The 115,343-nt window shown below is 73.7% G+C and carries 95 protein-coding genes and 2 pseudogenes (2 of these 97 running past the window's edge); 21 read left to right on the forward strand and 76 right to left on the reverse strand.

All coding sequences use genetic code 11. From position 1 onward, the window contains the following. The 10 genes from recO to hrcA all read right to left on the reverse strand — a co-directional run. Positions 1–10 carry the 5' portion of a DNA repair protein RecO gene (gene recO / locus SPI96_RS06055; protein ID WP_321081466.1) on the reverse strand. It extends 836 nt beyond the left edge of the window, so only the first 10 of its 846 coding nucleotides appear in the window; the start codon lies at positions 8–10; its stop codon lies off the left edge, out of view. A 7-nt stretch (positions 11–17) separates the two neighbouring features. Beyond that, positions 18–1,751, reverse strand: a complete 1,734-nt coding sequence (leuA, locus tag SPI96_RS06060; RefSeq protein ID WP_321081467.1) for a 2-isopropylmalate synthase — start codon at positions 1,749–1,751, stop codon at positions 18–20. A 362-nt stretch (positions 1,752–2,113) separates the two neighbouring features. Beyond that, entirely contained in the window at positions 2,114–3,778 is a 1,665-nt protein-coding gene (locus tag SPI96_RS06065) for a hypothetical protein (protein WP_321081468.1), read from the reverse strand. A 288-nt stretch (positions 3,779–4,066) separates the two neighbouring features. After that, on the reverse strand, positions 4,067–5,029 hold the full coding sequence (gene era / locus SPI96_RS06070) for a GTPase Era (RefSeq protein WP_321081469.1): 963 nt from the start codon (positions 5,027–5,029) through the stop codon (positions 4,067–4,069). Next, positions 5,026–6,300, reverse strand: coding sequence for a hemolysin family protein (locus SPI96_RS06075; RefSeq protein WP_321081470.1), 1,275 nt, complete (start codon positions 6,298–6,300; stop codon positions 5,026–5,028). Before SPI96_RS06075 ends, era begins: the two co-directional genes overlap by 4 nt. Before the next feature lie 9 nt (positions 6,301–6,309). Then, a complete protein-coding gene (ybeY, locus tag SPI96_RS06080; RefSeq protein ID WP_321081471.1) occupies positions 6,310–6,783 on the reverse strand; it encodes an rRNA maturation RNase YbeY in 474 nt (157 codons plus the stop codon). Next, positions 6,773–7,819, reverse strand: coding sequence for a PhoH family protein (locus tag SPI96_RS06085; protein ID WP_321081625.1), 1,047 nt, complete (start codon positions 7,817–7,819; stop codon positions 6,773–6,775). Before SPI96_RS06085 ends, ybeY begins: the two co-directional genes overlap by 11 nt. 67 nt (positions 7,820–7,886) lie before the next feature. Beyond that, complete coding sequence (locus SPI96_RS06090; RefSeq protein WP_321081472.1) at positions 7,887–8,651, reverse strand: 16S rRNA (uracil(1498)-N(3))-methyltransferase; 765 nt, start codon at positions 8,649–8,651, stop codon at positions 7,887–7,889. Beyond that, positions 8,648–9,799, reverse strand: coding sequence for a molecular chaperone DnaJ (gene dnaJ / locus SPI96_RS06095; protein ID WP_321081473.1), 1,152 nt, complete (start codon positions 9,797–9,799; stop codon positions 8,648–8,650). Before dnaJ ends, SPI96_RS06090 begins: the two co-directional genes overlap by 4 nt. Before the next feature lie 53 nt (positions 9,800–9,852). Next, positions 9,853–10,806 (reverse strand): heat-inducible transcriptional repressor HrcA, encoded by a 954-nt coding sequence (gene hrcA, locus SPI96_RS06100; RefSeq protein WP_414601923.1) that lies wholly within the window; start codon positions 10,804–10,806, stop codon positions 9,853–9,855. A gap of 204 nt (positions 10,807–11,010) precedes the next feature. Here hrcA and SPI96_RS06105 point away from each other — a divergent pair, with 204 nt between their 5' ends. After that, positions 11,011–11,871: a DUF3097 family protein gene (locus SPI96_RS06105; RefSeq protein WP_321081475.1), complete on the forward strand. Its 861-nt coding sequence runs from the start codon at positions 11,011–11,013 to the stop codon at positions 11,869–11,871. A gap of 79 nt (positions 11,872–11,950) precedes the next feature. Beyond that, positions 11,951–12,385 (forward strand): DUF4870 domain-containing protein, encoded by a 435-nt coding sequence (locus SPI96_RS06110; protein WP_321081476.1) that lies wholly within the window; start codon positions 11,951–11,953, stop codon positions 12,383–12,385. Positions 12,386–12,412: 27 nt separating this feature from the next. Here SPI96_RS06110 and hemW read toward each other — a convergent pair whose 3' ends face one another. Then, complete coding sequence (gene hemW, locus SPI96_RS06115) at positions 12,413–13,696, reverse strand: radical SAM family heme chaperone HemW (RefSeq protein WP_321081477.1); 1,284 nt, start codon at positions 13,694–13,696, stop codon at positions 12,413–12,415. Beyond that, the gene (lepA, locus tag SPI96_RS06120; RefSeq protein WP_321081478.1) at positions 13,697–15,547 is read right to left on the reverse strand and encodes a translation elongation factor 4; all 1,851 of its coding nucleotides are present in this window, start codon (positions 15,545–15,547) and stop codon (positions 13,697–13,699) included. 304 nt (positions 15,548–15,851) lie between these two features. Between lepA and rpsT the strand changes: the two genes are divergently transcribed. Further along, positions 15,852–16,118 carry a 30S ribosomal protein S20 gene (gene rpsT / locus SPI96_RS06125; protein WP_321081479.1) on the forward strand — a complete coding sequence of 89 codons (267 nt, stop codon included), beginning with the start codon at positions 15,852–15,854 and terminating at the stop codon, positions 16,116–16,118. A gap of 158 nt (positions 16,119–16,276) precedes the next feature. On the opposite strand, the gene holA is transcribed toward rpsT, so the two are convergent. The 7 genes from holA to SPI96_RS06160 all read right to left on the reverse strand — a co-directional run bounded on the left by holA (position 16,277) and on the right by SPI96_RS06160 (position 26,430). Continuing rightward, positions 16,277–17,299, reverse strand: a complete 1,023-nt coding sequence (holA, locus tag SPI96_RS06130) for a DNA polymerase III subunit delta (protein ID WP_321081480.1) — start codon at positions 17,297–17,299, stop codon at positions 16,277–16,279. Positions 17,300–17,309: 10 nt separating this feature from the next. After that, complete coding sequence (locus SPI96_RS06135; RefSeq protein WP_321081481.1) at positions 17,310–19,967, reverse strand: ComEC/Rec2 family competence protein; 2,658 nt, start codon at positions 19,965–19,967, stop codon at positions 17,310–17,312. A gap of 4 nt (positions 19,968–19,971) precedes the next feature. Then, entirely contained in the window at positions 19,972–20,898 is a 927-nt protein-coding gene (locus SPI96_RS06140) for a ComEA family DNA-binding protein (RefSeq protein ID WP_321081482.1), read from the reverse strand. A gap of 112 nt (positions 20,899–21,010) precedes the next feature. Continuing rightward, positions 21,011–22,021, reverse strand: a complete 1,011-nt coding sequence (locus SPI96_RS06145; RefSeq protein ID WP_321081483.1) for a DegV family protein — start codon at positions 22,019–22,021, stop codon at positions 21,011–21,013. A 32-nt stretch (positions 22,022–22,053) separates the two neighbouring features. Continuing rightward, the gene (gene leuS / locus SPI96_RS06150) at positions 22,054–24,561 is read right to left on the reverse strand and encodes a leucine--tRNA ligase (protein ID WP_321081484.1); all 2,508 of its coding nucleotides are present in this window, start codon (positions 24,559–24,561) and stop codon (positions 22,054–22,056) included. Positions 24,562–24,804: 243 nt separating this feature from the next. Next, positions 24,805–25,899 (reverse strand): alkaline phosphatase PhoX, encoded by a 1,095-nt coding sequence (locus SPI96_RS06155; RefSeq protein ID WP_321081485.1) that lies wholly within the window; start codon positions 25,897–25,899, stop codon positions 24,805–24,807. 381 nt (positions 25,900–26,280) lie between these two features. After that, complete coding sequence (locus tag SPI96_RS06160; protein WP_321081486.1) at positions 26,281–26,430, reverse strand: hypothetical protein; 150 nt, start codon at positions 26,428–26,430, stop codon at positions 26,281–26,283. A gap of 168 nt (positions 26,431–26,598) precedes the next feature. On the opposite strand from SPI96_RS06160, the gene SPI96_RS06165 reads away from it, so the two are divergent. Then, positions 26,599–27,636, forward strand: coding sequence for an alpha/beta hydrolase (locus SPI96_RS06165; RefSeq protein WP_321081487.1), 1,038 nt, complete (start codon positions 26,599–26,601; stop codon positions 27,634–27,636). 22 nt (positions 27,637–27,658) lie between these two features. Here SPI96_RS06165 and SPI96_RS06170 read toward each other — a convergent pair whose 3' ends face one another. From SPI96_RS06170 to SPI96_RS06295, 26 genes are all read right to left on the reverse strand, one after another. Beyond that, positions 27,659–29,734, reverse strand: coding sequence for a primosomal protein N' (locus tag SPI96_RS06170; protein WP_321081488.1), 2,076 nt, complete (start codon positions 29,732–29,734; stop codon positions 27,659–27,661). Between the two features lie 87 nt (positions 29,735–29,821). Then, positions 29,822–31,084, reverse strand: coding sequence for a methionine adenosyltransferase (gene metK / locus SPI96_RS06175; RefSeq protein WP_321081489.1), 1,263 nt, complete (start codon positions 31,082–31,084; stop codon positions 29,822–29,824). 15 nt (positions 31,085–31,099) lie between these two features. Continuing rightward, positions 31,100–32,347: a bifunctional phosphopantothenoylcysteine decarboxylase/phosphopantothenate--cysteine ligase CoaBC gene (coaBC, locus tag SPI96_RS06180; protein ID WP_321081490.1), complete on the reverse strand. Its 1,248-nt coding sequence runs from the start codon at positions 32,345–32,347 to the stop codon at positions 31,100–31,102. 7 nt (positions 32,348–32,354) lie between these two features. Then, a complete protein-coding gene (gene rpoZ / locus SPI96_RS06185; RefSeq protein WP_321081491.1) occupies positions 32,355–32,798 on the reverse strand; it encodes a DNA-directed RNA polymerase subunit omega in 444 nt (147 codons plus the stop codon). Positions 32,799–32,875: 77 nt separating this feature from the next. Continuing rightward, positions 32,876–33,526, reverse strand: a complete 651-nt coding sequence (gene gmk, locus SPI96_RS06190; RefSeq protein WP_414601920.1) for a guanylate kinase — start codon at positions 33,524–33,526, stop codon at positions 32,876–32,878. A 69-nt stretch (positions 33,527–33,595) separates the two neighbouring features. Beyond that, positions 33,596–33,910 (reverse strand): integration host factor, actinobacterial type, encoded by a 315-nt coding sequence (mihF, locus tag SPI96_RS06195; RefSeq protein ID WP_321081492.1) that lies wholly within the window; start codon positions 33,908–33,910, stop codon positions 33,596–33,598. 198 nt (positions 33,911–34,108) lie between these two features. Beyond that, positions 34,109–35,020 carry an orotidine-5'-phosphate decarboxylase gene (gene pyrF, locus SPI96_RS06200; protein ID WP_321081493.1) on the reverse strand — a complete coding sequence of 304 codons (912 nt, stop codon included), beginning with the start codon at positions 35,018–35,020 and terminating at the stop codon, positions 34,109–34,111. Then, positions 35,017–38,310, reverse strand: a complete 3,294-nt coding sequence (gene carB, locus SPI96_RS06205; RefSeq protein ID WP_321081494.1) for a carbamoyl-phosphate synthase large subunit — start codon at positions 38,308–38,310, stop codon at positions 35,017–35,019. The genes pyrF and carB overlap by 4 nt, the downstream gene beginning before the upstream one ends. A 3-nt stretch (positions 38,311–38,313) precedes the next feature. Then, positions 38,314–39,498, reverse strand: a complete 1,185-nt coding sequence (carA, locus tag SPI96_RS06210) for a glutamine-hydrolyzing carbamoyl-phosphate synthase small subunit (protein ID WP_321081495.1) — start codon at positions 39,496–39,498, stop codon at positions 38,314–38,316. Further along, a complete protein-coding gene (locus SPI96_RS06215) occupies positions 39,495–40,106 on the reverse strand; it encodes a hypothetical protein (protein WP_321081496.1) in 612 nt (203 codons plus the stop codon). The genes carA and SPI96_RS06215 overlap by 4 nt, the downstream gene beginning before the upstream one ends. Further along, positions 40,103–41,452, reverse strand: coding sequence for a dihydroorotase (locus SPI96_RS06220; protein WP_321081497.1), 1,350 nt, complete (start codon positions 41,450–41,452; stop codon positions 40,103–40,105). Before SPI96_RS06220 ends, SPI96_RS06215 begins: the two co-directional genes overlap by 4 nt. Then, complete coding sequence (locus SPI96_RS06225; protein ID WP_321081498.1) at positions 41,449–42,444, reverse strand: aspartate carbamoyltransferase catalytic subunit; 996 nt, start codon at positions 42,442–42,444, stop codon at positions 41,449–41,451. The genes SPI96_RS06220 and SPI96_RS06225 overlap by 4 nt, the downstream gene beginning before the upstream one ends. 3 nt (positions 42,445–42,447) lie before the next feature. Next, positions 42,448–43,083 (reverse strand): bifunctional pyr operon transcriptional regulator/uracil phosphoribosyltransferase PyrR, encoded by a 636-nt coding sequence (gene pyrR / locus SPI96_RS06230; protein WP_321081499.1) that lies wholly within the window; start codon positions 43,081–43,083, stop codon positions 42,448–42,450. 173 nt (positions 43,084–43,256) lie between these two features. After that, positions 43,257–43,706: a transcription antitermination factor NusB gene (gene nusB, locus SPI96_RS06235; RefSeq protein ID WP_321081500.1), complete on the reverse strand. Its 450-nt coding sequence runs from the start codon at positions 43,704–43,706 to the stop codon at positions 43,257–43,259. Beyond that, positions 43,699–44,262, reverse strand: coding sequence for an elongation factor P (gene efp, locus SPI96_RS06240; RefSeq protein ID WP_321081501.1), 564 nt, complete (start codon positions 44,260–44,262; stop codon positions 43,699–43,701). The genes nusB and efp overlap by 8 nt, the downstream gene beginning before the upstream one ends. 91 nt (positions 44,263–44,353) lie before the next feature. Further along, positions 44,354–45,502 (reverse strand): 3-dehydroquinate synthase, encoded by a 1,149-nt coding sequence (aroB, locus tag SPI96_RS06245; protein ID WP_321081627.1) that lies wholly within the window; start codon positions 45,500–45,502, stop codon positions 44,354–44,356. 32 nt (positions 45,503–45,534) lie between these two features. Next, positions 45,535–46,074: a shikimate kinase gene (locus SPI96_RS06250; protein WP_321081502.1), complete on the reverse strand. Its 540-nt coding sequence runs from the start codon at positions 46,072–46,074 to the stop codon at positions 45,535–45,537. After that, positions 46,071–47,306, reverse strand: coding sequence for a chorismate synthase (gene aroC / locus SPI96_RS06255; protein ID WP_321081503.1), 1,236 nt, complete (start codon positions 47,304–47,306; stop codon positions 46,071–46,073). Before aroC ends, SPI96_RS06250 begins: the two co-directional genes overlap by 4 nt. Before the next feature lie 13 nt (positions 47,307–47,319). Beyond that, on the reverse strand, positions 47,320–48,219 hold the full coding sequence (locus SPI96_RS06260) for a shikimate dehydrogenase (protein ID WP_321081504.1): 900 nt from the start codon (positions 48,217–48,219) through the stop codon (positions 47,320–47,322). Positions 48,220–48,256: 37 nt separating this feature from the next. Next, positions 48,257–49,504: an endolytic transglycosylase MltG gene (gene mltG, locus SPI96_RS06265; RefSeq protein ID WP_321081505.1), complete on the reverse strand. Its 1,248-nt coding sequence runs from the start codon at positions 49,502–49,504 to the stop codon at positions 48,257–48,259. Then, positions 49,501–50,013 carry a Holliday junction resolvase RuvX gene (gene ruvX, locus SPI96_RS06270; RefSeq protein ID WP_321081506.1) on the reverse strand — a complete coding sequence of 171 codons (513 nt, stop codon included), beginning with the start codon at positions 50,011–50,013 and terminating at the stop codon, positions 49,501–49,503. Before ruvX ends, mltG begins: the two co-directional genes overlap by 4 nt. After that, positions 50,010–52,721 (reverse strand): alanine--tRNA ligase, encoded by a 2,712-nt coding sequence (alaS, locus tag SPI96_RS06275; RefSeq protein WP_321081507.1) that lies wholly within the window; start codon positions 52,719–52,721, stop codon positions 50,010–50,012. Before alaS ends, ruvX begins: the two co-directional genes overlap by 4 nt. Further along, entirely contained in the window at positions 52,718–53,065 is a 348-nt protein-coding gene (locus SPI96_RS06280; protein WP_321081508.1) for a hypothetical protein, read from the reverse strand. The genes alaS and SPI96_RS06280 overlap by 4 nt, the downstream gene beginning before the upstream one ends. A 171-nt stretch (positions 53,066–53,236) precedes the next feature. Further along, positions 53,237–53,863, reverse strand: a complete 627-nt coding sequence (gene rpsD / locus SPI96_RS06285) for a 30S ribosomal protein S4 (protein WP_321081509.1) — start codon at positions 53,861–53,863, stop codon at positions 53,237–53,239. Between the two features lie 318 nt (positions 53,864–54,181). Further along, on the reverse strand, positions 54,182–54,670 hold the full coding sequence (locus SPI96_RS06290; protein ID WP_321081510.1) for a general stress protein: 489 nt from the start codon (positions 54,668–54,670) through the stop codon (positions 54,182–54,184). A 130-nt stretch (positions 54,671–54,800) separates the two neighbouring features. Further along, a complete protein-coding gene (locus SPI96_RS06295; RefSeq protein WP_321081511.1) occupies positions 54,801–56,207 on the reverse strand; it encodes a replication-associated recombination protein A in 1,407 nt (468 codons plus the stop codon). A 71-nt stretch (positions 56,208–56,278) separates the two neighbouring features. Here SPI96_RS06295 and dtd point away from each other — a divergent pair, with 71 nt between their 5' ends. Next, the gene (gene dtd / locus SPI96_RS06300; RefSeq protein ID WP_321081512.1) at positions 56,279–56,731 is read left to right on the forward strand and encodes a D-aminoacyl-tRNA deacylase; all 453 of its coding nucleotides are present in this window, start codon (positions 56,279–56,281) and stop codon (positions 56,729–56,731) included. 134 nt (positions 56,732–56,865) lie between these two features. On the opposite strand, the gene aspS is transcribed toward dtd, so the two are convergent. Further along, positions 56,866–58,683 carry an aspartate--tRNA ligase gene (aspS, locus tag SPI96_RS06305; RefSeq protein WP_321081513.1) on the reverse strand — a complete coding sequence of 606 codons (1,818 nt, stop codon included), beginning with the start codon at positions 58,681–58,683 and terminating at the stop codon, positions 56,866–56,868. 181 nt (positions 58,684–58,864) lie between these two features. Here aspS and SPI96_RS06310 point away from each other — a divergent pair. Continuing rightward, positions 58,865–59,939, forward strand: a pseudogene (locus SPI96_RS06310) (APC family permease). Between the two features lie 54 nt (positions 59,940–59,993). Here the strand turns inward: SPI96_RS06310 and hisS are convergent. Continuing rightward, on the reverse strand, positions 59,994–61,361 hold the full coding sequence (hisS, locus tag SPI96_RS06315) for a histidine--tRNA ligase (protein WP_321081514.1): 1,368 nt from the start codon (positions 61,359–61,361) through the stop codon (positions 59,994–59,996). A 359-nt stretch (positions 61,362–61,720) separates the two neighbouring features. Here hisS and SPI96_RS06320 point away from each other — a divergent pair, with 359 nt between their 5' ends. Together SPI96_RS06320 and SPI96_RS06325 are read left to right on the forward strand one after the other, a co-directional pair. Then, positions 61,721–63,142, forward strand: coding sequence for a DUF349 domain-containing protein (locus tag SPI96_RS06320; RefSeq protein ID WP_321081515.1), 1,422 nt, complete (start codon positions 61,721–61,723; stop codon positions 63,140–63,142). Between the two features lie 102 nt (positions 63,143–63,244). Next, on the forward strand, positions 63,245–63,850 hold the full coding sequence (locus SPI96_RS06325) for a hypothetical protein (protein ID WP_321081516.1): 606 nt from the start codon (positions 63,245–63,247) through the stop codon (positions 63,848–63,850). A gap of 76 nt (positions 63,851–63,926) precedes the next feature. Here SPI96_RS06325 and SPI96_RS06330 read toward each other — a convergent pair whose 3' ends face one another. The 8 genes from SPI96_RS06330 to SPI96_RS06365 all read right to left on the reverse strand — a co-directional run bounded on the left by SPI96_RS06330 (position 63,927) and on the right by SPI96_RS06365 (position 72,985). Continuing rightward, entirely contained in the window at positions 63,927–66,218 is a 2,292-nt protein-coding gene (locus SPI96_RS06330) for a bifunctional (p)ppGpp synthetase/guanosine-3',5'-bis(diphosphate) 3'-pyrophosphohydrolase (protein WP_321081517.1), read from the reverse strand. Between the two features lie 144 nt (positions 66,219–66,362). Next, positions 66,363–67,415, reverse strand: coding sequence for a protein translocase subunit SecF (secF, locus tag SPI96_RS06335; protein WP_321081518.1), 1,053 nt, complete (start codon positions 67,413–67,415; stop codon positions 66,363–66,365). Further along, entirely contained in the window at positions 67,412–69,190 is a 1,779-nt protein-coding gene (gene secD / locus SPI96_RS06340) for a protein translocase subunit SecD (RefSeq protein ID WP_321081519.1), read from the reverse strand. The genes secF and secD overlap by 4 nt, the downstream gene beginning before the upstream one ends. 76 nt (positions 69,191–69,266) lie before the next feature. Continuing rightward, on the reverse strand, positions 69,267–69,758 hold the full coding sequence (yajC, locus tag SPI96_RS06345; RefSeq protein WP_321081520.1) for a preprotein translocase subunit YajC: 492 nt from the start codon (positions 69,756–69,758) through the stop codon (positions 69,267–69,269). Positions 69,759–69,810: 52 nt separating this feature from the next. Continuing rightward, positions 69,811–70,824 (reverse strand): Holliday junction branch migration DNA helicase RuvB, encoded by a 1,014-nt coding sequence (ruvB, locus tag SPI96_RS06350; RefSeq protein ID WP_321081521.1) that lies wholly within the window; start codon positions 70,822–70,824, stop codon positions 69,811–69,813. A 1-nt stretch (position 70,825) separates the two neighbouring features. After that, entirely contained in the window at positions 70,826–71,464 is a 639-nt protein-coding gene (gene ruvA / locus SPI96_RS06355; RefSeq protein WP_321081522.1) for a Holliday junction branch migration protein RuvA, read from the reverse strand. A gap of 74 nt (positions 71,465–71,538) precedes the next feature. Beyond that, the gene (gene ruvC / locus SPI96_RS06360; protein ID WP_321081523.1) at positions 71,539–72,216 is read right to left on the reverse strand and encodes a crossover junction endodeoxyribonuclease RuvC; all 678 of its coding nucleotides are present in this window, start codon (positions 72,214–72,216) and stop codon (positions 71,539–71,541) included. A 7-nt stretch (positions 72,217–72,223) separates the two neighbouring features. Continuing rightward, entirely contained in the window at positions 72,224–72,985 is a 762-nt protein-coding gene (locus SPI96_RS06365) for a YebC/PmpR family DNA-binding transcriptional regulator (RefSeq protein ID WP_321081524.1), read from the reverse strand. Positions 72,986–73,203: 218 nt separating this feature from the next. On the opposite strand from SPI96_RS06365, the gene SPI96_RS06370 reads away from it, so the two are divergent. Further along, positions 73,204–75,264, forward strand: a complete 2,061-nt coding sequence (locus SPI96_RS06370; protein ID WP_321081525.1) for a M3 family metallopeptidase — start codon at positions 73,204–73,206, stop codon at positions 75,262–75,264. Positions 75,265–75,326: 62 nt separating this feature from the next. Here the strand turns inward: SPI96_RS06370 and SPI96_RS06375 are convergent, their stop codons facing one another. Next, on the reverse strand, positions 75,327–76,643 hold the full coding sequence (locus tag SPI96_RS06375; protein WP_321081526.1) for an alpha/beta hydrolase family protein: 1,317 nt from the start codon (positions 76,641–76,643) through the stop codon (positions 75,327–75,329). A 91-nt stretch (positions 76,644–76,734) separates the two neighbouring features. On the opposite strand from SPI96_RS06375, the gene msrB reads away from it, so the two are divergent. The 4 genes from msrB to SPI96_RS06395 all read left to right on the forward strand — a co-directional run bounded on the left by msrB (position 76,735) and on the right by SPI96_RS06395 (position 80,408). Further along, positions 76,735–77,208 carry a peptide-methionine (R)-S-oxide reductase MsrB gene (gene msrB / locus SPI96_RS06380; protein WP_321081527.1) on the forward strand — a complete coding sequence of 158 codons (474 nt, stop codon included), beginning with the start codon at positions 76,735–76,737 and terminating at the stop codon, positions 77,206–77,208. Next, positions 77,205–78,356, forward strand: coding sequence for a threonine aldolase family protein (locus SPI96_RS06385; RefSeq protein WP_321081528.1), 1,152 nt, complete (start codon positions 77,205–77,207; stop codon positions 78,354–78,356). Before msrB ends, SPI96_RS06385 begins: the two co-directional genes overlap by 4 nt. A gap of 10 nt (positions 78,357–78,366) precedes the next feature. Next, entirely contained in the window at positions 78,367–79,014 is a 648-nt protein-coding gene (locus SPI96_RS06390) for a DUF3000 domain-containing protein (protein ID WP_321081529.1), read from the forward strand. Between the two features lie 104 nt (positions 79,015–79,118). Further along, positions 79,119–80,408, forward strand: a complete 1,290-nt coding sequence (locus SPI96_RS06395; RefSeq protein ID WP_321081530.1) for a ribonuclease D — start codon at positions 79,119–79,121, stop codon at positions 80,406–80,408. Between the two features lie 87 nt (positions 80,409–80,495). Here the strand turns inward: SPI96_RS06395 and SPI96_RS06400 are convergent, their stop codons facing one another. Continuing rightward, positions 80,496–81,164 carry a hypothetical protein gene (locus tag SPI96_RS06400; protein ID WP_321081531.1) on the reverse strand — a complete coding sequence of 223 codons (669 nt, stop codon included), beginning with the start codon at positions 81,162–81,164 and terminating at the stop codon, positions 80,496–80,498. A gap of 214 nt (positions 81,165–81,378) precedes the next feature. Here SPI96_RS06400 and SPI96_RS06405 point away from each other — a divergent pair, with 214 nt between their 5' ends. Continuing rightward, positions 81,379–81,933, forward strand: coding sequence for a Rieske (2Fe-2S) protein (locus SPI96_RS06405; RefSeq protein ID WP_321081532.1), 555 nt, complete (start codon positions 81,379–81,381; stop codon positions 81,931–81,933). Positions 81,934–81,969: 36 nt separating this feature from the next. Here the strand turns inward: SPI96_RS06405 and SPI96_RS06410 are convergent, their stop codons facing one another. From SPI96_RS06410 to SPI96_RS06440, 7 genes are all read right to left on the reverse strand, one after another. Further along, positions 81,970–82,362: a PLD nuclease N-terminal domain-containing protein gene (locus SPI96_RS06410; RefSeq protein ID WP_321081533.1), complete on the reverse strand. Its 393-nt coding sequence runs from the start codon at positions 82,360–82,362 to the stop codon at positions 81,970–81,972. After that, on the reverse strand, positions 82,362–83,336 hold the full coding sequence (locus tag SPI96_RS06415) for an aldo/keto reductase (protein WP_321081534.1): 975 nt from the start codon (positions 83,334–83,336) through the stop codon (positions 82,362–82,364). The genes SPI96_RS06410 and SPI96_RS06415 overlap by 1 nt, the downstream gene beginning before the upstream one ends. A 2-nt stretch (positions 83,337–83,338) precedes the next feature. Further along, the gene (locus SPI96_RS06420; protein ID WP_321081535.1) at positions 83,339–83,908 is read right to left on the reverse strand and encodes a hypothetical protein; all 570 of its coding nucleotides are present in this window, start codon (positions 83,906–83,908) and stop codon (positions 83,339–83,341) included. Next, on the reverse strand, positions 83,905–85,944 hold the full coding sequence (gene dxs / locus SPI96_RS06425) for a 1-deoxy-D-xylulose-5-phosphate synthase (RefSeq protein ID WP_321081536.1): 2,040 nt from the start codon (positions 85,942–85,944) through the stop codon (positions 83,905–83,907). The genes SPI96_RS06420 and dxs overlap by 4 nt, the downstream gene beginning before the upstream one ends. A gap of 131 nt (positions 85,945–86,075) precedes the next feature. Beyond that, positions 86,076–88,784 (reverse strand): aconitate hydratase AcnA, encoded by a 2,709-nt coding sequence (gene acnA, locus SPI96_RS06430; RefSeq protein ID WP_321081537.1) that lies wholly within the window; start codon positions 88,782–88,784, stop codon positions 86,076–86,078. Positions 88,785–88,944: 160 nt separating this feature from the next. After that, positions 88,945–90,399, reverse strand: coding sequence for a class I SAM-dependent RNA methyltransferase (locus SPI96_RS06435; RefSeq protein ID WP_321081538.1), 1,455 nt, complete (start codon positions 90,397–90,399; stop codon positions 88,945–88,947). Between the two features lie 100 nt (positions 90,400–90,499). Next, a complete protein-coding gene (locus SPI96_RS06440; protein WP_321081539.1) occupies positions 90,500–92,455 on the reverse strand; it encodes an amino acid permease in 1,956 nt (651 codons plus the stop codon). Between the two features lie 56 nt (positions 92,456–92,511). Between SPI96_RS06440 and SPI96_RS06445 the strand changes: the two genes are divergently transcribed. After that, positions 92,512–93,327 carry a TrkA family potassium uptake protein gene (locus SPI96_RS06445; protein ID WP_321081540.1) on the forward strand — a complete coding sequence of 272 codons (816 nt, stop codon included), beginning with the start codon at positions 92,512–92,514 and terminating at the stop codon, positions 93,325–93,327. Continuing rightward, a complete protein-coding gene (locus tag SPI96_RS06450; RefSeq protein WP_321081541.1) occupies positions 93,324–94,007 on the forward strand; it encodes a TrkA family potassium uptake protein in 684 nt (227 codons plus the stop codon). The genes SPI96_RS06445 and SPI96_RS06450 overlap by 4 nt, the downstream gene beginning before the upstream one ends. On the opposite strand, the gene SPI96_RS06455 is transcribed toward SPI96_RS06450, so the two are convergent. The 4 genes from SPI96_RS06455 to dut are packed head-to-tail and all read right to left on the reverse strand — an operon-like array spanning position 93,989 to position 96,342. Next, a complete protein-coding gene (locus SPI96_RS06455) occupies positions 93,989–94,750 on the reverse strand; it encodes a DUF3159 domain-containing protein (protein WP_321081542.1) in 762 nt (253 codons plus the stop codon). The two genes, SPI96_RS06450 and SPI96_RS06455, sit on opposite strands and share 19 nt — an antisense overlap. A 40-nt stretch (positions 94,751–94,790) precedes the next feature. Next, a complete protein-coding gene (locus SPI96_RS06460; protein WP_321081543.1) occupies positions 94,791–95,099 on the reverse strand; it encodes a hypothetical protein in 309 nt (102 codons plus the stop codon). Then, positions 95,096–95,845, reverse strand: coding sequence for a DUF3710 domain-containing protein (locus SPI96_RS06465; protein WP_321081544.1), 750 nt, complete (start codon positions 95,843–95,845; stop codon positions 95,096–95,098). Before SPI96_RS06465 ends, SPI96_RS06460 begins: the two co-directional genes overlap by 4 nt. Continuing rightward, positions 95,842–96,342 carry a dUTP diphosphatase gene (gene dut / locus SPI96_RS06470; RefSeq protein WP_321081545.1) on the reverse strand — a complete coding sequence of 167 codons (501 nt, stop codon included), beginning with the start codon at positions 96,340–96,342 and terminating at the stop codon, positions 95,842–95,844. Before dut ends, SPI96_RS06465 begins: the two co-directional genes overlap by 4 nt. An 82-nt stretch (positions 96,343–96,424) precedes the next feature. Here dut and SPI96_RS06475 point away from each other — a divergent pair, with 82 nt between their 5' ends. Continuing rightward, positions 96,425–96,934, forward strand: coding sequence for a DUF3093 domain-containing protein (locus SPI96_RS06475; RefSeq protein ID WP_321081546.1), 510 nt, complete (start codon positions 96,425–96,427; stop codon positions 96,932–96,934). An 18-nt stretch (positions 96,935–96,952) separates the two neighbouring features. Here the strand turns inward: SPI96_RS06475 and SPI96_RS06480 are convergent, their stop codons facing one another. Further along, complete coding sequence (locus tag SPI96_RS06480; RefSeq protein ID WP_321081547.1) at positions 96,953–97,252, reverse strand: DUF4193 domain-containing protein; 300 nt, start codon at positions 97,250–97,252, stop codon at positions 96,953–96,955. A 264-nt stretch (positions 97,253–97,516) separates the two neighbouring features. Here SPI96_RS06480 and sepH point away from each other — a divergent pair, with 264 nt between their 5' ends. After that, positions 97,517–98,932, forward strand: a complete 1,416-nt coding sequence (gene sepH / locus SPI96_RS06485) for a septation protein SepH (protein ID WP_321081548.1) — start codon at positions 97,517–97,519, stop codon at positions 98,930–98,932. Positions 98,933–98,945: 13 nt separating this feature from the next. On the opposite strand, the gene SPI96_RS06490 is transcribed toward sepH, so the two are convergent. From SPI96_RS06490 to SPI96_RS06500, 3 genes are all read right to left on the reverse strand, one after another. Further along, entirely contained in the window at positions 98,946–100,130 is a 1,185-nt protein-coding gene (locus SPI96_RS06490; RefSeq protein ID WP_321081549.1) for an alkaline phosphatase family protein, read from the reverse strand. After that, on the reverse strand, positions 100,127–100,801 hold the full coding sequence (locus tag SPI96_RS06495) for a DUF5998 family protein (RefSeq protein ID WP_321081550.1): 675 nt from the start codon (positions 100,799–100,801) through the stop codon (positions 100,127–100,129). Before SPI96_RS06495 ends, SPI96_RS06490 begins: the two co-directional genes overlap by 4 nt. A gap of 121 nt (positions 100,802–100,922) precedes the next feature. Continuing rightward, positions 100,923–103,652 (reverse strand): GNAT family N-acetyltransferase, encoded by a 2,730-nt coding sequence (locus SPI96_RS06500; RefSeq protein ID WP_321081551.1) that lies wholly within the window; start codon positions 103,650–103,652, stop codon positions 100,923–100,925. 49 nt (positions 103,653–103,701) lie between these two features. Here SPI96_RS06500 and SPI96_RS06505 point away from each other — a divergent pair, with 49 nt between their 5' ends. After that, positions 103,702–106,299, forward strand: coding sequence for a DNA topoisomerase IV subunit A (locus SPI96_RS06505; RefSeq protein WP_321081552.1), 2,598 nt, complete (start codon positions 103,702–103,704; stop codon positions 106,297–106,299). A gap of 40 nt (positions 106,300–106,339) precedes the next feature. On the opposite strand, the gene cydC is transcribed toward SPI96_RS06505, so the two are convergent. The 4 genes and pseudogenes from cydC to SPI96_RS06520 all read right to left on the reverse strand — a co-directional run bounded on the left by cydC (position 106,340) and on the right by SPI96_RS06520 (position 112,689). Continuing rightward, positions 106,340–108,325, reverse strand: coding sequence for a thiol reductant ABC exporter subunit CydC (gene cydC, locus SPI96_RS09955; protein WP_414601924.1), 1,986 nt, complete (start codon positions 108,323–108,325; stop codon positions 106,340–106,342). A gap of 216 nt (positions 108,326–108,541) precedes the next feature. After that, positions 108,542–110,128: pseudogene (locus SPI96_RS09960) on the reverse strand (ABC transporter transmembrane domain-containing protein); the annotation flags it as partial. Beyond that, positions 110,053–111,075 (reverse strand): cytochrome d ubiquinol oxidase subunit II, encoded by a 1,023-nt coding sequence (gene cydB, locus SPI96_RS06515; RefSeq protein WP_321081554.1) that lies wholly within the window; start codon positions 111,073–111,075, stop codon positions 110,053–110,055. The gene cydB and the pseudogene SPI96_RS09960, both read right to left, overlap by 76 nt. A 33-nt stretch (positions 111,076–111,108) precedes the next feature. Further along, the gene (locus SPI96_RS06520) at positions 111,109–112,689 is read right to left on the reverse strand and encodes a cytochrome ubiquinol oxidase subunit I (protein WP_321081555.1); all 1,581 of its coding nucleotides are present in this window, start codon (positions 112,687–112,689) and stop codon (positions 111,109–111,111) included. Positions 112,690–112,905: 216 nt separating this feature from the next. Here SPI96_RS06520 and SPI96_RS06525 point away from each other — a divergent pair, with 216 nt between their 5' ends. Both SPI96_RS06525 and SPI96_RS06530 read left to right on the forward strand, forming a co-directional pair. Next, the gene (locus SPI96_RS06525; protein WP_321081556.1) at positions 112,906–113,937 is read left to right on the forward strand and encodes a 3-oxoacyl-ACP synthase III; all 1,032 of its coding nucleotides are present in this window, start codon (positions 112,906–112,908) and stop codon (positions 113,935–113,937) included. 25 nt (positions 113,938–113,962) lie between these two features. Next, positions 113,963–115,343: the start of an alpha/beta fold hydrolase gene (locus SPI96_RS06530; RefSeq protein ID WP_321081557.1), read on the forward strand. Its footprint extends 1,658 nt past the window's final position; 1,381 of the gene's 3,039 nt are visible here — the first part of the coding sequence; it begins with the start codon at positions 113,963–113,965; its stop codon lies beyond the right edge, outside the window.

The following is a 115,343-nucleotide window of genomic DNA, read 5'->3' on the forward strand; positions in this document are numbered from 1 at the left end:
TCGCTGCCATGGGCGGTTCAGCCTCGCAGGGCGCGGTTCACGGCGGACACCACGGCCTTCAGGGACGCCGAGGTGGTGTTGTGGTCCAGGCCCACGCCCCAGAGCACACGGTCCCCGACGGTGGCCTCCACGTAGGCGGCCGCCATCGCCGAGCCACCCTCGGAGAGGGCATGCTCGGAGTAGTCGAGCACACGCACGTCCACGCCGTCCTCGCCGAGGACGTTCAGGAACGCATCGATGGGTCCGTTGCCCTGGGCTGCGCGGGTCCGGCGGACACCGTCAACATCCAGCTCCACCTCCATGCAGAAGAGGCCGCCTTCCCCTGACTCCGAGCGGACCGAGACGACCCGGTAGCGGCCCCAGCGCTCGGCGTCGGCCTCGGCCGGCAGGTACTCGTCCCGGAACACCTCCCAGAGGTCCGCCCCGGAGATCTCCCCGCCCTGAGCATCAGCCATGCCCTGGACGACGTGCGAGAACTCGATCTGTGCACGGCGGGGCAGGTCGAGGTTGCGCTCGGACTTGAGCAGGTAGGCCACCCCACCCTTGCCGGACTGCGAGTTCACCCGGATCACGGCCTCGTAGGAGCGGCCGATGTCCTTCGGGTCGATCGGCAGGTAGGGCACCGCCCACGGGATGCCCTCGATGTCCGTGCCAGCGGCGGCCGCATCGGCCTCCATGGCCTCGAAGCCCTTCTTGATGGCGTCCTGGTGGGAGCCGGAGAACGCCGTGAACACGAGGTCTCCACCCCACGGGGAGCGCTCGGGTACGGCCATCTGGTTGCAGTACTCCACGGTGCGCTTGATCTCGTCCATGTCCGAGAAGTCCAGCATCGGATCGATGCCCTGGGAGTAGAGGTTCATGCCCAGGGTCACGAGGTCCACGTTGCCGGTGCGCTCACCGTTGCCGAACAGGCACCCCTCGATGCGGTCCGCTCCGGCGAGGTAGCCCAGCTCGGCGGCGGCGACGGCGGTCCCGCGGTCGTTGTGCGGGTGCAGGGAGAGGATCACGGCGTCGCGGTGCTCCAGGTTGCGGTGCATCCACTCGACGGAGTCCGCGTACACGTTCGGGGTGGACATCTCCACGGTGGCCGGGAGGTTGAGGATCATCTTCCGGTCCGTGGAGGCCTCCAGGACCTCGGCGACCTCGTCGCAGATGCGCCGGGCGAAGTCGAGTTCGGTGCCGGTGTAGGACTCAGGCGAGTACTCGTAGGTGATCTGTGTGCCGGTGAGCTGTTCCTCGAACTTCTTGACCAGGCGCGCGCCGGAGGTCGCGATGTCCACGATGCCGTCCTGGTCCTGCCGGAACACGACCCGCCGCTGGAGTACGGAGGTGGAGTTGTACAGGTGGACGATCGCCCGGTCCGCGCCCTGGAGTGACTCGAAGGTGCGCTCGATGAGGTGTTCACGGGCTTGGGTGAGCACCTGGATGGTGACGTCGTCCGGGATGTGGTCGGCCTCGATGAGCTGACGGACGAAGTCGAAGTCGGTCTGGGAGGCCGAGGGGAAGCCCACCTCGATCTCCTTGAAGCCCATGCGCACGAGCAGCTGGAACATGCGCAGCTTGCGCTCGGGCCCCATCGGGTCGATCAGGGCCTGGTTGCCGTCACGCAGGTCCACGGCGCACCACAGGGGCGCCTTCTCTATGACTCTGCCCGGCCAGGTGCGGTCGGGCAGGGAGACCTCGATCTGGTCCTGGAAGGGCAGGTAGCGGTGTGCCTTCATGCCGGAGGACTGCTGCAGGAATGCGCTCATGCTGGTCGATCTCCCTCACTCACTGGGCGCGCCGTGGCGCGCGGACTGGACGTGGGCCGGGCCGGTGGGCGACTCCGCACGGGGCGTCCGGTCCGGTGGGAGACGATCGCCTCCGCTGTGCCTCAGGCGGCGTGGCGCGCGGCCTGGCACGGGGACCCCGTGCGGCCGGGCAGTAGCAGGGGTGCCGGCTGGGGCGCGGCGCAGCCCCGGTGGGGCCAGTGGCGGTGATCGGACATGCCGTGACCCTAGCACCGCGCTCGCCGCGTGTGTCACCGCTCACGCGGCGTGTCCAGTCTCTGAGACGAGACGACGACGGCCCCCGGGAGCGTCGGCGACGCCCCCGGGGGCCGGGCGGCCGTGGGTCAGGCCCAGACCTTGTTGGTCACGGCCTTGGTACCCAGGGGAACCGTCGTGGTCTGCCCGTTGGCGGTCACCTCGACGGTGCCCTGCACGACGGACAGCACGGCGGTGATGTTGTCCAGCTGGTTGGCCAGGTCCGCCTCGAAGATGGTGTTCGTGTCCATCTGCAGCTGGCCGTAGCGGGCGGTGCCGTTGGAAGCCGTGGGCACGACCACGTCCGCCGTGGTGGTGAAGGTGGCGGTGCCGCGGTGCACGAGCGAGGTGCGGGTGGCCTGCCAGGAGTTGAACTGCAGGGTGGTCTCCACCGAGTTGATGCCCGTGCGGGCCGGCTCGGAGGAGGCCTTGCGGATGCGGCTGGTGGTCGGGGTGTCGCCCCAGAAGGTCGGACGCAAGCCCCCGTACTGAGCCCAGGCCGGGTCGTAGGCGGGGTCGGTCTTCGAGTTGGGGATGTAGCGGTAGCCGAGCAGACGCGGGCCCTTGAGCCAGCCGTTGGCAGCGGTCTGGTCCGCATAGGTCAGGGTGAACTCCACCTGGAAGATCGCACCCTTCTTGAGCACGGTCTGGCCGCCCCGGATCGGCTGGCCCGAGGAGTCCAGGGGGGAGGAGATCCAGAAGCCGGAGCCGCGGGCCGGGGCGGCCCCGCCGGAGACGGCACCGAGTGTGCCCACGGGGGTGTAGCGGCCCTCACCGTTCATGAAGTCATAGGCGCTCGGACCGGTGGCGTCGGACCAGTTCACATCCGGCGCCCAGCCCTGCGGGGCAGGCACCGGCATGCTCGGCGGGTACACACGCACGGTGTCCTGGATATGGTACACCGGGTCCTGACGCCACGGGTTGTTGACGTCGTTGCCTTCGAGGGTGAGGTAGAAGTCGCTGTCGAACAGGCTGGTGGTGGGGGTCGGCGTCGGCTGCTCGGGCTCCGGGGGCGTGGTGGAGCAGACCACTGCGGAAACCGTCACGGTCTGGTCCGGGTGCGCAGTGAGGGGGATGGAGCCGGTGAAGGCGTTGCTCAGGCGGATCTCCACCGGATTCACGACGTTGTCGATCCGGTAGGTCGCACTGCCAGAGGCGGTGCCGGCGGCGACCACGCGGCCGCCGCCCTGGTGGTTGGCGGAGATCGTGCTGGTCGGGGCCAGGGGGGTGCCTTCGTTGAGCACGATCACCTGGTCGGTGAAGTACTGGGCGCCGTTGCCGTTCGCGGACGTGGTGTAGGAGTCGATCCCGCTGATGGTGAAGGAGATCGGGCCCTGCATGCCCTCCGGGAACTGCAGGGACAGGGAGGCGTACCCGGAGGACCGGGTGGTGGTGGAGGCCCTCGGGTCCACGTAGGTGGACAGGGCCATGGACCCATCGGTCGAGGTGAGGTTCAGCGGACCATAGGTGGTGCCACCCGGCAGGGAGTACCCGGCGGTGGTGGAGGGGGTGACGGTCACGGTGCCCGTGCCGCCGGAGGTGCCGGTCACGGGCACGGACTGGGAAGCAGTGCTCGCGGTGCCGGTGGTGGTCCAGGTGACGGGGAAACACTGCGGTCGGCTGGCTGCGAAGGCCGGGGCGGCGGCGGTCAGGGCCATGGCCGGGACGCTCCAGGCCAGGCCGCCGGCGACCCTGCGGCGGGACAGCGGCAGGGACGCCGCGGAGGACAGGGACGCGGGACGCGGAGAGGACATGCCGGGGAGGCTCCTTCTGTGAGGCCTGCACACCGCGGGACGGCGCACCTCGCGAACGGAGGCACGCCCCGAGCACGCACGGCGTGTGCCGGCGCGGTGGCAGGGGATGGTGGGGGCGAGCCCTCGGGGCATCGAACCGGAGTGAACCGACCAGTCGGTGGGACGGCCTCGGGATGGACTCGCGACCGGTCAAGAATACTCGAAGCAACGACCGATGACGGCATTGTTGCCCGTCCGCGCGTCGCCGGACTGTGCCGTCCGCCACGGGGCATGGCCCGCGCCGTCCTCTCAGAATCCGAGGCGACCGAGCTGCTTCGGATCCCGCTGCCACTCCTTGGCCACCTTCACGCGCAGGTCGAGGTGGACGGGGGTGCCGAGCATCCGCTCGATGCCGGCGCGGGCACGGGTTCCGATCTCACGCAGGCGGGAGCCGCCCTTGCCGATGATGATGCCCTTCTGGCTGTCCCGCTCCACGTACAGGTTGGCCCACACGTCCACCAGAGGACGGTCCTCGCGGCGGCCCTCACGGGCAGCCATCTCCTCGACGACGACCGCCACCGAATGCGGAAGCTCATCGCGCACCCCCTCCAGGGCGGCCTCCCGGATCAGCTCGGCAACCATGACGGCCTCGGGCTCGTCCGTGAGCTCGCCGTCCGGGTAGAGGGGCGGGCCGACCGGCAGCAGGCCGCTGAGCACGGAGAGGACGTCGTCCACCTGGCGCCCGGCGACGGCCGAGACCGGCACCACGGCGGCGAACCCGACCCCGCCGTTCTCAGGGCCGAGGACCTCGTCGCCGAGGGCGGTGACGGCCAGCAGCTGGGCGGCGACCTGCTCGGGCGCGACCTTGTCCGTCTTCGTGACGATCCCCACCACAGGGGTGCGGCGCAGAGCGGCCAGCTGCTGGGCGATGAAGCGGTCCCCCGGACCGATGGCCTCGTCGGCGGGGATGCAGAAGCCCACCGCGTCGACCTCGCCGAGGGTCTCGGCCACCAAGGCGTTCAGGCGCTCGCCGAGCAGGGTGCGGGGGCGGTGCAGGCCGGGGGTGTCCACGAGCACCAGCTGCAGATCCTCCCGGTGGACGATGCCGCGGATGGTGTGGCGGGTGGTCTGCGGCTTGGAGGAGGTGATGGCCACCTTCTCCCCCACGAGTGCGTTCGTCAGGGTGGACTTGCCGGCGTTGGGGCGTCCCACGAGGGAGACGAAGCCCGAGCGGAAGCCCTCGGGGACGGTGGGGTCGACCAGTGCGGTCATGTCAGGTCTCCTTGAGGGGGTCGTTCGGTGACGCGCAGGCGGTCCACGCGGTTGCGGCGGGGCTCGAGGGTCTCGGCGACGATCTGCACACCCTGGACCTGCACCTGGGAGCCGCGGATCGGCACCCGGCCCAGATGCTTGGCGAGCAGACCGCCGACGGTGTCGACGTCGTCGAGCTCCTCCTCGAGGTCGAGGCCGAACTGCTCCCCGAAGTCGGCGATGCCCATGCGGGCGTCCACGGACCACACCCCCGGCTCCAGCGGCTCCACCTCGGGGCGGTCGGGGGTCTCGTCCTCGTCGTAGATCTCCCCGACGATCTCCTCGATGAGGTCCTCGAGGGTGACGAGCCCGGCAGTGCCCCCGTACTCGTCCACCACGATCGCCACATGGGTGGACTCGCGCTGCAGCTCCGGGAGCAGGGCGGCCACGGACTTCGACTCGGGCACGAACCGGGCCTCGCGCATCATCGCGGAGACCGGGTCCTGCGGGTCGGCGCCCTCATGGTGCAGGGCCCGGGTGACATCCTTGAGGTAGAGCATGCCGCGCACGTCGTCGGCGTCCTCGCCGATCACGGGCACGCGGGAGTTGCCCGAGCGCAGGAACAGGTCCATGGCCTGACCGAGGGTGTGGTCGACGTCGATCGTCACCACGTCCGTACGGGGCACCATGACGGCACGCACCAGGGTGTCGGTCATGGAGAACACCGACTCGATGAGCTCGGCCTCGGAGTCGTCGAGGACGTCGGCGTCGTGGGCCCGGGCCACGACCTCGCGCAGGTGGCGTTCCTGGAAGTCGTCCTCGTCGGCGACCTGCGCCTCGGAGCGGCGACGGTCCTGGCCCAGCCGGTCCCCCACGGGGCCGAGGGCCCGGCGCAGGCCGTGCACCAGCCCGGCGGTGCGTCCGGCCACGGCGGCCTCGTTGCGCGAGCCGATGGGGCGGGGGCTCCACACGCCCAGGGCGGTGGCGGCGGCCACGAGCACCACCACGGCCACCGCGAGGGCCGGCCAGACGGAGTCCGTGAGCACGTGGACGCCGGCGGTCAGGCACATGGCCGCGAAGGCCTCGGAGAGGAAGCGCCACACGCGCAGCGCCCCAAGGTGCGCGTCCAGGTCCGCGGTGACGTCGAGGATCGGCGAATCCGGGCGCTGCCGGGCGATGTCCTCGGCGTCACGGCGGGGCAGGTGGGTGAAGGCGCTCTCGGCCAGGGCCAGCAGCCAGGTCAGGGCGATGAAGACGACGAACAGCGCCAGCAGCGCGACGGGGGTGACCATGGGGGCGGGTCAGTCCTCGATGGTCGGTGCCGGGGCGGAACGGCCCAGGACCTCGGAGACCAGACGGTCCTGCAGGGCGAACATCTCTGCACGGTCCTCGTCGGTCATGTGGTCGTAGCCGAGCAGGTGGAGCATGCCGTGGGTGAGCAGCAGCATGAGCTCGTCGTCCCGGCTGTGCCCGCCGCGGGCGGCCTGGTCGGCGGCGACCTCGGGGCACAGCACGACGTCGCCGAGCACGCCCTCGGACGGGGCCTCGGCCTGGCCGGGGCGCAGCTCGTCCATGGGCAGGCTCATCACATCCGTGGGCCCGGGCAGGGACATCCAGTCCTCGTGCAGCTCCGCCATGCGGGCGGCATCCACCACGGTGACGGCGGTCTCGGCGTTCTCGTGGACGTACAGGGCTGCGTACACGTGGCGAGCCATGCGCAGCAGCTCCTGCTCAGGGACGTCGGTCCCGGACTCGTTGACGATCTCAACGGCCACGACGGGCCCCCTTCCCTCGCCGGGTGTCGGTCTCCTGGCCGGTGCCGGCCTGGTCGTAAGCGTCGACGATCGCGCTCACGAGCGCGTGACGGACCACGTCCGTGGAGTCGAAGCGGACCACCTCGAGCCCGTCGATGCCCTCGAGGACCTCGACGGCCTGGGCCAGCCCGGAGCGGGTGCCGCGGGGAAGGTCCACCTGGGAGGTGTCCCCGGTAACGACCATGCGCGCGCCGAAGCCCAGGCGGGTGAGGAACATCTTCATCTGCTCGGGCGTGGTGTTCTGGGCCTCGTCCAGGATCACGAAGGCATCGTTGAGGGTGCGCCCGCGCATGTAGGCCAGCGGAGCCACCTCGATGGTGCCGGCCTCCATCAGGCGCGGAATGGACTCGGGCTCGACCATGTCGTGCAGGGCGTCGTAGAGCGGCCGCAGGTAGGGGTCGATCTTCTCGGACAGCCCCCCGGGCAGGAAGCCCAGGCGCTCGCCGGCCTCCACCGCCGGGCGGGTGAGGATGATCCGGTTGACCTCCTTGGCCTGCAGCGCCTGCACGGCCTTGGCCATGGCCAGGTAGGTCTTGCCGGTGCCGGCCGGGCCCAGACCGAAGACCACCGTGGAGCGGTCGATCGCGGCCACATAGTCCTGCTGGTGGAGGGTCTTGGGGCGGATCTTGCGGCCCCGGCCGGAGAGGATCGAGTCCAGGCGCAGCGAGCCGGGGGCGCGCCCGGGCACGCCGCCACGCACCAGCGTGACCACCTGCTCCATGACCTCGGGGGTCACGGGGGCGTCCCGGCGCGCCAGGGAGCGCAGGTCCTCGACCACGCGACGGGCGGTGTCGACGTCCCGGGAGGGGCCGGACAGGGCCAGGGACTGGTCCCGGACGGTGATCCCGACAGCCGGGAACACACCGGCGAGGATGCGCAGCAGGGCGTCCTGGGCGCCGAGGGTGCGCACCATCAACTCGGCACTCTCGAAGCTGACGGCCTCCTCGACGGGGGCGGGGGTGTGGGTCGTGGCGGGGACGGTCACGATGCGGGGGATCACCTCGGGGTAGGAAGGGGCGCCGGGAGGTCCCGGCGCGGTCGCGGCTCGCTCCAGTCTAAGCCGGTCACCACCGTCCCAGCAGGTGCTGGAGCACCGCCAGGGCGGCTGGGCCGGCGGTGGAGGCACGCAGCACATGCGAGCCCAGGCGCACGGGGACGGCACCAGCAGCGACGGCGGCGGTGAGCTCGGCGGGGCTGATGCCGCCCTCCGGGCCCACCACCAGGACGATCTCCTCGGCGGCGGTCAGGCGCTCGGGCCCGAGAGCATCGAAGCCGTGCTGGGCCTCCTCATGGAGGACGAGGACGAGCGGGGCCGGGCCCTCGCCGGGGCCGGCGAGGCAGGCGAGGTCGATGCCGCTGAGGTGCGGGCGGACCTCCGGAACCCGGGCCCGGCGGGCCTGCTTGGCCGCAGCCCGCACGGTGTCCTCCCACTTCTGGTGGGCGCGGGCAGCCTTGGGGCCGCGCCACCGGACGATGGAGCGCTCGGCCTCCCAGGGCACGACGGCGTCGACCCCGAGCTCGGTGGCCGCCTGGACGGCCATGAGGTCACGGTCGCCCTTGGCCAGGGCCTGGACGAGCACGAGCCGCGGGGCGGGGTCCGGCTCGTGGCCAAGACGCTCCAGGCGGACACGCAGCAGGGTGGGGGCGGCGTCCACGACCGTGCCCTGGGCGTAGGCCCCGGTGCCGTCGGCCAGGAGCACCTCCTCCCCCGGTGCCAGGCGCATGGCCGCCGCGGCGTGGCGTGCCTCGGCTCCGGTGACCTCAGCCTCGCTCCCGGGCACGGCGGCGTCGAGGTCCCCGGGAGCCAGGAGGAACAGCGGGGCGGTCACAGGTTCATCAGGTTCTCGCGCAGGCGGGCGAACACACCCTTGGCCTGCTGGGGGGCGGCACCGTGGACGACCTCCTCGCCGCGGGAGGCGGCGAGGCGCTCGAGCAGCTCGCGCTGCTCCTCGGTGAGGTCCGTGGGGGTGGTGACGACGACGTCGACCTTCAGACTGCCGCGACCGCCGCCACGCAGGCGCCCCACACCGAGATCCGGGAGGGTGAGGACCTCACCGGACTGGGTGCCGGGGGCGACAGCGACCTCCTGCGGTCCGTCGAAGGTGTCCAGGGTGACCGCGGTGCCGAGGGCGGCGGCGGCCATGGGCACCGTGACGGTGGTGACCAGGTGATCACCCTCACGGTGGAACACCGGGTGCGGGTTGACCACGATCTCCACGTAGAGGTCCCCGGCGGGGCCGCCACCGGGGCCGGCCTCCCCCCGACCGGCGAGGTGGATGCGGGTGCCGTCACTGACGCCGGCGGGGATGCGGACGGTGAGCGGCCGGCGGGCACGTACCCGGCCCTGCCCAGAGCACTCGGTGCAGGGGGACGGGATGACGGTGCCGTGCCCCTGGCAGGCAGGGCAGGTCTCAGTGGCCATGACAGTGCCCAGGATCGAGCGCATGGGGCGCTGGATCATGCCCTGGCCGCCACAGGTGTGGCAGGTCTCCGGCTCCGTGCCGGGCTCGCAACAGGAGCCCTGGCAGCGCTCACAGGTGACGGCGGTGTCCAGCTGCAGGGTGCGCTCGGCACCGAAGACGGCGTCGCGCAGATCGATACGAGCCGAGACGAGCGCGTCCTGGCCGCGGCGGGCGCGCGGGACGGGGCCGCGGCCTCCCCCGGCCCCGGCGGCGTTGACGAAGGTCTCGAAGATGTCCGCGAAGCCGCCGAACCCCCCACCGAAGCCACCGCCGAAGCCGGGACCGCCGAAGCCGCCGCCGGTGCCGTTCTCGTTGCCGGTGGTGTCGTAGCGGCGGCGCTTGTCCTCGTCGGAGAGCACCTCGTAGGCGTGGGAGATCCGCTTGAACTGGTCCGCGGCTTCGGGGCTCGGATTCACATCCGGGTGGTGGGTGCGCGCGAGCTTGCGGTAGGCGCGGCGGATCTCCTCGGTGGTGGCGTCGCGGCTGACGCCGAGGGTCTCGTAGTGGTCGGCCATGGACGGCACTTCCTTCGGTGTGTGGTCTGGGGACGTGTCGGGCTGGGGTGGGGTCAGGGGGTGAGGATGCGGGAGAGGTACCGGGCGATGGCACGGACCGCGGCCATGGTGCCGGGATAGTCCATGCGGGTGGGCCCGATGACCCCGACCTTGGCGACCTCTCCAGGCCCGTAGGCGGCGGCGACCACGGACGTGTCCGCCAGGGACTCCCCGTTCTCCGCGCCGATGCGGACGGACACCCCATGAGCGTCCTGCTCCATGTCCGTGAGCAGGCGCAGCAGGACGACCTGCTCCTCGAGGGCCTCCAGGATCGGCCCGATGGAGGAGCCGAAGTCCTGGGGGGTCCGGGCGAGGTTCGCGGTGCCGGCCAGGACGATCTTGTCACGGCGGCCGTCCTCCAGCAGGGAGCGCACCACTGTGAGCACGGCCTCCACGGCGCCGCGGTGCTCGGGCGGCACCGTAGGCGGGGGCCCCGTCAGGACGGTGGCGGCCTGGGTGGGGCCGAGCCCGGTCAGCGGGGCCAGGACGGCGGCACGCAGGGCGTCGAGGTCTGCCTCCTCCAGCGGGCGGTCGAGCACGGCGATGCGCTGGTCCACCCGCCCGGTGGAGAGGATGAGCACGGCCAGGACCCGGGTGGGGGCCAGGGACACGAGGTCGAGGTGGCGGACGGTGGCGCCGTCGTCGTGGGGGAACTGGGCCACCGCCACCTGGTGGGTGAGCTGGGCCAGCAGGCGGACGGTGGCCTCCATCATGTGCTCGGTGTCCGAGTCCGCCTCGAGGAGCGTGCGCACGGCGCGGCGCTCGGCCGGCGAGAGCGGCTTGACCTCGGAGATGCGGTCCACGAACAGCCGGTACCCCTTGTCCGTGGGGACCCGCCCGGCGGAGGTGTGGGGGGCGACGATCAGCCCCTCCTCCTCGAGGGCGGCCATGTCGTTGCGGACGGTGGCAGAGGAGACGCCGAGCCGGTGGCGCTCCACGAGCGCCTTGGACCCGACGGGTTCGCGCATGGCGACGTAGTCCTCGACGATGGCCTGCAGGACCTGCAGGCGGCGGGGCTGGTCCGACACGGCTGGCTCCTCCCGACGACTGTTGGCACTCGGCGTGGACAAGTGCTGATCCTATCGCCGCGCCACCGCCGACCCCTCAGGTTCCGCTCTCGGCGGTGCGCCGGCGGCGGACCCCAGCCGTGCACGTTGCTAGCGTGGCCCTCCATGGATTGGAGTAGCTGGGGCCCCACAGGCCATGCCGACCTCACCCGTCCGGCCGGACGGCCCGCCCGGACCGTGCCCGTGGCCCCGGGCCTGGTGGTCGAGGACGTCACCACCGGGTTCACCGGCGCCGTGGTCGGTGTGGAGCGCTCTGGCGGGATGCACGTGGTGGTGCTTGAGGACCGCCGCGGGGTGCGCCGCACCTTCCCCCTGGGCGGGGGGTTCTGGATCGACGGCGCCCCGGTGGCCCTCGCGCCCCCGCGCCCGGCCGCGGCCACCCGTGGGCCCGCCCGGACGGCGTCGGGCTCCCGGCGGGTCGACGGCGCACGGGCCCGCACCGCCCGCGCCTCCCGGATCTGGGTGGAGGGCGTGCACGACGCCGAGCTCGTGGAGAAGGTCTGGGGCGAGGACCTGCGCCTGGAGGGCATCGTGGTGGAGCCCCTGCACGGGGTGGACGACCTCGCCGGCGCCGTCCGCGGCTTCCAGCCCGGCCCCGGACGCCGGCTCGGGATCCTCGTGGACCACCTCGTGCCCGGCTCCAAGGAGGAGCGGCTGGCCGCCGAGGCCATGCGCGTGCCCGGGGCCGTCGGGAACGTGCTGGTGCTCGGCCACCCCTACGTGGATGTCTGGCAGGTGATCAAGCCCTCCGTGCTCGGCATCGACGCCTGGCCGGTGGTGCCCCGAGGCCAGGACTGGAAGACCGGGATCCTCAAGGGCCTGGGCTGGCCGCACGGCACCGCCGAGGCCACCGGTCTGGGGTGGAAGCGGCTGCTCTCCCATGTGCGCACCTACGCGGACCTCGAGCCCTCCCTGCTCGGACGGGTCGAGGAGCTCATCGACTTCCTCACGGCCCCCGGCTCCTGAGCGGGGCTAGACTGGCCCACGCCCGAGCGGCCGTGACCGCACGGCGCCCGGACGCCCGCACGATCCGACGAGGAGCACCGTGGTCACCACCCCCCGCGCCGACGACGCGCCCACCCCTGAGGCCACCGCCCGCCAGCAGCCCCCCGCCTGGCTCGTGGCCGCCGCGGACGCGCGCGGCCCGTTGCGAGCTAAGGAGGACCGCGACCGTGCCACCCTCGCGCACCTGAGCCTCGTGTTCGGCGCGGTGGGGCCGCTGGCAGTGTGGCTGCTCTACCGGGACCGCGGCCCGTTCACCGCCCAGGAGTCCAAGGAAGCCCTGAACTTCGCAGGCCCTCCCACGCTCACCGCCCTGCTGCTGTTCCTGCTCTCCGTGCTGCCCGTCCTCGGGCCCCTGCTGGCCATCAGCGGCGCCCTCGTGTGGATCGCCATGAGCCTGTACGGCGTGATGGGCGCCTCCCATGTGACCAAGGGCCGGCCCTTCCGCTACCCCTTCAACCTGCGCATCCTGCGCTGACCTGCGCCCCGGGACCGGCTCAACGGCTCAGAACCCGGCCAGGTCCCGCACGATCCGGTCGTTGCGCAGCCGCCCCTGCAGGGTGGGCACCACCCGCCCGGCCAGCACGGCCCGACCATCCACCAGACCCTCAGCCACCAGCGCGGCCACCCGGGCCCGTACCCGCCCGGCTTCCTCGGGGCCGGCCCCCTCCAGCAGCTCCGGCAGGGACAGGCCCTCCACAGTGCGGGCTGCGAGCATGATCCGCTCCAGGCGCCGGGCCGCCGCATCCGGGATCTCCCGCCCCACCGCCGGGGTGACACCGGTGGCCAGGCGCTGCGCGTACGCCGCAGGGTGCTTCGCATTCCAGAACCGGACCCCGGCCAGGTGGGAGTGCGCCCCCGGCCCGATCCCCCACCAGTCCTGATCCTCCCAGTAGGCCACATTGTGCCGGGCCCGGTGCACGCCCAGGCCCTGCGGGTCCCGTGCCCAGTTGGACACCTCGTACCAGCGGTAGCCGGCCCCGGCCAGCAGGGCGTCGGCCATCTCGTACTTGTCCGCCTGGTCGTCCGGGTCCACGTCCGGGACCTGCCCGCGGGCCACCTGCGCCCCGAACCGGGTGCCCTCCTCCACGATCAGCGAGTACGCGCTCACATGGTCCGGCTCCAGGGCCAGGGCTGCCTCCACGGTGCTGCTCCAGTCCTGCAGGGACTCCCCCGGGGTGCCGTAGATGAGGTCCAGGGACACCTCCAGGCCGGCCTGGCGGGCCGCGACGACGGCGGCCGGCACGTTCTCGGGGGCGTGTGTGCGCTCGAGGGTGGCCAGCACATGCGGCACCGCCGACTGCATCCCCAACGACAGCCGCGTGAACCCGCCCGCGGCGAGCTCACGCACGTAGGCCGAGGTCAGGGTGTCCGGGTTGGCCTCCGTGGTGACCTCGGCCTCGGGGGCCATCCCGAACAGCTCCCGGGCGCGCTCGAGGATCCGCACCAGGTGCGAGGCCGGCAGCAGGGTGGGTGTGCCCCCGCCCACGAACACCGTGTGCAGCGGCCGGGCCGGCACACCCGAACGCTCCAGGGCCCCCCGGGCGAAGTCCAGCTCCGCCAGGGCGGAGTCGACGTAGTCCTCCCGGCCGGCCCCGGGACCGAAGGTGGGCGCCGTGTAGGTGTTGAAGTCGCAGTAGCCGCAGCGCACCGTGCAGAACGGCACGTGCACGTAGAGGCTGAACGTGCGCGGGGTGCCAGCAGCCGCCGCTTCACGGACACGGCGGCCGACTTCCTCGGGCAGGGCGCCGTCGCTGGGGACGGGCTCCCCCAGGGGCAGGGCGGGCACTTACTTCTTCCCGGCCTCGCCGCCGTCGGAGGAGAGGGCGGCGATGAACGCCTCCTGGGGCACCTCCACGCGGCCGACCATCTTCATGCGCTTCTTGCCCTCCTTCTGCTTCTCGAGCAGCTTGCGCTTGCGGGAGATGTCGCCGCCGTAGCACTTGGAGAGCACGTCCTTGCGGATCGCACGGATGTTCTCGCGGGCGATGATGCGCGAGCCGATGGCCGCCTGGATCGGCACCTCGTACTGCTGGCGAGGGATGAGCTCCTTGAGCTTGGAGGTCATCATCAGGCCGTACGAATAGGCGTTGTCCCGGTGGGTGATCGCGGAGAACGCGTCCACCTGCTCGCCCTGCAGGAGGATGTCCACCTTCACCAGGTCCGCGGACTGCTCACCGTCAGCCTTCCAGTCGAGCGAGGCGTACCCCTTGGTGCGGGACTTGAGCTGGTCGAAGAAGTCGAACACGATCTCCGCCAGCGGGATCCAGTAGCGGATCTCCACACGCTCCTCGGAGAGGTAGTCCATGCCGCGCAGCTGACCGCGCTTGGACTGGCACAGCTCCATGACGGCGCCGATGAACTCTGAGGGCACGATCACCGTGGCCCCAGCCATGGGCTCACGCACCTCCAACACCTTCCCCTCGGGGAACTCGGACGGGTTGGTGACCGTGACCACCTCGCGGTCCTCCCGGGTCACCTGGTAGACCACGTTCGGAGCCGTGGAGATCAGGTCCAGGCCGAACTCGCGCTCAAGGCGCTCGCGGACGATCTCCAGGTGCAGCAGCCCCAGGAAGCCCACGCGGAACCCGAAGCCCAGGGCCACGGAGGTCTCGGGCTCGTAGGTGAGGGCGGCGTCGTTGAGCTTGAGCTTGTCCAGGGCATCGCGCAGGTCCGGGTAGTCGGACCCGTCGATCGGGTACAGGCCGGAGAACACCATGGGCTTGGGGTCCTCGTAGCCGCCGATCTCCTCGGTGGCCGGATCCGCGCTGCCGGTGACGGTGTCCCCGACCTTGGACTGGCGGACGTCCTTCACACCCGTGATCAGGTAGCCCACCTCCCCCACGGACAGGCCCTTCGTGGGGATGGGCTCGGGCGAGGACACGCCGATCTCCAGGAGTTCATGCGTGGCCCCGGTGGACATCATGCGGATCTTCTCACGCGGGGTGAGCCGCCCGTCCACCACGCGCACATAGGTGACCACACCGCGGTAGGTGTCGTACACGGAGTCGAAGATCATCGCGCGGGCCGGGGCGTCAGCGACACCCTCGGGGGCCGGGATCGCCGCGACCACGCGGTCCAGCAGGGCCTCGACGCCGACGCCGGTCTTCCCCGACACACGCAGCACGTCCTCGGGCTCGCAGCCGATGAGGGTGGCCAGCTCCGCGGCGTAACGGTCCGGGTCCGCGGCCGGAAGGTCGATCTTGTTGAGCACCGGGATGATCTCGAGCTCGTTCTCCATGGCGAGGTAGAGGTTCGCCAGGGTCTGGGCCTCGATGCCCTGGGCGGCGTCCACCAGGAGGATCGCGCCCTCGCACGCGGCCAGGGAGCGGGAGACCTCGTAGGTGAAGTCCACGTGACCGGGGGTGTCGATCATGTTCAGGGCGTAGTTGACGCCCTCGACCTCCCACGGCATGCGCACGGCCTGGGACTTGATGGTGATGCCGCGCTCACGCTCGATGTCCATGCGGTCCAGGTACTGGGCCTTCATGTCCCGCGGCTTGACCACGCCGGTGGCCTGCAGCATGCGGTCCGCGAGGGTGGACTTGCCGTGGTCGATGTGGGCGATGATGCAGAAGTTGCGGATCACCGACGGATCGGTGGCGGCGGGCACCGGGGGGTTGGACGCCAGGGGCGACACGGGCACTTCCTCGGGGGTTCGGGGACAGGACACTGGCGGCCCATTGTTCCACGCCCGGGTGGATTCTCGGCCACGGCCTCTGCCGCCGCCGGGACGGACACGCCGGGCCGGCGCGCCTGACCCGGTGTGGGGGCACGGATGCTAGGATTGCGGGCATTGTGTCCGATCGGTCGACGGGCACCCCCGGAACGGGTCATCATCGGCGCTCCCCACGCCGCTCAGTCCACGGATCCGGGCACCCTCCACGACCCCCGTGTACACCAGGTGCCGGCCGACGCCGTGCATCTCAGACGAAGGACCAGCTTTGGCCAACATCAAGTCCCAGAAGAAGCGCATCATCACCAACGAGAAGGCCCGCCAGCGCAACGTCGCGGTGAAGTCCTCCCTGAAGACCGCCATCCGCGCCGTGGACCAGGCCGTCGCCGCCGGTGACGCCGAGGCCGCCACCGCCGCGCTGCGCACCGCCTCCCGCAAGCTGGACAAGGCCGCCTCCAAGGGCGTCATCCACAAGAACCAGGCCGCGAACCGCAAGTCCGGCATCTCCGCCCGCGTGCAGGGCATCTCCGCCTGATCCGCAGGCACACCGCTGTGCATCGCCGCGGACGCTGAACCGCGGCCACGAAGGCCCCCGACCGATCCGGTCGGGGGCCTTCGTCGTGCCGGGGCGGGCACGGCCGTGGCGCACCGTGGTGCGGTGCAGGCCGCGCCGGGACGGACGGCGTCGTGCCGTCAGCGGCGGACGGCCGTGGCCACCCGGATCACGGCCCGCTCGACGGCGAAGTCCGGGTTGCGGGAGGCACCCTTGACCTCCGCGTCCGCCTGAGCGATCCACTCCACGGCACGGGCGATGCCCTCAGGCGACCAGTGGCGGGCGGCCTGCTGCACGAAGCGCACCTGGAACGGGGCGATGCCCAGGGCCGAGGCGATCTCCCCCTGCCCCATTCCGGAGTCCACGATCCGCGCCACCTGCCGGGCCTTGAGCGCCAGGACGGAGGTGACCATCACCGGGTGCACACCGGTGGCCAACGCGTGCCGGACCAACGAGACGGCCCGGGCGGCCTGCCCCTCCAGGGCGGCGTCAGCCACCGCGAAGCTCGTGGCCTCCACCCGGCCCCCGTAGTAGGTCTGCACGTGGTCCGCGGTGACGGGGCCGTCCACATCCCCGAGCAGCTGGGAGCAGGCCGCAGCCAGATCCGTGAGGGAGGTGCCGGTGGCGTTCACGAGGGCCCGGGCGGCGTCGTCGTCGATGCGGCGGCGGGCGTCCCGGAACTCGGCCTGCACGAATGCGAGGCGGTCCTCGTCCCGCTTCAGGGCGGGGCACTCCACCACGGTGCCGGCCCGGGCGACGGCGTCGAGCAGGCGCTTGCCCCGGTTGCCGCCGGTATGGCGCAGCACCACGGTGACGTCCTCCGCGCCGGGGCCCTGCTGCACCAGGTGCAGGGCGTCCTCGAGGAAGGCGTCGTTCATGGACTCCAGACCGTCCACCCGGATGAGCGTGGGCTCAGCGAACAAGGACGGGCTGGCCGCCTGGGCCAGCTGCCCGGGGCGGTAGTCGGCGGCGCGGAAGCGGTGGGTCTCGAGGGCCCCGTGGCGGGCCGTCAGGGAGGCCACCACGCGGTCCGTGACCCAGCGGGCGGCATAGTCCTCGGGGCCGCGCAGCAGCATCAGGGCGGCGGGCTCGGCACGACGCCAGGCGAGCGGGTCGGCGGTGCGACCGCCTCGGCCGGAACGGGAGCTGCGGGCGGCGGACATGACAGCCATCCTAGGGTGCGGGCGCCGCCGGGGCGCGGACGGTGTGGGCGACGAGCTCCCCGGCGGGGCCGGGAACGAGGGCGAGCGTGCCGTGCCGGTCCGTGCGGGCCACCGGACCGAGCTGTTCAAGCCCCCGGACGGTCACCGGATGCGGGTGGCCGTAGCTGTTCTCGGCCCCGACCGAGATCACGTGCATCCGCGCCCCCACCGCGCGGGGCAGATCGAGCCCGCCGTTGCGCGCCCCGTGGTGGGACACCTTGAGCACGTCGACGCGCGGGGGCGGGGCGGCATCGCTGCGCAGACCTCGCACCCAGGCGGCGGCTGCCTGCTCCTCGAGGTCGCCGGTGACCAGCACGGTCAGCGGGCCTGCGCCGGTGTCCACCGTGACGAGCACCTGGGCTGAGGCGTCGTTCTCCTCCGCCGCCCGCGCGTCGGCCAGCAGCACCTGCCAGGTGGCGGCACCGGCTCGCCCCTGCTCCCCCGTGGTCAGCCGGGACGCCCCGGGCGGGGGTGCCACGCCGGCGGCCTCCCCGCGCGTCGGGCCCAGGCCGGCGGTGGTGGCGCCGTCCCGGGTGGCGTAGTGCACCTGGCCCGGGGTGAGGGCCCCGGTGAACGCGGCGATCCCGCCGGCATGGTCGGCGTGCAGGTGGGTCAGCAGCAGTGCGTCGACGCGCTCCACCCCGAGGTCCGCCAGGCAGCGCGCCGCAGGCTCCGGCTCCGGGCCGGTGTCCAGCACGAGGGCTGAGCGCTCCGAGGTGCGCACCACCGTCATGTCCCCCTGGCCGACGTCGCAGAACGCGAGCGCCCAGCCCGGCGGGGCCCCGGACACCGGACGCGGCACCACCACCGCCCCCGAGGCGCCCAGGGCGGCAGCGGCCAGGACCCCGGCCAGGATGAGCCCGGCGGCCGGACGGCCCCTCCCCCGCCCGTGGGCTCCGGCCCCCACCCGACGCACGGGGGCCTGCGGGGTGCGCTCGAGCAGCAACAGCGCGCGGAACCCAGCCAGGATGGCCGCCGTCAGCAGCGCCCCCAGCGCCACCCCGAGGGGTCCCTGGGGCCACGGCCGCACCGCCAGGGGCGCCTGCGCGGCGATCACCGCCACGTGGCCGATCCACGCGGCAGGCCATTGGACCAGCCACAGCAGGGATGCCGCCACCGGAGGTGCCGGCACCGTGAGCGCGGCGGCGAGGGTGCCCAGGACGGTCACGGCTGGGACGGCGGGGGCGGCGAGCAGGTTCGCTGGAATGGACCAGGTGCTCACGGTGCCGGTCATGGCCAGGAGGATCGGTTGGCAGGCGAGGTGGGCGGCCAGGGTGACGGCGAGGGCCGACGAGAGCAGGCGGGCGGCGGCGTCCGGGAGCAGGCGGTTGAAGAGGGTGTGGAGGCGCGCGTCCAGGGGCGCGGAGACGAGGACGATGCCGGCGGTGGCGGCCAGGGAGAGGTGGAAGGCGACCTGGGTGGCCAGGCCGGGTGCGGCGACGAGCAGGGCGGTGGCGCCGGCGGTGAGGATGCTGAAGGCTTCGCGGCTGCGGCCGAGGAAGAGGGCGAGGGCGCCCAGGCCCCCCATGACGGAGGCGCGCAGCACAGAGGGTTCGGGGCCGACGACGAGGACGAAGGCCAGGAGGGTGCCCAGGCCGCCGAGGAGCACGGTGGTGCGGTGGACGCGGGCGGTCCGCAGGGTGAGGGTGACGGCGCCGAGCAACAGGGCCACGTTGGAGCCGGAGACGGCGCTGAGGTGGGAGAGCCCCGAGTGCTTCATGGCGAGGTCGAGCTCAGGGGTCTGGGCGGAGCGGTCGCCGAGGACGAGGCCGGGCAGGAGCTGGTCGGCGGGGCCGACGCCGGTGGCGGAGAGCTCGCGGAAGCGGTCGCGCAGGAGGTCACGACCGGTGGGGGCGGCCGCGTCGTCGTGGCTCTGGTGCTGCGGCGGGTCGGGACTGCCGGGGGTGTGGGGTGTGCCCGGGAGGTGGGGTACGACGGCGGCCGCGCGGCCGTGGGCGCCGGCCTGAGGCCGGGGGCAGGGCCCGGCCTCCGGGGTGATGCGGGCGGTGAGGAAGAGGGTGGCCCCCTCCTGGCGGGGGACGGCGATGAGGCACACCGGGCGCCCGGGGGTGAGGGCCGGCGGCGGGCCGTCTCCGGTGAGCACGGCACGGGCCGGTGGGGTGAGGGCGGCCAGGGGGTGGCCGAAGCCGATGACCTCGGCCTCGGTGTGCCAGCGGGGCCCGAAGCGGGTCTCGGTGCCGACGGGGGCGGTGCCGGGAGTGAGCTGGAGGCGGACGGGGTGCTCGGCGCGCACGGTGTGGTCCCAGCCGGCGGCCTCGGCGGCACTGCGGGTGAGGGCAACCTGCTGCAGGAGCAGGGCCGCGCAGGTGCCGGCCAGGGCGAGGGCGGTGAGCAGCCCCGCCGTGGTGCTGCGTCGGAGGCCATTGCCCTGCCGAGAGCCGGTGCTGCGCCGGAGGCTGCTGCTGTGCCGGAAAGGGCCCTCGCGGCGCCTCGTGCGGTAGTGCAGGGCCAGGAGGGCGAGGGCGGCGATCAGGGCCACCAGGGCGCAGCCGTCGGAGGCGAGGGCCCCGGCGGAGGCTGACGCGGTGGGCGCCCACTGTCCCAGCAGCAGGCAAGCGATGAGGGCGGGGGCCCAGCGGGCGTCCACCGGCGCAGGGGCGCGGCTCACGCGGTCACCAGGTCACGTGGGCGCGCAGCCGGTCCAGGGTGGCCGGGCCGATGCCGGGGACGGCGTCGAGGTCCTGCAGGCCGGTGAAGGGACCGACGCCCTCGCGGTAGGCGATGATCCGTTCGGCCATCGCCGGTCCGACACCCGGCAGGGTCTGCAGGGTGGTGCTGTCCGCCCTGTTCAGGTCCACGAGACGCGAGGTCTCCCCCGTCGGAGCACCCCCGGGGCCAGCGGTGGCGCCCACATCGGTCCCGGCGGTGCCTGCCCCCGCACCGCCGCCTTCCCTGCCGCTGTGCGCGGGGCCGGACGGGTCGGGGTGCAGCTCGGCTTCGGGGGTGGCGGCGTCCGGCACGACGATGCGCTGGCCGTCCTGCACGGGGGCGGCCAGGTTGATCCGGTCGGGCCGGGCCGTGCGGGTGGGCCCGCCGGCGGCGTCGACGGCGTCGGCGACGCGCGCCTCGGCCGGGACCTCCACCACACCGGGGGCCCGCACCTGCCCCACCACGTGCACCCGCACCGTGGCCGGGCCCGACTCCGCCGGCGCGGGAGCATCGGAACCGGCACCAGCACCGGCACCGGCGGCGGGAGCGCCCCCCTCTGGACCGGGCGCGGCGGCCCCGGAGGGCGCGCCGGAGACCGGGCCGGCCGCCGTCGTCCCCGCCGGGGGATCGTCCGAGGCGACGGCGGCGAGCGCCTGGGGTGCCGAGGGCGGGGTGGGGGCGGTGAGCCAGCCGACGAGCCACCAGACGCCGGCGGCCACGAGCACGAGCACGAGGGCCGTGCCGGCGGCCCGCCAGCGCGTCAGGGGCGGACGGGTGGGGGCCTGCTCCCAGTCCGTGGGAGCGGGGTCGAGGACGGCTGCGCCGTCGGGATGCTCGGCGGCCTCGTCGGGACGCTCGGCGGGGTGAGGGAGGGAATGCGTGGATGCCATGCCCCCATGCTCGGCCGCCACGGCCCCGGCCCGCCGGGCCCACCCGGGCGACTGGGGACGGCGGGACGGCCCCGTGGCCCTGTGCAGGAGCGGACCGGCACCGGGGACGGTCTCAGGCCCCCGAAGCGCCGGGACCGGCCGTGGACCGCGCCGCGCCGGTGCCGCCGCCGGCGAAGGGGTCCAGGGGCGCCACCACGACCCCGAGGGTGCCGAGCCCCGCATGGGCGGCGAGTACCGCCGGCAGCTCCACCACCGGCACCGGGGACACCGACAGCGGCTGCAGGCACTCGGCCAGGGCGGCGGCGGACTCCTCGCCGTAGCCGTGCACAGCCACCCGGCAGGCCCGGCCGGCCACCCGCTCCCGGGTCAGCGCCACCAGGCGCTCGCGGGCGCGCGCCTCGGAGCGGGGCCGCTCCAGCAGCTGCACGGTGCCCTCGCGCATCTCCAGCAGAGGGCGCACCTGCAGGAGCGTGCCCAGCAGGGAGGACATCGCACCCACGCGCCCGCCCCGGCGCAGCTGCTCGAGGCTGGGCACCGAGAACAGCACGTCACTGGCGGCCGCCGTCGCCTCGGCCCGCGCCACGATCTCCTCGAGTGGTCGGCCCAGCCCGGCTTCCACTGCCGCGTCCGTGACCGTCATGCCCAGGGCGAAGCCCACTGTGCGGGTGTCCACGACGGTCACCGGGCAGGGGGCGTCCCGAGCGGCCAGCCGGGCGGCGTCCACCGTGCCGGACAGCCCCCCGGACATGTGCAGGGAAAGGATCCGGGCGTACCCGGCGCGGGCCAGGTCCGCGTAGACGGCACGGAACACGCCCGGAGCCGGCCGGGAGGTGCGCACGGCAGTGCCTGCGGCCAGGGCCAGGGGCAGCTCGAGGGCGAGGTCCTCATCGCCCTCGGCGTGGATCTGCTCCCCCACCATCACCGGCAGCGGCACCTGGCGGATGCCGGCGGCGAAAGGGTGCTCGAGCACCGAGGCCGGCAGGGCGGCTGCCGTGTCCGTCACGATGGCGGTGCGGTCCCTGCGCGGCGGACGCAGCCCGTAGCGGGCCCGGCCCACGAGCTGGGACCTGCGCCCGCGCAGGCGCTCCAGGACGTCGTCGCGCCACTGCTCCACACTGGCCACGGGCCGGTCCCCCTCCCGCCGACCGACCCCGGTCAGCGCACCACCAGATTCACGAGCTTGGGCTCGCGGACGATCACCTTGACGATCTCGGCCTCGCCGATGAACGCACGCACCTTCTCCGAGGCGCGGGCCCGGGCCTCCAGGTCCTCCGCGGTGATGTCCGCGGGCACCTGCAGCTGATCGCGGACCTTGCCCTTGACCTGCACGACGGCGGTGACGGTGTCCTCCACGAGCAGGGACTCGTCCACGGTGGGCCAGCCGGCACGCACCACAGAGGGCTCATGGCCCAGCATCGCCCACATGTCCTCAGCCACGTAGGGGGCGACAAGGGACAGCAGCACGGCCACGGCCTCGGCCGCCTCGCGCACAGCCGGATCCGCGGCACCGGCGCCGGCGTCGATCTCCTTGCGGGCGGCGTTCACCAGCTCCATGGTCTTGGCGATGACCACGTTGAACTTGCCGTCGTCAAGCAGCTGCGAGGCCTCGTGGACACTGCGGTGGGTCACCCGGCGCAGTGTCGTGGACCCGGCGGCCGGGTCCGCGTCCACCGGGGTGCCGGCCTCCCGCACGTCCCGGGCCAGGCGCCAGGCGCGGGCCAGGAACTTGCCGGCGGCACCGGGCGAGACGTCGGCCCAGTCGACGTCGTCCTCGGGCGGGGAGGCGAACACCATGGTCAGGCGGACGGCGTCCACGCCGAACTCGTCGAGCTGCTGGCCCAGGTCCACACCGTTGCCGAGGGACTTGGACATCGCCTTGCCGCCGTTGAGCACCTGGCCCTGGTTGAGCAGGGCGCGGAAGGGCTCGGTGAACGGCACCAGGCCGAGGTCGTGCAGGGCCTTGGTGAAGAAGCGGGCGTACAGCAGGTGCAGGATCGCGTGCTCCACACCACCGACGTACTGGTCCACGGGCAGCCAGTCCGCCACCAGCTGCGGATCGAACGGGGCGTCCTCGGCCCACGGCGAGGCGTAGCGCAGGAAGTACCAGGAGGAGTCCACGAAGGTGTCCATCGTGTCCGTGTCCCGACGGGCAGGGGCACCACACACCGGGCAGGGCACGTTCACCCAGTCCTCGGCGGCGGCCAGGGGCGACTGGCCCTTCGGTGCGAGCTGCTCGCCCTTGAGATCGGTCGGCAGCAGCACGGGCAGCTGCTCCTCGGGCACGAGCACCTCACCGTGCTCGGGGCAGTGCACCACCGGGATCGGGGTGCCCCAGAAGCGCTGGCGGGACAGCAGCCAGTCGCGCAGCCGATACGTGGTGGCCCCGCGTCCGGTGCCGCGAGCCTCGACGATCTCGATGGCGCGGGCGATGGCCGAGGACTTGTCGAGGCCGGTCAGTTCCCCGGAGTTCACCAGGGTGCCCGGGCCCAGGGCGGGCACGCCGGTCTCGGCCGGGTCCTCCTCACCGGTGTCGATGACCACGCGCACGGGCAGGCCCATGGCGCGGGCGAAGTCGAGGTCGCGCTGGTCGTGGGCGGGCACAGCCATGATCGCGCCGGTGCCGTAGTCCGCCAGCACGTAGTCCGAGGCCCAGATCGGCAGGCGCTCGCCCGTGAGCGGGTTCAGTCCGTACCGGCCGAGGAACACACCGGTCTTGGGGCGGTCGGTGGCCTGGCGCTCGATGTCCGAGGCCTTCTTCAGTTCCTCCCGGTACGCCTCCAGCTCGGCGCGGTGCTCGTCGTCGACCAGCTCGAGGGCGAGCGCGGCGTCGGCGGCGACCACCATGAAGGTGGCGCCGTAGAGGGTGTCGGGGCGGGTGGTAAAGACGGTGATGGTGGGGCCGTCCTCGACCTGGAAGTCCACGTGGGCGCCGTGGGAGCGGCCGATCCAGTTGCGCTGCATGGCCAGGACGCGCTCGGGCCAGTGGCCGGTGAGCTCGTCCATGTCGTCGAGGAGGGCGTCCGCGTAGTCGGTGATGCGGAAGTACCACTGGTTGAGGGTGCGCTTGGTGACCTCGGTGCCACAGCGTTCGCAGTGGCCGTCCACGACCTGCTCGTTGGCGAGGACGGTCTGATCCTTGGGGCACCAGTTGACCGGGGAGTCCTTCCGGTAGGCCAGGCCCTTCTTGTAGAGCTGCTGGAAGAGCCACTGGGTCCAGCGGTAGTACTCGGGGTCGGAGGTGTGGAGTTCACGGGACCAGTCGACGGCGATGCCGTAGCGCTGGAAGGAGCGCTTCTGGGTGTCGATGTTGGCGTAGGTCCAGTCGGCGGGGTGGGCGTCGCGCTTGATGGCGGCGTTCTCAGCGGGCAGGCCGAAGGAGTCCCAGCCGATGGGGTGGAGGACGTCGTAGCCGCGCTGGAGCCAGTAGCGGGCGACGACGTCGCCCATGGCGAAGGCCTCGGCGTGGCCCATGTGGAGGTCACCGGAGGGGTAGGGGAACATGTCGACCACGGTGCGTCGCTCGGTGCCGTCCCCGCGGGGGGTGAAGGTGCCGGCGGCCTCCCAGTACCCGGCCCAGCGGCTCTCGACGTCCCGGAAGGAGTACTCCGCGTCCTGGGGGATCTCGGGGGTGGCCGGCGCGGCGCTCTCGGGGGTCTGGCTCACGGTGGTTCGTGTCCTCTGGTCGTCGGTGGCGTGGTTCGGGCGGCGCGGCGTCGGCACGGGACGGGCGGCCCTCGGCCCGACCGGCATGGTGTGCTGCGGTGGACCGTCCCCCATCCTACGGCGGCCGGGGCGGTGGGTGGCGCCCGCCGGCGGGGTACGGGGCCAGCACAGGCGAACAGTGCCCCGGACACACCGACACCCCCGTCCGGGTGCGGACGGGGGTGCCGGTGCGGGCGCTGAGGGTCAGCGGCTGAGGTAGCGGGCGAGAGGCCCGGTGATCATGTAGGTGCAGTCGCTCTGGACATTGGCGAACAGGGCGTTGCCGTTGCCGAAGCAGGGGCCGGCCCATTCGCCGCGGGCGGTGAGGTCGCGGGCGATGGCCTGGGCGCCGCGGCGCTCGGTGAAGGCGACCAGGTGGTTGGGATCGGAGCCGTCCTCAGCGATCACGACTCCGCCCCAAGGGGACACAGTGATGTTGTCCGGTGCGTCGAACTCGTGGCCGGGGCCCCAGTAGTCCTTGACGGTCATGGTCTGATCCCCGAAGGAGTAGTACACGATGATGCCCTGGTTCGGGATGGCCGCCGGGTGCTCGCCCTCGTTCGTGAACGACAGGGTGAACCAGAGGCCCTCGCCGGCGGCGTCCTGCCACACGCCCTCGATCTTGCGGTGCTGGGTGGCACCGGGGAACTGACGGCGCAGGTCGCGGAACTCGGCCTGGCGGTCCTGGCCGCCGTCGACCCAGCGGACGGGGTATGCGGCGCCGAGGTCCGCGGCGGTGAGCTGGCTGTAGTGCTCCAGAGGGACGCCGTCCCGTACGAGCTGGGCGGCCTGGAGGACGCCGTCCTCCGGGCCGAGGCGGTCGGCGATGCCGGGGCCGAGGGTGACGCCGGCCGGGGCGGTCCAACGGTAGAACAGGCCGCCGCGGGTGTCCTCGGTGATGTAGGCGCTGGCGAGGTCGGGGCCGATGGCCGCAGCCTCGAAGACACCGCGGCCCCAGGCGCGGATGGGGCGGGGCACCTGGCAGCCGGCCTCGGCGGGGAAGACCTCGAACACGTAGCCGTGGTCCTGCTGCAGGGCGTACCAGCCGCCGTCCACGGAGCTGGTGACCCAATCGCCGGCGCGGGAGGTGTCCTCCTCGCAGGTGAGCCAGGTGTTCCAGGGGGTGGGGCCGCCGGCGCAGTTGCGGATGGTGCCGGAGAGGCTGACCCACTGCTGGCGCAGGGCGCCGTTGCGGGAGACCTCGACCACGGTGGTGCCGATCACGCGGCCGCCGCGGTCGGAGAGCACGGGCTCCACGCCGATGGTGGAGATGCGCACGGCCTTGAAGCCGCGGGGCATGGCGACCTGACCGTCGGCGGAGAGGGCGGGCAGGCGGCCAGCAGAGCCCGGGTGAACCGGACCGGACGAGCGCCTCAACAGTGCACGTCCGACCGCTCGTCGCTGTGCGGCGGCCTCCCACCGTGCATGGCCGGCACACGGAGATGGCACCCGGGCGGAGTCCCGCCCGGGTGCCGCGTGGCCCTCGGTCAGTCGCGGACGATCACCAGGGCCCCCACCAGGACCAGCAGTCCCACCACACTCGCCGCGATCGTTCCCCCGCGTCCGATCCTCTTCATGGGTTCTCCCTCCGTTGTCGGCACCGAGTGTCGGCGCGCGGATCGACTGTAGGCAGTCGATCCCGCCCCTGGCGTGGGCCCAGGGTGGATCTTGAGTGCGGATTCAAGCCCGGATGTCATCCCCCGGAATGAGGCCGTCTGCACTCTCCGGGGCCGTGAGGGTGATGACGGTGTCGGCGGTGCGCCGCAGCCGCTCCCCCTGCTCTCCGCCCGGGAGCCGGCGCTGCTCCCGCAACAGGATGCTCTGCGACACCGTCCATTCCTCCACCGGCCCGTAGTCGCAGCCCGGACGGCGTTCTTGGCCATCGTTCCTTCCCACAGACAGGTCGTTCCACTCACCATATACACAGGCCCTGCCGTGATACGGCCCATGAATTCCTCAGCCCTCACTGCCCTCGGACGCCATGGCTAGGCTAGCCGGGTGCGCCGCCGTCCCCCCCGCCCCAACCCCGCCCCGCCGCCGGTCCGTCTGCGCGACCGCCTGCACCCGCCGGCCCCGCCGCACGACACCGCCGAGCTGACCGGGTTCACCGCCCGCACCCCCCACCGGTGCACCGTGCCCGTGCCGGACCCCGTGAGCGGGACGGCGACCGACGTCGCCGTGTGGCAGTACCCAGCCCACGGCGACGACGGCGCCCGCCCGCCGCTCGTGTTCGTGCACGGCTTCCGCGGGGACCACCACGGCCTGGCGCTCGTGGCCGACGCCCTGCCCGAGCACACGGTGCACTCGGTGGAGCTGCCCGGGTTCGGCGCTTCGGCCGCATTCCCCGACGCCGAGCACACCGTGGCCCACCACGCCGCGGCCGTACGGGCCGCCGTCGACGCGCTGCTCGGCCCCGATCCCGCCCGCACTCCCCTGCTGGTGGCGCACTCCTACGGGACGATCGTGGCCTCCCACCTGGTAGCGAAGGATCCGACCCGCTGGGCGGGCCTGGTGCTGCTCAACCCCATCGCGGAGCCGGCCCTGGACGCCTCCGGCTCGATGACGGCCCGCGCGGCCGCCTGGACCGCCGAGGCCTACTACGAGCTCGCCGCCCGCCTACCCGAGCGCCCCGGCCGGGCCCTGCTCGGCGCCGCCCCGGCCGTGTGGGCCACCACCCTGCTGATGTCCCGCACCCGGGACCGGCGCGTGCTCGCCTACACCCACGACCAGCACCGGCGCTGGTTCTCCGCTTTCGCCTCACGCCGGATGCTCGCCGAGGCCTACCGGGCCTCCACCACCTCCACCGTCCTCGACGCCGCGCCCAGCCTGCACCTGCCGGTCACCCTCGTCGCCGGAGCCGAGGACCCCCTGGGATCCGTGGCCGCCCAGCAGCACCTCGCCGCGGCCATCGACGCCGCCGGTGGGCACGCGGACCTGCACGTGCTCGACGGCGTCGGCCACCTGCTGCACTACGAGCGACCCCTCGAATGCGCCGCCCTGATCCGCCGCGCCTCCTCCCCCACCGCCGCGGGCTGAGCGCACCGGGCCGCCCCCCGGCTCAGAGCACCCCAGCCGGGTCCAGGCGCACCCGCACCGCCGAGTGCTCCCGGCGGGCGCTCGCGGCCGCACGGGCATCCCGCAGCGCCCCCACGGTCTCGGCCGCCGCTGCGTAGGGGAACAGCAGCAGAGCCCGGGACCGGGTCTCATCCACCGGGCCCGGTGCCGGCCCGATCCACGGCAGCGGCGGCAGCGAGGCGGCAGCGTCGTCGGCGGGCGGGCCTGCCTGGGCCGCCCGGCGCTCCCGACGCGCGGCCTCGACCAGCTCGAGGTAGTCCGCCACGGCCTCCCGCTCCCCCGTCACCTCGGCCAGCCGCCCGGCCGGAGGCAGGCGCAGCTCACGGCGCTCGGCCAGCAGCACGGAGGCGAACCCGGCTGGGTCCTGCCGCACGAGCGCCCCGACGGCGGCGCCGGGCTCCGCGGTGACCACCACGGTCCCGCCCTGCCCGGCCGCACGCACGAGGGCGGCGGCGGCCAGCCAGCGCCCCAGCACCCGCACGGGGACGTCCAGGCCCTCCCGCTGCAGCTGGGAGTCGCCGTCCAGCAGCAGGGCCGCCGCATACCCCCCGGGGGTGTGCGGCTCGGCTCCGACTGTCGCCACCACCAGGGACGGGCCGGAGCCCACCGTCCCCAGACGGTGTTCCGAGGAGGACGCATGCACCGGCACCTGCGGGAAGGCCCGGCCGAGCTCCTCAGCGGTGCGATCCACGCCGCGGGAGCCGGCCCGCAGTGCCGTGGACCCACACTCGGTGCAGCGGAACGCCCGCTCCCGGGTGCCGCACCACCGGCAGGCCAGCTCCCCGCGCTCGGCGGCCCGTCGGTCCGGGAATGCCAGGGGCCCCGAGCAGCACCGGCACCGGGCGGGCGTGCGGCAGCGGGCGCACACCACAGCGGGGATGAACCCGGCCCGGGCGACCTGCACCAGCACCGGCCCGGCCTGCGGGCCGGTGAGCGCCTCACGCGCGGCCTGCCACGCCGCATGGGGCAACCGGGCCCGCCGGGCGAACGGGTCCCGGGCGCTCTCCCAGCCGTCCGCGGAGGAGACGACGCGCGGGCCCAGGGCGCGCTGCACGGGCCGGGCCGCGCGCAGATCCAGCAGCCACCCGGATTCCACGAGCCGCTGCACGGGCAGGGAACGGGAGGGTCCGGCCAGCAGCAGCGCGGACCCGGCGGCCCGCGCCCGCTCGAGCACGACCTCACGGGTGTGGAAGTAGGGGGCCCGCGGCTCGGCCCAGGCATCGTCGGCGTCGTCCCAGAGGACCACCAGGCGCAGGTCCTGCACCGGGGCCCATGCGGCGGCCCGGGTGCCGGCCACGATCCGCCGCCGCCCCAACAGGGCGTGCAGGTGCGCCCGATACCGCGGGGAGTTGCCGTCCTCAGAGCCGATCCGGGCGAAGCCCTCGGCACCCACCGCCTCGGTCAGGGCGGCGCACAGCCGGTCCAGGTCCCGGTGGTCCGGCACCAGCAGCAGCACTCCCCCGCCGGTGTTGGAGACCGCGGCCGCCAGGGAGGCCAACGCCTGCGCCTCGTCCCAGGCGCCCACCCGGGAGGGCACCACGGCCGCCGCCCGGGGGGCGTCCCCGGCCAGCACCGCCGCCATGAACGCCCGGCCGCCCTCGACCTCCTCCCACACCGTCGGTGCCCCGGGCGCACCTGGCCCCCCTGATGTGGCGGCCAGGCCCCCGGGTGCGGTGCCGGGGGCCACGGGGTGGTCGGTGCCGGCGTCGTCCTGCTCGGCGAGGACCTCGCGCTCCACGCGGGCCACCCGTGGCGGCACCGCCAGACGCAGCACATCCGCCACGACGCCGGCCTGGCGCTCCGCCACGGCACGGGCCGTGGCCAGCACCTCGGGGGTCAGCGGCGGGACCTGCGCGGGCACGGCCGTCAGTGCGGACAGCCGGGCCCCGGTCGAGGGCTCGGCCACGCGCTCCACGAGCCACGCGGACATCTCCCTGCCGCCGAAGCGCACGCTCACCCGCGCCCCGGGCACCGCCCGGGCGTCGAGCGCCCGGGGCACGAGGTAGTCGAACTCCCGGTCCAGGTGCGGCACCGGGGACTCCAGGAGCACCCGGGCCACCGGGTCCTCGGGCCAGCCCTCAGCGGACTCCGGCAGACGGGCCGGGCCGTCCTCCTCCGGCAGCGCGAACAGTGCCTCGGCGACGGCTCACACCCCCGCGGCGCGGCGCAGAGCCTCCACCCGGTCCGTGCGCTCCCACGTGAAGTCCGCGTCCTCCCGGCCGAAGTGGCCGTTGGCCGCCGTCTTGCGGTAGATGGGCCGCAGCAGGTTCAGGTCCTTGACGATCGCGGCCGGGCGCAGGTCGAAGACCTCGTTCACAGCGTCGATGATCGTCTCGTCCGGCACGGTGCCGGTGCCGAAGGTGTCCACGTAGAGGCCGACCGGGCGGGCCGAGCCGATCGCGTAGGCCACCTGGAACTCGGCGCGGGCGGCCAGGCCCGCGGCCACCACGTTCTTGGCGACCCAGCGCAGCGCGTAGGCCGCAGAGCGGTCCACCTTCGAGGGATCCTTGCCGGAGAACGCGCCGCCGCCGTGGCGGGCCATGCCCCCGTAGGTGTCCACGATGATCTTGCGACCGGTCAGGCCGGCGTCGCCCACGGGACCGCCGATCACGAACTTGCCACCCGGGTTGATGATCATGCGGGTGTGCTCGGTGTCCAGGCCGGACTGGGCCAGGATCGGGCGGATCACGTGCTGCTCCACGTCCGCGCGCAGCTGCTCCTGCGTGACGACGTCATGGTGCTGGGTGGAGACCACCACGGTCTCCACAGTGCGGGGCCGGTTCTCGGCGTCGTAGCCGATGGTCACCTGGGTCTTGCCGTCCGGCAGCAGGTACGGCATCGGCGAGCCCTCCTGGCGACGGACGGCGGTGAGCCGCTCCGAGAGCCGGTGGGCCAGGTAGACGGGGGTCGGCATGAGCGTGGGGGTCTCATCCGTGGCGTAGCCGAACATGATGCCCTGGTCGCCGGCGCCCTGCTCGTCCACGACGTCCGCCGAGCCGTACTCGCGGGCCTCGAGGGAGCGGCTGACCCCGGCGAAGATGTCCGAGGACTGCTGGCCGATGGAGATGTTCACACCGCACTGGGCGCCGTCGAAGCCGTTGGCGGAAGAGTCGTAGCCGATGTCCAGGATGGTCTCGCGCACGATGTGCGGGATCTCCACGTAGGCGGAGGTGTTGACCTCACCGGCCACCTGCACGAGGCCGGTGGTGGAGAGCGTCTCCACCGCGACCTTCGCTGAGGGGTCGGCCGCGAGGATGGCATCCAGGATCGCGTCGGAGATCTGGTCGCACATCTTGTCCGGGTGGCCCGCGGTGACGGACTCGGAGGTGAACAGGCGCAGGTCGCCGCCGGAGACGCCCCGGTAGGGCTCGGCGTGCGCGGGGGTGCTCGGCTGGACGGTGTCGGTCATGCCGCACAGTCTAGGTCAGCGTCCAGGACCCTCCGGGGCGTCCCGACGCACCAGGACACGTGCGAGCGCGGCGAGCACTGCACGGGCTGCCTCGGCCTTGGTCCCGGCCGTCACCGCCGGTTCGGCGCCGTCTGCGGAGAGCACCGTGACCTCGGTGGTGTCCTGGCCGAACACGCGTCCGCCGCCGACGTCGTTGAGCACCAGCAGGTCGCAGCCCTTGCGGCGCAGTTTGGCCTGACCGTGCTGCAGCGCGGTGGCCTGGGCGTCCCCGGTCTCGGCGGCGAAGCCGACGATCACCGGAGCCATGGGGTAGCCGGCGTCGCGGATCTCGACGGCGGTGCGCAGCACGTCCGGGGTGCGCTCGAGGGAGAGCACGGGGGCACCGCCGTCCTCGGTCTTCTTGATCTTGGTGGCGGCGACCTCGGCCGGGCGGAAGTCCGCGACGGCGGCGGCCATGATGAGCGCGTCCGCGTCCGCCGCCTGGGCCAGGACCGCCTCGAGCAGCTCCTGTGTGGACTCCACATGGATGGTCTCGGCGCCGGTCGGCACCGGCACGGACATGGTGCCGGCGATGAACCGCACCCGCGCCCCGGCGGTGAGGGCCGCCTCGGCCAGGGCCACGCCCTGCTTGCCGGAGGAGCGGTTGCCCAGGAACCGCACCGGGTCCAGGGGCTCACGGGTGCCGCCGGCGGTGATCACCACCGTGCGCCCGCGCAGCGGCACCAGCGCTGGGTCCTCCCCCGGGACGGCGCCCAGGGCGGCCTGCCAGATCTCGGCCGGCTCGGGCAGGCGGCCGGGGCCGGAGTCGGCGCCGGTGAGGCGGCCGACCGCCGGCTCCACCACATGCACGCCGCGGGAGCGCAGCAGCTCCACATTGGCCCGGGTGGCCGGGTGGTGCCACATCTCGGTGTGCATGGCCGGGGACAGCACCACCGGGCAGGTGGCGGTCAGCAGCACGTTGCCCAGCAGGTCCGGGGCCAGCCCGGCGGCCGTGCGGGCGATCAGGTCGGCGGTGGCGGGGGCCACGACCACCAGGTCCGCCCGGCGACCGAGGCGCACATGGCGCACTTCGTCGACCCCTTCGAAGGTGTCCACGGCCACGGGCCGCCCGGACAGCGCCTCCCAGGTGGGGGCGCCCACGAAGCGCAGGGCGTTCGCGGTGGGCACCACCGTGACGCCGTGCCCGGCCTCCGTCATGAGCCGCAGCAGGTGCGCCGCCTTGTAGGCAGCGATCCCCCCGCTGACGCCGAGCACGACCTCCACGGGTCGGTCAGTCCTCGTCCGCGGTGTCCGCGCCCGAGATGATGTCCTCGACGGTGTCCTCGTCGGTCATGACGACGGGCGCACCGTAGGCCTCGCGCTCGACGCCCTCGACGGTCGGCTCGGGCACGAACGGGTCGTCGTCGCCCGGCAGGGAGAAGTCGCCGAAGTCCTCGGCGGCGAGGTCCTCGGCCGGAGCGGACTCCGAGACGGGGGTGGAGACGAGCACGTCGGACTCGATCTCGCGCATCGCGATGGACAGCGGCTTCTCGTTCAGCTGGGTCTCCACCAGCGGGCCGACGTACTCGAACAGGCCCTCGTGGAGCTGGGAGTAGTAGGCGTTGATCTGGCGGGCCCGCTTGGCGGCGAACAGCACCAGGGCGTACTTCGAGTCCACCCGCTCCAGGAGGGAGTCGATGGGCGGGTTGACGATGCCTTCGTACTGATCGGTCACGTAGGTCTCCAGTGTCTCTCGCTTGCAGGTCTGCAGGTCTGTGGTGCCGAGGCGGGCGCGCCCGGCGGCGGCGGGCCTCAGTCGACGGGGGTGCGGTGCGCGGGGTCCAGCCCCATCAGCCGCACGAGCTCCTCGGCGGCGCGCTCCACGCGGTCGTTCACGACGACGGCGTCGAACTCCGGCTCCGCGGCGAGTTCCAGTCTAGCCGTATCCAGGCGTCGGCGCTGTTCCTCCGGGGTCTCCGTGCCGCGGCCGACGAGCCGGGCCACGAGCTCGTCCCAGCTCGGCGGGGCCAGGAACACGAAGGTCGCGTCCGGCAGGGTCCGGCGCACCTGGCGGGCCCCCTGCAGGTCGATCTCCAGCAGCACGTGGCGGCCGGCGGCCACGGCCTCGGCCACGCGGTCGCGCCGGGTGCCGTAGCGGTTGCGGCCGTGCACCACGGCCCACTCGAGCATCTCGTCGCGCTCGACGAGCCCGTCGAACTCCTCGGGCGTGGTGAAGAAGTAGTGGACGCCGTCCACCTCGCCCGGGCGCGCCTGGCGGGTGGTGGCCGAGACGGAGAGCCAGACCTCCGGGTAGTGGTCCCGGATGTAGGCCGAGACTGTGCCCTTGCCGACGGCGGTGGGCCCGGCGAGCACGGTGACCCCCGGCCCCGCCACGGGCGGGCGGTCGGGGAGGCGGGCCCCCGGGATCGAGGGGACGGGGCCGTCGTCGGCGGTGGGGGTCACGAGCGCTCCTCGGACGGCGCGGGGGCCGGGGCCGGAGGCTCCGGGCTCACCCCGCGCGGCGGGCGGATGTCACCGGCCAATATAGGCGATCAGCGCCTCGCGCTGACGCCGGCCCAGGCCCTTCAGGCGCCGCGCCGGGGAGATCTCACACGCGGTCATGATGCTCTGGGCGCGGACCTCCCCGATGCCCGGCAGGGCCTGGAGCAGGTCCACCGTGCGCATGCGGCCGATGGCCGGATCCTCGTCCGCGCGGGCGAGGACGTCCGCCAGGGAGAGCTCACCGGCGGCGAAGGCGGACTTGAGCGCGGCCCGCTCCTGACGGGCCTGGAGGGCCTTCGACCGGGCCTGGGCCCTCTCCTCCACGCTCAGCTGCCTCAGTGCCATCCGTGCTCCTTCGGTATCTCTCATCCATACCGGACAGCGGCGCATCCGGTTCTCGCTTCAACGAACGGGAATCCGTTCGATATGGACGAAAAAATACCATCAACTTCCTGGCGGATCCGCGTGTGTCGCGTCTCGTTCTCAGGAGGCCACGTCAGGAGGGGGCGGCGGCCTGTCCCCCGCCGCCCCTCCAGGCGCCGGTCAGCGCCGGTCCTCGCGCAGGGCCGCGCGGTCCCGCTCGATGGCCCCGATCAGGTCCGCCACGGCGGGCCCGCAGCGCAGGATCCCCCGCGAGGAGGTCGCCAGCACCTGGGCCCAGGCGTCGCCGAAACCGTCACGCATCCCGGCCGCCGTGGCCCCCTGAGCGCCGAAGCCCGGGGCCAGCAGCGGACCGTGCAGCGCCGGAAGGTCCAGGCCCAGACGGACGGCGTCGGCGGCCACCGTGGCCCCGAGCACCAGGCCCACCGGACCCCAGTCGTCCTCGCCGCGGAGCTGCCCGTTGAGCTCGGCGGCCGCCTCGGCGATCCGCCGGGCCACCGCGCCACCGTTCGCCTCATGCCCGACGTGCTGGACCTCACGCCCCTCCGGGTTGGAGGTCAGCGCCAGCACGAACACGCCGCGCCCGGCCGCATGCGCGGCCCGGATGGACGGCACGAGCGTGCCGAAGCCCAGGTACGGGCTCAGGGTGACGGCGTCGGCGGCCAGCGGGGAGGCGTCGTCGAGCCAGGCGGCGGCGTAGCCGTCCATCGTGGAGCCGATGTCGCCGCGCTTGGCGTCGGCGATCGTCAGCACCCCGGCCTCCCTGGCCAGGCCGAGCAGCTCCTCGAGGACCGCCAGACCCGCTGAACCGTGCCGCTCGTAGAGCGCCACCTGCGGCTTGATCGCCGCCACCCGCACGGACCCGTCCGGGCCGACGGCGGCCTCCAGGGCCCGGCGCGAGAACGCGGCCAGGCCCGCCGGGGAGTCCGGCAGGTCCCAGTCCCCCAGCAGGCCCGGGTGGGGGTCCACACCCAGGCACAGCGGCCCGGCCGAGGCCATGGCCTCGGCCAGGCGCCGCCCGAAGGGGGCGCGGGCGGCCGGCCCGGCCGCTCCCCCGCCGGACCGCCCGCTCACGCCGAGGCCTCGGCGACGGCGGCCTGCAGGCGGGCGTCGTGCTCCTGCAGGGAGGTGACCGACCACTCGTAGGAGCGCATGGCCTCGATGGCCTGCAGGCAGGCGCCGAACTCCGCGGTGGTGGTGATCACCGGCACGCCCAGGGACGTGGCCGCCGCGCGGATCTCGTAGCCGTCCGTGCGGGCCTCGCCGCCGGAGGGGGTGTTCAGCAGCAGGTCCACCGTTCCGGCGTGCAGCTGCTCGAGGATCGTGCCCTCGGCGTCGTCCGCGTCGGCGATCTTGGCGACGACCTCGGCGGGGATGCCGTTGCGGCGCAGCACCTCGGCGGTGCCCCCGGTGGAGACGATCTCGAAGCCGAGGTCCACCAGGCGCTTGGCCAGGCCCACCAGCGTGCGCTTGTCCCGGTTGGCCACGGACACGAACACCCGGCCGGAGGTCGGCAGCGGGCCGCCGGCAGCCGACTGCGACTTCGCGAACGCGGTGTCGAAGTGCTTGTCGATGCCCATGACCTCACCGGTCGAACGCATCTCCGGGCCCAGCAGGGAGTCCACCACGCGACCCTCGGCGGTGCGGAACCGGGTGAAGGGCAGCACGGCCTCCTTGACGGCCACGGACGCACCCATCGGCAGGGAGGCGCCGTCGTAGTCCGCGGGGATCATGCCCTCGGCCCGCAGGTCCGCGATGCTGCGGCCCACGCCGATCATCGCGGCGGCCTTGGCCAGCTGCACGCCCGTCGCCTTGGAGACGAACGGCACCGTGCGGGAGGCGCGCGGGTTGGCCTCGATCACGTAGAGCACGTCGGAGGCCAGGGCGAACTGGATGTTGATCAGGCCCCGCACGCCCACCCCCTCGGCGATCTGCCCGGTGGCGCGGCGCACGCGGTCGACGACGTCCGGGCCCAGGGTGACCGGCGGCAGCACGCACGCGGAGTCGCCGGAGTGGATGCCGGCCTCCTCGATGTGCTCCATGACGCCGCCCAGGTACAGCTCGGTGCCGTCGTAGAGGGCGTCCACGTCGATCTCCACCGCGTCCTCGAGGAAGCGGTCCACCAGCATCGGCTGGTCCGGGGTGATCTCCGTGGCGTGCTCCACGTAGGTGGCCAGCGCCTCCTCCGTGTAGACGATCTCCATGCCGCGGCCGCCCAGCACGTAGGACGGGCGCACCAGCACCGGGTAGCCGATCTCGTCCGCCACGCGCTTGGCGTCCTCGAAGGAGACGGCCGTGCCGTTCTTCGGGGAGATCAGGCCGGCACGGTCCAACACCCGGGCGAACTCGCCCCGGTGCTCGGCCAGGTCGATGGCCTCGGGCGAGGTGCCCAAGATCGGCACGCCGGCATCGGCCAGCTGCTGGGCGAGCTTGAGCGGGGTCTGCCCGCCCAGCTGCACGTACACGCCGCGCACGCCGCCGGAGGCCTGCTCCGCGGCGATCACCTCGAGTACGTCCTCCAGCGTGAGGGGCTCGAAGTACAGGCGGTCGGAGACGTCGTAGTCCGTGGAGACGGTCTCAGGGTTGCAGTTGACCATCACGGTCTCGTACCCGGCCTCGCGCAGGGCCATGGTGGCGTGCACGCAGGAGTAGTCGAACTCGATGCCCTGGCCGATGCGGTTCGGGCCCGAGCCGAGGATGATCACGGACTCGCCTTCGTGCGGGGCCACCTCGGTCTCGAGGTCGTAGCTGGAGTACCGGTAGGGCGTGAACGCCTCGAACTCGGCCGCGCAGGTGTCCACGGTCTTGTAGACCGGGCGCACGCCGAGCGCGTGGCGCAGCCCGCGCACCACGTCCGCGCTCATGTGGCGCAGCGAGCCGATCTGGGCGTCCGAGAACCCGTGGCGCTTGGCCCGGCGCAGCAGCGCCTCGTCCAGCACCTCAGCGTCGCGGATCTCGTCGGCGACCTCGTTGATCAGCATGAACTGGTCCAGGAACCACGGGTCGATCTTGGTGACCTCGAACGCCTGCTCCAGGGTGGCGCCAGCGTACAGCGCCTGCTGGGTCTGAGCCAGACGCTCCGTGGTGGCCGTGCGCGCCTTCTCCAGCAGGGCGGCCGGGTCGGCGTCCTGCGGGAACGCCAGCTCCGAGCCCTTCTGCTCCAGGGAGCGCAGGGCCTTCTGGAGGGCCTCGGTGAAGTTGCGGCCGATGGCCATGGCCTCACCCACGGACTTCATGGTGGTGGTCAGCGTGGGGTCCGCGGCCGGGAACTTCTCGAACGCGAAGCGCGGGACCTTCACCACCACGTAGTCGAGCACCGGCTCGAAGGAGGCCGGGGTCTTGCGGGTGATGTCGTTGGGGATCTCGTCCATCGTGTAGCCCAGCGCCAGCTTCGTGGCGATCTTGGCGATCGCGAAGCCGGTGGCCTTCGAGGCCAGCGCCGAGGAGCGGGACACGCGCGGGTTCATCTCGATGACCACCACGCGCCCGTCCACCGGGTTCACGGCGAACTGGATGTTGCAGCCGCCGGTGTCCACGCCGACCTCGCGGATCACGTTGATCGCGATGTCGCGCAGCTTCTGGTACTCGCGGTCCGTGAGCGTCATGGCCGGGGCCACGGTGATCGAATCGCCGGTGTGCACTCCCACCGGGTCCACGTTCTCGATGGAGCAGACGACCACCACGTTGTCGTTCTTGTCCCGCATCATCTCGAGCTCGTACTCCTTCCACCCGAGGATGGACTCCTCCAGGAGCACCTCGGAGGTCGGGGAGTACTGCAGGCCGGCACCGCAGATGCGGCGCAGGTCGGCCTCGTCATAGGCCATGCCCGAGCCCAGGCCGCCCATCGTGAAGGACGGGCGCACCACCACGGGGTACTTGAGGTCCTCCACGGCGGCCAGGGCCTCCTCCATCGTGTGCACGATGTGCGAGCGCGCGGACTCGCCGCCGGCGCGCTCCACGACGCCCTTGAACAGCTCACGGTTCTCACCGAGCTCGATGGCCTCGATGTTCGCGCCGATCAGCTCCACGCCGAACTCCTCGAGCACACCCTGCTTGTCCAGGGCGATCGCGGTGTTCAGAGCCGTCTGGCCGCCCAGGGTGGGCAGCACGGCGTCCGGCCGTTCCTTTTCGATGATCTTGGCGACCACCTCGGGGGTGATCGGCTCCACGTAGGTGGCGTCGGCCAGCTCAGGGTCGGTCATGATCGTGGCCGGGTTCGAGTTCACCAGGACGACGCGGACGCCCTCCTCGCGCAGCACGCGGATGGCCTGCGTGCCGGAGTAGTCGAACTCGGCGGCCTGGCCGATCACGATGGGGCCGGAGCCGATGACCAGGACGGACTTCAGGTCGGTGCGCTTGGGCATGGATCAGGCTCCCTCGGTGGTGGCGGACGTGGCGGCGCGGCGCTCGGCGAGCAGCCGGGCGAAGCGGTCGAACAGGGCGAGTGAGTCGTGCGGGCCGGCCGCGGACTCAGGGTGGAACTGGACGGAGAAGGCGGGACGGTCGAGCAGGCGCAGGCCCTCCACCACGTGGTCGTTCAGGGACCAGTGGGAGACCTCCACACGGCCGTAGCGAGCCTCAGGTGCCTCCACGACCTCCCCGATCGGGGCGTCGACGGCGAAGCCGTGGTTCTGGGAGGTGATCTCCACCCGGCCGCTCTCCTTGTCCATCACGGGCTGGTTGGGCCCGCGGTGGCCGAAGGGCAGCTTGTAGGTGCCGAAGCCCAGCGCCCGGCCGAAGATCTGGTTGCCGAAGCAGATCCCGAAGTAGGGCAGGCCGGCGTCGAGCACCTCGCGCAGCACCTGCACCTGGGCGTCGGCGGTGGCCGGGTCTCCCGGGCCATTGGACAGGAACACGCCGTCCGGCTCCACGGCCTGGATGGCAGCGAAGTCCGCGTCAGCCGGGAGCACGTGCACCCGGATCCCGCGCGAGGCCAGGTGGTGCGGGGTGGCGGCCTTGATGCCGAGGTCGACGGCAGCCACGGTCGCCACGGGCTCGCCCTCCCAGCCGTGGTCTGCCGGCTCCACCACATAGGCCTGCTCGGCTGTCACGGACTCCGCCAGGCGGGCACCGGCCATGGACGGCTGCTCGCGCACCTCGGCCAGCAGCTCGGCGACGGGCCTCTCGGCCTGCTCACCGGAGAAGATCCCGGCCTTCATGGAGCCCTCGGTCCGCAGGGCGCGGGTGACCGCACGGGTGTCGACATCCTGGATGCCGACGATCCCGAAGGCCTCCAGCTCCTCGTCCAGGCTGCGCTCGGAGCGCCAGTTCGACGGGCGCCGGGCGGCGTCGCGCACCACATACCCGGCCACCCACACGGCGCGGGACTCGGCGTCCTCGGCGTTCACCCCGGTGTTGCCGATGTGCGGGGCGGTCTGCACCACGATCTGACGGGCGTACGAGGGATCCGTGAGGGTCTCCTGGTAGCCGGTCATGCCGGTGGTGAAGACGGCCTCGCCGAGGGTGGCGCCACGGGCGCCGTAGGGGCGGCCGCGGTGGACGGTGCCGTCCTCCAGCACCAGCAGCGCGGTCTCCTGTGTCAGGGTGCTCATGAGCGGTTCTCCTCTCCTGCGCGGACAGCGGAGGCCACGCGGTCGATGACGGTCTGCAGCGCGGCCAGCACACGGTCGCGGTCTTCACCACGGCGCGGACGGAACGCGGAGGTCAGTTCGGCGTCCCCGAGGGACCAGCCCCAGGCGACGAGCCCACCGGGCTCCACGAACTTGCCGGCGATGCCGGCCGAACGCCCGGCGTCCACAAGGTGGGCGGCGGGCACGAACAGCGGATCCATGCCGGGGCGCAGCACCAGCAGGCCCGGGCAGTCACCGACAGTGTGCACCTCGAGCACGGCCGCCGAGCGCAGCCCCAGCCCGTGCACCGCCACCCGGTCCAGGCGGTCGGCGGCGTGGACGGTGCCCACGAACATGCCCTCGACGGCGAGGGCCGGCTCACGCTCGAGCACCTCGGCCGGCACGGGGGCCGGGGCCGGGATCGCGGCCTGGCGTCGGGTGCGCGAACGCCAGCCGCGCCACAGCAGCGCGAGGGCCAGGGCGATCACCGCGCAGGTGGCCAGCAGGATCGGCGCCCACGTGCCCGAGTAGTCCTTCAGAGGGGACGCGGGCGCCACGGGGCGCGCCACGAGCAGGACATCGCCGGTCATGCCGTGGACTCCGGGTGGGTGTACGCGGTGGCCAGGGCGCCGTCGGCCACCACGCGGTGGCCCCGGTACACGGTGTGCACAACGGCGCCGGGCAGGTCCATGCCCCGGAACGGGCTGTTGCGCGAGCGCGTCAGGTGCGTCTCCGGGTCCACCGTGCGGCGGACCGCCGGGTCCCACAGCACGAGGTTGGCGACCGAGCCGACCAGCGGGACGCCGTCGTCGTCGGCCTGGCCCTGGTCCGTGAGGCCGCCGATGCGCGCCGGCGCGGTGGACATCACGCGCGCCACCCCGGACCAGTCCATCAGCCCGGTGTCCACCATGGACTGCTGGACCACGGACAGCGCCGTCTCCAGGCCGGTCATGCCCATCGCGGCCAGCTGCCACTCGCACTGCTTGGACTCGGCCGTGTGCGGGGCGTGGTCCGTGCCCACCGTGTCCACGGTGCCATCGGCCAGGGCCTGGCGCAGAGCCAGGACATCCGACTCGCGGCGCAGCGGCGGGTTCACCTTGAACACCGGATCGTAGGAGCGCACCAGCTCCTCGGTGAGCAGCAGATGGTGCGGGGTGACCTCGGCGGTCACCGCGATACCGCGCTCCTTGGCCCAGCGGATGATCTCCACGGACCCGGCGGTGGACACATGGCACACGTGCAGGCGCGAGTCCACATGCTGGGCCAGCAGCACGTCCCGGGCGATGATCGCCTCCTCCGCCACCGCGGGCCAGCCGCCGAGGCCGAGCACGGCCGAGAGCTCGGACTCGTTCATCTGCGCCCCGGCCGTGAGCTTGGGCTCCTGGGCGTGCTGGGCCACGAAGCCGCCGAAGGACTTCACGTACTCCAGGGCACGGCGCATGAGCACGGCATCGTGCACGCACATGCCGTCGTCGGAGAACATGCGCACCCGCGCCTGGGAGTCGGCCATGGCGCCGAGGTCCGCGAGGGACTCCCCCGCCAGGCCCACGGTCACCGCGCCCACCGGGTGCACGTCGCACCAGCCGGCGTCGCGGCCCAGGCGCCAGACCTGCTCCACCACACCGGCGGTGTCCGCGGTGGGCGTGGAGTTGGCCATCGCGTACACCGCGGTGAACCCGCCCATGGCGGCGGCACGGCTGCCGGTCTCCACGGTCTCGGCGTCCTCCTTGCCGGGCTCGCGCAGGTGGGTGTGCAGGTCCACGAGGCCGGGCAGCAGCACGAGGCCGGTGCAGTCCACCTCGACGGCGCCGGCGGCGTCCTCGGCGGGCACCTGCCCGACGGCGGCCACGCGGCCGTCCGCGACGAGCACGTCGGCGGTGTCACCGGAGGCGAGGGTGGCCCCGCGGAGCAGGAGGGTCTGGGTGTCGGCGGTCACGGGCGGTCCTCCTGAGGGGTGGGGGTGTCCTGGTTGAGCACGAGGTGCAGCACGGCCATGCGCACGGACACGCCGTTGGCCACCTGCTCCAGGGCGGTGTTGCGGGGGGAGTCGGCCGCGGCCGAGCAGATCTCCAGGCCGCGGTTCATGGGGCCGGGGTGCATCACGAGCGGCTCGGCGAGGACGTCGCCGGGGCGCTCGAGCAGGCGGCCGAAGCGTTCGGGGGTCAGGCCCCACAGGCGGGTGTACTCCCCCGCGGAGGGGAAGTAGGCCCCACCCATGCGCTCGGCCTGCACACGGAGCATCATCACGGCGTCCGGGGCGTCCTCGAGGGCCTCGTCCAGTGAGTACGTCACCGCGGCCGGCCAGGCGTCCACGCCCACGGGCAGCAGGGTGGGCGGGGCGGCCAGGGTCACGCGTGCGCCCAGGGCCGTCAGCAGCCACACGTTCGAGCGGGCCACGCGGGAGTGGAGGATGTCCCCGACGATCACCACGTGCATGCCGGCCAGATCGGTGCCGGTGGAGTCCACGCCGGCGGCGCGGGCGCGGTGGCGGCGCAGGGTGAAGGCGTCCAGCAGGGCCTGCGTGGGGTGGGCGTGGGTGCCGTCGCCGGCGTTGACCACGGCCGAGCGCACCCAGCCGGAGTCCGCGAGCTGACGGGCGGCGCCGGAGGACCAGTGGCGCAGCACGATCGCGTCCGCGCCGATGGCCTCGAGGGTTTGGACGGTGTCCTTGAGGGACTCGCCCTTGGACACCGAGGAGCCCTTCGCGGAGAAGTTGATCACGTCCGCGGACAGGCGCTTGGCGGCGGCCTCGAAGGAGATGCGGGTGCGCGTGGAGTCCTCGAGGAAGAGGTTGACCACGGTGCGGCCGCGCAGGGCGGGCAGCTTCTTGACCTCGCGCTCGTTGACGGCGGCCATCTGCTCGGCGGTGTCGAGGATGGCCAGGGCCTCGTGCAGGGGCAGGTCGGCGGTGGAGAGCAGGTGTCGCACGGCTCAGTCCTCCTCGGGGGTGGGGGCGTCGGCGGCGCCGTCCTCGGTGCGGGGGTCGTCCACGATCAGCACGGCGTCCTCGGTGGACTCGCCGGAGCCGATGGGGCCGTCGATCTCCGTCAGGAGCACGCGCACGCGCTCGGTCGAGGAAGTCGGCAGGTTCTTGCCCACGGCGTCCGCGCGGATCGGCAGCTCGCGGTGCCCTCGGTCCACGAGCACGGCCAGGCGCACGGCGGCGGGGCGGGCGAGGTCAGCGAGGGCGTCGAGTGCGGCGCGCACGGTGCGTCCGGTGGACAGGACATCGTCCACCAGCACGACGACGGCCCCGTCCAGAGGTGCGGCGGGCACCCGGGTGGGGGCGGGGGTGCGGGCGGCGCTGCGGCGGAGATCGTCCCGGTACATCGTCACGTCGAGCGCGCCGACGCTGACGGACGGGTCGAAGCCCGGGTCGATGCGCTGGAGCAGGCGCCCGAGGCGCTCGGCCAGGGGGACGCCGCGGCGTGGGATGCCGAGCAGCACCAGGCCCTGCGGGCCCATGTTGGCCTCGAGGAGCTGGTGGGCGATGCGCGTGAGCGCCCGGTCGATCTCCGGGGCGGTCAGCACGGTGCGGGCGGCGCGCGGTGCGGGGTCATGGCCCATGCCGGCGTCTCCTTCCCCGCCTCACAGGACGGTCGTTAAAGGATGCGGTTCGGTGTGCGCCCGGGCCGACGGTGCAGGCGGGGGCGGACGGTGCCGACTCTACCAGCGGGACCCGGCCGGGCACGTGTGCCGTGCCCGGCCGGGCGCGCCGGATTCCGCTCCGACTCCGGGGCTCAGGCCAGCAGGGTCGGCTTGACCTGCTGCAGGCGGCCGAGCAGGCCGTTGACGAACTCCGGGGAGTCGTCCGTGGAGAGCTGGCCGGCCAGCGCTACGGCCTCGGACACGGCGACGGCGTCGGGCACGTCGTCCTGGAACAGCAGCTCCCAGGCGCCCACGCGCAGGATGGCGCGGTCCACCGCCGGCATGCGGTCCAGGGACCAGCCGCGCGAGTAGGAAGTCAGGGCCTCGTCCAGGCGCTCCTGGTCCGCGATGACGCCCTCGACGAGCCGCTGGGTGTATTCGTTGACCTTGAGGTCGGTGCTCTCCCGGCGCGTGCGGATGCCCTCGAGCACGCTGGTGCCGCGCTGCTCGGCCTCGAAGAGGATCTCCACGGCGCGCTGACGGGAGCGGCTGCGGGCCGTGGTGCCCCGCTTGACCCCGCCGGCCGAGGGCTGATCAGTCATTGACGCGGCCCAGGTAGTCGCCGGTGCGGGTGTCCACCTTCACGCGGGTGCCCTGGTCCACGAACAGCGGCACCTGGATCTCGGCGCCGGTCTCCACGGTGGCGGGCTTGGTGCCGGCCGAGGAGCGGTCGCCCTGCAGGCCCGGCTCGGTGTAGGTGATCTCCAGCACCACGGAGGCGGGCATCTCGATGTAGAGCGGGGTGCCCTCGTTGAGGGCGATCACGACCTGCGTGTTCTCGAGCATGTACTTGGCGGCGTCGCCGACGATCTCGGCCGGGACGGTGATCTGGTCGTAGGTCTTCACGTCCATGAAGACGTAGTCCTCGCCGTCCTGGTACAGGTACTGGTAGTCCGAGCGGTCGACCGTGGCGAACTCGACCTTGGTGCCGGCGTTGAAGGTCTTGTCGACCACCTTGCCGGTGGTGATGTTCTTCAGCTTGGTGCGCACGAACGCACCGCCCTTGCCCGGCTTGACGTGCTGGAACTCGATGACGTTCCACAGCTGGCCCTCGAGGTTGAGGACGGAGCCGTTCTTGATGTCGTTGGTGGTGGCCACGCGGGTTCTCCCCATCTCGGGCGGACCCGTGCGGCCCGCCTCCTGGTCGATCTGTCTGGTGTGCGCCGGCCAGTCTACCGGCGCAGCCGCCTCACTCGGCGATCTCCTGGTATGCGGCGAACAGCAGGGAGGCGTCCGGCACGTCCACGGTGCTCGGCTCCGCCAGCCCGTCCAGCAGCACGAAGCGCAGGCGGTCGCCGCGGTTCTTCTTGTCCCGGCGGATGCCCTCCAGCAGCGTCTGCCAGCGGTCGCCCCGGTAGGACACGGGCAGCCCGAGCGCCTGCAGCACGGACCAGTGGCGGTCTGCCGTGGCGTCGTCGAGCCGGCCCAGGGAGCGGGAGAGCTCGGCGGCGAACACCATGCCCACCGCCACCGCCGCGCCGTGGCGCCACTGGTAGCGCTCGGCCAGCTCGATCGCATGGCCCAGTGTGTGCCCGTAGTTGAGGGCCTCGCGGGGCCCGGCCTCGCGCAGGTCCTCGGACACCACCCGGGCCTTCACGGCGATAGAGCGGACGATGAGCTCGCGCACCGCCGCGGAGTGCGGGTTCTGCGCCTGCTCCGGGTCCGCCTCGATGAGGTCGAGGATCGCCGGGTCCGCGATGAAGCCGCACTTGACGACCTCCGCGAGCCCCGAGATCATCTCGTTCGCCGGCAGGGTGAGCAGGGTGTCCAGGTCCGCGAGCACACCGGCCGGCGGGTGGAACACGCCCACGAGGTTCTTGCCCTCGGCCGTGTTGATGCCCGCCTTGCCTCCCACGGCGGCGTCCACCATGCCCAGCAGGGTGGTGGGCATGTGCACCACGCGCACGCCGCGCAGCCACGTGCCGGCCACGAACCCGGCCAGGTCCGACACCGTTCCCCCTCCCACGGAGACGATCGCGTCCGAGCGGGTGAAGTCGTTCTGGCCGAGCACCTGCCAGCAGAAGCCGGCCACCTGCAGGTGCTTGCCCTCCTCCGCGTCCGGGATCTCCGCGGTCAGCGCCGTCAGCCCTGCCGCCTCGAGGTCGTTCTTGACCACGTCACCGGTGGCGCGCAACGCCCGCGGGTGGATCACCAGCACACGCTGCACCTGAGGACCGAGCATCTCCGGCAGGCGGGCCAGCAGGCCACGGCCGACGACGACGTCGTACCCGCCGGCGACCGCGTTCGCCGAGCCGCCGGCGACCTCGACGACGGTGGCCTCCGATGCGGCGCCGCCGTCCGACGAGGACGTTCCCGCCCCGGGGTCCCGCCCCGTCATCGCAGGATCGACATGGTCGAGGGGGTGCTCCGTCATGGGCGGGTCTCGCTCCTTCTGAGGTCCAGGATCCCCTCCACGATACGCGAGGCGGTCTGGGCCGGCCGCAGACCGGTGCCGTCCACCGTGAGGTCCGCGACCTCCCGGTAGAGCGGCTCGCGCGCGGCGGCAATCCGACGCCACGTGGCCGCCGGGTCCCCGGCCAGCACGGGCCGGCCCTCGCCGCGGCCGACCCGCCGCAGCGCCTCCTGCTCCGAGACCGTCAGCCACACCACGTCCACGGTGGGGCGGCTCAGCAGGGCGCGGGTGCCGGCGTCGAGCACGGCCCCTCCCCCGCAGGCGAGCACACACGGCTCGGGGCGGGAGAGCGCCTCAGCCACGATCCGGGCCTCCTCACGGCGGAACGCCGGCTCACCGTGCTCGGCGAAGTAGGCCGGGATGGGGCCGTGCTCACGCTGGAAGAGCGTGTCCGCGTCCAGGAACGACAGCCCGAGGGAGCCTGCCACGGCCCGGCCCACCGTGGACTTGCCCACACCCATCGCGCCGACGAGCACCACGGGGTGGTCGGCCGTCACTGCAGCGGGTCCCCCATCGGCCCGTCCGCCTGGGCGTCCGGGGCGGGCTCGGGCAGACGCGGCACGGCTGCCGCGAAGGCCTCGAGATTGCGGCGCGTCTCAGCCACCGAGTCCCCGCCGAACTTCTCCAGCATGGCGTCGGCGAGCACGAGCGCCACCATGGCCTCAGCCACGATGCTGGCCGCAGGCACCGCCGCGACGTCCGAGCGCTGGTGGTGGGCGGTGGTCTCCACCCCGGTGGCGACATCCACGGTGGGCAGGGCCCGGGGGACGGTGGCGATGGGCTTCATCGCGGCACTCACCCGCAGCACCTCGCCCGTGGACATGCCCGCCTCGATGCCGCCGGCGCGGTCGGTGGTGCGGCGGGGGCGGCCGTCCTCGCCGCGGACGATGCCGTCGTGGGCCGCCGAGCCGCGGCGGGAGGCCGTCGCGAAGCCGTCACCCACCTGCACGCCCTTGATCGCCTGGATGCCCATGAGGGCCCCGGCCAGGCGGGCGTCGAGCCGGCGGTCCCAGTGCACATGCGACCCCAGGCCGATCGGCACCCCGTAGGCGAGCACCTCCACGACGCCGCCGAGGGTCTCCCCGGCGCGCTTGGCGTCGTCGACCTCGGCGACCATCGCCGCGGAGGTCTGCGGGTCCAGGCAGCGGACCGGGTCCGCGTCCAGCCGGGCCTCGTCCTCCGGCACCGGGAACGGGTGGCCCTCCGGCAGGGCGGCCTCCCCGAACGCCACGGTGTGCGAGACGATCTGCACGCCCAACTCGGCCAGGAAGGAGCGGGCGACGGCGCCCAGCGCCACCCGAGCGGCGGTCTCGCGGGCCGAAGCGCGTTCAAGCAGCGGCCGGGCCTCCTCGAAGCCGTACTTCTGCATGCCGGTGAGGTCCGCGTGGCCCGGGCGAGGGCGGGTGAGCGCGGCCGCGCGCGCCTGCCCGGCCATCTCCTGCGGGTCCACCGGGTCCGCGGCCATGACGGTCTGCCACTTGGGCCACTCCGTGTTGCCCACCTGGATCGCCACAGGCGAGCCGAGGGTGAGGCCGTGGCGCACACCGCCGAGGATCGTCACCTCGTCCTGCTCGAATGCCATGCGCGCCCCGCGGCCATGGCCGAGGCGACGGCGTGCGAGGGCGTCCTGCACATCCTGGGTCGTGACCGGGATCCCGGCCGGCAATCCCTCGAGAATTCCTGTGAGCGCGGGGCCGTGAGACTCTCCCGCTGTCAACCAGCGCACCATGCCGACGATCCTCTCACGCCCGGACGACCCCCAGCGCCTCAGCCGCAGCCACAGTGACAGCAGCCCAGTCCGGCTCGGGCACACCAGCGTCCCGGCGGGGCCGCTCGGTGAACAGGCGCACCTGCTCCACACCCTGGTGCAGCAGCATCGACAGTCCCGAGGCCACCGCCCCGCCGGCCCGCACCCACGCCCCCGCGAGAGCCGAGGGCCAGGGATCGTAGGCGGCGTCCAGCAGCGGCGGCAGCAGGGCCCGCCCGCCCCCCGCAGAGGCCACGTGCACAGCCAGGGGATCCGCCGCGCGAGGCGGCAGAGTGGACACCAGCGCCCGCAGCTGCCGGGCCATAGCCATGAGCGAGGGCTGGTCCAGCACCTGCGTCCGCAGGCCCAGGCGCCCGGCGAGGTCCAGGACGGCCCCGGCACGGCCGGCGTCGCGCACCCCCAGAGCCACCGCCTCAGCGCCGATGAGCGCCGCTGCGGCCACCGCCGCCGTCGCCGTGCCCCCGTTGCCCAGCACCCCCACGACGCCGCCGGCAGCCTGTGTGTCCAGGCCCGCGTCCGCCAGGGCGCACACAATGCCGTCGACATCCGTGTTGTGCGCCCAGAGCTCCCCCGGATGGTCCGGGTGACAGCGCACCAACGTGTTCGCCACGCCGATCTCCCGCACCCGCGGGCTGAGCTCACCGGCGGCGGCCACCACAGCCGCCTTCAGCGGCATGGTCACCGACACCCCCAGCCAGTCCTCTCCCCCGCCGGGTGCGGCACCGCCGGAGGTGCCGAGCCGGGGGCGCAGCCAGGCGAGCACCTCGTCCCCGCCGAGGTCCACCCGCCCGTAGTGGACCGGCAGGCCCAAGGCCGCATAGGCGGCACCGTGCAGCACCGGCGAGAGCGAGTGCGCGATGGGCTGGCCGAGCACGGCCGCACGGAACCCCGCGGCCGGGAGGGGCCCCACCTCAGCACACCCCCGGGTTGGAGGCGCAGTAGTTCCGGTACTCGCGCACGTACCCCAGATGCTCCTCGTAGGTGCTGGAGAACTCGGTGTGACCGGTGCCGATGTCCGTGGTCACCCAGTAGTAGTCGTCCGAGGGCTCCGGGTGCAGGGCCGCCTCCACCGCGGCGTCCGAGGGCATGCCGATCGGACCCGGCGGCAGCCCGCGGTGCTGGTACGTGTTGTACGGGTTGGAGGCGTCCTGGCGCTGGGCCGCGGAGAACTGCAGCCCACGGATGCCGAGCCCGTAGGTCACCGTGGCGTCCACCTGCAGCAGCCCGCCGGTCTCCGTGTTGCCCTCAGCCAGGCGGTTCTCGATGATCCCGGCCACGCGGGCGTAGTCCTGCGGCAGGGCCTCAGCCTCCAGGATGGAGGCCACGGTGAGCACCCTGTGCTGCTCGGCCGGGTCCGTCACCCCCGCAGCCTCCAGGCCGGCCCGGCGGGGCTTGACCAGCTCAGCCAGCACCTCGTGGGCGTCTGCTTCCACGGGGATGCGGTACTCCCCCGGGTCCAGCCACCCCTCCAGGTTGGGCGCAGACGCCGGCACCCCGAACGCGGCGGTGTCCTGCGCGGCCCTCTCGAACTCAGCGCGCTCCAGACCGGTGGAGGCCACCAGCGCATCCAGCACCTCGTCCAGGCGCTGCCCGCGGTTGACCACCACGTAGTGCACGGCCGAGCGGGTGCGCCCCTGGAGCACGGCCAGGGCCTCAGCGGCGGGCATCTGCTCGCGCAGCACGAAGTCACCGGCACCGATCACTGTGCTGCCGGACTCCTCCGCGGCCCGGCGCAGCGCAGCGGCGGAACCGATCACCCCCTGACGGTCCAGACGGGAGGCCACCGAGTTCAACCCCTCCCCCGGCTCCACCGTGAAGGTCACCTCATCCCCGGCGGCCTCCGAGAAGTCGTTGCCCGCCAGCAGTCCACGGACCACCAGGGCCAGGGAGAGCACCACGAGGGCAGCCACCACCGAGATCACCACCACCGACCGACGGCGGCGGGCCCGCGCCCGATCCGAGAGCGCGGCCGAGCCGCGCCGCCGATCCCGACGGCCGAACAGGCCGGCCGACGCGCCAGCGGCACCGGCGGCCGCATAGGGGGCCGGGCCGGCGTCATCGTCCGGATCCTCCTCACCGTGGTCCACGAAACCGAAGACGTCGAGATCGTCGTCGGACAGGGCCCCGGGGTGGGGCTCATTGCGGGGGGCGTCGTTCACGGCGCCATCTCCTCCTCGGGTGGGTCCACGGGGATGCCGGCCCATGCGCCGGTGCGGCGCTGGACGTCCACGGCGTCCTGCAACAGGGCCACAGCGGCGGCCTGGTCGATCACATCACGGCTGTCCCGGACGGTGCGGCCGGCCCGGTGCAGGCCCGTCTGGGCAGTCACGGTGGTCAGGCGCTCATCCACGAGCCGCACCGGCACCGCATGGCCGTGCCCGGCCAGCGCCACAGCGACCGCACCGGCGTAGTCCACGGCGTCCTGCGTGGAGGCGGTGTGCTCCCCCCGCAGATTCCGGGGCAGGCCCACGTACACCACCACGACGTCCAACTCCACGGCATGGCCGACGAGCTCGGCGACGTCCCGGCCCCGGCGGGCGTCCCGCTTCAGGGTGGCCACGGGGGTGGCCAGCAGCCCGTCGGGGTCGGACGCGGCCAAGCCCACACGGGCCCGGCCGACGTCCACCCCGAGGGCGCGGCCCCGGACGACTGCCTGCGAGGCGGTCATGCGCCCCGCACAGCCGAGCGCACGGCATCGAGGGCCGCCGTCACGGCGGAGACGTCCTGCCCACCGCCCTGGGCGACGTCGTCCTTGCCGCCACCACCGCCGCCGAGCACACCCGTGGCGGTCTTGACCATCGCACCGGCCCGCAGGCCGGCGTCGCGGGCGGCCTGGTTCGTGGCCACCACCACGAGCGGACGGCCCTTCGCCTCGCCGGTGACGGCCACGAGCACCGGGGTGCCAGCGGCGTCGCCCGCGGCGGACTCGATGCGCCCGCGCAGATCCAGCACGAGGGTGCGCAGCTGGTCGCCGGCCACCTGACCGGCGTGGTGAGTGAGCACCCGCACGGCAACGCCAGCCGCAGTGGTCTCCTCGCGTGCCTGCCCGGCGAGCTCCCCGGCCTGGGCCTGGAGCGCGCGGGCCTGCAGCTCAGCCACCTGCTTCTCGGCCGCCTTGAGGCGGTCCATGGTGGCGGAGATGCGGTCCTTGAGCTGGTCGGCCGGGGCCTTGAACATCTCCGACAGGTCCGCGACCAGGCTGCGCTCGGCGGCCAGGTGGCGGAAGGAGTCCAGACCCACAAGGGCCTCAACGCGGCGGTTGCCCGAGCCCACGGACTGCTCGCCCAACAGGGTGAGCGAGCCGATCTGCGCGGTGCGGGCCACGTGGGTGCCGCCGCAGAGCTCACGCGACCAGGCGCCGTCGATCTCCACCACGCGCACACGGTCCCCATACTTCTCCCCGAACAGGCTCATCGCGCCCATGCGCTTGGCCTCGTCCAGGGACATCTCCTGGGTGACCACAGTGTGATCGTCCCGGATGGCGATGTTCACGAGATCCTCGATCTCCGAGCGGGCACCGGCCGAGAGGGCCTCGGTCCACCGGAAGTCGAAGCGCAGGTAGCCCTCCTTGTTGAAGGAGCCGGACTGGGTGGCCTCCGGGCCGAGGACCTGGTGCAGGGCGGCGTGCACCAGGTGCGTGCCCGAGTGCGCCTTCTCACCGTCCAGGCGGCGCTGCAGGTCGATGGCCCCGAGCGCGGTGGCCCCCGCGGGCACCTCGCCCTCAGCCACACGCACCCGGTGCACGGACAGGCCCTTGACCGGTGCCTGCACATCCAGCACCTCGAGGGTGAAGCCGTCGCCAGTGATCAGGCCCGTATCCGCGGCCTGGCCGCCGGACTCGGCGTAGAACGGGGTGGCGTCCAGAACGACCTCCACCTCCTGGCCGGCCCCGGCGGAGGACACCTCCTGGCCGTCGGCCAGCAGGCCGCGGATCACGGACTCGGTGGTGTGCTCGGTGTAGCCGGTGAAGTGGGTCTGCCCCTCGGAGAGCAGACGCTGGTACACGGCGGTGTCCCCGTGGCCGGACTTCTTGGCCTTGGCGTCCGCACGGGCGCGGTCGCGCTGCTCAGTCATCAGGGTGGTGAACGCCTCACGGTCCACGGCGACGCCGGCCTCCTCCGCGATCTCGAGCGTCAGCTCGATCGGGAAGCCGTACGTGTCGTGCAGCTCGAAGGCGTCCGCGCCGGCGATCCCGGCCCCGGCCTGGCGGGCCTGGGCCACCGCGGCGTCCAGGCGGGCCGTGCCGGCGGCGATGGTCCGCAGGAACGCCCGCTCCTCGGCGTAGGCCACACGGGAGATCCGGTCGAACTCCTCGGCGACCACCGGGTAGGCCCCGGACATCGCATCGCGGGAGACCGGCAGCAGCTCCGGGAACACCGGCTCGGTCACGCCCATCAGGCGCAGGGCGCGCACCACACGGCGGATCAGGCGGCGCAGCACGTAGCCGCGGCCCTCGTTGCCGGGGGTCACGCCGTCGCCGATGAGCATCAGCGCGGAGCGGACATGGTCGGCCACCATGCGCAGGCGGACGTCGTCCTGATAGTGCGGGTCCTCCGGATCCTCGGTGGAGGTGTAGGTGCGGCCGGAGAGCTCGGCGGCACGGTCCAGCACGGGGCGGACCTGGTCCGTCTCGTACATGTTCTCCACGCCCTGCAGGATCATCGCCAGACGCTCGAGGCCGAGGCCGGTGTCGATGTTCTTGTTCTGCAGCTCGCCGGCGATGTCGAAGTCGTACTTCGAGCGCACCTCGGAAAGGCGGTACTGCATGAACACGAGGTTCCAGATCTCGATGTACCGGGTGTCATCGGCCTCCGGGCCGCCCTCCACACCGTACTCGGGGCCACGGTCGTAGAAGATCTCCGAGCAGGGGCCGCCGGGGCCGGGCTGTCCGGTGTTCCAGTAGTTGTCGGACTTGCCCATGCGCTGGATGCGCTCCGGGCGGACGCCGACCTCCTCCTGCCAGATGCGGGCGGCCTCGTCGTCCTCCTCGTACACGGTCACCCACAGGCGCTCCGGGTCCAGGCCGAAGCCGCCCTCCTCCTGGGAAGTGGTCAGCAGCTCCCACGCCATCGGGATGGCGCGCTCCTTGAAGTAGTCGCCGAAGGAGAAGTTGCCGCACATCTGGAAGAACGTGCCGTGGCGGACAGTCTTGCCGACCTCCTCGATGTCCGCGGTGCGGATGCACTTCTGCACGGACACCGCACGCGGGGCCGGCGGGGTCTGCTCGCCCAGGAAGTAGGGGATGAACGGGACCATGCCGGCCACCGTGAACAGCAGCGAGGGGTCCGGGGAGACCAGCGAGGCCGAGGGCACCGGCAGATGGCCCTGCTTCTCGAAGTAGGCCGTCCAGCGGCGGGCGATCTCGTGGGACTTCATGCGGTCGGGTCCTTACGGGTGGTGGTCGGATGGGTCGGGCCGGCGGGGCCGTCCGTGGCCTCCCCCGGGATGATGTCGGCGCCGGGCTCCAGCAGGCGGCCCACCCACGGCGGGGCGTCCGCGCGCAGGCGCTGCGTGAACGCGCGGGCGCCCTCGGCGACGACCTCGGCGGCGGCATCCCCCACGGCCTGCCCGGCGCTGCGGCCGAGATGGGTGGGGTCCAGTGCCTCACGGACACGGCGGGCGGCGCCCTGGTCGTCGGCGCGGCGACCGGCCTCGGTAGCGCGGTGCGCCAGCCAGCCGGCGGCGGCGCCGGTGCCGAGCAGCAGCAGCGAACGGATCACGGAGTGGTCCCTCCTGGAAGACGGTGCGGCGGTCCCGCCCACCTTACCGCCGGAGAGACCGCGCGAGGACGGCGCGGACACGCCGCAGGCCCGGCCACCTCGAGGAGGTGACCGGGCCTGCCGGACGCACGGTGCGGCGTCGTGCCCGGCACAGGACCGGGCGGCGACGGATCAGCGCGCGTAGTACTCGACCACGAGCTGCTCCTCGCAGGTCACGGGGACCTCAGAGCGCTTGGGGCGACGGGTGAGGGTGGCGCGCAGCTTCTCGATCTCCACGGTCAGGTAGCCCGGGGTGGCGGGCAGGACCTGCTGGTGGGCGCCGGCGGCGGCGAGCTGGAAGGGCACCATCTTCTCGGAGCGCTCGTGCACGTGGATCATCTGGCCCTCCTTCACGCGGAACGAGGGGATGTCCACGCGCTTGCCGTCCACCATGATGTGGCGGTGCACGACGAGCTGGCGGGCCTGCTGGATGGTGCGGGCGAAGCCGGCGCGCAGCACGAGCGCGTCCAGGCGCATCTCGAGGAGCTCGACCAGGTTCTCACCGGTCAGGCCAGCGGTGCGCTTGGCCTCCTCGAAGTAGCGGCGCATCTGCGCCTCGCGGATGTTGTACTGGGCGCGCAGACGCTGCTTCTCCTTCAGGCGCACCGCGTAGTCGGAGTCCTGCTTGCGGCGGGCGCGGCCGTGCTGGCCGGGGCCGTACGGACGGCGCTCGAGGTACTTCTCGGCCTTCGGGGTCAGGGCGATGCCCAGGGCGCGGGAGTGCCGCACAGTGCGGCGGGTGCGCAGGTTGCCACTCATGGTGGTCTCGCTTTCCTTGTCGACATGCGGCACGGTTCGGGTTTGTCTCCACCTCCCGTCGGCCGCCGTGCAGGGCACGGCGAGGGGGTAGAACCTGGCCTCCGCGGTCCTCGGAGAGCTGAGGGGCGTGCCGCCGCCCGTCATCCACTGATGCGCCGCGCGCCCTGCTGCAGGCACCGAGGTGCCCGTGGGCCGGGGGCCCGATCAGGGGGTTCCGTCCAGGGCGCGACGCCTGCCAGACAGCGTTCAAGCCTACCAGAGCGACGACGCGCGGCCGTTCACCGAGGTGACCGGCCGCGCGTCGTGGGTGACGGGGCGTCAGCGCTGGGCGGGGGCGACGGGCGCGCCGCCGCCGAGCAGACGCTCGGCCTCGCCGATGTGGGCGGCCTCCACGAGGATGTCGTAGGACGAGGCCTCGAGGCCCTGGATCGACGAGAAGTCGCGGCGACCGGCGGTCGCGGCGTGGGCCACGGCGCCCGCGATCGCGCCGAAGAGGGCGCCCATGAGCAGGGAGATCAGCAGGATCCAGAGGAAGCCGAACCCCGGGGCGAACAGGCCGAAGAGGATACCGACCATGAGGCCGAACCACAGCCCGGACAGCGCGCCGCGACCGGCGGCGCGCCCGGTGGTGAGGCGGCCGGTGACCTGCTCCACGGTGCGCAGGCCTGTGCCGACGATGCGGATCCGCTCGACGGGGAAGCCGGCGTCGGAGAGCTGGTCCACGATCGCCTGGGCGCTCGCGTAGGAGGGGACCGACTGCAGGACGCGGACGTCGGCAGCGGGGGTCGGGATGGCGGGGATGGTCATGATGCTCCTTCGGGCTAGCGACTCCGGCGCGCGGTCCTCGTACGCCGTCAGGGGTGGCAACGCCGGGACCCCTCCCCCCATTCCTGGCAGGTCCCCGAGCGGAGCCGCAGGAGCGCGGAGCCCGGGGCGTTCACTCGCCCCGGATGATCCGCCGCAGGGCCTCCACCTGGGGACCCAGCTGCCGCTCGTGCCCGACGGGCTTGGGACGGTAGTAGTCCTTCCCGACGAGCGGGTCGGGCGGATACTGCTGGCGGGCCACCGCGTGGGGCTCGTCGTGGCTGTACACGTACCCCTGACCGTGGCCGAGGGCCTTCGCCCCCGGATAGTGGGCGTCCCGCAGGTGGGGCGGCACCGGGCCGGTGCGCCCGGCGCGCACGTCCGCGATCGCCTCATCCACGGCGAGGTAGCTCGCATTGGACTTCGGCGCCGTGGCCAGGTGGGTGACGGCCTGGGCCAGCACGATCCGCCCTTCGGGCATGCCGATCAGCTGCACCGCCTGAGCGGCGGCCACGGCGGTCTGCAGGGCAGTCGGGTCCGCCATGCCGACGTCCTCGGACGCGGAGATCACCAGGCGCCGGGCGATGAACCGGGGGTCCTCCCCCGCCTCGAGCATGCGCGCCAGGTAGTGCAGGGCGGCATCCACATCCGAGCCGCGGATCGACTTGATGAAGGCGCTGATGACGTCGTAGTGCTGGTCGCCGTCCTTGTCATAGCGCTGGATCTGGTGGTCCATCGCCTGGGCGGCGTCCTCCGCGGTGACCTCCACAGCCCCGGAGGCCGTCCCCCTCCCCTCAGACCGGGCCGCGGCCCGGTCCAGCCCGACGCCGGCGGCGGCCTCAAGCACGGTGAGGGCGCGCCGCGCGTCGCCTCCGGCCATCCGGACCACGTAGTCGCGGGCGGCCTCGGTGAGCGTCACGGTGCCGTTCAATCCCCGCTCGTCCGCGACGGCGCGGTCCACCAGGGCGGCGAGGTCGGCGTCGTCCAGGGGGCGCAGGGTCAGCAGCAGGGAGCGGGAGAGCAGCGGGGCGATCACGGAGAAGGAGGGGTTCTCCGTGGTGGCGGCCACGAGCACCACCCAGCGGTTCTCCACGCCCGGCAGCAGAGCGTCCTGCTGGGCCTTGGAGAAGCGGTGGATCTCGTCGAGGAACAGGACGGTGATGCGGTCGTAGAGGTCGCGCTCGCGCTGTGCCTGCTGCATGACCTCGCGGACGTCCTTGACGCCCGCGGTGATGGCGGACAGTTCCCGGAACGTGCGCCCCGGCGCGCGGGCGATCACGTGTGCGAGCGTCGTCTTGCCGATCCCGGGCGGCCCGTAGAGGATCACCGAGCTCGGCCCGGCGGCCTGCGCTGACGAGGAGGGCCCGGTGAGCTTGCGCAGCGGTGAGCCCGGTTCCTTGAGGTGCGCCTGGCCGAGCACCTCGTCCAGCGTGCGCGGCCGCATGCGCACGGCCAGCGGCGCGGACGGGTGGGCGCGCCCCACTGTGGTGGCGGGGGCGTCGTCGTCGGGGGCGTGGGCGGAGGCGAAGAGGTCGTCCATGACCCGATCCAGCGTAGAGGCCCGGGGCGGCGGGCGCTCTGCCCGAACCGCGTGCATGGGAGCATGGCCCCATGCGTGCAGTATGCCAACGGGCCAGGTCCGCCTCCGTCACCGTGGACGGGGAGGTGGTCGGCGCGTTCGAGGGTGAGGGCCTGGTGGTCCTGCTCGGCGTGTCCGTGGCGGACACCGACGCCGAGGCGGTCCTGGTGGCGCGCAAGGTGGCCGGCCTGCGGATGCTCGACGGCGAGCGGTCCGTCACCGACGCCGGCGCACCCGTGCTGGCGATCAGCCAGTTCACGCTTTACGGCGACGTGCGGAAGGGGCGGCGACCCTCGTGGTCGCGCGCTGCGAAGGGCGATCAGGCCGAACCGCTGTACGAGCGGTTCATGGCGGAGCTCGAGGCCGCCGGCGTGCGCGTGGAACGCGGCGTGTTCGGGGCGGACATGGACGTGTCGTTGACCAACGCCGGCCCGTTCACGCTGATCGTGGACTCCGACGAGCTCTCCGCCCCGCGCCGGAGCTGAGGCCCCACCCCCCTGCAGGCGCCCCGTGCGCGGATCGGATGCAGAAACGACCCCTCCGAGGCCTCGGACGAGGCTCAGAGGGGTCGTTTCTGCAGCAGATCTCCCATCATCCGGCGGTGGGAGGGCAGGGCGGGTCAGCCCTCGGTCTTCTCCGCTTTCTCCTTGGCCGGCTCAGGCTTGGCGTCCACGCCGGCCTCCTTGCGCTGCTGCGCGGTGATCGGTGCCGGGGCGGCAGTCAGCGGGTCGTAGCCGCCGCCGGTCTTCGGGAACGCGATGACCTCGCGAATGGACTCGGTGCCGGCGAGCAGCGCCACCACACGGTCCCAGCCGAAGGCGATGCCGCCGTGCGGCGGGGCCCCGTACTTGAAGCCCTCGAGCAGGAAGCCGAACTTCTCCTGGGCGTCCTCCTCAGACAGGCCCATCACGCCGAAGACGCGCTTCTGCATCTCCTGCTGGTGGATGCGGATGGAGCCGCCGCCGATCTCGTTGCCGTTGCAGACGATGTCGTACGCGTAGGCCAGGGCCGAGCCCGGGTCGGTGTCGAAGGTGTCCGCGAACTCCGGCTTCGGGGCGGTGAAGGCGTGGTGCACCGCAGTCCAGGCCCCGGCACCCACGGCGACATCGCCCGAGGCCACCGCATCCGCGGCCGGCTCGAACAGGGGGGCATCCACCACCCACACGAACGCCCAGTCGGCGTCCTTGGCGGCCACACCGTTGCCGGCGTCGGTGAACAGCTCGCAGCGGCGGCCGATCTCCACGCGGGCGGCACCGAGCAGGGCGCGGGACTCCTTGGGCTTGCCGGCAGCGAAGAACACGCAGTCGCCCGGGTTCGCGCCGACGGCGGTGGCCAGGCCGGCTTTCTCCTCGTCCGTGATGTTCTTGGACACCGGGCCGGTGAGCGTGCCGTCCTCCTGGATGAGCACGTAGGCCAGGCCCTTGGCGCCGCGCTGCTTGGCCCACTCCTGCCAGGCGTCCAGGGTGCGGCGCGGCTGGGAGGCGCCGCCGGGCATCACCACGGCGCCCACGTACTCGTTCTGGAACACCCGGAACGGGGTGTCCTTGAAGTACTCGGTCAGGTCGGTCAGCTCGAGGCCGAAGCGCAGGTCCGGCTTGTCCGAGCCGTACTTCTCCATGGCCTCGGCGTAGGTCATGCGGCGGATCGGGGTCTCCACCTCCACACCCACCAGGGCCCACAGGGCCTTCACGATGCGCTCGCCGAGGGCGATGATGTCGTCCTCCTCCACGAAGGAGGCCTCGATGTCCAGCTGCGTGAACTCCGGCTGGCGGTCCGCGCGGAAGTCCTCGTCCCGGTAGCAGCGGGCGATCTGGAAGTACTTCTCCACGCCACCCACCTGCAGCAGCTGCTTGAACAGCTGGGGGGACTGCGGCAGCGCATACCAGGAGCCGGGCGCCAGGCGGGCCGGCACCAGGAAGTCCCGGGCACCCTCCGGGGTGGAGCGGGTCAACGTGGGGGTCTCCACCTCGATGAACCCGTCCTCGTGGAGGAGCTCGCGGGCCACGCGGTTGGCCTCGGAGCGCAGGCGCAGGATGCGGCCCGGCTCCGGGCGGCGCAGGTCCAGGTAGCGGTGGCGCAGGCGCGCCTCCTCCCCGACCTCGACGTGCTCGTCGATCTGGAACGGCAGCGCCGCGGCGGTGTTGAGCACGGTGACCTGCTCCGCGATCAGCTCGACCTCGCCCGTGGGCAGGTTCGGGTTCTCGTTGCCCTCGGGGCGGCGCTCCACGGTGCCGCTGACCTGCAGGACCCACTCGTTGCGCAGCGGGTCGAAGTCGGCCTCGTCGCGGACGACCACCTGGGCGCGGCCCGACGCGTCGCGCAGGTCCACGAAGGCGACGCCGCCGTGGTCGCGCCGCTTCGCCACCCAGCCGGTGACGGTGACGGTCTGGCCGATGAGCGAGGCGTTGAGCTCGCCGAGATGGTGGGTGCGCAGCACGAGGCTTCCTCTCCGTCCGGGTCACGGACGATGTGCGGGGGTTCATGTCCTGGTCGATCCGGTGTGCTACCCGTGTGGGGCAAGGATCGCATCGGACCCAGTCTACGGGGACGCCCAGCCGGGGTACCGCCTGCCGTGCCTTCCCTCCCTCCCCGCGCACACCCCCGACGAGAGGACTTCCATGACGCCCGCGCTGCAGCGCCGCCTGACCCTGCCCGGCGCCCTCGCGATCGGCGTGGGCTCGATGGTCGGTGCCGGGGTCTTCACGTCAGTCGGCCTGGCCGCCCAGCTCACGGGCGGACGCGTGGGCCCGCTCGTCGCCGCGCTGCTGCTCGCGGCCGTGGTGGCCACGTGCAACGCGATCTCCACGGCGCAGCTCGCCGCCGTCCACCCCGCCTCGGGCGGGACCTACGTCTACGGGCGGCGGCAGCTGAACCCCCTGGTCGGGTTCGTGGCCGGGTGGGGGTTCGTCACGGGCAAGACCGCCTCGGTGGCCGCCATGGCGACGACGGCGGGCCTTTACCTCTTCCCCGGCTCCCCTCTTGCGGCGCGCCTGGCCGGCGTGGCCGGCGTCGTGGTTCTGACGGCCGTGGCGCTGCGGGGGATCACCCGCACGGCGCAGGCGACCGTGGCGATCCTCGCGCCCGTGCTGCTGATCCTGACTCTGGCCATCGTGTCGGGACTGGCACTCGGGGCCGCGGGCCGGAGCCCGGGCTTCGACCCGGCAACCGTGGACCTGACCGGGATCCTCGGGGCCGCCGGCGTGCTGTTCTTCGCGTTCGCCGGCTACGCCGTGTGGCCACGATGGGCGAAGAGGTCGTCGATCCGGCGCGGACCATCCCGCGGGCCGTGCTCGGGGCGCTCGGGGTCACCGTGGTCCTCTACGGTCTCCTCACGTGGGCCCTCGTGCGCGCGCTGGGGCCTCACGGTCTGGCCGCCTCTGAGGCCCCCGTGCGTGCCGGCCTCGAGGCTGCCCTGGGATCCGGCTGGGGCTGGCCACGGACGTGCTCACGATCGTCGGCTTCAGCTCGTTCGGCGTGCTTGTGTACTACGCGGTGGCGAACCTCTCCGCACTGACGCTGCGGCCGGAGCAGCGGACCGTGCGTGTGCCCCGTGCCGTGAACGTCCTGGGCGTGGTGCTGTGCGTGGTGATCGCGTTCACCCTGCCGGCGGTGTCCGTGGCGGCCATGGTCAGCGTGTTCCTGGTCGGAATCAGCGGACGCTGCTTCCTGCAGACGCGCCGCCCAGGCCGCTGAGGGGTCTGCCCGGATGCCCGCACGGAAGCAGTCCGCCCAGGACGACGGCGCCGGTCACTCTCCCGTGGGTGTCACCTGGGGCACGAGGTCCTCAGCCGGCGGCGCCCAGGTGGCGGCGTCGGCGGGGACCTGTTCACCGGAGCGGATGTCCTTGACCTCGTCGGAGGCGCCCTCGGCGCCGAGGAACCAGACGAACGGGATGCCGCGGCGGTCGGCGTGCTTGATCTGCTTGCCGAACTTCTCGGCGGACACGGCCACCTCGGCGGCGATGCCCCGGCCGCGCAGCGCCGCGGCGACGTCCTGGCCGCGGGCCCAGTCGCCGTCGTGGGTCAGGGCGACGTAGACCGCCGTGGGCACGGAGCGGGAGGCCACGGCCATCTCCTGGGAGAGCATGCGCATCACCAGGCGGGTCACGCCGATCGACAGCCCGACGCCCGGGAACGTCCGGTTCCCCTTCGTGGCGAGCGCGTCGTAGCGGCCGCCGGAGCAGATCGAGCCGAGCTGCTCGTGGCCGACCAGCACGGTCTCGTAGACGGTGCCGGTGTAGTAGTCCAGGCCGCGGGCGATGGACAGGTCAGCCACGGCCCGCCCGGGGGCGCGCCGGTGCAGGGTGTCCACGACATCGGCAAGCTCGGCCAGGCCCTCCTCCAGCAGCTCGTCCTCCACGCCGAGGGCGCGCACCTGCTCCACGAACGCGGTGTCCTCGGTGCGGATCTGCGCGAGGGCGAGGGCCTGGGCGGCCTGCTCCTCGGTGGCACCGACCTCCTCCTGGAGCAGGCGGGCGACCTCCTCGGCGCCGACCTTCTCGAGTTTGTCGATGCTGCGCAGCACGCCGGCGGTGTCCGTCAGGCCGATGCCCCGGTAGAAGCCCTCGGCGAGCTTGCGGTTGTTCACGCGGATGAGGAAGTCGCCGATCGGCAGGGCGCCGAGCGCCTCGGCCATCACGAGGGCGACGTCAGCGTCGTAGCGCGGGGACAGGGCGCCGTCGCCGACGACGTCGATGTCCGCCTGGGTGAACTCGCGGGCCCGGCCCTCCTGCGGGCGCTCCCCGCGCCAGACCTTCTGGATCTGGTGCCGACGGAACGGGAAGGCCAGGTGCCCGGCGTTCTCCACCACGTAGCGGGAGAACGGGACGGTGAGGTCGAAGTGCAGGGCCAGGCGCTTGGGGTCCTGCGGGTCCTTGGGGTCGCGCGTGCCGGCGGCGACCTCCTGGTCCTCGGCCAGGCGGGAGACCGCGTAGACCTCCTTGTCGATCTCACCCTTGCGCAGCAGCTGGCCCAGGGTCTCCACGGCGCGCGTCTCGATGCCGGCGAACCCGTGGAGCTCGAAGGTCCGGCGCAGGGTGTCCAGCACATGCTGCTCCACGATGCGCTCGGCGGGGAGCCACTCGTGGAAGCCGGACAGCGACTGCTTGCGGGACATGGGGCTCCTTCGGGAGGTCGGCCGGAGTGGGGTGGCCGGGCGGGCACGGACGGGCCCCAGTCTAGGTGCCCCCCGCACGGACGCGCCGGATGCGCGCCCCGTCCGCAGGACACGCACCCCTTTATCTAGGGTGGTGCACATGTCCTCCCCCGCCGGGCGCCGCCGCGCCCTCCTGCGCCGCCTGGCCGCACCGTGCAGGACCTGCTGGGCCGGGGCGCCCCGGAGGCTCCGTCCTCCCCCGGCACGCGCTGAGTCCACGGGCGGGCGGGCCGGGCACGGCGGGTACGCTGACCGTGTTCGTGTCCATCCCCACCGCCGCGCATCCCGGCGCGGCGGCTCAGTCAGGGAGAGTTCCAGCGGTGACCCACCAGCCTCAGTCCGACGACCAGCAGACCCCCGCCGTCTCCGAGGAGACCGCGTCGGCTGCCGCCCCCACGCCCACTCCGGCCGCCGTAAAGCCCTCCCCCGCCGCGCGTCCGCGCCGCAGCGCCGCGCCGGTCGCCCCGGCCCCCGCCGTGCCGCCGACCCCGGTCGAGGAGGCCGCCGCGTTCGCCCGGGTGTCCGAGGACGGGCACGTCGTGCTGATCGACGGCGAGGAGGAGGTGGCCGTCGGGCAGGTGCCGGAGGCCACCCAAGAGGAGGCCCTGGCCTACTTCGTCCGCAAGTACGACGACGTGCGCGCACAGATGGCCCTGGCCGAGCAGCGCATCGCCGCCGGCGCCCCCTCCTCGGAGCTGGGCAAGGCCGTCGGGCAGATCCGCACCGCCGTCGACGAGCGCCACATGGTGGGCGACCTCGCCGCCCTGCGCACCCGCCTGGCCGCCCTCGAGACCCTGCTGTCCGACTACCGTGCCGCCGAGCAGGAGGCCCGCCAGGCCGCTCAGGCCGAGCAGCTGGCCGCCCGTGAGGCGATCGTCGCGGAGGCGGAGCAATACGCGCAGACCCCCGCCGAGCGCATGCCCTGGAAGCAGGCCTCGGCCCGCATGGCCGAGCTGTTCGACGAGTGGAAGGCCGCCCAGAAGGCCGGCCCGCGCCTGGGGAAGTCCGTGGAGGACGGGCTGTGGAAGCGCTTCCGCGGGGCCCGCACCGCCTTCGACAAGACCCGCCGCGCCCACTTCTCCCAGCTGGACGCGAAGTCCGCCGAGGCCAAGCAGGTCAAGGAGCGGCTGATCGCCCGCGCCGAGGAGCTGTCCACCTCCACCGACTGGGGCGTGACCGCCGGCAAGTACCGCGACCTCATGGACGAGTGGAAGCGGGCGCCGCGGGCCTCCCGCAAGGACGACGACGCCCTGTGGGCGCGCTTCCGGGCTGCCCAGGACGTGTTCTTCGCCGCCCGCAAGGCACAGAACGCGGAGATCGACCGGGAGTTCGGCGAGAACCTGAAGGTCAAGGAGCAGATCCTCGCCGACGGCCAGAAGCTGCTGCCCTTCACGGACGTCAAGGCCGGCCGCCGGGCGCTCAACGAGCTGCGCGGCCGCTGGGAGGAGGCCGGCAAGGTCCCGCGCGGGGACATCCGCCGCATGGAGGACGGCTTCCGCAAGCTCGAGGACGCCCTCAAGCAGGCCGAGCAGGAGCACTGGCAGCGCACCAACCCGGAGACGAAGGCACGCACGAACTCCGCGCTGAGCCAGCTCGAGGAGACCATCGCCGGGCTCGAGGCGGACCTGGAGAAGGCCAAGGCCGCCGGCGATCAGAAGGCCATCGCCCGGGCCCAGGAGGCCCTCGACGCCCGCCTGCAGTGGAAGCAGGCCCTCGAGGCCTCCGCCTCCCAGCTGCGCTGACCGGCACGGCGCACGGGCGTCCCACTCCCCCGTACCCCGCCCCTGCGGCGGCCTGTCCACAGGCCCCAGCGGGGGCGGTGGTGTTCCTGGCACCGTGGTGCCATGCAGCACGGCATGGACACAACCGGGCTCCTCACTGCCGGGGAGCACTTCACCGACGGCGAGCTGGCGGCGCTCGCCTCCCGCGGCACTCTCGTGGCGCTCACCCCGGGGGTCTACGCCACCGCTGAGGCCGCCACACGACCCGAGGCCCGGGCAGTGGCCGTATGGACCGTGGCGGCGCCCGTGCTCGCCCCGGGCTGGACGGCCCTGGGGCCGACGGCCGCCTGGATCCACGCCGGCGGTGCGGCGCCGGGCCGGCTGCACGCCGCCGTCGCCCACTTCCACCGGCTCCCGGCCGGCGGGGCTGCCCAGCGCTGGCGGCTCGTGGAGACCGATGTGGCCGCCAGCGCCCACGGGCCGGCCGCCGCCGAGCAGGACGTGGTGCGGATCGGCCCAGCCCGCGTCACCTCGGTGCCCCGCACGGTGGAGGACCTGCTGCTCACAGGCCGGGGCGACGACGCCGCCCGCGCCGCCGTGCTGATCGCCCGCCACGGTGCCGCGGACCTGCCAGAACGACTGGACCGGAGACGGCGCCGCCGCGGGGCGGTGGAGGCGCGCCGACGCCTGGCGCAGATCCTTACCGCGCTCGAGGCCGGGACCGCGTGAGCCGCCTCCGCCATGCCCGGGCCGTCACCCGGCTGCGGCCGCCGAGCTGCCCTGGCCGCCGCCTTTCCCTGGCCCCTCAGATGCGGTGCACGTCGAACACGCCGTCGATGCGCCGCACGGCGTTCACCACATGGGAGAGGAACAGCGGGTCGCCCATCTCGAACACGAACCGACTCATCGCCACCCGGTCCCGTGTGGTGTTCACGGAGGCCGAGAGGATGTTCACGTGGTTCTCGGAGAGCACCCGAGTGACGTCCGAGAGCAGCGAGGTGCGGTCCAGCGCCTCCACCTGGATCTCCACCAGGTACACGGTGTCCCGGCTGGGCGCCCACGAGACCTCCACCCGACGCTCGGGCTCGCCGGCGACCATGGTGGCCAGGTTCCGGCACTGTGCACGGTGCACGGACACCCCGGAGCCGCGGGTGACGAACCCGACGATCTCGTCCGGCGGGACGGGATTGCAGCACCGGGCCAGCTTGGCCAGCACACCGCCGTCGCCGGCCACGAGCACACCGGCCTCGTTCGAGGCACGGGCCGGGGCACGCCGGCCCGGAGTGGAGACGAGGGACTCGAGGTCCACCTCGCCCGCCGCAGCCGGACCGTCCGTCTCGGCTGTGGGGGCAGGCGGGGGTGCCAGGCGCTGCTCCAGGCGCTCGGCCACGGCCTGCGCCGAGGTGTGCCCGTCCCCCACCGAGGCGAACAGGGCGTCGACGTCCTTCAGGCCCAGCTCCTCGGCCACGGCCACCAGCTCGTCGCCGCCGAGCACCCGCTGCACGGGCATCCCGGCCCGACGCAGCTGCCGGGTGAGGGACTCGCGCCCGCGCTCGATCTGCTCGTCCCGGCGCTGGGTGGCGAAGTGGTGGCGGATCTTCGAACGTGCCCGCGGGGACACCACGAAGCCCAGCCAGTCCCGGCTGGGGCCGGCATGCTCGGCCTTGGAGGTGAGCACCTCCACGGTGTCCCCGTGGCTCAGCGGCGTGGACAGCGGGACCAGGCGCCCGTTGACCTTCGCTCCCACCGTCCGGTGGCCGACGTCCGTGTGGATCGAGTACGCGAAGTCCACCGGGGTGGAGCCGGCCGGCAGTGCCCGGATCTCGCCCCGGGGCGTGAACACGTACACCTCGTCCGCCCCGATCTGGGTGCGCAGCGAGGCCAGGAACTCGTCCGGGTCCCGGGTGTCCTTCTGCCAGTCCATCACCGAGCGCAGCCACTGCGGGGTGGCCGCGGCGGGGGCGGCGTTGGCCTCCCCCCGCGCCACGGCCTTGTAGCGCCAGTGGGCGGCCACACCGAACTCGGCCTGGCGGTGCATCTCCCAGGTGCGGATCTGGATCTCCACGGGCTTGCCGTCCGAGCCCATCACCGTGGTGTGCAGGGAGCGGTACATGTTCAGCTTGGGCACCGCGATGTAGTCCTTGAACCGCCCCGGCACCGGGTTCCAGCGGGAGTGGACCACGCCGAGCACCCCGTAGCAGTCCCGCACGGTGTCCACGAGCACCCGGATACCCGTGAGGTCGTAGATGTCGTCGAAGTCCTTCCCCTGCGTCACCATCTTCTGGTAGATCGAGTAGTAGTGCTTCGGTCTGCCGGTCACGGTGGCCCGGATCCGGTTCTCCTTGAGCTGGTCCTCGATCACCCCGCGCAGGGTGCGCAGCTGCTTCTCCCGCTCCGGGTTGCGCTCGCCCACCAGGCGCACGATCTCCGCGTACACCTTGGGCTTGAGCGCGGCGAAGGAGAGGTCCTCCAGTTCCCACTTCACCGTGTTCATGCCCAGCCGGTGCGCCAGGGGCGCGTAGATGTCGAGCGTCTCCCGCGCCTTCTTCGCGCTGGACTCCGGCGAGACGTACCGCCAGGTGCGCGCATTGTGCAGACGGTCCGCGAGCTTGATCAGCAGCACGTTCACGTCCTGCGCCATCGCGATGATCATCTTGCGGACGGTCTCGGCCTGCGCGGCCGCCCCGTAGGTCACCTTGTCCAGCTTCGTGACGCCGTCCACCAGCAGCGCGACCTCGGGGCCGAAGTCCTCCGTGAGCTGCTCGAGCGAGTAGTCGGTGTCCTCCACGGTGTCGTGCAGCAGGGCGGCCAGCAGAGTGGGGCCGGTGACGCCCAGCTCGGCGAGGATCGTGGCCACGGCCACCGGGTGCGTGATGTACGGGTCGCCGGAGCGGCGGGTCTGCCCGGAGTGGGCCCGGTCCGCCACCTCGAAGGCGCGGACGAGCTCTTTGAGCTCGGCGGAGGTGGCACGCTGGCGCACGGTGCGCATCAGCGGCTCCAGCAGCGGCGAGTACTCGGTGGCGCGGCGGCCGGTCAGCCGGGCCATGCGCCCTCGGCGTGCCGGGGCGGCGGAGGGGCGCTGGTCCTGGTCGCTCATGGCGGTGCTCCTGCTCGTCGCGGGCCCCGGGCCTCGGGGATGTGATGCGGAATTCTACTCCTGCACCGCCGGGCCGCAGCAGGGCGGCCCGGCGGTGCGGGCAGAGGGGGGCAGTTCAGGCGGTGCGGTGCAGGTGTCGGTGGGTCAGAGCACCGCGCCGCGGGTGTCGGCGAGATCCTGTTCGGGGTCGCACCGTGCGCCGTCGTCCGGGCCGTCCCCGGTGACGGCGGCACCGGAGGTGAGGAGGGCGTCGTGGGCACGCACATCGGCATCCCGGCGGCGCAGCAGCGCGTAAAGCGGGGCCTGGATGAACAGCGTGGACAGCGTGCCCACGATGATGCCCACGAAGATCGCCAGGGCGATGTCCCGCAGGGTGCCGGCACCCAGCAGGCCCGCCCCGATGAACAGGATCGATCCCACCGGCAGCAGACCCACAATCGACGTGGTGATCGAGCGCACCAGGGTCTGGTTCACGGCCAGATTCACGTTCTGCTCGAAGGTGCGTCGGGCGTCCTCCTCCTGCCCCTGCGTGTTCTCACGGACCTTGTCGAACACCACCACGGTGTCGTACAGGGCGTAGGAGAGGATCGTGAGGAAGCCAATGATCGCCGAGGGGGTGATCTCGAAGCCGGTGGCCCCGTACACGCCCGCCGTGAGGGCGACCACATACAGCATGCCCACCACCGCGGCCACGGACATCTTCCAGGTGCGGAAGTACAGGGCCATGAACAGGGTCACCAGCACCACGAACAGCACCAGGCCCAGCCCTGCCTGCCGGGACACCGCCTCACCCCAGGTGGGGCCCACGAAGGTGGAAGTCACCTGGTCTTGGGTCACCCCGTAGGCGTCCTGGAGGTTCTGGGCCACCTGCCGGGTCTGGGCGTCGTCGAGCTGCTCGGTCTGCACACGCATCGTCCCGGGGGCGATATTCGTGACGGTCGGGTGCCCCTCAGACACCACATCCGCCACGGCGCGCTCGCCGGCGGCGACGTCCGTCTCGGCCACGTCGGAGACCGTGAACTCGGACCCGCCGCGGAATTCGATGCCCAGGTTGAAGCCGCCGCGCAGGGCGGTCAGCCCGCCGGCCAGCACGAGCAGCACGGCGGCCAGCGCGAACCAGGTGCGCCAGCGGCTCACGAACGGGTAGGACTTCTCTCCCGAGTAGAGGGCGTTGCCCCAGTCGGCGAAGCGGTTCACTTGGTCTCCTCCGGGGTGGGGGCGGTCTCGGCGGGGTGGGCGCCGGCGGTGGCCCGGGCGGCCTCGCGCTCGGCGCGGCGCCGCTCGGCCACGGTGAGGGGCTGGGCAGCCGAGCGTCCACGACGACGGCGCGGGCCGGCGTCGTCGTGCGCGGCAGGGTGGGTGCCGGGCTCGCGGAAGCGGCCGGCTCCCTGGTAGAGGGCGGGCTCGACGCCCAGCAGGGTCGGGTCCAGCCCGGACATCCGGTGGCCACCGCCGATGAGGCGGGTTCGGCTGAGCAGGACCATCACCGGGTGGGTGAACAGGAACACCACGATCAGGTCAGCCACGGCGGTGAGCCCGAGGGTGAAGGCGAAGCCGCGCACGTTGCCGACGGCCACGAAGAACAGCACCACGGCGGCGATCAGGTTGACGGCCTTGGAGGCGAAGATCGTGCGCTTGGCCCGCTTCCAGCCCTCGTGCACGGCCAGGTCCACGGGGTGGCCGGCGCGCAGCTCATCCTTGATGCGCTCGAAGTACACGATGAACGAGTCCGCAGTGAGGCCGATCGCCACGATCAGGCCCGCGATGCCCGCCAGGGAGAGCCGGTAGTTGTCTGTCCACCCCAGGATCGCGATGGCCAGGTAGGTCAGCACGCCGGCCACCACGATCGAGGCGAAGGTCAGCAGGCCCAGCAGCCGGTACTGGAAGAACTGGTAGGCGGCCACCAGGGCCAGGCCGATCAGGCCCGCCACCAGCCCCCAGAACAGCTGGTCCTGGCCGAGGGTCGCGGAGATCTGCTGCTCGGACTCGATGGTGAAGGAGATCGGCAGGGAACCGTACTGCAGCTGCTGGGCGAGCCGACTGGAGGTCTCCTCGGTCATGGTGGGCCCGTCGATGCGGGCGCTGCCGCCGGTGATCACCACATTGGACTGCGGGGCGGAGACCACCTGGTCGTCCAGGACGATCGCGAACTGCTTGCGGGGGTCGCCCTGGGGGTAGGGGGTGAGGCGCTGGGTGACCTCCTGGAAGCGGCGGCCGCCCTCCTCGGTGAAGTCCAGGTTCACGCCCCACTGGTTGGTGGCCGCGCCGGTGGTGGTCTGGCCCAGGCCTGCCTGCGCCCCGGCGACGTCCGTGCCGGAGACCACCACGGGGCCGAGGATGTACTTGACGGCCGGCACGGCCACGCCGTTGGCCTCCTCGGCGGGCTGGCAGGTGACCACGGCCCGGTCCGCCGGCTGAGCGGGGGCCTCGGGGTCCCGGGGGGCGGTGCAGTCGGTGCGCTGGAACTCGTCAGCGAGCTCGGGGGTGATCCAGCGGGTGTCGTAGGCGTCGGCCGGTTCTCCCTCCACGGCGGGGAACTGGTCGCGCGGGATCCGCTGTTCCTCGGGGGTGGCCTCCCCGGGGGCGGACTGCAGCACGGGACGGAACTGCAGGTCCGCGGAGGCCTGGATCAGGCGGCGGGTCTGCTCGTCCGGGATGCCGGGCAGGGCGACGACGACGTTCTGGTCGCCCTGGGTGGCGACCTCCGCCTCGGCCACGCCGGAGCCGTCCACGCGCTGGCGGATGATCTCGACCGCCTGGGCGAGCTGGTCGGGGCTGGCCTGGGCGCCCGAGGAGGTGCGCGGGGCCAGCACCATCTGGGTGCCGCCTTCGAGGTCGAGGGCGAGCTTGGGGGCCCAGCTGGCCCGGCCCGTCGTCACGCCGACGGCCAGGACCGCGGTGAGGACGACGACGAGCGCGGCCAGCCAGGCCAGGGTGCGTCCGGCGGCGCGGGTGGGGGTGATCGATGCCATGCGTGGTCGCTTCCGTGGCGTCGGGCGGCGCGCCGCAGCGGCCGCGGGGAGGGTCGAACGTCGGGGGCGGGCCCGCTCAGGCGGGGTCGCGGCGGCCGGTCTCGCCGGCCGGACCGGCGGGGCCGGCCTCGCGGTGGTCGCCGGGCTCGCCGTAGGGGTTGGCCTCGCCGTAGGCGTTGGACTCGACGGAGGGCGCGGCGGCGCTGGAGCCGCCGGTCTCGGTGACGGGGGCGGCCGCGGCGGCCGGAACCTCGGGCTCGACGACGTCCGTGATGCCCTGCAGGTGCATCTGCAGGCGGGTGCCGGGGGCCACCTCGAGGGTGATGCGCTGGCGGGCCTCATCGATGGTCACCACGGTGCCGAAGATGCCGGAGGCCGTCATGACCTCCTGGCCGGGGGTGAGGCCGCGGCGCATCTCGGCCTGCTGGGCCTGGACCTTGCGGGCGCGGCGGAAGGACAGGAACATCAGCACGAGCAGCGCGCCGAACATGACGAGCATGAAGATGTTGCTGCCGCTGACGGCCGCCTGCTGGGCGATCACGGGCATGGTGAGGATGTGCTGCGGCATGGGGTGTCAGCTCCAGGGGTCGGGTCCGGGGTCCCGCACAGTCTAGGGGCCTTCACCCGGCCGGCGGCTCCGGTGGCGTCATGCCCAGGTGCTCCCAGGCACCGGGCAGGGCCACACGTCCGCGGGGGGTGCGGGCCACCATCCCCTCACGGATGAGGAAGGGCTCGGCAACGGTCTCCACGGTCTCGGCCTCCTCCCCCACGGCGGTGGCCAGGGTGGTCAGGCCCACGGGACCGCCGCCGAACGTGGTGCACAGGGCGGTGAGCACGGCGCGGTCCAGGCGGTCCAGGCCGCGGGCGTCGACCTCATACATGGACAGCGCGGCGGCGGCGGAGTCGGCATCCACCGTGTCCAGGCCCTTCACGAGGGCCCAGTCGCGCACGCGACGCAGCAGACGGTTGGCGATGCGGGGGGTGCCGCGGGAGCGGGAGGCGATCTGGCGGAACCCGCCGGTGTCCACGCGCATGTCCAGCAGGGCGCTGGAGCGGCGCAGCACGGCTTCGAGCTCGGTCTCGGCGTAGAACTCGAGGTGCCCGGTGAAGCCGAAGCGGTCCCGCAGGGGCCCGGGCAGCAGGCCGGCGCGAGTGGTGGCTCCGACCAGGGTGAACGGCGGCAGTTCCAGGGGGATGGAGGTGGCGCCGGCCCCCTTGCCGACCACGATGTCCACCCGGAAGTCCTCCATGGCCATGTAGAGCATCTCCTCGGCTGGGCGGGACATGCGGTGGATCTCATCGAGGAACAGCACCTCCCCCTCGGTGAGGGAGGAGAGGATCGCGGCCAGGTCCCCCGCGTTCTGGATGGCCGGGCCGGAGGACAGGCGCAGGGGGGCGTTCATCTCCTGGGCCACGATCATCGCCAGGGTGGTCTTGCCGAGTCCGGGTGGGCCGGAGAGCAGCACGTGGTCCGCGGCGCGTCCGCGCAGCCGGGCGGAGGCCAGCACGAGGTCCAGCTGTTCGCGCACGCGGGCCTGGCCGACGAACTCCTCCAGATGCCGGGGGCGCAGGGCAGCCTCGAGGCGGCGCTCCTCGGCGTCGGCCTCGAGAGGGCTCACGGGCTGCTCCTGCATGTCAGCGCCCCGCCCGGACGGTGGCGGCCGAGCCGACGTCGCTCAGGGTGGCGCGCAGCAGGGCGGGCACGTCCCGGGCCTCGTCCAGTTCGGGGCGGGCGGTGAGGGTGGCCTCGACGGCCCGCAGCGCCTCCTTCTCCGACCAGCCGAGCCCGGCCATCGCCTGCACCACGTCCGTGTGCCAGGCCGGGGCGTCCGCAGCGGGGGCCGCTTCCTCGGCGTCGGGGATCCGCTCCCCCGTGGGCACCAGCCGCCCGGCGAGGTCCACGATGATCTTCCGCGCCATCTTCGGGCCGATGCCCGGCACCCGGGTGAGGGCCTTCTCGTCCTCCTCGGCCACGGCGCGGCGCACCGCCTCGGGGTGGTGCACGGCCAGCACGGCCAGGGCCAGGCGGGGGCCGACACCGTTGGCGCCGAGCAGCACCTCGAACACCTCGCGCTCGTCCCGGTCGGCGAAGCCGTAGAGGGTGAGCGCGTCCTCCTTCACCGCCAGGTGGGTCTGCACGGAGCCCTCACGACCCTCATGGAGGGCGGCGAGGGTCTGCGGGGTGGCATGGAAGGAGAGCCCGACGCCGCCGACGCTGATGACGGCGTGGTCGAGGGCCACGCGTTCGACCGTGCCGGTCAGGGATGCGATCACGAGGTGCCTTCCGCTGGAGGGTGAATGCGCCCGGTGGGGGCTTGGATTCGAACATAGCATCGAATCCGGACGCCTCAGCGGCCGGGGCGGGGACGGGAGGCCGCTGAGCGTTCGGCGGCGAGCCAGGCACGCTGGGCGGGGGTGAGATCCCTGGTGGGGGCCCGGCGCACGCGCGCACCGGCGGCGCCGCGGGAGGCCCCGGCACGGGAGGCGAGCCCGGCGGTGTCGAGCCCGGTGTGGCCGGCGGCCCGGCCGAGTGCGGTGCCCCGCCAGGCGTGGGTGATGGCCAGGGCGAGGGCGTCGGCGGCGTCGGCGGGCCGAGGCGGGGTGTCCAGACCGAGGATGCGGGTGACCATCGCGGTCACCTGCTCCTTGCCGGCGTCGCCGTTGCCGGTGACGGCGGCCTTCACCTCGGAGGGCGTGTGCAGGCCCACGGGCACGCCGGCCCGGGCGGCCGCGGTGATCGCCACCCCCGCGGCCTGGGCGGTGCCCAGCACGGTGGGCGTGTTCGTGTTCGCGAACATCCGCTCCACGGCGGCCCGGTCCGGCCGGTGGCGCTCCAACAGGGCTGTGACGGCCTCGTCGATGCGCAGCAGGCGCTGGTCCAGGGTGGTCTCCGGCGGGGTGCCGACGACCTCCACATGCACGAGCGTGGCTCGGCGCCGCGCATCGACGTCCACGAGGGCCAGGCCGCACCGAGTGAGCCCGGGGTCCACCCCGAGGACGCGCACGACGCCGTCGGGGCGGACCACGGCGGGGTCAGTCCTGCTCGAGCTCGGCGAGGACCTCGGTGGGGATGTCCACGTTCGAGTAGACGTTCTGCACGTCGTCGAGCTCCTCGAGGGCGTCCGCGAGCCTCAGGAAGGTGCGGGCCCCCTTGGCGTCGAGGTCGGTCTTCATGGTGGGCACGAACTCGATCTCGTCGGACTCGTACTGTACGCCGGCGGCGTCCAGGGCCTCAGCCACGGAGCGCAGGTCCGAGGGGGCGGAGAGGATCTCGAACTCGTCCCCGGACTCCACGACCTCCTCGGCGTCCGCACCGCCCTCAAGCACGGCCTCGAGCAGCTCGTCCTCGGTGTGGCCCTCGGCGGGCAGGCGCACCAGGCCCTTGCGCTCGAACAGGAAGGACACGGAGCCGGAGTCGGCCATGGTCCCGCCGTTGCGGGTGACGGCGGCGCGCACGTCCGCGGCGGCACGGTTCTTGTTGTCGGTGAGGCACTCCACCAGCAGGGCCGAGCCCTGGGGGCCGCGCACCTCGTACATGATCTCGGTGTAGTCGATGACCTCACCGGTGAGGCCGGCGCCGCGCTTGATGGCCCGGTCGATGTTGTCGTTGGGCACGGAGTTCTTCTTGGCCTTGGACACGGCGAGATCCAGGGCGGGGTTGCCCGCCAGATCCGCGCCGCCAGCACGGGCAGCGACCTCGATGCCCTTGATGTACTTGGCGAACGCCTTGGCGCGACGCTGGTCGATGACGGCCTTCTTGTGCTTGGTGGTCGCCCACTTGGAATGCCCGGACATCCCCGTCTCCTTCTGCTCGTCGGACGCGCCGACGGTCCCCGACGCGCGTGCCTGTTCGGTTCCGGCGCGCTCGGGCGCACCGCACACTCGGCCACCCATCCTACCGTCGGGCGGCACGCCCGCTCCCTCGGTGGCGGGCCGCCGTCGTCGCGCCGTGGTCGCGGCCCGCGCGGGCGAGCACCACGGGCCCCGCCGACACCCCTGGCTAGGGTGGTGGCATGAGCCACACCGCCACCACGCTGCCCGCCGGCCACCGTCTCCTCCGCCCCTCCCCCCTGCCGTTCGAGCTGCCCGACTTCGCGGCCGTGACCGACGACGAGCTCGCCGCCGGACTGCGCCAGGGCATGGCCGAGCAGCGCGCCGAGGTCGAGGCCATTCTCGCCGCGGACGAGGCCCCCACGTTCGAAAACACCGTGCGCGGCCTCGAGCTGTCCGGGCAGCTGCTGCGCCGCACCGCAGCCATGTTCTTCACCCTGCTCGGCGCGGACGGCACCGACGCCCGCCAAGCACTCGCCGAAGAGCTCGAGCCCGCCCTGGCCGCCCATGAGGACGCGATCCTCCTGGACCCGCGCCTGGCCGAGCGCGTCGCCCAGATCGACGAGGACGGCCTCGACGCCGAGGATGCCCGCCTGCTGGAGGTGCTCCGCCAGCGGCTGGAGCTGGCCGGGGCCGGCCTCGACGAGGACGGCCGAGCCGAACTGACCGCGATCAACACCGAGATCGCCGGGCTCTGCGCCCAGTTCTCCCGGCGCCTCGTGGCCGACACCGCCGACCGTGCCGTGCTCGTCACCGACCGCGAGCGCCTGGCCGGGCTCTCGGATGCGGATGTGGAGGCGGCGGCGCGGGCGGCTCGTGAGGCGGGCCATGGGCGGGGGTGGCTGTTGGGGCTGTCCCTGTTCACGTCGCAGCCGTGGCTGGAGTCCTTGGAGGATGCGGGGTTGCGGCGTGAGGTGTTCGAGGCCTCGCGGGGCCGGGGGTCGGCCGGGGAGAACGGGACGTTGGAGGTGGCGGGGCGGATTGTGCGGTTGCGGGCGCGTAAGGCGGCGTTGCTGGGGTGTGGTTCGTGGGCGGAGTATGCGTTGAAGGACCGTGCGGCGCCGTCGGTGGAGGCGGTGTGGGAGCTGCTGGAGAAGGTGGTGCCGCCGGCGATGGAGAATGCGCAGGCGGATGCGGCGCGTGTGGCGGAGGGGCCCGGGGGTGCGGTGGCACCGTGGGACTGGCCGTTCCTGGCAGCGCGGTATGCCCGGGAGCATTATGCGGTGGATGCTGGGGCGTTGCGTCCGTTCTTCCCGTTGGATCAGGTGCTGGTGGACGGGGTGTTCGCGGCGGCGGGGGCGCTGTATGGGGTGTCTTTCGTTGAGCGTCCGGAGTTGGCGGAGCGGATGTACCGGCCCGGGGTGCGGGTGTGGGAGGTCGTGGATGGGACCGGGGCGGTGCTGGGTTTGTTTGTGGGTGACTGGTTCGCGCGTCCGACGAAGTCCGGTGGGGCGTGGATGCACACGGTGCGGGATGCTTCGAGTGTGCTGGGTGAGCGTCCGGTGGTGTTCGTGACGATGAACGTCCCGGTTCCGGCGGATGGGGAGCCGGCGTTGTTGACGCTGGATGAGGTGACGACGGCGTTCCACGAGTTCGGGCATGCGCTGCACGGTCTGCTGGCGGAGGGCCGGTACGTCTCGCTGACGGGGACGGCGGTGGCGCGGGATGTGGTGGAGTTCCCGAGCCAGGTGAATGAGATGTGGATGCGGTGGCCGTCGGTGCTGGCCGGGTATGCGCGGCACCATGGCACGGGTGAGCCATTGGATCCGGCGGTGGTGCAGGCTGTGGAGGATGCGGCGCTGTGGGGTGAGGGGTACCGCACGGTGGAGTATGTGGGTGCTGCGGTGGTGGATCTGGCGTGGCACAGCCTGCGGGAGGGTGAGGTGGACGGGGCCGTGGCGGATCCGGCGGCGTTCGAGGAGGCTGCGCTGCGCCGGGTGGGGATCGATCCGGAGCTGGTGCCGCCGCGGTACTCCACGGGGTACTTCAAGCACATCTTCTCGTCGGGGACCGGGTACTCGGCGGGCTACTACTCGTACCTGTGGGCGGAGGTGCTGGATGCGGACACCGTGGAGTGGTTCCGGCAGAACGGCGGGCTGTGCCGGGAGAACGGGGACCGTTTCCGGGCGGCGCTGCTCTCGCGGGGGAACCTGCGTCCCATGGACGAGCTCTACCGGGACTTCCGGGGCCGGGATCCGGAGCTGGAGCCGTTGCTGCGGCGTCGGGGGCTGCTGCGGGGCTGACGGTGGCCGGGGGCCGTTGGACGCAGGCCTCGGGCGGGGGTTCTCGGGTGGTTGGAGGTGGGTCAGTGGGAGGCACCTGGCCGTGGTGCGGCTAACACGGCGCGCAGGAACCCGCGCACGGTGCGGTCCCAGCGTTCCGGGTCCACGTTCCATTCGCGGGTGTGGTGGGCTTGGCGGAAGCGCACGAAGCGGACCAGTTCCGGGTTGCGTTCGGCCAGGGCGGCGGAGGGGCCCACGGGGACGTACTCGTCGTCTTCGGAGTGCAGGATCAGGGTGGGCACGCGGACGTGGTCGGCGCGGCTCACCCAGTCCAGGGCTTTGAGGTCCACGGGGGCGGCCAGGCCGGTGACGAATCGGCCGGCCCGGTTGGACAGCAGCCACTGGCCGAGCAGGCCCACGGCTTCCGGGATCCGGTTGAGCCGGGCCTGGTGGCGCAGCACGTCCATCCAGTCCACCACGGGGCCGGTGAGGACGACGGCGAGCACCCGGGGGGCCAGGTCCGAGCGGTCCACGAACTGCAGGGACACGGCCCCGCCCATGGACCAGCCGAACAGCACGACGTCCCGGGCGCCGTGGTCCAGGGCGTAGCGCACGGCGGCCTCGACGTCCTCCCATTCGGTGGTGCCGAGCCCGTAGCGGGAGTCCTCGGCGTCGGGGGCGTCGCCGTCGTTGCGGTAGGAGATCAACAGGGACGTCATGCCCAGGCGTTGGGCGGTGGGGACGGCCCGGATGCCCTCGTTGCGGCGGGCGCCGCGGCCGTGGACCATCACCGCCCACACGCCCTCGGCTGGGCGGGGGTGGTCAGCCAGGCCGGGGCTGATCAGCCAGGCCGGGGCCGAGCCCACCGGTACGGGCACCTCGACGTCCTCGGCGTCCAGGCCGGCGTCGGCGGGGGTGGGGTACACGAAGCCGGTGAGGCGGCCGCGGACGGCGGCGCGCAGGTCCCCGCGGTAGACCTCTTCCACGGCTCGTTGCACGGTGCCGTCGCGGGGGTCGAAGGAGGTCACCGGTCCGATGCGGGCGACGCCGGCGCCGCCGTCGAAGGTGAGCGAGTACACCCCGGGCACGGTGGTGGCCTCATCCGCCGGGAGGATCACCTCGAGCCCGTCCGGGCCGTCCACGACGGCCAGCACGGGCGTGGACTCCGAGGGGCGCCGCACCGGGGTGACGACGGCCCGCGCGAACACGCCCGCGAGCGCCGAGCTGGCCCCGGCCAGGACGAACGCGGTGGTGGCGGCCACGGAGAGGGCGGTGGGGGCCCAACGCACCGCCCAGCCCGCGGCGGTCAGGGCGCCCTGGCCGCTGCGGTGGGCAAGGGAGGCCGCGGCCTGCGCCCAGGGGGCGCCGGAGGGCCTGCGGGGTCGACGTGCGGTCGGCATGGCGCCATTGTGCGCCACGCACCGGGTGTGGGCCGAATCCCGGTCCCACCGGGGCGGGAACACCGGCGCGGGCGGCGGTGTTGGCCCCGGCATGAGCGAGCATCGTGACCCCGGCCCGTCCGTGCCCGGCCCGTCCGCATCCGACCCGACCGTGCCGCCGTCGTCGTTGACGGAGCAGGAGTGGGCGCGCCGGCTGAGCCCGGAGGAGTTCCGGGTGCTGCGCCAGGCCGGCACGGAGCAGGCGTTCACCGGCGAGTACTGGGACACCCGCACGGAGGGGGTGTACGGGTGCCGGGCGTGCGGGGCGGAGCTGTTCCGCTCGGCCGAGAAGTTCGACTCGCACTGCGGGTGGCCCTCGTTCTTCGCGCCGCTGGCCGAGGACCGGGTGGTGTATCTGAAGGATTCCACGCTCGGCATGGAGCGGGTGGAGGTCCGCTGCGCCGGGTGCGGCTCCCATCTGGGGCATGTGTTCGAGGGTGAGGGCTATGGCACGCCCACGGACCTGCGGTACTGCATCAACTCGATTGCCCTGCGCCTGGAGCCGGCCGCGGAGGGGGCCTCATGAGCGGGGTGCGTGCGGGGCTGCGGGCGTTCGCCTCGGACAACTACGCCGGGGTGCACCCGGACGTGTGGGCGGCCATGGTGGACGCCGACCGGGACCACGCGGTCTCCTACGGCGCGGACCCGGTGACCGAGCTCCTGCAGGAGCGGGTGCGTGAGACCTTCGGGCCGGAGGCATTCGGGGTGCCCGTGTTCACGGGGACCGCCGCCAATGTGCTCGCCCTGCAGGCCATGGTGCCACCGTGGGGGTCCGTGGTGGCGTCCTCGGTGGCGCATGTCCGGCATGACGAGGGCGGCGCCCCCGAGCGCATCGGACGGTTCCCGGTGATCACCGTGGACGTGCCGGACGGGCGGCTGACCCCGGAGGCGCTGGCCCCGCTGCTGCACCGGGACGGGGCGGTGCACGCCAGCCAGCCGGCCGTCGTCGAGCTGGCGCAGAGCACGGAGCTCGGCACCGTGTACACCCCCGAGCAGGTGCGTGCGGTGACCGACGCCGCCCACGCGGCCGGGCTGAGCGTCCACATGGACGGGGCACGGCTGTCGAACGCGGCCGCCGCCCTGGGCGTGCCCCTGCGGGCGTTCACCACCGACGCCGGCGTCGACGTGCTCTCCTACGGCGGCACCAAGAACGGCGGCATGGGCGCGGAGATGGTGGTGGTGCTGCGGCCCGAGGCCGTGGCCGCGGCCGCGCTCATCGGGCCCTCCGACCTGCCCGGCGGCGACCCCACCAGTGCCCGCGAGCGCGCCGAGAAGGCCTTGGCCTACCTGCGCAAGTCCTCCATGCAGCTGGCCTCGAAGCACCGCTACCTGGCCGCGCAGCTGCTGGCCCTGCTCACGGACGACCTCGGGGTGGCCCTGGCGGGGCGGGCGAACCTGATGGCCCGCACCCTCGCCGAGGGCGCCGAGCGCATGGCGGGTGTGCAGGTGGTGCAGCCGGTGGAGGCCAACGCCGTGTTCGCCGCCCTGGACCCGGCCGCCGCAGACCTGCTGCGCGGGGACTTCCCGTTCTACGACTGGGACCCGGCCGCCGGGGTGGTGCGGTGGATGACGTCCTGGGACACCACCGAGCAGGACGTCGCCGCGTTCCTGGCCGCCCTGGACAGGGCCCTGACGACGGCGCGCCCCCACCACGGAGCGCAGCCGGACGCCTAGGCTGGTGGGCATGACCGTCACGGGCCTGCACCGTCTCCCGGCGGGCCTGGAGCCCCCGGCGAGCTTCCGTGACGCGCTCGCGGACCTGCGCTCGGCGCGGCCCCGGCCGCAGGTGCGGCTGCGGCTCATCCCGGAGCCGGCGGGTCTGGCACCCTTCGCGGTGGCCCTGGCCGCGGATGTGCGCCCCACCCCGGACGACGCCGGCCCCGCCGCCCCGGCCGGGGTAGCCGAGGGCCCTGAGCCGGCTGGGGCCGGAGTGGTCGGGGCCGGGGCGGCCCTGGCGACGGGCCGGTTCATGCTGCTGCACGATCCGGCCGGTTCGGCCGCGTGGAACGGCACGTTCCGGGTGGTCACGTACATTCGGGCCGGCCTGGAGCCGGACGTGGCCACGGACCACCTGGCCGGGGCGGTGGCGTGGGCGTGGCTCGTGGAAGCCCTCGAGCAGCGGCACGCGCAGCACTTCGACGCCGGCGGGACGGCCACCCGGCAGCTCGCCGAGAGCTTCGGGGCCCTGGCCGGGGAGCCGGCCTGGACGGACCTGGAGCTGCGGGCCTCCTGGACGCCGGCCCCCCGGGACCTCGGCGCCCACCTGGAGGCGTGGTCGGACATGATCTGCGCCTTCGCGGGTCTGCCCCCCGATCCCCCCGGCGGGCCCTGACGCTCCGCTGGCCCCGGTTCCGCCGGCCGCCACCCCCCTCACCCACGCCCCCATCCACGCATCCATCCACGCCCCCGCCGGCCCGGGGCCACCCCAGGAGACGCATGACCTCGCCGAGCACCGACCACCCTGACCACCGCGCCGACGCGCCCGCCACGGGCCCGGACGCCGAGGCGGCCCCGCCGCGGCTGGTGGAGACCCCGGCCGAGGGCGTCCCCTTCGTCACCGACACCCCCGCCGGGCTGGTCGCGTGCGCCGAAGCCCTGGCCGCGGGCACCGGGCCGATCGCCGTCGACGCCGAGCGCGCCTCCGGCATCCGGTACGGCCAGCGGGCGTTCCTGGTGCAGCTCAAGCGTGAGGGCTCCGGGATCTGGCTCGTGGACCCCGAACCCTTCGAAGACCTCACCGTGCTGGCCCCTGCGCTGGCCGGCGTCGAGTGGGTGCTGCACGCCGCCTCCCAGGACCTGCCCTGCCTGGCCGAGCTCGGCCTCCACCCGGACAGGCTCTTCGACACCGAACTGGCCGCGCGCCTGGCCGGCCTGCCCCGGGTGGGCCTGGCCGCCGTCCTGGAGTCCCGGCTCGGGGTGACCCTGAAGAAGGAGCACTCCAGCGCGGACTGGTCCACCCGCCCACTGCCGCCGGCCTGGCTCACCTACGCCGCCCTGGACGTGGAGCTGCTCGTGCCCCTGCGCGACTCCCTGGCCGGGCTGCTGGCCGAGCAGGGCAAGCTCGGTTGGGCCGAGCAGGAGTTCGAGCACGTGCGCACCGCCCCCCGCCCGGCCCCGCGCACGGACCCCTGGCGCCGCACCTCCGGCGCGCACACGCTGCGCACGCCCGCACAGCTGTCCGTGCTGCGCCGGCTGTGGGAGGCACGGGAGGACCTCGCCCGGCACCGGGACGTGGCCCCGGGCCGGCTGATCCCGGACTCGGCGATCGTGGCGGTGGCCACCACGCCGCCGCGCACCGTCCCCGCCCTGACCTCGACGCGCGGGTTCCACGGCCGTGCCGCCTCCCGGGAGGCGCCGCGGTGGCTGGCTGCAGTGCGCGCCGGCCTGGCCGACGCCGCCGAGGGCCAGGCCCCGCCGCGCCAGGTGCGCGGCACGGACGGGCCTCCCCCGCCCCGGGCCTGGCGGGACCGAGACCCGTTGGCGGACCGGCGGCTCAAGACCGCCAAGCCGCGGGTGGCCCGGCGCGCCGAGCAGCTGGGCATGCCCACCGAGAACCTGCTCACCCCGGACACCCTGCGGCGGATCTGCTGGGCCCCACCCACACCGATCACCCCCGAGTCCGTGGCCGCGTTCCTCACCGAGCACGGGGCCCGCCCGTGGCAGGTGGAGAACGTGGGCGCGGTGATCACCGTGGCACTGCTGGACCCGGACCCGACCGAGGGGTGATGGCGGGGGTAACGGCTGGCGGCATGAGCCGGGCCGGGTCTCGGCCCGTCAGTCTTCAGCCCACCAGCACTTCAGCGCACCAGCATCTCAACCCCGGGGGCGGTCGGCGAACGCCGTGAGCACAGCCGAGAGACCGGCCAGGGCCTGCTCGCGGCCGGCCACCGGCTCCGAGGCGGTACCGCCACCCCAGTCCGAGGCCACCACCTCACCGTCGTGCACCACATGCACGGCCAGCACATGGCCCTCACTGACCAGCTCCACACGAGTGCGGCCGGAGCCGCCCGCATCCGTGGGACGCAGCACGGCCGGCAGCACCCGCAGGCCACCCTGCAGCGGTGAGGCCTCCTCGAGCCGTTCGAAGGCGAGCTCCTGCCCGGCGGTCTGGGCGATCAGCGGCAGCTCCGCCCAGGAAGGCACCGCGTGCGGGCCGAGCCCGGCGCGTTCGCGGTCGATGCGCACCCGCTGTTCGGTGATCGAGTCCTCGTAGGTGGCTGCCGTCCACGGCTCGCCGGCCACACCGAACTCCAGGGTGCTCTGCGCCAGGAAGCGCTCGGGCAGCTCGGCCGCCGCCCGGCGCTGGGCCGGATGCGGTTCAAAGGCCATGCGGGTGGTGAGCACCCCGTCTTCCAGCACCCGGTGCAGGAAGCCGGTGTGCACACCGTGGAGGGTCACCGCCTCCCAGCGCTCCCACGGCTCGGCGATACCGAGGCGGGACAGGTCGAGTCGGTCCAGGGTCGGGCGGTCGGGCGCGGGCACGGCGGCTCCTCGTCGGGGGTGTGGTCTGGGGTGCGTGGTCCGCACGTGTGGTGTGCGTCAGGACGCACGGTCAGGGGGCGTCCCCGATCCTGCCATGCCGGGACGCTCCGGCCCGTGCCGGGGCCGGCCGGCGTCGCCGTGCCCGACGGGCACGGGCATGGTCGCCGCCCAGGTCGCAGGGGGATCGCCCAGGTGACGGTGGGATAATGGGGCCATGACTTCCTACGCCCCCGGTGCCCCCCAGTCCCCCGCCGACGACGCCGCGGCCCCGCACTCCTGCTGCGGCGGCTCCTGCGGCTCCCAGGCCGAGCGCCCCGCAGAACCCGGATCGACCCGTCGGCGCACCGTGCTGCGCGGCGGCGCGATCGCCGCAGCCGCCGGCGCCGGTGCAGTGGCGCTGTCCGGGTGCACGGAGCAGATCCGTCAGCGCCAGGCCGCCCAGTCCCACCAGGAGGGCTCGGAGGCCACGGACGTGCTCGCTGCGGACGAACTGCCCGTGGGCCACAGCAAGGCGGTGGCCGCCGGCGGCCGCACCGTGCTGCTGCACCGCGTGGACGAGACCACCGTCTCGGCCTTCTCGAACATCTGCACCCACCAGGGCTGCCTCGTGCAGCCCGAGCAGCGCTCCTCCGGCCCCGTCTTCATGTGCCCGTGCCACGGCGCGGCGTTCGACGTCACCACCGGTGCCGTCCTCGCCGGGCCCGCAGAGAAGCCGCTGCCGGACTTCACCGCAGAGATCGCCGACGGTCGGATCCTCGTGCGAGTCTGAGCCCCGAACCTCCGGTGGTCTCGGGCGTGCTCAGCCTCAGTCTTGCTCGTTCGGGGCCGCCCGCCGACCGGCACCGCGGCGCGGTGGCAGGGCCGGCAGGCTGCGGTCGTTGGGATCCCATGCCGGATCCACCGCCCGGCGCGCCGGGTAGTACCGGTGACGCCACCAGAACCAGATCAGCGCGCCCAGCCCGGGCAGGATCACCTGCACCAGCATCCAGGGCAGGCGTGCGACCGGGTCCAGGGGGCTGCGCAGCAGGGACACCAACCCCGCCACCCACAGGGCCGCCCCGCCCAGGGAGAGCACCGTGCCGAGCACGAACTCCCCCGCGCTCGGCACCAAAGGGTTCACCCCGGACGCCAGGGCCGACAGGCGGGCAGCCTCCAGCGCCAGGAGGGCCGAGGCCGCCGTCGGCACACCGACCACCATCAGAACAGCGCCACCTTCTCCGGGGCCGGGAACAGGGCGTCCAGCTCGGCCAGGTCCTCCCCGGTGGGGATCCAGTCGGCGGCGCCGACGTTCTCCCGGATCTGCTCCGGGCGCGTGGCCCCGGCGATCACGGAGGCCACCGGCTCCTGGGCGGCGAGCCACCCCACGGCCACCTGCACTTCGGAGATCCCCCGCGCGCGGGCGAAAGCCCCGAACGCGGCCAGCTGTTCCAGGTCCGCCTCGGCCACCATGTGCTGACGCACGTGGGAGAGCCGGGACCCGGCCGGGGCCGTGCCCTCGGAGTACTTGCCGGTGAGCAGGCCGTTGGCCAGCGGGAAGTACGGCAGCACACCCAGGCCATACTCCCGGGCCGCCGGGAGCACCTCCAGCTCCGCGCGGCGGTCCAGGAGGTTGTAGTGGTTCTGCGCGGAGATGAACCGCTCGGTGCCGATCTCGCGGGCCACATGCTCGGCCTGGGCGATCTGCCAGCCGGCCCGGTTCGAGTGACCGATGTACCGGACCTTGCCGGAGCGCACGAGGTCGTCGAGGGCGGAGAGTGTCTCCTCGATTGGGGTGAGCGGGTCCGGGGTGTGGAACTGGTAGAGGTCGATCCACTCGGTGCCCAGGCGCCGCAGGGAGGCCTCCACGGCCCGCACGATGTACCGGCGCCCGCCGCGGGCCCCGAAGTCTGCCCCGTTGGCCCCCTGCATGCCCATGCCGAACTTCGTGGCCAGCACCACCTCGTCCCGCCGGGAGCCCAGCGCCGCACCCAGGCGCGTCTCGGACAGCCCCGGTTCGGCACCGTACATGTCCGCGACGTCGAACAGGGTGATCCCGGCGTCTAGGGCGGCGTGCACGACGGCGTCCGTGCCCTCCTGCTCGAGGGTCGCCGTCCCGGGCCGGCCCAGGTTGTTGCAGCCCAGGCCCACCACGGACACGGTCAGGCCGGAGCGGCCCAGTCGCACGCTGCGCATGCTCACCGATCCTCCCCGTCGGAGGCCACGGCCGGTGACCGGCCGTCGTCGTCAGCCGCGGGGGCGGCGGCGCGGCGGGCCTCGACCTTGTTCGGCTGCACGCCGTCGGCACGGCGGGCCGCAGCCGGCACCTCGGCGATCGCCTTGGCCGCGTGCGGGGTGCGCACCACCAGCACCAGAGCGTCCTCGCCGTCGACGACGTCCACCACCTCCCCGAGGGCCCGCCAGGCCAGCTGGTGGGTGAGCTCCTCACGGAGGGTCTGGGCGTGGCGGCGCTCGATGGACGAGGGCGTGCGCCCGCGCAGCCGGTAGGCGACCTCCACGACCTCCAAGGTGTCCTCGGCCAGCGGGGTGAAGCCCTCCGCCTCGCCCTGCGCGGCGAACGCGGTCAGCAGCTCCTGACCCTCCTCGGGCGAGGTGAGCGGCTGCTCGGCCACGGTGCCCACATGGCCCACCCGGCCATGGTGCACCACGAACGGGCCGCCGTCGGGCTCCACCCAGGCCTCGCGATACTCGAACTGCCGGCGGCCGTCCTCGCCGACGACGTCACGGTGCAGACGGACAATGCTCATGCGCTCTCCTCTCGGGCGGCACGACCCGGACGGGCCAGGCCGGGATCCTGGTCGACGGGGGCGGCCGGGCGGGCGTACGGGACCTTCGCCCCGAGCACCTGGGCCACGGTGTCCTGCGTGATGCGCCGGGCCGTGAGACCGACCCGCTCGAGCACCTGCTCACGGCTGCCGTGCGCGAGGAACTCCACGGGCAGGCCCACCTCGTTCAGGGCGGTGTCCACCCCGGCCTCGCGCATCTGCTGGCGGATGCGCGAGCCCACGCCGCCGGCGCGCACGCCGTCCTCCAGGCACACCACGATCCGGTGCCGGGCGGCCAGCTCCACCACGGACCGGGCCACGGGCAGCACCCAACGGGGGTCCACCACGGTCGTCGAGATGCCGTGCTGCTCCAGGCGGCGGGCCACGTCCAGGCCGAGCTCGGCGAACGCGCCGACGGCCACCACCAGCACGTCCCGCTCCGCACCGTCGGCCTCGGTGGCCTCCCCGCAGCGGGCCAGCACGTCCGTGCCGTCGTACAGGCGCTCGAGGGCCCGCACCGGCTCCCCCACGGAGCCCTTCGGGAAGCGCACCACGGTGGGGGCGTCGTCCACGGCCACAGCCTCACGCAGCTCCTCGCGCAGGGTCTCGGCATCGCGGGGGGCGGCGATGCGCAGCCCGGGCACGGTCTGCAGCAGGGCCAGATCCCACATGCCGTGGTGGCTCGGCCCGTCCGGACCGGTCACCCCGGCCCGGTCCAGCACGAAGGTCACCCCGGCCCGGTGCAGGCCCACGTCCATGAGGACCTGGTCGAACGCCCGGTTCAGGAACGTGGCGTAGACCGCCACCACCGGGTGCAGGCCGCCGAAGGCCATGCCCGCGGCCGAGGCGACCGCGTGCTGCTCGGCGATGCCGACGTCGAACACGCGGTCCGGGTGGGCCAGAGCCATCGGGGACAGCCCCACCGGGTCCAGCATGGCCGCGGTCACGGCGACGACGTCCGGCCGCTCCTGCGCGATCGCCACCATCTCCTCACCGAACACGTTGGTCCAGGACTGCGCGGTCTCCGAGGTGACCGGCTCCCCCGTGGACGGGTCGATCCGGCCGATCGCGTGGAACTGGTCCGCCTCGTGCGCCACCGCCGGGGCGTACCCGTGGCCCTTCTCGGTCATGGCGTGCACGATCACCGGCCCGCCGTAGGCCGCGGCGTCGCGCAGGGCCTGCTCCATGGCGGTGAGGTCGTGCCCGTCCACCGGGCCGATGTACTTCATGCCGAAGTCCTCGAACAGCCCCTGCGGCGCCCAGAGGTCCTTGAGGCCCTTCTTGGCCGCGTGCAGGGGCCGGTAGACCAACTCGCCCGGGGTGCCGGCCTCGTGCAGGCGGCGCTTGAGCGTGTCCAGGGTCTGCTCGTAGCGGCGGCTGGTGCGGACCTTGTCCAGCACGCCACGGCGCAGGCCGCCCAGCTGCACGGCCAGGCCGCCGACCGTCGGCGCGTAGGAGCGGCCGTTGTCGTTCACCACGATCACCACGCGGCGGTCCCGGCCGGCGGCGATGTTGTTCACGGCCTCCCAGGCCATGCCGCCGGTCAGGGCGCCGTCGCCGATCACGGCCACGACCGTCCGGTCCGACTGGCCCGTCTGGGCCCAGGCACGGGAGATGCCGTCCGCCCAGGACAGAGAGGAGGACGCGTGGGAGGACTCCACCACGTCGTGCGCGGACTCGGTGCGGTCCCCGTAGCCGGAGATCCCGCCCTCCTGGCGCAGGGTGGCGAAGTCCTGGCGGCCGGTGACCAGCTTGTGCACATAGGACTGGTGGCCGGTGTCGAACACCACCGCGTCCCTCGGCGAGTCGAACACCCGATGCACGGCCAGGGTCAGCTCCACCACCCCGAGGTTCGGGCCGAGGTGGCCGCCGGTGCGGGAGACGTGCTCCACAAGGAAGGCACGGATCTCCGCGGCGAGGCGCTCGGCCTCCTCCGGGGAGAGTCGGCGCAGGTCAGCGGGCGAGGCGATCCCGGGCAGCAGCGCGGCGCGGGGCTGGGAGTCGGCGGGCTCAGTCATGGTCCGTCAAGGGTACTCTCCCGGCCCCGCCACACCAGGGCAGGCACGACGCCGGCCCGCCGCCGCCGCGGGGGAGGCGACGGGCCGGCGTCGTCGCTGCGGGCGGGGATCCCGCCGGCAGCGGTGGAGGATCAGGCCTTGCGGGCCGCGATCTGACGGAGCACGTACTGCAGGATGCCGCCGTTGCGGTAGTAGTCCGCCTCACCGGGGGTGTCGATGCGCACGACCGCGTCGAACTCGGTGGTGGTGCCGTCCTCGGCGGTGGCGGTGACCTTCACGGTCTTCGGGGTCCGGCCCTCGTTGAGCTCGGTGATGCCCTGGATCGAGTAGGTCTCCGTGCCGGTCAGGCCGAGGGAGTCCGCGTTCTCACCGGCGGGGAACTGCAGCGGCAGCACGCCCATGCCGATCAGGTTCGAGCGGTGGATGCGCTCGAAGGACTCGGTGATCACAGCGCGCACGCCCAGCAGCGCGGTGCCCTTGGCCGCCCAGTCGCGGGAGGAACCGGAGCCGTACTCCTTGCCGCCGAGCACCACGAGCGGGGTGCCGGCCTGCGCGTAGTTCTGCGCGGCGTCGTACACGTAGGCCTGCGGGCCGCCGTCCTGGGTGAAGTCCCGGGTGAAACCGCCCTCCACACCGTCGAGGAGCTGGTTCTTGATGCGGATGTTCGCGAACGTGCCGCGGATCATCACCTCGTGGTTGCCGCGGCGGGAGCCGTAGGAGTTGAAGTCCTTGCGCTCCACGCCGTGCTCCAGCAGGTAGCGGCCGGCCGGGGTGTCCGACTTGAACGAGCCGGCCGGGGAGATGTGGTCCGTGGTGACCGAGTCGCCGAGCTTGAGCAGCACGCGGGCGCCCTCGATGTCGGTGACGGGCTCCGGCTCCTGCTCCATGCCTTCGAAGTACGGGGGCTTGCGCACGTAGGTGGACTCCGGGTCCCACTCGAAGGTGTCGCCGGTGGGGGTCTCCAGGGCCTGCCAGCGCTCGTCGCCGTCGAAGATGGTGCCGTACTCGTGGCGGAACATCTCGGTGTCGATCGACTCGTCGATGATCTTCTGGACCTCGGCCGGGTCCGGCCAGATGTCCTTGAGGAAGACGTCCTGGCCGTCCTGGTCCTGGCCCAGCGGCTCCTTCTCGAAGTCGAAGTCCATGGTGCCGGCCAGGGCGTAGGCGACCACCAGGGGCGGGGACGCCAGGTAGTTCATCTTCACGTCCGGGTTGATGCGGCCCTCGAAGTTGCGGTTGCCCGAGAGCACCGCGGTCACGGCGAGGTCGTTCTCCTGGATCGCCTCGGAGATCTCGGACTCCAGCGGGCCGGAGTTGCCGATGCAGGTGGTGCAGCCGTAGCCGACCACGTTGAAGCCCAGCTCGTTCAGGGACTCGCGCAGCCCGGACTTCTCGTAGTAGTCGGTGACCACGCGGGAGCCCGGGGCCACGGAGGTCTTCACCCACGGCTTGGAGCTCAGGCCCTTGGCCACGGCGTTGCGGGCCAGCACGCCGGCGGCCATCATCACCGACGGGTTGGAGGTGTTGGTGCACGAGGTGATCGAGGCGATCGACACGGCGCCGTGGTCCAGCTCGAAGGAGCGGCCGTCCTCCATCTGCACGTCGACGCGCGCGGAGGGGCGGCCCTGGCCGGCCTCATCCTCGCCGGTGGCGTAGTTCGTCAGGTCCTCGCGGAACTGGCCCTTGGAGGAGGACAGCTCGATGCGGTCCTGCGGACGCTTCGGGCCGGAGATCGAGGGGACCACGGTGGACAGGTCCAGCTCGAGGTACTCGGAGTAGGTGACCTCCGCGGAGGGGTCGTGCCACAGGCCCTGCTCCTTGGTGTAGGCCTCCACGAGGGCGACCTGCTCCTCGGAGCGGCCGGTCAGGCGCAGGTACTCCAGGGTGACGTCGTCGATGGGGAACATGGCCGCGGTGGAGCCGAACTCCGGGGACATGTTGCCGATGGTGGCGCGGTTGGCCAGCGGTACAGCGCCGACGCCCTCACCGTAGAACTCCACGAACTTGCCCACCACACCGTGCTGGCGGAGCATCTCGGTGATGGTCAGCACGACGTCGGTGGCGGTGGCGCCGGCGGGGATCTCACCGGTGAGCTTGAAGCCCACCACGCGCGGGATCAGCATGGACACGGGCTGGCCGAGCATCGCGGCCTCGGCCTCGATGCCGCCCACGCCCCAGCCCAGCACGCCCAGGCCGTTGACCATGGTGGTGTGGGAGTCGGTGCCCACGCAGGAGTCCGGGTAGGCGCGCAGCACGCCGTCGACCTCGCGGGTCATCACGGCGCGGGCCAGGTTCTCGATGTTCACCTGGTGCACGATGCCCATGCCCGGGGGGACGACCTTGAAGTCGTCGAAGGCGGTCTGCCCCCAGCGCAGGAACTTGTAGCGCTCACCGTTGCGCTCGTACTCGATCTCCATGTTGCGCTCGACGGCGTCGTCATTGCCGAAGTGGTCGATCTGCACGGAGTGGTCGATCACGAGCTCGGCCGGGGAGAGCGGGTTCACGCGGGTCGGGTCCCCGCCGAGGTCCTCGATGGCCTCGCGCATGGTGGCCAGGTCCACGATGCAGGGCACGCCGGTGAAGTCCTGCATGATCACGCGGGCTGGGGTGAACTGGATCTCGGTGTCCGGCTGGGCCTGCGGATCCCAGGCGGCCAGGGCCTTGATCTGCTCGGAGGTGACGTTGGCGCCGTCCTCGGTGCGGAGCAGGTTCTCGAGCAGCACCTTCAGTGAGTAGGGGAGCCTCTCGGCACCCTCCACCGCGCTCAGGCGGAAGATCTCGTACTCGGCACCGTCGACGTCGAGGACGCCCTTGGAGCCGAAGCTGTCAACAGTGGTCACGGGAGGACTCCTCTTCCCGCCCGGTTCCTGCCGGGCGCTCGTCCAATGGGGGTCGCCGCCGTGGGACCTGCGCGGCGCCGGCCGGAGCCGAGGGTCGCGCAGGTCACAGGCGACGCTCTGACGTCACCCTACCCCGTCCCCCACCGTGACACGCGGGTGGTCAGCCGGCGCGCGGGGCCCCGACCGGGCGCAGCAGCGTGACGGACTCGAGGTGGTGGGTGTCCGGGAACAGGTCCACCACACGCGCCCGCTCGACCTCATACCCGCCCTCGCGCAACCAGGCGAGGTCACGGGCGAAGGAGGCCGGATCGCAGGAGACGTACACGATGCGCTCCGGGTGCAGGGCGAGAATCCGCTCCACGGCCCGGCGTCCGGCACCGGAGCGGGGCGGATCCAGCACCACGGTGTCCACGGGGACGCCCTCCAGCCCACCCTCGGCGGCGGGAGCCTCGGGGGTGGACAGCCAGGAGCCGAGCACCTTGTCCGTGGGGCCATTGAGCACCACCGCCTGGGGCAGCCCCAGCAGGTTGCGCCGGGCGTCCTTCGAGGCCTGGCGGGCGGCCTCCACCGAGTAGACCCGGCCCTGCTCCCCCACGGCGTCCGCGAGGAAGGCGCTGAACAGGCCGGCGCCGCCGTAGAGGTCGGCGATCACCTGGCCCGGCTGCGGGTCGGCGTCCTCCAGCACGGCGTCCACCAGGGTGGCGGGAGCGTACTGGTGGACCTGCCAGAAGCCGTCCCCGGTCACCCGGAAGCGACGGGCCGGCACCCGTGTGGGCTCCACGGTCTCCTCCACCCAGGTGCGCCCGGCGATGCGCTCGATCTTCACCGGTGCCATGCGCTTGGAGCAGGGCAGGGCCAGAGCGGCGGACACCTCAGTGCCGCAGTCGGCCGCGGCCCGGCGCACACGGGTGCGCAGGCGGCCGAGCTTGGCGGCGTCGGCCTGGGTCTGGGGGGTGGGGGTCACGAGCACGAGCGGACGCGAGCCGGAGGCCGGGGTGGCCACATCCACGCGGGCCGCGCCGGTGAGGTCCCAGTCCCACAGGGCCAGGGCGTCCAGGGCGGACACGCCCAGGGGCATGTTCCGCACCGGCAGCAGCACGGAGGAGCGGTGGGCGTGCATGGCGATCCGGCCCTGGGGCGTCACGGCGAAGGCTGTGCGGGTGCGCCAGTGCTGACCGGTGGGCTCGTCCTCCTCACCGGCGAAGTGCACCTGCGGGTCCAGGGTGATCCCGGCGATCCGGGCCACGGTGTCGCGGAACACCTGAGCCTTGAGCCGGCGCTGGTGGTGGACCACGATGTGGCCGAACTCCGCGCCGCCCACAGGCAGGCGGCCGGCGGCGTGGGCGCGCAGCGAGTCCGCGAGCTTCCACTGGTGGATGCGGCGGAACTCGGAGCTTCGAAGGACCTCGACGACGTCCCCGCGCCAGAACCGGGCGCCCGGGTCCGACTCGGTCAGGGAGACCTTCACCCGCTCCCCCGGTATAGCGTGACGCACGAACACGACCCGCCCCTCATGACGGGCGACGCAGTGGCCGCCGTGGGCCATGGCCCCGACCTCCACCTCGATCAGTCCGCCGATGCCGGTGACCCCGGCCGTGGTGTCCATGACGGTCATGAATGGTTCCTCTCGGTTCCGCAGGGTGCCTCAGACCTTGCGCACGGCATCCTCTGGTCGCATCATCCTCTCACGCTCCGCAGCCGGGGCGCGTCCCATGTCAGGGCCGGGTGTCGGAGGCGGGTGCCTCCCCCTCCCGGATCTGCCAGGGCACGGACCCGACCATCACCCCGGCCTCCCGCTGCAGGCGCCGCCGCTGCCGGGCGGCGGTGCGATTGTGCAGCAGGGTCCGCCAGCCCGGGCGCACCACATACTCCGGCAGGAAGACCATCGTCAGGTCTCGCGGGGAGCGCCGCCGCCGCGAGCGCAGATGCCGTACCAGGGGCACCACGCTGTCCCGGTAGGGCGAGGCGATGACCGTCAGGGGCACCGGCAGCCGGGCCCGGGTCCAGTCGGCGATGACCCGTTCGGTGGTCTCACGGTCCACGTCCACCACGACGGCCTCCAGGGAGGAGGGACGGGTGGCGCGGGCGTAGGCCAGGGCACGCAGGGTGGGCCGGTTCACGGTGCTGACGACCACCATGACGTGCACTCTGGAGGGCAGGGCCCGCGCGTCGTCTTGGGGGTCCGGGGCGAGTTCGGCGGCGACGGCGGCGTAGTGGCGGCGCACCCTCCCCATGCCCAGGGCGCACACGCCGATCACGGCCAGGGCCACCCATGCGCCCTCGGCGAAGCGGGTCACCAGCACCACGGTGCAGGCCAGGGCGGTGACGGCGAAGGCCAGCTCTGTGACGCGCAGGCGGAGGGCGGCCAGGGTGCGGGCCCGCCGCCCGGGGGTCTGGGCCAGGCGGCGGCGCCACACGCGCACGAGTCCGGCCAGACCGAGGGTAAAGGCGAGCATCACGCCGATCACGTAAAGCTGCACGAGCAGCGCGGTGCGGGCCTGGAAGGCCAGGACCAGACCGAGCGCGAGGGCCCCGAGCACCACCACGCCCCAGGTGTGCACGAGGCGGTCGTCCCGGGAGCGCAGCTGCCGGGGCAGGTAGCCGTCCTCGGCCAGGCGGGCGGCCAGCACGGGGAAGGAACGGAAGGCGGACTTCGCGGCCAGCAGCAGGAGCACGGCGGTGACGGCCACGAGGGCCAGGGCGGCGGCGGAGCCGTGACCGAAGACGGTGTCGGCGAGCTGGGCGACGACGGGGGCCGGGGCGTCGGCCGGCGGCCGCCCCTCGTGAGTGCGCAGGGTGGTCGGGTCCAGGGCGGTGACGACGCCGGTGCGCGCGGTCAGGTGCATGACGCCGACGGTGAGGGCGCCGAGGGTGAGGGCGAGCACGGTGATGACCCAGCGGGCGGCGGGCGCGGCGGGCCGGGCCATGCGGGCGGTGGCGGAGAGGGGGACCTCGAGGCCGGTGATGAGCACGGAGCCGACGCCGAAGGCGCGCAGGCACAGCAGGACGGTGGCGAGCACGCCCACGGGGGCGGCGGCGCCGGCCACGGTGAGCCCGGCGGTGGGGGCGGGGGCGAGTGCGCCCTGGCTCTGCTGCCACAGACCCACGGCCACGAGGGCGGCCATGAGGGCGACGAACGCGGAGACGAGCACGGTGGTGGGCCAGCGCCGGCGGGCCGGTCCGCGCAGCACGACGAGCAGCACGAGGACCATCGCCGCGCAGGCCACGGGGGTGCGCCACGGGTGGAGGGCGGGCATGAGCACGGCCAGGTGGTGGGCGGCGGCGGCCACGGAGACGGCGGCGGTAAGCACGAAGTCCAGCAGGAGGGCGGCCGCGGCGAGCACGCCCCAGCGCGGGCCCAGGGCGGCGCGGGCCATGCGCTCGATACCGCCGTGGGGCACGGCCAGCACGGCGGCGCGCAGGGCGACGGCCAGCAGGGCCATCACGGCCACTACGGACCAGCCCACGGCGGGGCCGAGGGCCAGGGCGGCGGTGCCGGCGGCGGCGAGGGTCAGGACGATCTCGTCGGGGGCGTAGGCCAGGGAGGACAGCGCATTGGCGGAGGTGGCCGGCAGTGCCTGTCGGCGGCTCATCCGGGGCTCGGCGCGGCCGGCGGAGACCACGGGGCGGCCGAGCAGCGCACGGCGAAGGAACGACGGCGGCGTGGTCACCGCACCACGGTACCCCCGGCACCGGTGCGGGGTGCGAGGATGGACACGGCCCCGGCGTGTGCGGGGCCGCGTCCGGCCTGCGGGCCGGCGTGAGGAGTCCGGGACGCGGCGGCGCGGCCGCGCGGGAGGAGACGCCGATGGCGCACTACGTGATCGTGGGTGGGGGCCGGGTGGGCACCCGTCTGGCTCTGACGCTCGACGCCGCCGGGCACACGGTGTCGGTGGTGGACCGCTCCCCCACGGTGCTCGAGGGCCTGGGCCGGGACTTCCGCGGCGAGCATGTGCAGGGCATCGGCTTCGACCGGGACGTGCTGCGCCGGGCTGGGATCGAGCACGCGCAGGGGCTCGCCGCCGTCGCCCCGGACGACGCCACGAACATTGTGGCCGCGCGGGTGGCCCGGGAGACCTTCCATGTGCAGCACGTGGTGGCCCGCATCTACGACGCCGAGCGGGCCCGCGTGTACCAGCGCCTGGGCATCGCCACGGTGGACTCCATCCAGTGGAGCACGGACCAGGTGCTGCACCGGCTGCTGCCGGCGGGCACGGCGGAGGCGGAGCGGAGGGACCCCTCCGGGCGCCTGCTGCTGGCCGAGGTGGTCCCCCACCGGTCCTGGTGGGGCTGGACGGTGCCGGACCTGGAGCGGGCCGTGGGCCTGCGCGTGTCCTATCTGACCCGCTTCGGGGTGGGCCGGCTGCCCGAGGGCGGGGACCTGCTGCAGGAGGGCGATGTGCTCCACACCGTGTACCCCGTGGACCGGCGTGACCGGGTGGAGGCCGCCCTGCAGGGCCAGGCCCGGGACCGCACGGATGGGCAGGACGTCGCGGCCGAGGACGGCCGGGGCCGGCGCGAGCAGGACGGAGCGAGGGCATGAGGGTCGTGGTGGCCGGGGCCGGCGCGGTGGGGGCGTCGATCGCCCGGGAGCTGGACACGCACGGGCACGAGGTGGTGCTCGTGGAGACGCGGGCCGACGTCACCCGTCGGGCGGACGTGGGCTCGGCGCGGATGGTGCTCGGCGACGCCACGGACCTGGCCGCCCTGCGCGACGCCGGGGCCGAGTCCGCGGACGTGCTGGTGGCCGCCACCGGCGACGACCGGGCGAACCTCGTGGTCTCCCTGCTGGGCCGCAGCGAGTTCGGGGTGGGGCGCACGGTGGCCCGCGTGAACAACCCCCGCAACGACTGGCTGTTCGACGAGTCCTGGGGGGTGGATGTGGCGGTGTCCACCCCGTCGATCATGACGGCCCTGGTGGAGGAGGCCGTGGAGTCTGGGGACGTGGTGCGTCTGCTGCGCCTGGAGGCCGGCGGTGCCGCCCTCACCGAGTTCCGGGTGCCGGCGGAGCACTGGCTGCCCGGCCGCCGGGTGGGCACGGTCTCCTGGCCGGGGGCCGCCCCGCTGGTGGCGATCGTGCGCGACGGCGTGCCCCGGGCGGCCGCCCCCGATGAGACGCTCGAGGCCGGGGACGAGCTGTTCTTCCTGACCTCCGCCGAGGCCGAGCAGCGCCTGCGGGCCCTGCTGGTGGGCGACGACGCCGGTCAGCGCCGCCGGCCCTGAGCCGCCCCGGACGGGGCGCTCACCGACCAGGCGAGCCAGAGACCGAGGGCGTACAAGGGCAGACCCATCACCAGGCGGGCCACCCCGAGCGCCGTGGCCGCGTCCGCCAGGTAGAGGGGCACCTGCACGGTCAGCCGGGCGGCGAACACGCCGACCATGACCCACGTGGCCGCGGCGTAGGCGCGCCGACGCGCCGGGTCCTGCCGCCACTCCAGGCCCTCCCCGCGCACCAGCCCGAGGATCAGCCCGGCCACCGGCCAGCGCACCAGCACGGACACCGCGAAGGCCAGCCCGTAGGCGATGTTCGTGACGAACCCCCACAGGTAGTAGTCACGGGCCTGCCCCGTGGTCAGGGCCACCACCACCGAGAGCACCACCACGGCCAGGCCGGCCACGGCCTGGGTGGGCGGCTGCCGCTGGGCCAGGCGGACCACGCCGAGCACGAGCGCGACCGCCACGGCAGCGATCCCCGAGGGCCACACCTGCTGCGTGAGCACATAGGCGGTCATGAACACGAGCGTGGGCAGGGACGCCTCCACGATCCCCCGCCACCCGCCGACGGCCGCCAGCGGATCCAGGCGGCCGTCGTCGTCCACGGCGGCACGCCCGGCCAGGCCCGTGGGGACGGCCCCCACGGGTGCGACGGACTCGGAGCGCCCGGGGTGGTCCGGGCAGCCCGGGTGGTCCGCCTGCTCCGGGTGCTCGGTGGGGGCGGTGCGGGGGTCAGTGCGGGGGTCGTTCACGCGCGGGCCTCTCCTGGGGGAAGGTCGTCGGGGCGGGCCGTCAGCGCAGGGCCGCCGGCTCCTCGATCAGGTCGAACTCGGGGTTGTGCACGGTGGGCACGCCGTCCAGCTCGCGGACCCTGCCGCGCAGGCGCAGCCACGCCCCGGGCATGATGCCGGGCACCCGGTCGCGGCCGTGCCACACCAGGCGGGTGGTCTCCTGGGGCTCGGCACGCCCGGGCGCCGGCAGCTGGGCGGCCGCCTCGGCGGTGAACACGGTCGCGTCGTCACTGCCGCGCAGGGTGACCGCCACGATCACGCAGACCCGCTCGAGCACGGCCGGTCCGGCGGACGCGGCCTTCGCGCTCACCGGACCTCCGTGATCTCCGGGCCGCGCTCGGGCAGGGAGGAGCCGCCGGTCTCGGCGGCGGCGGGCGCCTCCGGGGCACGACGGCGGCGCTGCAGCGGCTGGGCCCCGGCGGGCGGGTGCAGGGGCAGCAGCTCCCGCGGCGGCAGGGGGGCGTCCCCGCGCACCACCACGAGGTCGGAGAACACCTGCTCGAGGGCCGTGGCGGCCTCGGGCTGGAAGGCCGCCTCCCCGTGGAACACGCCGCGCACGAACCAGCGCGGCCCGTCCACCCCCACGAAGCGGGCCACGTTCCAGCCCGGGGAGCCGTCCGGCATGGCCGCCGGCACCCGGGTGTGCACCTCGGGCCCGAACGGACCGTCCACCTGCTGCACCTGGGCACCCGGGGTGGTGGCCAGGCTGTCGGCGAGCTCGTGGCGCAGCCCGTCCCACACACCGCCGGCGCGCGGGGCGGAGAACGCCTGCACCTGCAGGGCGGAGCGGCCGAGGGTGACGGTCGCGGCCACGATCCGCTGGGTGGCGTCCTCGACGTCCAGGCGCAGCTTCATGTCCTGCACGGCCTTCACGCGCAGGGAGCCCAGGTCGATGTACCCGGTGCGGTCCGGGCGGGCGGCGGCGTCGTGCGGGCCGAGACGGTCCGCGCCGGCGGGCTCCACGGCCCGCTCGGCCTCGAGGTCCCGGGCGTCCTTGAGCTCGTCCGGCAGCACGATCTGCTCGTGCCGCACATTGCGGTTGCGTCCGAAGATCACTGGGTCCTCCCGGTCTCGTGTGCCTGCTGCTGCGCCCCGCCCGGGCCGAAGCCGCCGGTGGAGCCGAAGCCGGCCTCGCCGCGGTCGGAGGCGGGCAGCTGCTCGACCGGCTCGAACCGGGCGCGCACCACCGGCTGCACCACGAGCTGGGCGATCCGGTCCCCCCGGTGCAGCACGATCGGCTCGGAGGGGTCGAGGTTGATCAGCGGCACCTTGATCTCGCCGCGGTAGCCGGCGTCGATGGTCCCGGGGGTGTTGACCACGCTGAGCCCGTGCCGCACAGCCAGGCCCGAGCGCGGGTGCACGAAGCCGGCATACCCCTCGGGGAGCGCGACGGCCACGCCGGTCGGCACCAGGGCGCGCTCACCCGGGGCGAGCGTGAGGTCGACGGCGGTGCGCAGGTCCGCGCCGGCGTCGCCGGGTCGGGCGTAGGCGGGGGGATCCAGCTCGGTGTCGAGCATTCTCAGGGGCACGGGCAGCTCGTCGGGTTCGGTCACGGTGCCCGACTCTACCGCCCCGGGCCGAGGGCGGGCTGGCCGTGGCACCCGCCCGAGTCCGTGGATGTGGGAGGCTGTGCCCATGCAGCAGGACCTCCGCACCCCGTCCCCCGCCGACGTCGGCCCCCAGGACCCCGATGAGGTCCTCTTCCAGGAGCGGTTGGGCCCGTCCGCGGCGGTCTGGGCGGTCGCGGCACTGCTGGCGGCGCTGACCATCCTGGTGTTCGCCCCCATCGACCTATGGATGGGGCTGGCGGCGGCCGCGGCGGCGTTCGCCGTGGAGGCGATCGTGCTGGTGGCCAGCACGCCGCGGATCGTGGTGACGGGGCGGAGCCTGCAGGTGGGGCGGGCGCAGATCGAGCGCCGTCATCTCGGCGCGGTGCGCGGGTACTGCGGGGAGGACGCCCGGATGCAGCGCGGGCCGCAGCTGCACGGGCTGGCGTACGTGTGCGTGCGGGGATGGATCTCCCCGGTGGCGCGCATCCAGATCACGGACGAGCGGGACACCACCCCCTACTGGCTGACCAGCACCCGCCACCCGGAGGAGCTCACCGAGGCCCTCGGCGGCCGGATGGCCGCCGAGGACGAGTGAGCGCTGCCAGCTGGGGCCTCAGGCCTCGCAGTCCTGGCAGTAGATGAGGCCGCCCTCCTCGCGGGCCGCCTGGGAGCGGTGGCGCACGAGGAAGCAGGACGCACAGGTGAACTCATCGGACTGGGCGGGCAGCACCCGCACCATCAGCTCCTCACCGGAGAGGTCCGCGCCGGGCAGCTCGAAGCCCTCTGCCGCCTCGGTCTCGTCCTCGTCCACCACCGCCGACTGGGTGTCCGTGCGGCGCGCCTTGAGCTCCTCGATGGAGTTGGCGTTGAGCTCTTCCTCGTTCTTGCGAGGTGCGTCGTAGTCGGTGGCCATGTGGGGATCTCACGCTCCGCTGGTGGGGGACGGCACCGGAACAGGTGCCGGAGAGACGCTGCACCGCCGGGCGCGGCCCGTCGGGCCCCTCGCCACGGTCCTGCGCCGTTGCGCGTCGATTGTGCACCATCCGCCCCGGGCCGCCAAATGATTCGCCAGGGGCGAGACTCGATCACCGCTAGGATCAGGGGAGCCCCCGCCCGGTCGGCGGCGCCGTGCGCGCCCTGCCGGGCCGAACCGACCGACGTGGAAGGGATCCCCGCCATGGCCGAGCTCCGACTGACCGGACCGACCCCGGGCGGCGACGCCCTGCGCCTGGCCGCCCCCGACGGCACCGAGCACGACCTGCCGGTGACCGCCTACCTCCGGCGCCTGGTGCTCGATCCCGCCGCCGGGGAGTCCGACGACGCCGGCTCCCCCTCCGAGTCTGCGGACACCGCCGGCCCCGCAGCGTCCCCGCAGGCCGAGGCCCCGGAGTCCGCGCCCGTCACGGAGGCGTCACACACGGCCCCGGCCCGGGCCTCCGAGGGCCGGCGCCCCTCCCCCGTGACCCCGGTGACGGATCAGGAGTCCGTGCGGGCGGCCGCCTCACAGGAGGGCGAGCCGCTGTCCCCCCGGGAGATCCAGGCGCGCATCCGCGCGGGGGCCTCGGTGGAGCAGGTGGCCCGGGAGAGCGGCAACCCCTTCTCCCGCATCCGCACCTTCGGGTACCCGGTGCTGGCCGAGCGCGACTGGGTGGCGCAGCAGGCCCGCGGCACCGAGGTGTGGGTGGGCGGCCCGGACCTCTACTCCTCCACGGTGGCCGACGGCGGGCCCACCACACTCGGTGAGCTCGCCGCGCACCGCCTCGAGGAGCTCGGCCTGGACGCGGGCACCCTGCGCTGGGACGCCTGGCGCGCTGGCACGGGCGACTGGACGGTGACCGCCGCGTTCGAGGTCCCGGAGGGGCACCGGGTCCCCACCGCCGAGCAGCCTCCGGCCACATGGCACTTCCGTCTGGGCGGCGGCCACCTGGAGCCGGTGGACGCCTGGGCGCGGGTCCTCTCCGACGCCGAGGCCTGGGACGTGCTCGACTCCCCCGCTGAGGCGGACGAGGAGCCCGCCGGCCGGCGCTCCGCCGCCGAGGACGACGGTCTGCTCGAGATCCTCCAGGCCCGCCGGGGCCGCCGGGTGGGCCAGGATGAGGCCTCCGACGACGCGCTCGCCCATCTGTTGGCCCGCCAGGCACAGCAACGCGAGGCGGAGGAGGCGGCCCCCGCATCCGTCACGGACGCGGCCGGGTCCGGGCAGGAGCAGCCGGCTGAACGCACCGAGGCCGAGCGGGCCGCCGCGCCGAGCCGTGCCGCGCGCCTGCTGCGCGGGCTACCCAGCCTGCCGCCGGAGACCGCAGAGCAGGAGCAGGGTCAGGGCCAGGAACAGAGTCAGCCCGCGCAGCCTGACCAGGTTCAGTCGGCGCGGCCGGAGCCGACCGACGAGAGCGACGCCGACGCCGGCATCGAGGAGACGACCTCGGGGGCCGAGGACTCCTCCGGCCAGGCCCCCGAGGGCTCGGATCGACCCGGACGCCCGGCCCGTCCGGCCATGCCGACCCCCACCCCGCGCCCCCGGGCGCGGACCACCGGGCGGCGCTCCTCGGTCCCGAGCTGGGACGAGATCGTCTTCGGCCGCAAGGGCGACTGAGGCCGCCGGCGGCTCAGCGCACCCACTGCAGCAGCGGGACCTCCCGCTCGGCGCGGGTAGGCGAGCCATGCTGGCCGACCATCTCGAACGCCCGCGGGCTCACCCGGCGGCCGTCGTAGAGGGCGAGGTCCCCGTGGGCGGCCACGATCAGGTCACCGATCCGCTGGCGCACCCGCTCCTCCACACGCTCGCCGAACCAGCCCAGGGCCTCGGCCTCGTCCCGGGTGAGCACCCACGCGTGGGTCCCGTACCGGGCCTGCCAGGCCGCACGCACCGCATCCCGCCGGCCGGCGTCGACGTCCGCGCCGAAGTGCAGCTGCACCAGGCGCGGCTCCCCCGCCGTGTGCGCCACCCCGTCCAGCAGCTCCGGGTGCACCAGCGTGCCGTCCTCGCCCAGGGCCGCATAGTCCACACGGCGGGAGGCGGGCACGTCCACCATGCCGTGGTCGCCCGTGGCCAGCACCACCGTGCCGGCCGGCACCCGGGAGAGCAGGCGGCGCAGCAGGGCGTCGATCTCCTCCAGGGCGTGGAGCCAATCCCGCGAGCCCACCCCATGGCGGTGGCCGGTCTTGTCCAGCTCATTGGCGTAGAGGTACAGCAGGGTGGGCTCACGGGCGGCCGCGAGGACCTCCTCGGCTGCCCGGCCCCGGGCCAGCAGCCCGCGGGCGGCCACATACCGCCCGCCGCGCAGGCCAGCGCGGGTCAAGGCCGAGCGCTCGAACTCCGGCAGGGACACCGTCACCGCATCCACCCCCGCGGCCGCGGCCCGCTCGAACACGGTGCTGCGCGGCTGCCACACGGTCGGGTCCGTGGCCTCGTCCCAGCCGCCGAGCTGGTTCACCACCACCCCGCGGTCCGGGTCCAGGACGTCGTAGCCGGCCACCCCGTGCTCGCCCACGTCCAGCCCGGTGCCCAGGCTCGTCAGGGAGGCGGCGGTGGTGGTGGGCGTGGCTGCCAGCAGTACCCGGCCGCCGTCGGCCATCGCCGCCCGCAGCGTGGGGGCGTGCCCGGCGTGGCGCTTGAGCACGCCCCGGCCCAGCCCGTCCACGAGCACGACGACGGCCCGCCGGGTGCTCGGCAGCCCGAGGGCGTCGACCTCCCCGGGGACGCCCAGGGCGGCCGCAGCCGAGGTCAGCACCGAGCGCAGGGCCCGCTCGGCGGGCACCGGCCCGGCCGGAGGCGCGGGAGTCTGGCTCATGCTGTCGCCGCCACGTGGGCCCGGCGCAGGGCGCGGGCGAAGCCGAGGGCGGCGTCCACGGCCCCCTGACCGTCGGCGTCGGCGGCCACCCGGATCACGAGGTCCTCGCGGGTGGACGTGCCCGTGTAGCCGTGGTCGGCGTCGCAGGACGGGTCCGCGCAGCCGGCCGGCTGCAGGTCCAGGCGGCGGCCGCCCGCCCACTGCACACCCAGGGTGATCTCCGCGACCGGGTCCGTCGGGCGGAAGCGCTCGGGACGGGCGTGCCCGGTGGTCAGCACCACCGCACCCAGGGCCCGCACCGGCACGATCTCCGTGGAGACCTGCGCGAGCACGGCCTGGCCGGCCGGGTCCGCGGCGTGGTCGTCCAGGTGCACGGCCAGCAGCACGTCCCCGGCGAGCACCAGCACCGTGATATGCCGGTGGATCTCGTCGTACTCGAAGTGCGTGTCCACGTGCACGAGGTGCGCGTCCACGGGCCGGCCCTCGAGCTCCTGGGCGATCGTGTGCGCCACCAGCTCCGGGTAGTAGCCGGCGTGCACCAGCGACCGCCCCAGGGACGCGTCGGCACCCGGGGCATCGGCACCCGGGGCGCCGACGGCCCGTGCGTGGCCGGCGCCGGAGCGGCCGTCGTCGTGGGGACCGGTCGGGTGGTTCCTGCGCAGCGGACTCATGCCCACCATGCTAGGCGTGCACGGCGCACCGGGCGCCGTTGTCCACCGTCTGCGCCCCGGACCACGGCGTCCAACCGGCCCGTGCGCTCAACTGGCCCGCGCGCTCGACTGGCCCGGGCACTCAACTGGCCCGCAGGGCCCGCCGGGCGGAGTCGGTGCGCCCGGCCGCGTTGGCCACGTCCACGTCCGCGTGCAGCACGGTCACCCCGGCGGGCGAGGCCAGCACGGGGCTGAAGCGCAGCCGGGCGACCTGCGGGAGGTCGTCCTTGAGCAGGCTCACCCGCGCCACCAGGTCCGCGAGCGCGTCCAGGTCCACGGCGGGCACCCCTCCTCCGCCGGCCAGCTTCGAGGCCGCGCGCGGGGCGCGGAGCATGCGGGCGACGTCCTGGTCGGTCAGCGGTGGGACCCGGTGCACCCAGTCCCCCAGCAGGTCGGTGGCGTCTCCGGCGATGCCGAAGGAGACCACGGGTCCGAGCAGGGGGTCCTCGAGGGCGCTGACGATGCAGGCCTGCCCGGACGGGGCCATGGACTGCACCTCGAGGTCGGTGACGCCGAAGGGGGCGAGCACCCGGCGCATCTGCTCCACGTTGCGGCGCAGGGAGGCGGCGTCCACCACGTTGAGGCGGACCCCGCCGAGGTCGATGCGGTGGCGCAGGTAGGGGTCCACGGCCTTGACGGCGACGGGGAAGCCCAGGCGTTCGGCGGCGTCGACGGCCTCGTCGGGGGTCTCGAAGCGGACCGCCGGCAGCAGGGGGATGCCGTAGTGGCCGAGCAGGGTGGCGGTCTCCTCGGGGTTCAGGCGTACCAGCTCGGTGCCGTGGGCGCGGGTGACGGCGGCGTCCACGAGGGCCTCGGCGCGGCGGGGGTGCACGTCCTGGGGTTCGAGCGGCTCCCCGGCCTCCTCGCCGCGCCAGCGCACGTAGTCCACGAGGCGGCCGAGCACGGCCACGGCCTGGGCTGCGGAGGGGTAGAGGGGCACGCCGCGCTGGAGGGCGCCGGGGTCGGCGTCGTCGGGCACGGGGGCGGCCCCGCCGAGGCGGGCCCCGGAGAAGCGGTCGGCGACGACGTCGGCCAGGCTGGCCAGCACGGGCACCTCGGCGCCGTCGGCGGCGGCGGCGAGGGCGCGGACGAGCTGTTCGGCGTCGCCGGCGTCCTGGTGCAGGCCGAGGCGGGCGACCACGACGACGGCGTCCGCCCCGGTGTGGGCGAGGGCCTCACGCAGGGCGGCGGCGAAGTGCTCGGTGCCGGCGGCGACGCCGTCCTCGCGGTCCTCGAGGCCCACGGTGGCGACGACCTCAAGTCCGGCGGAGGCGGCGGCGTCGCGGGCGAGGCGGTCCAGGGCGAGGGAGTCGGTCACGAGGGCCACGCGGGGGCCGCGGGGCAGGGGCTGGGCGGCGACGGCCATGAGGAGGTCGAGCATGTCCTCGTGGCCGCTGACCTCGAGCACGCCGGTCTGGTCGAGCATGGAGTCCACGGCGCCCTCGGGGGCCTGGGTGGTGCGGGTCTCGTGGCCGGGGGGAAGGGCGCGGCCGGTGACGTCGGTGCGGACCACGACGACCGGCTTGGTGCGGGAGAGGCGCCGGGCGATGCGGGTGAACTTGCGGGGGTTGCCGAAGGACTCGAGGAACACACCGACGGCGGCGGTGTGGGGGTCGTCCTCAAGGAACTGCATGGCGTCGTTGCCGGAGACGTCGGCGCGGTTGCCGGCGTTGAGGAAGGTGGAGATGCCCACGCCGCGGCGGGTGACGCCGGCCAGGATCATCGCGCCGACGGCGCCGGACTGGCTGAACAGGCCGATGGGTCCGCGGCCGGGCAGGGCCGGGGAGGGTGAGGCGTTGAGGCGGACGGCCGGGTCGGTGCGCACCAGGCCGGAGGAGGCAGGGCCGATGACGCGCATGCCCAGGGCGCGGGCACGGGAGACGAGGCGGCGTTGGGCGGCGCGACCGGTCTCGCCGGCGTCGGCGTAGCCGGAGGTGAGCACGAGCAGGCCCTGGGCGCCGACTGCGGCGGCATCCTCGACGACCTCGTCCATGCGGTCCACGGGCACGGCGGCGACCACGAGGTCCACAGGGGCGCCGATGTCCTGGAGGCGACTGTGGGCGGGCAGGCCCTGGACCTGCTCGGCGGCGGGGTTGACGGCGTGCACGGCACCGGTGAACCCGGCCTCGAGGATGTGACGGAGCACGAGGGCGCCCACGGAGCCGGGGTCGCGGGAGGCGCCGACGACGGCCACGGAGCCGGGCTCGACGAGCTCGGCCACGGAGCGGGCCTCGGCGCGGTGCTCGCGGGACTCGACGACGGCCCGCCAGCGGGCGGTGGGGTCGATGGGGAACTCAACGGCCACGACGCCGTCCTCGAACCGGCGGGCGACCTCGAACCCGGAGTCCTGGAACACGGAGAGCATCTTGCGGTTCTCGGGCAGCACCTCGGCGGTGAACCGGCGGATGCCGTTCTCGCGGGCGGCCACGGCCAGGTGTTCCATGAGGATGGAGCCCAGTCCGCGCCCCTGGGCGGCGTCGGAGATGTTGAAGGCGACCTCGGCGACGTCGGAGTCCCCGTGGCGGTCGTAGCGGCCGATGCCCAGAACCTGCCCGCCGCGGGTGATCACGAACGCGACCCGGTCCCGGTGGTCCACGTGGGTGAACCGGTCGAGGTCCTTCGCGGACAGCTCGGACTTGTAGGTGAAGTACCGCAGGTAGATGGAGGACTCGGACTGGGCGGCGTGCATGCGCTGCAGCTCGGCGGCGTCCTCGGGGGTGATGGGCCGCAGACGGGCGGTGGCGCCGTCACGCAGGACGACGTCGGCCTCCCAGTGGCTCGGGTACGCGCGTGACTCGTCGGTCTCAGCCATAGGATTCAGCGTAGACACTCCCCGACCCCGTGAGGACTGCCCCACCACCATGATGGCCAGATCGCCCCGTTCCCGCACCGTGTCCGCGGACGCCTCCGGCCCGCTCCGGCCGGAGCAGGAGAGCATCGTCGCCGTCGACGTGTCCGAGGAGAGGGAGGGCTCGGTCCTCGAGTACGCGTACTCGGTGATCTACTCGCGGGCCCTGCCGGACGCCCGCGACGGGCTCAAGCCGGTGCAGCGGCGCATCCTGTTCATGATGTCCCAGATGGGCCTGCGCCCGGACCGCGGGCATGTGAAGTCCGCCCGTGTGGTGGGCGAGGTGATGGGCAAGCTGCACCCTCACGGGGACGCGGCGATCTACGACGCGATGGTCCGTCTGGCCCAGCCGTTCTCGCTGCGGCTGCCGGTGGTGGACGGCCACGGCAACTTCGGTTCCCTCGACGACGGCCCGGCCGCCCCGCGCTACACGGAGGCCCGCATGGCCCCGGCGGCGCTGGCGCTGACCGCGGACCTGGACGAGGACACCGTGGACTTCGTGCCCAACTACGACAACCAGTTCCAGCAGCCGGAGGTGCTGCCGGCGGCGTACCCGAACCTGCTGGTCAACGGGGCCGCGGGCATCGCGGTGGGCATGGCCACGAACATGGCCCCGCACAACCTGCGGGAGGTGGTGGCCGCGGCCCGCCACCTGCTCGCGCACCCGGACGCGGACCTCGAGACGCTGATGGGCTTCGTGCCCGGCCCGGACTTGCCCTCGGGCGGGCGGATCGTGGGCCTGGACGGGATCCGGGATGCCTACGCCTCCGGGCGCGGCACGTTCCGCATGCGCGCGACCGCCGCGATCGAGCAGGTCTCGGCCCGACGCACCGGGATCGTGGTGACCGAGCTGCCGTACGCGGTGGGCCCGGAGAAGGTCATCGAGAGGATCAAGGACGGCGTGCGCGCCGGGCGCCTGGCCGGCATCTCCGACGTCGTGGACCTCACGGACCGCACGAACGGGCTGCGCCTGGTGATCGAGCTGAAGTCCGGCTTCAACCCGCAGGCCGTGCTCGCCTCCCTGTACAAGCACACCCCGCTGGAGGAGACCTTCGGCATCAACAACGTGGCCCTCGTGGACGGCCAGCCGCAGACCCTCGGGCTGCGGGGGCTGTTGCAGGTCTACGTGGACCACCGGCTCGAGGTGGTCCGCCGGCGCACGGTGCACCGGCTGGCCAGGCGGCAGGAGCGCCTGCACCTGGTGGAGGGCCTGCTGCTGGCCCTCGTGGACATCGACGAGGTCATCGAGATCGTCCGTTCCTCGGACGACACCGCCGCCGCCCGCACCCGTCTGATGCAGGTGTTCGACCTCTCCGAGGTGCAGGCCGGCCACATCCTGGAGCTGCGGCTGCGCCAGCTCACGCGCTTCTCCCGTCTGGAGCTGGAGGCCGAGCGGGATGAGCTGGCCCGGCTGATCGCCGAGCTGGAGGCGATCCTCGGCTCGGACGCCCGCCTGCGCGAGGTGGTCTCCGAGGAGCTGCAGGCTGTGGCAGACCGCTTCGGGGACGAGCGCCGCACCGTGCTGGAGGACGCCGAGACCGCCGCCGCGGCCACCGCTGCCCTGCCTGCGGCTTCCTCCCCCACCGCCGGGGCCGGGGCGGAGCTGATGGTCCCGGACACCCCCTGCTGGGCCCTGCTGACCACCTCGGGGCGGCTGCTGCGCACCGCGGACCGCACCCCCGTGGCCCCGCAGGGGCGGCGCCGCAAGCATGACGCCTTCGTGAGTGTGGTCCCGACGACGGCCCGCGGCGAGGTCGGGGCGCTCACCTCCGCCGGCCGGCTGCTCCGCCTGCCCACGGTGGACCTGCCGGCGGCCACCGAGCCCTCCGCCGCGCCCGCGCTCACCGAGGCGGTGCCCGTCAAGGAGGTCCTCACCCTGGACAAAGGCGAGGACCTGGTGGCGCTCGTCCCGCTGGACGCGGTGATCGCCCTGGGCACGGTGCGCGGCGTGGTCAAGCGGGTGCGCCCGGAGTGGCCGCTGAACCGGGACGAGGCCACGGCGATCGCCCTCAAGGACGGGGACGCCGTGGTGGGCGCCGCCCCCGCCGTGCAAGACGAGGACCAGCTGGTGTTCATCACCCGGGCCGGGCAGCTGCTGCGCTACGCGGCCTCGGCCGTACGCCCGCAGGGGCCCGCCGCCGGCGGCGTGGCCGGCATCCGCCTGGCCGAGGCCGACGAGGTGCTCGCCTTCGGTGTGGCCCCGGCGGCCGCCATCACCGAGGATGGGTCAGACCCGGGCGCCCACCCGCGCCCGGCCCTGGTGGTCACCGTGACCGACGGCGACGCCGACCTGCTCGGCGGTGCCGACGGCTCCGTGAAGGTCACCCCCCTCGGGGACTGGCCCGCCAAGGGCCGCGGCACCGGCGGGGTGCGGGCCCACCGCCTGCTCAAGGGCGAGACCGCCCTGGCCTTGGCCTGGGTCGGGGCCGCCCCCGTGCTGGCGGCCTCCCGGGCCGGCGTCGCCCGTTCCCTGCCCGCCGAGTACGGCAAGCGGGACGGCTCCGGGGTTCCCGTGGACCAGCGGGTCGAGGCCCTGGGCGCCGGGGCCTCCCCCGAGCTGGTGGCCACCGCACCGCAGGCCGAGTCCGCCGTGGCCGTCTCCGCGGACTGATCCGCCGCCACAGCTGGCTGGCGGAGGCCGCCCGGGCGGGTCAGCCCAGGGCCAGGTGCACGTCGGCCCCGGCGGCCAGGCGCGTGTCGTGGGTGACCACCACGGTGGTGTGCCCGGCCAGGGCCCGGCGCAGGTCCGCCATGAGGGTCAGCGCCTCGTCCTGGCCCACGTGGGCGGTCGGCTCGTCCAGGAGCACGACGTCGGCCCGGGCCACGAGCGCCCGGGCCACGGCCAGGCGCTGGCGCTGACCCCCGGAGAGCGTGTGCCCGCCCGGTCCCACCGGGGTGTCCAGGCCCTGCGGGGCATCGGCCAGCCACGGGCCCAGGCCGACCAGCTCGAGCACGGCGGTCAGCTCGGCGTCGTCCGGGGCGTCGGCGCGGTCCCGGGCCAGGGCGAGGTTGCCGCGGACCGTGGAGTCGAACACGAGCGCATCCTGCGGCGTCCAGGCCACCCGGGCCAGGCCTGCCTCGTCCGCGGGGGTGGCAGTCAGGCCGGAGCTGGTGCGGTGCAGCAGCGTGTACCGGCCCTCGTCCAGGGGAAGGAAGCCCAGCAGCACCGCCAGCAGGGTGGACTTGCCCGCCCCGGAGGGCCCGGTGACCACCGCAGTGGCCCCCCGGCGCACGTCCAGGTCCAGGTGCTCCCAGAGGGGGGCCGGCGCACCGGCGTGACTGAAGCCGGCGCCCCGTAGGCGCAGCCCGTCCACCCGCACGGGCGCGGGGCCGGTGGCCGGGTGGGCGGGGTCGACGGCCCGCGGTGCAGGCCTCGTCGAGGAGGGCGTCGTGCCCACCGGCTGCGGCCCCAGCAGGGCTGCCGCGGCCCGGGCCTGGGAGACCAGCGCCCCGGTCTGCTGCGCGGATTGGGCCAGGGCCCCGAACGGCTCGGCCCAGGACAGCGCGAGGAACACCACGAACGCCGCCAGGGGCGCGGAGGTGCCGGTCTGGGTGGCCGTCCCGGCGGCGGCGAGCGCGGCCGCCCCGGAGAACACCACGGCCAGGCCCCGCCCGAGGCCGGCCACCCACGCGGTGCGCCGCTGCGGGCGCTGCAGGGCGGCATCGGCGTCGGCCAGGCGGGCGACGGCGGCCTCGGAGCGGCCGAGCCCGTGCAGGTCCGCGGCGGCGCCGAGCACCACACCCACCCGGTCCAGCAGGGCGGCCCGGTGGCGGAGAGTGCGGTGGGTGTCCCGGCGGTCCAGCAGGGCCGAGAGGGCCGGGATCAGCACGAGCCCGAGCAGGCCCGGCACCAGCGTGGCCACGGCGAGCTCGGGGGCCAGGACCACGACCGCACCGGCGGTGAACAGCCAGGCGGCCACGGCGGCCGGGGCCGGCACGATCACGCGCGGGGCGGCGTCGCGCAGGGCATCCACGTCCGCAATGAGCACGGACAGCGCCCCGTCCGCCCGGGAGAGCCGGCCCCACAGTGCAGGGCGGCGGGCCAGGGCGTCCCACAGATCCAGGCGCAGCCGGTCCGCCCAGCGGAGCACGGCGTCGTGAGTGGCGAGCCGGTCCGCGTACCGGCAGACGGCACGGGAGAGCCCGAACGCGCGCACGAGCACGATCACGGCCAGCAGGTAGAGGATGGGCGGCTGCCCGGAGGCGGTGACGATCAACCAGCCGGACAGCGCCGCCAGCAGCGCCGCGGACAGGTGGGTGGCAGTGGCCCAGGCGACGCCGAACCACAACCGGCGCTCACCCCAGGGCAGCACCCGCAGGGCGGCCCGCAGCCCGGGGTAAGGCGCGGCCGGCTCAGCGTCGGCATCGGTGGCGAGGGCGACGTCGGTGGCGGTGTCGGGACCAGCGTCGGCGGCGGTGACGTCAGATTCGGCGGCGGTGGCGGAGGGACGGGGGCCGGCCCCGAGGCGCACGTCGATGGGACGGTCGGCGGCGGCGGGGGCGAGCCCGCGGCCGTTCTCGTCGACGAGCTGGTCGGCGGCCCGGTGCAGAGCGGGGTCGTGGGAGGCGGCGAGCACCGTCAGCGGCGGCAGGGACAGTCCGGCCGGGCCGGTGATGCCCGATCCGGGGATGTCCATGCCGACGCCGTCCACGCCAGCACCGTCCGCGCGGGCGCCGTCGTCGGAGGACCCGCCGCGGGTCAGGGCGGTGAGGGTGGCCCGCACCCCGGCGGCGGAGGCCTCGTCCAGGTGGGCGGTCGGCTCGTCCAGCAGCAGCAGCCAGCCACGCCCACGGGTCGGAGACCCCTGCCCTCCGGCCTCGTCCCGGTGGGCCGCCTCCAGGCGGGCCAGGGCGCGGGCGAGGGCCACACGGCGCTGCTCCCCCGGGCTGAGTTCATGGGGCACGCGGTCGGCGAAGCCGGTGAGGGAGGCGGCGGCCAGCACAGCCTGCCGGGTCGCCTCCGCCAGGGGCCGGCCCGCGGCCAGGTCCAGTTCGGCGGCCACGGTCGGCTCGGTCAGGCGCGGGTGCTGGCCCACCCACACGGTGCGGGCGGGGTCCACCCCGGTCACCGTCCCGGACACCGTGGCCGGGCCTGTCCGCAGCAGCCCGGCCAGCAGGTGCAGCACGGTGGACTTGCCGGTGCCGGAGGCCGAGCCGAACACGGTGAGTGTGCCCGGGGCCAGCGTCAGGTCCAGGCCCCGGACCACCCGGCGGGTGCCGTAAGCGACCTGCACCGAGCGCAGGCGCACGGCGCCGTGGTCCGGCACGGCGCCGTCGTGCCCGGCGTCCTCCCCCGCCCCGGCGGGGGCGGTGAGGGCCGCGAGCGCGGTCGGCGGCACGGGCTCGGCGACGGCGGCCCGCGCCCGAGACTCGGCCTCACGGCCGTCCTCGGAGGCGTGGAACGCGCTGCCGAGGTCCCGCATCGGCAGGTAGACCTCCGCGGCCAGCACCAGCACCACGAGCCCGGCGTGCAGGTCCATCTGGCCGGTCACCAGTCGCACACCGATGAACACGGCCACCACGGCCACGGACAGTGAGGCGATCAGCTCCAGGGCCAGCCCGGAGACGAACGCGGTGCGCAGGGTGCCCAGGGTGGCCACCCGGTAGTCCTCCGAGACCCGTTCCAGGGCCCGGCGCTGCACCCCGGCCCGGCGCAGGCCCACCAGCACGGGCAGGCCCCGGGCCAGCTCCAGCAGGTTGCCGGAGAGCCGGTCCAGGCCGGCTTGGGCAGCGGCGATGCGGTCCTGGGTGTGGCGGCCGATCAACACCATGAAGAACGGCACCAGCGGCAGGGTCAGGGCGAGCACCAGCGCGGACACCCAGTCCTGGGTGAGGATCCACACCCCGAGCACCGGCGGCACCACGGCCGCCGAGGCCAGGGCGGGCAGCACCTGCGTGTAATAGTCGTCCAGGCCCTGCAGGCCGTGGGTCACGAGCACCGCGTCCGCCCCGGAGCGGGGGCGGGAGCCGTCGGCTCCGGCCAGGCGGTGGGCCACCAGCTCGCGGCGCACCTGCACCTGGGCTCCCAGCGCCGCCCGGCGCCCCCACACCCGTTGGCCCCAGTCCGCCAGGGCCCGTGCCGCCACACCGGCACCGCCCAGGGTCAGCGCCCCGGCGACGTCGGCCCAGGGCCCCACCGGGCCGATGGGGGCGGGTGGGGTGAACAGCAGTTCTTGGAATCGGAAGGTGGACTCCGGGTCCAGGGTCATCGGCAGGGCCGTCACCAGGTCTGCGAGGGCCTGGGCGAGCAGGATCCAGCCGAGGGCGCGCAGACCGGCCAGGGATGCCATGACGGCCACGGCCTGGCGGGCCGTGGCCGTCATGGCCGGTCCGCGCCGGGGGGCGCGGGCGGGGGTGGGGTCCGTCACACGGGCTCCACGAGGTGCGGCTCGGGGATGTGCGTCTCCGCGATGCGGCGGCGGAACACCCAGTAGGACCATGCGGTGTAGGCCAGCACGATCGGCACGAACACGAGGCTGATGATCGCCATCAGGCCCAGCGTGTAGCTGCCGGAGGAGGAGATCTGCGCCGTGAGGTTGAAGGCCGGGTCCACCGTGGAGGGGGTCACCACGGGGTACTGGGCCACCATGATCGCCGTCCAGGAGGCGGCCAGGGTCACGGTGGTGGCCACGAGGGCCAGGCCCTCGCGGCGGGCGTGGGCGGCCAGCACGGTGCCGAGCACGGCGGCCACGGCCAGGGCCACGAGCGCCCAGACCCACATGCGGTCGCCGCGGCCGACGACCATGGCGGTCCACACCAGCAGGGGGGCCATGAACACCGGGGGCCAGATCTGCAGGAAGCGGCCGGCGGCGGCGCGGGGGGCGCCGTCGGTCTTGAGCCCGATGAACGCCCAGGCCTGCACGATGGACAGGGCGACAACGGCGACACCGCCGAGCACTGCCCAGCCGGTGAGCCAGGCGAAGGGGCCGCCGACGCGGTCGCCGTTGGCGTCCAGCGGCAGGCCGGTGGTGGTCAGGGCGAGCAGCACGCCCACCGTGAACGCGGCCAGGAACGAGCCCAGGGCCAGCAGGGTGGTCCAGGTGGACCGGCCGCGGTCGGTCTCGGCCTTGCCGCGGTACTCGATGGAGGTGGCGCGCAGGATCAGCCCGAACAGCAGAATGAGCATCGGCAGGTACAGGCTGGAGAGCACGGCGGCGTACCAGGCGGGGAACGCGGCGAACATCGCGCCGATGGCGGTGATGAGCCACACCTCGTTGCCCTCCCACACGGGACCGATAGTGTTCAGCAGCACGCGGCGGCGGCGCTCGTCGCGCCCCCAGACCTTCATGAGCATGCCGACGCCGAGGTCGAAGCCTTCGAGCGCGAGGTAGCCGAGCCAGAGCACGGCGATGATGACGAACCAGTAGACCGGCAGGGCCTCTGCCATGGTGATCAGTCCTTCCTTTCCGTGTCCGGTGGGTCAGTAGGCGAACGCGAGCACGTCGTCGCGGTCGTGGCGGTCGGCGTCCGGGTCGTGGTGCTCGTCCGCGGTGAGCTCGGGCATGCCGGCGGGCACGCCGCCGCGCACGTAGCGGGTCAGCAGGGCGACCTCCACCACGAGCAGCACGCCGTAGACGGCCACGAACGCCAGCAGGGAGGCGAGTACCTCCTCACCGGAGACCCCCGGGGAGACGGCGGCCGCGGTGAACATGTACACCTGGTCCACGCCCATCATCGGGTTGGGGTACACCACGAAGGGCTGGCGGCCCATCTCGGTGAACACCCAGCCGGCGATGTTCGCGGCGAAGGGGGCACCGATGGAGGCGACGGCGAGCGTCATCCAGCCCTTGGAGTCGGGCACGGTGCCCTTGCGGGTCATCCACAGGGCCAGGGCGCCGGCGAGGGCGGCCAGGCCGCCGAAGGTGATCATCAGACGGAAGCCCCAGTAGGTGACCTCCATGAGCGGCAGGTAGTCGATCTCGCTGCCGGCGCGCTCGCCGTACATCGGGTCGTCGGGCAGGTGGGTGCCGTAGCGCTCCTCGTACTGCGGCAGCAGGGTGTTGATGCCGGGCACGGGGGTGGTGAAGTCCTCGTAGGCGAGGAAGGAGAGCAGGCCCGGGATCTCGATGATGCCGGTGACGTCGTCGCAGGTGGTGGCCCCGGGGGTGCTGACGTTGCCGAGGGTCAGCACGGAGAACGAGGTGCCGTCGTGGCACGCGGCTTCGGCGGAGGCCATCTTGGTGGGCTGGAACTGGATCATCTGCTGGGCCTGGGCGTGGCCGGTGAAGGCGGTGCCCAGGAACCCGATGATGGCGACGGCGGCGCCGGCGCGCAGGGAGGTGATCCACACGCGGTGGTCGACGGCGTCGCGGGCCTTGGAGCCGGTGGTTCCGACGACGACGTGGCCGTCGGCGTCCACGGTGTCGATGCCGTCGCGGCGGCGCTTCCACAGGTGGTACCAGGAGATGCCGAGCAGGAACCCGCCGCCCACGGCCCACGCACCGGCGATGGTGTGCGGGAAGTGGGTCATCAGCAGCGGGTTGGTGAGCACCGCGCCGAGGTCGTTGAGCACGGGACGGCCGTCGATCACCTCGTAGCCCACCGGGTGCTGCATGAACGCATTGGCGGCCATGATGAAGTACGCGGACAGGTGCGCGCCGATCACGGCGCACCACAGGGCGGCCAGGTGCAGCTTCTGCGGGACGCGGTCCCAGCCGAAGATCCACACGCCCAGGAACACGGATTCGAGGAAGAACGCGATGAGCGCCTCGAGGGCCAGTGGGGCGCCGAAGACGTCCCCGACGAACCGGGAGTACTCGGACCAGGCCATGCCGAACTGGAACTCCTGGACGATTCCGGTGGCGACGCCCATGATGAAGTTGATGAGGAAGAGCTTGCCCCAGAACTTCGTCATGCGGAGGTAGTGCTCCTTGCCGGTGCGGACCCAGAGGGTCTGCAGGACGACGACGACGAGGCCGAGGCCGATGGTCAGGGGGACCATGAGGAAGTGGTAGACGGTCGTGATGCCGAACTGCCACCGCGCGAGGTCGAGGGGATCCACGGTGCTGTGCTCCTGAAGGAAAGAGATGACTCCGGGCCGTGCGAAGGGGGCCACAGGTGTGCGCCCCAGCGTAACCGCTTCCCCCGGGGCGGCCTGCCCCGTGGCGCGGCGTGGCGCGGCGGAGGTCCGGCACCGGGGCGGCCCACCTCGGCTAGAGTGAGTCGTCGACTCTCCCCCGGGGCGAGTTGTGCCCTGTCCCCGCGCAGATTGGTCCTGGTGACGAACGTGTCCGGCAACGCCCGCTACGAGTACTCCCGTGCCGCCCTCCTGGCGGTCACCGAGGTGCAGGCCCCCCGGGTGGTCACCTCGGAGGATCTGGACGAGCGTCTGGCGGACGTGCTCTCCCGGCTGCGCCTGCCCGGCTCGCTCCTGGAGCGGGTGGCCGGGGTGCGCTCGCGCCGCATGTGGGACGGGACCGAGGACTTCCAGGAGGCCGCCGCCCGTGCCGGCACCGCGGCCCTGGAGCAGGCCGGTGTGGAGCCTGGCCAGGTGGGGCTGCTGGTGAACACCTCCGTCACCCGCGCCACCCTGGAGCCGTCCGTGGCGGTGCGTGTGCACCACCTGATGGGCCTGCCCACCTCCGCCACGAACTTCGACATCACCAACGCATGCCTCGGGTTCGTCAACGGTCTCATGCTGGCCTCCACCATGGTCGACGCCGGCCAGGCCGACTACGTGGTGGTCGTCGCCTCCGAGGACGCCTCGAAGGTGCAGGAGGCCACGATCGCCAACCTGCACGCGGACACCGTGACCCGGGACAACTACATGGAGCAGTTCGCCTCCCTGACCCTGGGCTCGGGGGCCGCGGCCGCCGTCGTGGGCCGCGCCGACCACCACCCGGACGCCCACCGGATCCTGCGCGGGATCACCCGTGCCGGCACAGACCACCACGGTCTGTGCGTGGGCGACCACAACGGCATGTTCACGGACTCGACCGCGCTGCTCACCGACGGCCTCGAGCTCGTCATGGATGCTTGGACGGACACGCCCGCCGAGTGGGGCTGGTCCGGAATGGACCGGTACATCACCCACCAGGTGTCCCAGCTGCACACCACCGCGATCGCCGAGGCCGCGCACCTGTCCCCCGAGCGCATCCCCGTCACCTTCCCCACCCTGGGCAATGTGGGCCCGGCGTCCCTGCCGATCACCCTCGTGCGGGAGCAGGAGTCCCTGCACCGCGGCGACCGGGTGCTGTGCCTCGGTGTCGGCTCCGGCCTGAACACCGCCATGCTCGAGATCCAGTGGTGACCGCACCGACCTGAGGAGTCCCACCGTGCCGCAGATCCCCGCCGCCCCCGCCACCCTGCCCCCCGCCGACCGGCTGCCCGGCTGGGACCCGCTGTGGTCCCGCCTGGTGACCATCCAGTCCGCCGCGGACCCGGCCGGCACCACCCGCACCCTCCACGTGGCCGACACCGGCCCCCGCCTGGCCGCCCTCGGCGCGGAGGTGGTGGGCACGATCGTCGCCGTCCACGGCAACCCGACGTGGTCCTACCTGTGGCGGTCCCTCATGGAGCTGACCGTGCGCCGCGCCGAGCAGGGCCTGGCGGCCTGGCGCGTGGTGGCCCCGGACCAGCTGGACATGGGCTTCTCCGAGCGCCTGGCGCACCCGGCCCACCCCTCCCCCTCCGAGATGGGCCGGCCGGGCAGCACCTACCGGGCCCTGGGGGCGCGGATCGACGACCTCGACGCCCTCACCGCCGAGCTGGGCCTGCTGGACCTGGCCGCCACCGGGCACCCCGTGGTGACGCTGGGACACGACTGGGGCGGCGTCGTCTCCCTGGGCTGGGCCGGCCGCCACCGGGACGTGGTGGCGGGGGTGAGCACGCTGAACACGGCCGTGCACCAGCCCCCGCAGGCCCGCATCCCGGCCCCGCTGCAGGCCGCCCTGGCGGGGCCGGTGCTGCCGGCCTCGACCGTCGCCACCGATGCGTTCATCGCGGTGACCACCTCGCTGGCCACCCCGTCCCTGGCCCCGGAGGTCCGGGCCGCCTACCACCTGCCCTACGGCTCCGCGGAGCGCCGCGGCGGTGTGGGCGGGTTCGTGGCGGACATCCCCGTGGACGCCCGGCACGGCAGCCACGCGGTGCTGCAGGAGGTCGCCGAGGGCGTCCGTGCGCTGGGCGCGCAGGGCACGCCCGCCCTGCTGCAGTGGGGCGCCGACGACCCTGTCTTCCTGGACCGCTACCTGGACGACCTGCGCGAGCGCCTGCCCCAGGCGCGCGTGCACCGCTACGAGGAGGCCGGGCACCTGCTGGTGGACGACCGGGACGTCGCCACCCCCCTGTACGTGTGGCTGCAGCTGCTGCGCGCGGACCTGCTGGACGACCCCGCCTCCGGCCTGCCCGGGCCCGTGCCCGGACACGGGGCCACGGGACACACCGCCGTCTCCCCCTCCCCCACGACGACGTCCGCCGCCCCGGTCCCGCCGGTCGCCGCCGTCGTCGACCCGGTGGCGCCGGTGGGCACCACCGGTGCGGAGGTGGACCTGACCGCGCACCTGGGCGAGGGCACCCCGGCCCCGGCGGCCGCGCCCGCCGTGCCGCGCCTGTGGAGCCACCTGGAGGACTGGGGTGCGCCGGACTCACCGATGCGCGAGTACACCGCGCTTGTGGACATGGCCGGCGCCGAGAGTGCCCGCACCCTGGTGGGCG

It is taken from the genome of Micrococcus sp. (assembly GCF_034179925.1).
In the GTDB taxonomy this organism is placed as follows: domain Bacteria; phylum Actinomycetota; class Actinomycetes; order Actinomycetales; family Micrococcaceae; genus Micrococcus.

What these genes read in the sequence shown, in the direction of transcription:
- SPI96_RS06370 (WP_321081525.1), top strand. Translation starts at nt 73,204, where the DNA reads ATGAGCCACACCGCCACCACGCTGCCCGCCGGCCACCGTCTCCTCCGC.
- aroC (WP_321081503.1), bottom strand. Translation starts at nt 47,306, where the DNA reads ATGGTGCGCTGGTTGACAGCGGGAGAGTCTCACGGCCCCGCGCTCACA.
- SPI96_RS06295 (WP_321081511.1), bottom strand. Translation starts at nt 56,207, where the DNA reads ATGGACGACCTCTTCGCCTCCGCCCACGCCCCCGACGACGACGCCCCC.
- msrB (WP_321081527.1), top strand. Translation starts at nt 76,735, where the DNA reads ATGAGCGAGCATCGTGACCCCGGCCCGTCCGTGCCCGGCCCGTCCGCA.
- SPI96_RS06405 (WP_321081532.1), top strand. Translation starts at nt 81,379, where the DNA reads ATGACTTCCTACGCCCCCGGTGCCCCCCAGTCCCCCGCCGACGACGCC.
- SPI96_RS06155 (WP_321081485.1), bottom strand. Translation starts at nt 25,899, where the DNA reads ATGCCCCGCGGCTTCAAGGCCGTGCGCATCTCCACCATCGGCGTGGAG.
- ruvX (WP_321081506.1), bottom strand. Translation starts at nt 50,013, where the DNA reads ATGACCGCCTCGCAGGCAGTCGTCCGGGGCCGCGCCCTCGGGGTGGAC.
- alaS (WP_321081507.1), bottom strand. Translation starts at nt 52,721, where the DNA reads ATGAAGTCCCACGAGATCGCCCGCCGCTGGACGGCCTACTTCGAGAAG.
- SPI96_RS06330 (WP_321081517.1), bottom strand. Translation starts at nt 66,218, where the DNA reads ATGAGCGACCAGGACCAGCGCCCCTCCGCCGCCCCGGCACGCCGAGGG.
- cydC (WP_414601924.1), bottom strand. Translation starts at nt 108,325, where the DNA reads ATGGACATCCCCGGATCGGGCATCACCGGCCCGGCCGGACTGTCCCTG.
- hrcA (WP_414601923.1), bottom strand. Translation starts at nt 10,806, where the DNA reads ATGCGCGAACCCGTCGGGTCCAAGGCGCTCGTGGAGCGCCACCGGCTC.
- dxs (WP_321081536.1), bottom strand. Translation starts at nt 85,944, where the DNA reads ATGACTGAGCCCGCCGACTCCCAGCCCCGCGCCGCGCTGCTGCCCGGG.
- SPI96_RS06410 (WP_321081533.1), bottom strand. Translation starts at nt 82,362, where the DNA reads ATGGTGGTCGGTGTGCCGACGGCGGCCTCGGCCCTCCTGGCGCTGGAG.
- SPI96_RS06215 (WP_321081496.1), bottom strand. Translation starts at nt 40,106, where the DNA reads ATGACCGGCGATGTCCTGCTCGTGGCGCGCCCCGTGGCGCCCGCGTCC.
- SPI96_RS06435 (WP_321081538.1), bottom strand. Translation starts at nt 90,399, where the DNA reads ATGACCGTCATGGACACCACGGCCGGGGTCACCGGCATCGGCGGACTG.
- dnaJ (WP_321081473.1), bottom strand. Translation starts at nt 9,799, where the DNA reads ATGGCCGACCACTACGAGACCCTCGGCGTCAGCCGCGACGCCACCACC.
- nusB (WP_321081500.1), bottom strand. Translation starts at nt 43,706, where the DNA reads ATGACTGATCAGCCCTCGGCCGGCGGGGTCAAGCGGGGCACCACGGCC.
- yajC (WP_321081520.1), bottom strand. Translation starts at nt 69,758, where the DNA reads ATGCCGCAGCACATCCTCACCATGCCCGTGATCGCCCAGCAGGCGGCC.
- SPI96_RS06420 (WP_321081535.1), bottom strand. Translation starts at nt 83,908, where the DNA reads ATGAGCATTGTCCGTCTGCACCGTGACGTCGTCGGCGAGGACGGCCGC.
- SPI96_RS06075 (WP_321081470.1), bottom strand. Translation starts at nt 6,300, where the DNA reads ATGGTCACCCCCGTCGCGCTGCTGGCGCTGTTCGTCGTCTTCATCGCC.
- hisS (WP_321081514.1), bottom strand. Translation starts at nt 61,361, where the DNA reads ATGTCCCGCAAGCAGTCGCTGTCCGGCTTCCACGAGTGGCTCCCCGCC.
- SPI96_RS06290 (WP_321081510.1), bottom strand. Translation starts at nt 54,670, where the DNA reads ATGACCATCCCCGCCATCCCGACCCCCGCTGCCGACGTCCGCGTCCTG.
- metK (WP_321081489.1), bottom strand. Translation starts at nt 31,084, where the DNA reads ATGACCGACACCGTCCAGCCGAGCACCCCCGCGCACGCCGAGCCCTAC.
- SPI96_RS06065 (WP_321081468.1), bottom strand. Translation starts at nt 3,778, where the DNA reads ATGTCCTCTCCGCGTCCCGCGTCCCTGTCCTCCGCGGCGTCCCTGCCG.
- SPI96_RS06390 (WP_321081529.1), top strand. Translation starts at nt 78,367, where the DNA reads ATGACCGTCACGGGCCTGCACCGTCTCCCGGCGGGCCTGGAGCCCCCG.
- SPI96_RS06385 (WP_321081528.1), top strand. Translation starts at nt 77,205, where the DNA reads ATGAGCGGGGTGCGTGCGGGGCTGCGGGCGTTCGCCTCGGACAACTAC.
- carB (WP_321081494.1), bottom strand. Translation starts at nt 38,310, where the DNA reads ATGCCCAAGCGCACCGACCTGAAGTCCGTCCTGGTCATCGGCTCCGGC.
- rpsD (WP_321081509.1), bottom strand. Translation starts at nt 53,863, where the DNA reads ATGAGTGGCAACCTGCGCACCCGCCGCACTGTGCGGCACTCCCGCGCC.
- SPI96_RS06325 (WP_321081516.1), top strand. Translation starts at nt 63,245, where the DNA reads ATGCAGCACGGCATGGACACAACCGGGCTCCTCACTGCCGGGGAGCAC.
- SPI96_RS06140 (WP_321081482.1), bottom strand. Translation starts at nt 20,898, where the DNA reads ATGGCATCCACGCATTCCCTCCCTCACCCCGCCGAGCGTCCCGACGAG.
- aroB (WP_321081627.1), bottom strand. Translation starts at nt 45,502, where the DNA reads ATGACGGGGCGGGACCCCGGGGCGGGAACGTCCTCGTCGGACGGCGGC.
- SPI96_RS06415 (WP_321081534.1), bottom strand. Translation starts at nt 83,336, where the DNA reads ATGCGCAGCGTGCGACTGGGCCGCTCCGGCCTGACCGTGTCCGTGGTG.
- SPI96_RS06395 (WP_321081530.1), top strand. Translation starts at nt 79,119, where the DNA reads ATGACCTCGCCGAGCACCGACCACCCTGACCACCGCGCCGACGCGCCC.
- pyrR (WP_321081499.1), bottom strand. Translation starts at nt 43,083, where the DNA reads ATGGGCCATGACCCCGCACCGCGCGCCGCCCGCACCGTGCTGACCGCC.
- SPI96_RS06365 (WP_321081524.1), bottom strand. Translation starts at nt 72,985, where the DNA reads ATGTCCGGGCATTCCAAGTGGGCGACCACCAAGCACAAGAAGGCCGTC.
- ruvB (WP_321081521.1), bottom strand. Translation starts at nt 70,824, where the DNA reads ATGCAGGAGCAGCCCGTGAGCCCTCTCGAGGCCGACGCCGAGGAGCGC.
- secD (WP_321081519.1), bottom strand. Translation starts at nt 69,190, where the DNA reads ATGGCATCGATCACCCCCACCCGCGCCGCCGGACGCACCCTGGCCTGG.
- SPI96_RS06480 (WP_321081547.1), bottom strand. Translation starts at nt 97,252, where the DNA reads ATGGCCACCGACTACGACGCACCTCGCAAGAACGAGGAAGAGCTCAAC.
- era (WP_321081469.1), bottom strand. Translation starts at nt 5,029, where the DNA reads ATGACCGCACTGGTCGACCCCACCGTCCCCGAGGGCTTCCGCTCGGGC.
- carA (WP_321081495.1), bottom strand. Translation starts at nt 39,498, where the DNA reads ATGAGCACCCTGACACAGGAGACCGCGCTGCTGGTGCTGGAGGACGGC.
- SPI96_RS06490 (WP_321081549.1), bottom strand. Translation starts at nt 100,130, where the DNA reads ATGAGCCAGACTCCCGCGCCTCCGGCCGGGCCGGTGCCCGCCGAGCGG.
- SPI96_RS06375 (WP_321081526.1), bottom strand. Translation starts at nt 76,643, where the DNA reads ATGCCGACCGCACGTCGACCCCGCAGGCCCTCCGGCGCCCCCTGGGCG.
- cydB (WP_321081554.1), bottom strand. Translation starts at nt 111,075, where the DNA reads ATGGCAGAGGCCCTGCCGGTCTACTGGTTCGTCATCATCGCCGTGCTC.
- SPI96_RS06450 (WP_321081541.1), top strand. Translation starts at nt 93,324, where the DNA reads ATGAGGGTCGTGGTGGCCGGGGCCGGCGCGGTGGGGGCGTCGATCGCC.
- dtd (WP_321081512.1), top strand. Translation starts at nt 56,279, where the DNA reads ATGCGTGCAGTATGCCAACGGGCCAGGTCCGCCTCCGTCACCGTGGAC.
- SPI96_RS06505 (WP_321081552.1), top strand. Translation starts at nt 103,702, where the DNA reads ATGATGGCCAGATCGCCCCGTTCCCGCACCGTGTCCGCGGACGCCTCC.
- SPI96_RS06105 (WP_321081475.1), top strand. Translation starts at nt 11,011, where the DNA reads ATGGATTGGAGTAGCTGGGGCCCCACAGGCCATGCCGACCTCACCCGT.
- SPI96_RS06500 (WP_321081551.1), bottom strand. Translation starts at nt 103,652, where the DNA reads ATGGCTGAGACCGACGAGTCACGCGCGTACCCGAGCCACTGGGAGGCC.
- holA (WP_321081480.1), bottom strand. Translation starts at nt 17,299, where the DNA reads ATGTCCGCCGCCCGCAGCTCCCGTTCCGGCCGAGGCGGTCGCACCGCC.
- mihF (WP_321081492.1), bottom strand. Translation starts at nt 33,910, where the DNA reads ATGGCACTGAGGCAGCTGAGCGTGGAGGAGAGGGCCCAGGCCCGGTCG.
- SPI96_RS06495 (WP_321081550.1), bottom strand. Translation starts at nt 100,801, where the DNA reads ATGAGTCCGCTGCGCAGGAACCACCCGACCGGTCCCCACGACGACGGC.
- leuA (WP_321081467.1), bottom strand. Translation starts at nt 1,751, where the DNA reads ATGAGCGCATTCCTGCAGCAGTCCTCCGGCATGAAGGCACACCGCTAC.
- SPI96_RS06475 (WP_321081546.1), top strand. Translation starts at nt 96,425, where the DNA reads ATGCAGCAGGACCTCCGCACCCCGTCCCCCGCCGACGTCGGCCCCCAG.
- sepH (WP_321081548.1), top strand. Translation starts at nt 97,517, where the DNA reads ATGGCCGAGCTCCGACTGACCGGACCGACCCCGGGCGGCGACGCCCTG.